Source organism: Cronobacter malonaticus LMG 23826 (assembly GCF_001277215.2).
Classification (GTDB): domain Bacteria; phylum Pseudomonadota; class Gammaproteobacteria; order Enterobacterales; family Enterobacteriaceae; genus Cronobacter; species Cronobacter malonaticus.
Map to the genome: position 1 here is coordinate 454,750 of NZ_CP013940.1, position 112,770 is coordinate 567,519.

General features: G+C 58.1%; 111 protein-coding genes, 2 tRNA genes, 1 pseudogene and 1 riboswitch (2 of these 115 cut by a window edge). Of the genes and pseudogenes, 63 read left to right on the top strand and 51 right to left on the bottom strand.

Translation table 11 applies throughout. The features are described from left to right. The 3 genes from AFK66_RS02135 to AFK66_RS02145 form a co-directional block, all read left to right on the top strand. Positions 1-400, top strand: partial view of a DgaE family pyridoxal phosphate-dependent ammonia lyase gene (locus AFK66_RS02135; RefSeq protein WP_007774481.1) — the final stretch only. It extends 719 nt beyond the left edge of the window; only the last 400 of its 1,119 coding nucleotides appear in the window; its start codon lies beyond the left edge, outside the window; its stop codon occupies positions 398-400. Next, the gene (gene dagF, locus AFK66_RS02140; RefSeq protein ID WP_007774485.1) at positions 397-1,137 is read left to right on the top strand and encodes a 2-dehydro-3-deoxy-phosphogluconate aldolase; all 741 of its coding nucleotides are present in this window, start codon (positions 397-399) and stop codon (positions 1,135-1,137) included. Before AFK66_RS02135 ends, dagF begins: the two co-directional genes overlap by 4 nt. Positions 1,138-1,250: 113 nt before the next feature. After that, complete coding sequence (locus tag AFK66_RS02145) at positions 1,251-3,161, top strand: BglG family transcription antiterminator (RefSeq protein WP_007774487.1); 1,911 nt, start codon at positions 1,251-1,253, stop codon at positions 3,159-3,161. Between the two features lie 51 nt (positions 3,162-3,212). Here the strand turns inward: AFK66_RS02145 and nrdG are convergent, their stop codons facing one another. The 3 genes from nrdG to AFK66_RS02160 form a co-directional block, all read right to left on the bottom strand. Beyond that, on the bottom strand, positions 3,213-3,677 hold the full coding sequence (gene nrdG, locus AFK66_RS02150; protein ID WP_023897965.1) for an anaerobic ribonucleoside-triphosphate reductase-activating protein: 465 nt from the start codon (positions 3,675-3,677) through the stop codon (positions 3,213-3,215). Positions 3,678-3,864: 187 nt separating this feature from the next. Then, entirely contained in the window at positions 3,865-6,000 is a 2,136-nt protein-coding gene (gene nrdD / locus AFK66_RS02155) for an anaerobic ribonucleoside-triphosphate reductase (RefSeq protein WP_007774500.1), read from the bottom strand. Positions 6,001-6,296: 296 nt separating this feature from the next. Beyond that, positions 6,297-7,178 carry a LysR family transcriptional regulator gene (locus AFK66_RS02160; RefSeq protein WP_007774501.1) on the bottom strand — a complete coding sequence of 294 codons (882 nt, stop codon included), beginning with the start codon at positions 7,176-7,178 and terminating at the stop codon, positions 6,297-6,299. A 102-nt stretch (positions 7,179-7,280) separates the two neighbouring features. Here AFK66_RS02160 and AFK66_RS02165 point away from each other — a divergent pair, with 102 nt between their 5' ends. Continuing rightward, positions 7,281-7,811: an NAD(P)H-dependent oxidoreductase gene (locus tag AFK66_RS02165; RefSeq protein ID WP_023897967.1), complete on the top strand. Its 531-nt coding sequence runs from the start codon at positions 7,281-7,283 to the stop codon at positions 7,809-7,811. Positions 7,812-7,820: 9 nt separating this feature from the next. On the opposite strand, the gene treC is transcribed toward AFK66_RS02165, so the two are convergent. The 4 genes from treC to AFK66_RS02185 all read right to left on the bottom strand — a co-directional run bounded on the left by treC (position 7,821) and on the right by AFK66_RS02185 (position 12,908). Then, on the bottom strand, positions 7,821-9,482 hold the full coding sequence (gene treC, locus AFK66_RS02170) for an alpha,alpha-phosphotrehalase (protein ID WP_023897968.1): 1,662 nt from the start codon (positions 9,480-9,482) through the stop codon (positions 7,821-7,823). A gap of 60 nt (positions 9,483-9,542) precedes the next feature. Continuing rightward, the gene (gene treB / locus AFK66_RS02175; protein WP_004386038.1) at positions 9,543-10,961 is read right to left on the bottom strand and encodes a PTS trehalose transporter subunit IIBC; all 1,419 of its coding nucleotides are present in this window, start codon (positions 10,959-10,961) and stop codon (positions 9,543-9,545) included. 134 nt (positions 10,962-11,095) lie between these two features. Beyond that, complete coding sequence (treR, locus tag AFK66_RS02180; protein ID WP_007774503.1) at positions 11,096-12,043, bottom strand: trehalose operon repressor TreR; 948 nt, start codon at positions 12,041-12,043, stop codon at positions 11,096-11,098. Positions 12,044-12,290: 247 nt separating this feature from the next. Beyond that, positions 12,291-12,908, bottom strand: coding sequence for a TetR/AcrR family transcriptional regulator (locus tag AFK66_RS02185; protein WP_007774505.1), 618 nt, complete (start codon positions 12,906-12,908; stop codon positions 12,291-12,293). Between the two features lie 188 nt (positions 12,909-13,096). Between AFK66_RS02185 and grxB the strand changes: the two genes are divergently transcribed. Together grxB and AFK66_RS02195 are read left to right on the top strand one after the other, a co-directional pair. Continuing rightward, the gene (gene grxB, locus AFK66_RS02190; protein WP_032983363.1) at positions 13,097-13,732 is read left to right on the top strand and encodes a glutaredoxin 2; all 636 of its coding nucleotides are present in this window, start codon (positions 13,097-13,099) and stop codon (positions 13,730-13,732) included. A gap of 58 nt (positions 13,733-13,790) precedes the next feature. Further along, complete coding sequence (locus AFK66_RS02195) at positions 13,791-14,093, top strand: putative quinol monooxygenase (RefSeq protein WP_004386042.1); 303 nt, start codon at positions 13,791-13,793, stop codon at positions 14,091-14,093. 59 nt (positions 14,094-14,152) lie between these two features. On the opposite strand, the gene AFK66_RS02200 is transcribed toward AFK66_RS02195, so the two are convergent. From AFK66_RS02200 to yqhD, 3 genes are all read right to left on the bottom strand, one after another. Further along, complete coding sequence (locus AFK66_RS02200) at positions 14,153-14,662, bottom strand: DUF3828 domain-containing protein (protein ID WP_007774511.1); 510 nt, start codon at positions 14,660-14,662, stop codon at positions 14,153-14,155. 76 nt (positions 14,663-14,738) lie between these two features. Next, complete coding sequence (gene dkgA / locus AFK66_RS02205) at positions 14,739-15,566, bottom strand: 2,5-didehydrogluconate reductase DkgA (RefSeq protein ID WP_007774512.1); 828 nt, start codon at positions 15,564-15,566, stop codon at positions 14,739-14,741. 105 nt (positions 15,567-15,671) lie between these two features. Further along, a complete protein-coding gene (gene yqhD, locus AFK66_RS02210; protein WP_007774513.1) occupies positions 15,672-16,835 on the bottom strand; it encodes an alcohol dehydrogenase in 1,164 nt (387 codons plus the stop codon). A gap of 190 nt (positions 16,836-17,025) precedes the next feature. Here yqhD and AFK66_RS02215 point away from each other — a divergent pair, with 190 nt between their 5' ends. Next, positions 17,026-17,919 (top strand): AraC family transcriptional regulator, encoded by an 894-nt coding sequence (locus AFK66_RS02215; protein WP_023897974.1) that lies wholly within the window; start codon positions 17,026-17,028, stop codon positions 17,917-17,919. A 28-nt stretch (positions 17,920-17,947) separates the two neighbouring features. On the opposite strand, the gene yghB is transcribed toward AFK66_RS02215, so the two are convergent. Together yghB and metC are read right to left on the bottom strand one after the other, a co-directional pair. Further along, the gene (gene yghB / locus AFK66_RS02220) at positions 17,948-18,601 is read right to left on the bottom strand and encodes a DedA family general envelope maintenance protein YghB (protein WP_007774515.1); all 654 of its coding nucleotides are present in this window, start codon (positions 18,599-18,601) and stop codon (positions 17,948-17,950) included. 118 nt (positions 18,602-18,719) lie between these two features. Further along, on the bottom strand, positions 18,720-19,907 hold the full coding sequence (gene metC, locus AFK66_RS02225; protein ID WP_032968147.1) for a cystathionine beta-lyase: 1,188 nt from the start codon (positions 19,905-19,907) through the stop codon (positions 18,720-18,722). Between the two features lie 249 nt (positions 19,908-20,156). Between metC and exbB the strand changes: the two genes are divergently transcribed. Continuing rightward, positions 20,157-20,891, top strand: a complete 735-nt coding sequence (gene exbB, locus AFK66_RS02230) for a tol-pal system-associated acyl-CoA thioesterase (protein ID WP_007774518.1) — start codon at positions 20,157-20,159, stop codon at positions 20,889-20,891. 4 nt (positions 20,892-20,895) lie between these two features. Continuing rightward, complete coding sequence (gene exbD, locus AFK66_RS02235; RefSeq protein WP_007774519.1) at positions 20,896-21,321, top strand: TonB system transport protein ExbD; 426 nt, start codon at positions 20,896-20,898, stop codon at positions 21,319-21,321. 67 nt (positions 21,322-21,388) lie between these two features. Here the strand turns inward: exbD and AFK66_RS02240 are convergent, their stop codons facing one another. Further along, positions 21,389-22,285 (bottom strand): SDR family oxidoreductase, encoded by an 897-nt coding sequence (locus AFK66_RS02240; RefSeq protein ID WP_007774520.1) that lies wholly within the window; start codon positions 22,283-22,285, stop codon positions 21,389-21,391. 169 nt (positions 22,286-22,454) lie between these two features. Between AFK66_RS02240 and fucR the strand changes: the two genes are divergently transcribed. Further along, on the top strand, positions 22,455-23,195 hold the full coding sequence (gene fucR, locus AFK66_RS02245) for an L-fucose operon activator (RefSeq protein ID WP_023897977.1): 741 nt from the start codon (positions 22,455-22,457) through the stop codon (positions 23,193-23,195). Here fucR and AFK66_RS02250 read toward each other — a convergent pair. Both AFK66_RS02250 and AFK66_RS02255 read right to left on the bottom strand, forming a co-directional pair. Next, on the bottom strand, positions 23,181-23,600 hold the full coding sequence (locus tag AFK66_RS02250; protein WP_007774527.1) for a hypothetical protein: 420 nt from the start codon (positions 23,598-23,600) through the stop codon (positions 23,181-23,183). The two genes, fucR and AFK66_RS02250, sit on opposite strands and share 15 nt — an antisense overlap. 5 nt (positions 23,601-23,605) lie before the next feature. Further along, complete coding sequence (locus AFK66_RS02255; protein WP_007774534.1) at positions 23,606-24,007, bottom strand: hypothetical protein; 402 nt, start codon at positions 24,005-24,007, stop codon at positions 23,606-23,608. 105 nt (positions 24,008-24,112) lie between these two features. Between AFK66_RS02255 and AFK66_RS02260 the strand changes: the two genes are divergently transcribed. The 3 genes from AFK66_RS02260 to AFK66_RS02270 all read left to right on the top strand — a co-directional run bounded on the left by AFK66_RS02260 (position 24,113) and on the right by AFK66_RS02270 (position 26,479). Next, positions 24,113-24,613, top strand: a complete 501-nt coding sequence (locus AFK66_RS02260; protein ID WP_007774537.1) for an ESA_00282 family adhesion-associated protein — start codon at positions 24,113-24,115, stop codon at positions 24,611-24,613. Between the two features lie 74 nt (positions 24,614-24,687). Beyond that, positions 24,688-25,185 carry a TIGR00645 family protein gene (locus AFK66_RS02265; RefSeq protein WP_004384868.1) on the top strand — a complete coding sequence of 166 codons (498 nt, stop codon included), beginning with the start codon at positions 24,688-24,690 and terminating at the stop codon, positions 25,183-25,185. Positions 25,186-25,348: 163 nt separating this feature from the next. Continuing rightward, positions 25,349-26,479 (top strand): mechanosensitive ion channel family protein, encoded by a 1,131-nt coding sequence (locus AFK66_RS02270; protein ID WP_007774539.1) that lies wholly within the window; start codon positions 25,349-25,351, stop codon positions 26,477-26,479. Positions 26,480-26,553: 74 nt separating this feature from the next. On the opposite strand, the gene AFK66_RS02275 is transcribed toward AFK66_RS02270, so the two are convergent. The 4 genes from AFK66_RS02275 to AFK66_RS02290 all read right to left on the bottom strand — a co-directional run bounded on the left by AFK66_RS02275 (position 26,554) and on the right by AFK66_RS02290 (position 30,191). Beyond that, positions 26,554-27,933: a carbohydrate porin gene (locus AFK66_RS02275; RefSeq protein WP_007774542.1), complete on the bottom strand. Its 1,380-nt coding sequence runs from the start codon at positions 27,931-27,933 to the stop codon at positions 26,554-26,556. A gap of 160 nt (positions 27,934-28,093) precedes the next feature. Further along, positions 28,094-28,399, bottom strand: coding sequence for a PTS lactose/cellobiose transporter subunit IIA (locus tag AFK66_RS02280; RefSeq protein ID WP_004384871.1), 306 nt, complete (start codon positions 28,397-28,399; stop codon positions 28,094-28,096). A 135-nt stretch (positions 28,400-28,534) separates the two neighbouring features. Next, complete coding sequence (locus AFK66_RS02285; protein WP_023897979.1) at positions 28,535-29,860, bottom strand: PTS sugar transporter subunit IIC; 1,326 nt, start codon at positions 29,858-29,860, stop codon at positions 28,535-28,537. A 16-nt stretch (positions 29,861-29,876) separates the two neighbouring features. After that, on the bottom strand, positions 29,877-30,191 hold the full coding sequence (locus AFK66_RS02290) for a PTS sugar transporter subunit IIB (RefSeq protein ID WP_004384873.1): 315 nt from the start codon (positions 30,189-30,191) through the stop codon (positions 29,877-29,879). Between the two features lie 290 nt (positions 30,192-30,481). On the opposite strand from AFK66_RS02290, the gene AFK66_RS02295 reads away from it, so the two are divergent. Then, positions 30,482-31,435 carry a LacI family DNA-binding transcriptional regulator gene (locus tag AFK66_RS02295; RefSeq protein ID WP_007764195.1) on the top strand — a complete coding sequence of 318 codons (954 nt, stop codon included), beginning with the start codon at positions 30,482-30,484 and terminating at the stop codon, positions 31,433-31,435. Positions 31,436-31,440: 5 nt separating this feature from the next. Here AFK66_RS02295 and AFK66_RS02300 read toward each other — a convergent pair whose 3' ends face one another. Beyond that, positions 31,441-32,085 carry a DUF2238 domain-containing protein gene (locus AFK66_RS02300; RefSeq protein ID WP_032983369.1) on the bottom strand — a complete coding sequence of 215 codons (645 nt, stop codon included), beginning with the start codon at positions 32,083-32,085 and terminating at the stop codon, positions 31,441-31,443. Positions 32,086-32,636: 551 nt separating this feature from the next. On the opposite strand from AFK66_RS02300, the gene AFK66_RS02305 reads away from it, so the two are divergent. The 7 genes from AFK66_RS02305 (at position 32,637) to AFK66_RS02335 (ending at position 41,465) form a co-directional block, all read left to right on the top strand. Then, positions 32,637-34,928, top strand: a complete 2,292-nt coding sequence (locus AFK66_RS02305; RefSeq protein WP_023897983.1) for a type VI secretion system Vgr family protein — start codon at positions 32,637-32,639, stop codon at positions 34,926-34,928. 15 nt (positions 34,929-34,943) lie between these two features. Then, positions 34,944-36,962, top strand: a complete 2,019-nt coding sequence (locus AFK66_RS02310) for a DUF3289 family protein (protein WP_007775399.1) — start codon at positions 34,944-34,946, stop codon at positions 36,960-36,962. Between the two features lies 1 nt (position 36,963). Further along, a complete protein-coding gene (locus AFK66_RS02315; protein WP_032968214.1) occupies positions 36,964-37,455 on the top strand; it encodes a hypothetical protein in 492 nt (163 codons plus the stop codon). Positions 37,456-37,661: 206 nt separating this feature from the next. Beyond that, positions 37,662-37,967 carry a hypothetical protein gene (locus AFK66_RS02320; protein WP_007775396.1) on the top strand — a complete coding sequence of 102 codons (306 nt, stop codon included), beginning with the start codon at positions 37,662-37,664 and terminating at the stop codon, positions 37,965-37,967. Next, positions 37,967-39,229 carry a VRR-NUC domain-containing protein gene (locus AFK66_RS02325; RefSeq protein WP_007775394.1) on the top strand — a complete coding sequence of 421 codons (1,263 nt, stop codon included), beginning with the start codon at positions 37,967-37,969 and terminating at the stop codon, positions 39,227-39,229. Before AFK66_RS02320 ends, AFK66_RS02325 begins: the two co-directional genes overlap by 1 nt. Positions 39,230-39,240: 11 nt before the next feature. Beyond that, entirely contained in the window at positions 39,241-40,437 is a 1,197-nt protein-coding gene (locus AFK66_RS02330) for a type VI immunity family protein (RefSeq protein ID WP_023897987.1), read from the top strand. A gap of 50 nt (positions 40,438-40,487) precedes the next feature. Then, positions 40,488-41,465: a type VI immunity family protein gene (locus AFK66_RS02335; protein WP_023897988.1), complete on the top strand. Its 978-nt coding sequence runs from the start codon at positions 40,488-40,490 to the stop codon at positions 41,463-41,465. A 277-nt stretch (positions 41,466-41,742) separates the two neighbouring features. On the opposite strand, the gene AFK66_RS02340 is transcribed toward AFK66_RS02335, so the two are convergent. Both AFK66_RS02340 and AFK66_RS02345 read right to left on the bottom strand, forming a co-directional pair. After that, positions 41,743-41,818: transfer RNA gene (locus tag AFK66_RS02340), tRNA-Phe, on the bottom strand. Between the two features lie 112 nt (positions 41,819-41,930). Further along, positions 41,931-42,650 (bottom strand): DUF554 domain-containing protein, encoded by a 720-nt coding sequence (locus AFK66_RS02345; protein WP_007775370.1) that lies wholly within the window; start codon positions 42,648-42,650, stop codon positions 41,931-41,933. 542 nt (positions 42,651-43,192) lie between these two features. Between AFK66_RS02345 and AFK66_RS02350 the strand changes: the two genes are divergently transcribed. Continuing rightward, complete coding sequence (locus AFK66_RS02350; RefSeq protein ID WP_023897989.1) at positions 43,193-45,331, top strand: ornithine decarboxylase; 2,139 nt, start codon at positions 43,193-43,195, stop codon at positions 45,329-45,331. A 219-nt stretch (positions 45,332-45,550) separates the two neighbouring features. Here the strand turns inward: AFK66_RS02350 and AFK66_RS02355 are convergent, their stop codons facing one another. Then, on the bottom strand, positions 45,551-46,249 hold the full coding sequence (locus tag AFK66_RS02355) for a response regulator (protein WP_007778243.1): 699 nt from the start codon (positions 46,247-46,249) through the stop codon (positions 45,551-45,553). Continuing rightward, entirely contained in the window at positions 46,239-47,873 is a 1,635-nt protein-coding gene (locus AFK66_RS02360) for an ATP-binding protein (protein WP_007778240.1), read from the bottom strand. The genes AFK66_RS02355 and AFK66_RS02360 overlap by 11 nt, the downstream gene beginning before the upstream one ends. A 336-nt stretch (positions 47,874-48,209) precedes the next feature. On the opposite strand from AFK66_RS02360, the gene AFK66_RS02365 reads away from it, so the two are divergent. The 7 genes and pseudogenes from AFK66_RS02365 to AFK66_RS22800 all read left to right on the top strand — a co-directional run bounded on the left by AFK66_RS02365 (position 48,210) and on the right by AFK66_RS22800 (position 54,341). After that, the gene (locus tag AFK66_RS02365) at positions 48,210-49,574 is read left to right on the top strand and encodes a 2-hydroxycarboxylate transporter family protein (RefSeq protein ID WP_032983368.1); all 1,365 of its coding nucleotides are present in this window, start codon (positions 48,210-48,212) and stop codon (positions 49,572-49,574) included. An 18-nt stretch (positions 49,575-49,592) separates the two neighbouring features. After that, on the top strand, positions 49,593-50,456 hold the full coding sequence (locus AFK66_RS02370) for a fumarylacetoacetate hydrolase family protein (RefSeq protein ID WP_007778235.1): 864 nt from the start codon (positions 49,593-49,595) through the stop codon (positions 50,454-50,456). 17 nt (positions 50,457-50,473) lie between these two features. Next, the gene (gene citC, locus AFK66_RS02375; protein ID WP_023897995.1) at positions 50,474-51,505 is read left to right on the top strand and encodes a [citrate (pro-3S)-lyase] ligase; all 1,032 of its coding nucleotides are present in this window, start codon (positions 50,474-50,476) and stop codon (positions 51,503-51,505) included. Positions 51,506-51,531: 26 nt separating this feature from the next. Further along, the gene (gene citD / locus AFK66_RS02380; RefSeq protein WP_038882192.1) at positions 51,532-51,825 is read left to right on the top strand and encodes a citrate lyase acyl carrier protein; all 294 of its coding nucleotides are present in this window, start codon (positions 51,532-51,534) and stop codon (positions 51,823-51,825) included. Continuing rightward, positions 51,822-53,039 (top strand): aldolase/citrate lyase family protein, encoded by a 1,218-nt coding sequence (locus tag AFK66_RS02385; RefSeq protein WP_023897996.1) that lies wholly within the window; start codon positions 51,822-51,824, stop codon positions 53,037-53,039. Before citD ends, AFK66_RS02385 begins: the two co-directional genes overlap by 4 nt. A gap of 3 nt (positions 53,040-53,042) precedes the next feature. Further along, the gene (citX, locus tag AFK66_RS02390; RefSeq protein ID WP_023897997.1) at positions 53,043-53,582 is read left to right on the top strand and encodes a citrate lyase holo-[acyl-carrier protein] synthase; all 540 of its coding nucleotides are present in this window, start codon (positions 53,043-53,045) and stop codon (positions 53,580-53,582) included. Then, positions 53,560-54,341: pseudogene (locus AFK66_RS22800) on the top strand (triphosphoribosyl-dephospho-CoA synthase). The gene citX and the pseudogene AFK66_RS22800 overlap by 23 nt, the downstream one beginning before the upstream one ends. A gap of 203 nt (positions 54,342-54,544) precedes the next feature. On the opposite strand, the gene mltC reads toward AFK66_RS22800, so the two are convergent. The 3 genes from mltC to mutY are packed head-to-tail and all read right to left on the bottom strand — an operon-like array spanning position 54,545 to position 57,035. After that, on the bottom strand, positions 54,545-55,627 hold the full coding sequence (mltC, locus tag AFK66_RS02405) for a membrane-bound lytic murein transglycosylase MltC (protein WP_007778216.1): 1,083 nt from the start codon (positions 55,625-55,627) through the stop codon (positions 54,545-54,547). A 44-nt stretch (positions 55,628-55,671) separates the two neighbouring features. Beyond that, complete coding sequence (locus AFK66_RS02410; protein ID WP_004388230.1) at positions 55,672-55,947, bottom strand: oxidative damage protection protein; 276 nt, start codon at positions 55,945-55,947, stop codon at positions 55,672-55,674. 2 nt (positions 55,948-55,949) lie between these two features. Beyond that, positions 55,950-57,035 carry an A/G-specific adenine glycosylase gene (mutY, locus tag AFK66_RS02415; RefSeq protein WP_007778213.1) on the bottom strand — a complete coding sequence of 362 codons (1,086 nt, stop codon included), beginning with the start codon at positions 57,033-57,035 and terminating at the stop codon, positions 55,950-55,952. 152 nt (positions 57,036-57,187) lie between these two features. Between mutY and trmB the strand changes: the two genes are divergently transcribed. The 6 genes from trmB (at position 57,188) to AFK66_RS02440 (ending at position 60,098) form a co-directional block, all read left to right on the top strand. After that, positions 57,188-57,907 carry a tRNA (guanosine(46)-N7)-methyltransferase TrmB gene (trmB, locus tag AFK66_RS02420; RefSeq protein ID WP_012123788.1) on the top strand — a complete coding sequence of 240 codons (720 nt, stop codon included), beginning with the start codon at positions 57,188-57,190 and terminating at the stop codon, positions 57,905-57,907. Further along, entirely contained in the window at positions 57,907-58,233 is a 327-nt protein-coding gene (locus tag AFK66_RS02425) for a YggL family protein (RefSeq protein WP_007778207.1), read from the top strand. Before trmB ends, AFK66_RS02425 begins: the two co-directional genes overlap by 1 nt. 50 nt (positions 58,234-58,283) lie before the next feature. Then, positions 58,284-59,000, top strand: a complete 717-nt coding sequence (locus tag AFK66_RS02430) for a YggN family protein (RefSeq protein WP_007778204.1) — start codon at positions 58,284-58,286, stop codon at positions 58,998-59,000. A gap of 152 nt (positions 59,001-59,152) precedes the next feature. Further along, the gene (locus AFK66_RS02435) at positions 59,153-59,503 is read left to right on the top strand and encodes a hypothetical protein (protein WP_007778201.1); all 351 of its coding nucleotides are present in this window, start codon (positions 59,153-59,155) and stop codon (positions 59,501-59,503) included. Positions 59,504-59,623: 120 nt separating this feature from the next. Then, positions 59,624-59,866 (top strand): DUF4160 domain-containing protein, encoded by a 243-nt coding sequence (locus tag AFK66_RS20970; protein WP_071602988.1) that lies wholly within the window; start codon positions 59,624-59,626, stop codon positions 59,864-59,866. Beyond that, positions 59,850-60,098 carry a DUF2442 domain-containing protein gene (locus AFK66_RS02440; protein WP_007778197.1) on the top strand — a complete coding sequence of 83 codons (249 nt, stop codon included), beginning with the start codon at positions 59,850-59,852 and terminating at the stop codon, positions 60,096-60,098. Before AFK66_RS20970 ends, AFK66_RS02440 begins: the two co-directional genes overlap by 17 nt. Before the next feature lie 19 nt (positions 60,099-60,117). Here the strand turns inward: AFK66_RS02440 and yjiA are convergent, their stop codons facing one another. The 3 genes from yjiA to AFK66_RS02455 all read right to left on the bottom strand — a co-directional run bounded on the left by yjiA (position 60,118) and on the right by AFK66_RS02455 (position 63,619). Then, positions 60,118-61,083 carry a GTPase gene (yjiA, locus tag AFK66_RS02445; protein ID WP_023898002.1) on the bottom strand — a complete coding sequence of 322 codons (966 nt, stop codon included), beginning with the start codon at positions 61,081-61,083 and terminating at the stop codon, positions 60,118-60,120. A gap of 18 nt (positions 61,084-61,101) precedes the next feature. Beyond that, positions 61,102-61,305 (bottom strand): YbdD/YjiX family protein, encoded by a 204-nt coding sequence (locus AFK66_RS02450; RefSeq protein ID WP_004385473.1) that lies wholly within the window; start codon positions 61,303-61,305, stop codon positions 61,102-61,104. A gap of 160 nt (positions 61,306-61,465) precedes the next feature. Then, positions 61,466-63,619 (bottom strand): carbon starvation CstA family protein, encoded by a 2,154-nt coding sequence (locus tag AFK66_RS02455; protein ID WP_007778187.1) that lies wholly within the window; start codon positions 63,617-63,619, stop codon positions 61,466-61,468. A gap of 846 nt (positions 63,620-64,465) precedes the next feature. Here AFK66_RS02455 and AFK66_RS02460 point away from each other — a divergent pair. Both AFK66_RS02460 and AFK66_RS02465 read left to right on the top strand, forming a co-directional pair. Beyond that, the gene (locus AFK66_RS02460) at positions 64,466-66,514 is read left to right on the top strand and encodes a methyl-accepting chemotaxis protein (RefSeq protein WP_050500540.1); all 2,049 of its coding nucleotides are present in this window, start codon (positions 64,466-64,468) and stop codon (positions 66,512-66,514) included. A 176-nt stretch (positions 66,515-66,690) separates the two neighbouring features. After that, complete coding sequence (locus tag AFK66_RS02465) at positions 66,691-67,233, top strand: sterol desaturase family protein (RefSeq protein ID WP_032983487.1); 543 nt, start codon at positions 66,691-66,693, stop codon at positions 67,231-67,233. Here AFK66_RS02465 and crtB read toward each other — a convergent pair. Genes crtB through AFK66_RS02495 form a run of 6 tightly spaced genes read right to left on the bottom strand, consistent with a single transcriptional unit; the run spans position 67,121 to position 73,994 of the window. Beyond that, positions 67,121-68,092: a 15-cis-phytoene synthase CrtB gene (crtB, locus tag AFK66_RS02470; protein ID WP_023898005.1), complete on the bottom strand. Its 972-nt coding sequence runs from the start codon at positions 68,090-68,092 to the stop codon at positions 67,121-67,123. The genes AFK66_RS02465 and crtB overlap by 113 nt on opposite strands. After that, the gene (locus AFK66_RS02475) at positions 68,089-69,567 is read right to left on the bottom strand and encodes a phytoene desaturase (protein ID WP_023898006.1); all 1,479 of its coding nucleotides are present in this window, start codon (positions 69,565-69,567) and stop codon (positions 68,089-68,091) included. Before AFK66_RS02475 ends, crtB begins: the two co-directional genes overlap by 4 nt. After that, complete coding sequence (gene crtY, locus AFK66_RS02480; protein ID WP_023898008.1) at positions 69,560-70,735, bottom strand: lycopene beta-cyclase CrtY; 1,176 nt, start codon at positions 70,733-70,735, stop codon at positions 69,560-69,562. Before crtY ends, AFK66_RS02475 begins: the two co-directional genes overlap by 8 nt. Next, the gene (locus AFK66_RS02485; RefSeq protein WP_023898010.1) at positions 70,732-72,006 is read right to left on the bottom strand and encodes a glycosyltransferase; all 1,275 of its coding nucleotides are present in this window, start codon (positions 72,004-72,006) and stop codon (positions 70,732-70,734) included. Before AFK66_RS02485 ends, crtY begins: the two co-directional genes overlap by 4 nt. After that, on the bottom strand, positions 72,003-73,046 hold the full coding sequence (gene fni, locus AFK66_RS02490) for a type 2 isopentenyl-diphosphate Delta-isomerase (RefSeq protein ID WP_007778169.1): 1,044 nt from the start codon (positions 73,044-73,046) through the stop codon (positions 72,003-72,005). The genes AFK66_RS02485 and fni overlap by 4 nt, the downstream gene beginning before the upstream one ends. Before the next feature lie 42 nt (positions 73,047-73,088). Further along, positions 73,089-73,994, bottom strand: a complete 906-nt coding sequence (locus tag AFK66_RS02495; RefSeq protein WP_007778168.1) for a polyprenyl synthetase family protein — start codon at positions 73,992-73,994, stop codon at positions 73,089-73,091. On the opposite strand from AFK66_RS02495, the gene AFK66_RS02500 reads away from it, so the two are divergent. Continuing rightward, positions 73,993-74,184: a hypothetical protein gene (locus AFK66_RS02500; protein ID WP_007778166.1), complete on the top strand. Its 192-nt coding sequence runs from the start codon at positions 73,993-73,995 to the stop codon at positions 74,182-74,184. The two genes, AFK66_RS02495 and AFK66_RS02500, sit on opposite strands and share 2 nt — an antisense overlap. A gap of 71 nt (positions 74,185-74,255) precedes the next feature. Here the strand turns inward: AFK66_RS02500 and AFK66_RS02505 are convergent, their stop codons facing one another. Then, on the bottom strand, positions 74,256-74,804 hold the full coding sequence (locus tag AFK66_RS02505) for a YtfJ family protein (RefSeq protein WP_023898012.1): 549 nt from the start codon (positions 74,802-74,804) through the stop codon (positions 74,256-74,258). A 157-nt stretch (positions 74,805-74,961) separates the two neighbouring features. Here AFK66_RS02505 and AFK66_RS02510 point away from each other — a divergent pair, with 157 nt between their 5' ends. Together AFK66_RS02510 and AFK66_RS23145 are read left to right on the top strand one after the other, a co-directional pair. Further along, positions 74,962-75,333 (top strand): STY0301 family protein, encoded by a 372-nt coding sequence (locus AFK66_RS02510; protein ID WP_007778161.1) that lies wholly within the window; start codon positions 74,962-74,964, stop codon positions 75,331-75,333. Beyond that, positions 75,333-75,458 carry a hypothetical protein gene (locus AFK66_RS23145; RefSeq protein ID WP_007778159.1) on the top strand — a complete coding sequence of 42 codons (126 nt, stop codon included), beginning with the start codon at positions 75,333-75,335 and terminating at the stop codon, positions 75,456-75,458. Before AFK66_RS02510 ends, AFK66_RS23145 begins: the two co-directional genes overlap by 1 nt. Before the next feature lie 61 nt (positions 75,459-75,519). Here the strand turns inward: AFK66_RS23145 and AFK66_RS02515 are convergent. Beyond that, positions 75,520-75,595 (bottom strand) — tRNA-Ile (locus AFK66_RS02515). A gap of 125 nt (positions 75,596-75,720) precedes the next feature. Here AFK66_RS02515 and mug point away from each other — a divergent pair. Beyond that, on the top strand, positions 75,721-76,227 hold the full coding sequence (mug, locus tag AFK66_RS02520; protein WP_007707296.1) for a G/U mismatch-specific DNA glycosylase: 507 nt from the start codon (positions 75,721-75,723) through the stop codon (positions 76,225-76,227). Positions 76,228-76,279: 52 nt separating this feature from the next. Here the strand turns inward: mug and AFK66_RS02525 are convergent, their stop codons facing one another. The 4 genes from AFK66_RS02525 to rpsU all read right to left on the bottom strand — a co-directional run bounded on the left by AFK66_RS02525 (position 76,280) and on the right by rpsU (position 81,100). Further along, complete coding sequence (locus tag AFK66_RS02525) at positions 76,280-76,699, bottom strand: hypothetical protein (RefSeq protein WP_007778156.1); 420 nt, start codon at positions 76,697-76,699, stop codon at positions 76,280-76,282. 243 nt (positions 76,700-76,942) lie between these two features. Beyond that, complete coding sequence (gene rpoD / locus AFK66_RS02530) at positions 76,943-78,787, bottom strand: RNA polymerase sigma factor RpoD (protein WP_004385591.1); 1,845 nt, start codon at positions 78,785-78,787, stop codon at positions 76,943-76,945. A gap of 239 nt (positions 78,788-79,026) precedes the next feature. After that, positions 79,027-80,772 carry a DNA primase gene (gene dnaG / locus AFK66_RS02535; protein ID WP_004385592.1) on the bottom strand — a complete coding sequence of 582 codons (1,746 nt, stop codon included), beginning with the start codon at positions 80,770-80,772 and terminating at the stop codon, positions 79,027-79,029. A gap of 112 nt (positions 80,773-80,884) precedes the next feature. After that, complete coding sequence (gene rpsU / locus AFK66_RS02540; protein ID WP_001144069.1) at positions 80,885-81,100, bottom strand: 30S ribosomal protein S21; 216 nt, start codon at positions 81,098-81,100, stop codon at positions 80,885-80,887. A 247-nt stretch (positions 81,101-81,347) separates the two neighbouring features. Between rpsU and tsaD the strand changes: the two genes are divergently transcribed. After that, positions 81,348-82,361, top strand: coding sequence for a tRNA (adenosine(37)-N6)-threonylcarbamoyltransferase complex transferase subunit TsaD (tsaD, locus tag AFK66_RS02545; protein WP_007778149.1), 1,014 nt, complete (start codon positions 81,348-81,350; stop codon positions 82,359-82,361). Between the two features lie 35 nt (positions 82,362-82,396). Here the strand turns inward: tsaD and plsY are convergent, their stop codons facing one another. Next, the gene (gene plsY, locus AFK66_RS02550; RefSeq protein ID WP_007707314.1) at positions 82,397-83,014 is read right to left on the bottom strand and encodes a glycerol-3-phosphate 1-O-acyltransferase PlsY; all 618 of its coding nucleotides are present in this window, start codon (positions 83,012-83,014) and stop codon (positions 82,397-82,399) included. A 107-nt stretch (positions 83,015-83,121) separates the two neighbouring features. Here plsY and folB point away from each other — a divergent pair, with 107 nt between their 5' ends. Next, complete coding sequence (gene folB / locus AFK66_RS02555) at positions 83,122-83,481, top strand: bifunctional dihydroneopterin aldolase/7,8-dihydroneopterin epimerase (RefSeq protein WP_007707315.1); 360 nt, start codon at positions 83,122-83,124, stop codon at positions 83,479-83,481. Between the two features lie 127 nt (positions 83,482-83,608). Next, positions 83,609-84,427, top strand: a complete 819-nt coding sequence (gene bacA / locus AFK66_RS02560) for an undecaprenyl-diphosphate phosphatase (RefSeq protein ID WP_007778146.1) — start codon at positions 83,609-83,611, stop codon at positions 84,425-84,427. Positions 84,428-84,432: 5 nt separating this feature from the next. On the opposite strand, the gene AFK66_RS02565 is transcribed toward bacA, so the two are convergent. Beyond that, on the bottom strand, positions 84,433-85,680 hold the full coding sequence (locus AFK66_RS02565) for a multifunctional CCA addition/repair protein (protein WP_007778142.1): 1,248 nt from the start codon (positions 85,678-85,680) through the stop codon (positions 84,433-84,435). 95 nt (positions 85,681-85,775) lie between these two features. Further along, a complete protein-coding gene (locus AFK66_RS02570) occupies positions 85,776-86,390 on the bottom strand; it encodes a TIGR04211 family SH3 domain-containing protein (RefSeq protein ID WP_004385598.1) in 615 nt (204 codons plus the stop codon). Between the two features lie 250 nt (positions 86,391-86,640). Between AFK66_RS02570 and AFK66_RS02575 the strand changes: the two genes are divergently transcribed. From AFK66_RS02575 to hldE, 3 genes are all read left to right on the top strand, one after another. After that, positions 86,641-87,942 carry a CYTH domain-containing protein gene (locus AFK66_RS02575; protein ID WP_007778135.1) on the top strand — a complete coding sequence of 434 codons (1,302 nt, stop codon included), beginning with the start codon at positions 86,641-86,643 and terminating at the stop codon, positions 87,940-87,942. Between the two features lie 19 nt (positions 87,943-87,961). Next, a complete protein-coding gene (gene glnE / locus AFK66_RS02580) occupies positions 87,962-90,799 on the top strand; it encodes a bifunctional [glutamate--ammonia ligase]-adenylyl-L-tyrosine phosphorylase/[glutamate--ammonia-ligase] adenylyltransferase (protein ID WP_023898016.1) in 2,838 nt (945 codons plus the stop codon). 67 nt (positions 90,800-90,866) lie between these two features. Next, entirely contained in the window at positions 90,867-92,294 is a 1,428-nt protein-coding gene (gene hldE, locus AFK66_RS02585) for a bifunctional D-glycero-beta-D-manno-heptose-7-phosphate kinase/D-glycero-beta-D-manno-heptose 1-phosphate adenylyltransferase HldE (RefSeq protein ID WP_023898018.1), read from the top strand. 50 nt (positions 92,295-92,344) lie between these two features. On the opposite strand, the gene ubiK is transcribed toward hldE, so the two are convergent. After that, positions 92,345-92,710 carry a ubiquinone biosynthesis accessory factor UbiK gene (gene ubiK / locus AFK66_RS02590; RefSeq protein WP_007778126.1) on the bottom strand — a complete coding sequence of 122 codons (366 nt, stop codon included), beginning with the start codon at positions 92,708-92,710 and terminating at the stop codon, positions 92,345-92,347. 123 nt (positions 92,711-92,833) lie between these two features. Further along, a riboswitch (FMN riboswitch) is annotated at positions 92,834-93,017 on the top strand. 107 nt (positions 93,018-93,124) lie between these two features. Here ubiK and ribB point away from each other — a divergent pair. Then, a complete protein-coding gene (ribB, locus tag AFK66_RS02595; RefSeq protein ID WP_012123813.1) occupies positions 93,125-93,778 on the top strand; it encodes a 3,4-dihydroxy-2-butanone-4-phosphate synthase in 654 nt (217 codons plus the stop codon). 65 nt (positions 93,779-93,843) lie between these two features. On the opposite strand, the gene zupT is transcribed toward ribB, so the two are convergent. Then, positions 93,844-94,620: a zinc transporter ZupT gene (zupT, locus tag AFK66_RS02600; protein ID WP_007778121.1), complete on the bottom strand. Its 777-nt coding sequence runs from the start codon at positions 94,618-94,620 to the stop codon at positions 93,844-93,846. A gap of 191 nt (positions 94,621-94,811) precedes the next feature. Here zupT and ygiD point away from each other — a divergent pair, with 191 nt between their 5' ends. Continuing rightward, positions 94,812-95,603, top strand: coding sequence for a 4,5-DOPA-extradiol-dioxygenase (gene ygiD / locus AFK66_RS02605; RefSeq protein WP_032982987.1), 792 nt, complete (start codon positions 94,812-94,814; stop codon positions 95,601-95,603). A gap of 27 nt (positions 95,604-95,630) precedes the next feature. On the opposite strand, the gene AFK66_RS02610 is transcribed toward ygiD, so the two are convergent. The 3 genes from AFK66_RS02610 to tolC all read right to left on the bottom strand — a co-directional run bounded on the left by AFK66_RS02610 (position 95,631) and on the right by tolC (position 99,086). After that, positions 95,631-96,791, bottom strand: coding sequence for a glutathionylspermidine synthase family protein (locus AFK66_RS02610; protein ID WP_007778116.1), 1,161 nt, complete (start codon positions 96,789-96,791; stop codon positions 95,631-95,633). Positions 96,792-96,794: 3 nt separating this feature from the next. After that, positions 96,795-97,448: a DUF1190 family protein gene (locus AFK66_RS02615; protein ID WP_007778113.1), complete on the bottom strand. Its 654-nt coding sequence runs from the start codon at positions 97,446-97,448 to the stop codon at positions 96,795-96,797. Between the two features lie 150 nt (positions 97,449-97,598). Then, on the bottom strand, positions 97,599-99,086 hold the full coding sequence (gene tolC / locus AFK66_RS02620; protein WP_007778110.1) for an outer membrane channel protein TolC: 1,488 nt from the start codon (positions 99,084-99,086) through the stop codon (positions 97,599-97,601). Positions 99,087-99,299: 213 nt separating this feature from the next. Here tolC and nudF point away from each other — a divergent pair, with 213 nt between their 5' ends. The 13 genes from nudF (at position 99,300) to mdcH (ending at position 111,067) form a co-directional block, all read left to right on the top strand. Then, positions 99,300-99,932 (top strand): ADP-ribose diphosphatase, encoded by a 633-nt coding sequence (nudF, locus tag AFK66_RS02625; protein WP_004385611.1) that lies wholly within the window; start codon positions 99,300-99,302, stop codon positions 99,930-99,932. A 2-nt stretch (positions 99,933-99,934) separates the two neighbouring features. Further along, positions 99,935-100,357: a DUF1249 family protein gene (locus AFK66_RS02630; RefSeq protein WP_004385612.1), complete on the top strand. Its 423-nt coding sequence runs from the start codon at positions 99,935-99,937 to the stop codon at positions 100,355-100,357. A gap of 24 nt (positions 100,358-100,381) precedes the next feature. Continuing rightward, complete coding sequence (cpdA, locus tag AFK66_RS02635; protein WP_007778108.1) at positions 100,382-101,209, top strand: 3',5'-cyclic-AMP phosphodiesterase; 828 nt, start codon at positions 100,382-100,384, stop codon at positions 101,207-101,209. Further along, complete coding sequence (gene yqiA / locus AFK66_RS02640) at positions 101,209-101,784, top strand: esterase YqiA (protein WP_004385614.1); 576 nt, start codon at positions 101,209-101,211, stop codon at positions 101,782-101,784. Before cpdA ends, yqiA begins: the two co-directional genes overlap by 1 nt. A 42-nt stretch (positions 101,785-101,826) precedes the next feature. After that, positions 101,827-103,719 (top strand): DNA topoisomerase IV subunit B, encoded by a 1,893-nt coding sequence (gene parE / locus AFK66_RS02645; protein WP_007778106.1) that lies wholly within the window; start codon positions 101,827-101,829, stop codon positions 103,717-103,719. 258 nt (positions 103,720-103,977) lie between these two features. Then, positions 103,978-105,633 (top strand): malonate decarboxylase subunit alpha, encoded by a 1,656-nt coding sequence (mdcA, locus tag AFK66_RS02650; protein WP_032973959.1) that lies wholly within the window; start codon positions 103,978-103,980, stop codon positions 105,631-105,633. Next, on the top strand, positions 105,633-106,493 hold the full coding sequence (locus AFK66_RS02655; protein WP_023898025.1) for a triphosphoribosyl-dephospho-CoA synthase: 861 nt from the start codon (positions 105,633-105,635) through the stop codon (positions 106,491-106,493). Before mdcA ends, AFK66_RS02655 begins: the two co-directional genes overlap by 1 nt. 9 nt (positions 106,494-106,502) lie before the next feature. Further along, a complete protein-coding gene (mdcC, locus tag AFK66_RS02660) occupies positions 106,503-106,802 on the top strand; it encodes a malonate decarboxylase acyl carrier protein (RefSeq protein WP_007778101.1) in 300 nt (99 codons plus the stop codon). After that, the gene (locus AFK66_RS02665) at positions 106,795-107,628 is read left to right on the top strand and encodes a biotin-independent malonate decarboxylase subunit beta (RefSeq protein ID WP_007778099.1); all 834 of its coding nucleotides are present in this window, start codon (positions 106,795-106,797) and stop codon (positions 107,626-107,628) included. Before mdcC ends, AFK66_RS02665 begins: the two co-directional genes overlap by 8 nt. Beyond that, positions 107,628-108,428, top strand: a complete 801-nt coding sequence (gene mdcE, locus AFK66_RS02670; protein WP_007778098.1) for a biotin-independent malonate decarboxylase subunit gamma — start codon at positions 107,628-107,630, stop codon at positions 108,426-108,428. The genes AFK66_RS02665 and mdcE overlap by 1 nt, the downstream gene beginning before the upstream one ends. Positions 108,429-108,584: 156 nt before the next feature. Further along, entirely contained in the window at positions 108,585-109,544 is a 960-nt protein-coding gene (locus AFK66_RS02675) for an AEC family transporter (protein WP_007796191.1), read from the top strand. Positions 109,545-109,547: 3 nt separating this feature from the next. Further along, positions 109,548-110,168 carry a malonate decarboxylase holo-ACP synthase gene (locus AFK66_RS02680; protein ID WP_007778092.1) on the top strand — a complete coding sequence of 207 codons (621 nt, stop codon included), beginning with the start codon at positions 109,548-109,550 and terminating at the stop codon, positions 110,166-110,168. Further along, entirely contained in the window at positions 110,165-111,067 is a 903-nt protein-coding gene (gene mdcH, locus AFK66_RS02685) for a malonate decarboxylase subunit epsilon (protein WP_007778090.1), read from the top strand. The genes AFK66_RS02680 and mdcH overlap by 4 nt, the downstream gene beginning before the upstream one ends. Here the strand turns inward: mdcH and AFK66_RS02690 are convergent. Beyond that, complete coding sequence (locus AFK66_RS02690) at positions 111,064-111,993, bottom strand: LysR family transcriptional regulator (RefSeq protein ID WP_007778087.1); 930 nt, start codon at positions 111,991-111,993, stop codon at positions 111,064-111,066. The genes mdcH and AFK66_RS02690 overlap by 4 nt on opposite strands. Positions 111,994-112,174: 181 nt before the next feature. On the opposite strand from AFK66_RS02690, the gene katG reads away from it, so the two are divergent. After that, positions 112,175-112,770 carry the beginning of a catalase/peroxidase HPI gene (gene katG / locus AFK66_RS02695; RefSeq protein WP_007778083.1) on the top strand. It continues 1,585 nt past the right edge of the window, so only the first 596 of its 2,181 coding nucleotides appear in the window; its start codon is at positions 112,175-112,177; the stop codon falls past the right edge of the window.

Sequence of the window (112,770 nt, forward strand, 5' to 3'; positions counted from 1 at the left end):
GCGCGCGATGAAAGTCGGCAAAGAGGGCATTCTCGGCCTCACCAGCGCCATCGAGCACTACCTCAGCGCGCCGAAAGAGAGCGGCGCGCAGATGGTGGCCAAAATGACGCCGTTTATCGACCAGCTCAACACGCTGAACGGCGTAACGGCCCGCGTGGTGTGGGACAGCGCCGGGCGCGACATCGCCCGCAGCGAAATCACATTCGACGAAGCCGTCACCGGCATCAACACCGGCGAGCTGGTCAGCGCGCTGAAGCAGGGCGAATACGCCATCTATTTTCGCGGCTACAAAGCCAACGAAGGCATTATTGAAGCGGATGTGCGCAGCGTCAGCGCCGCGCAGCTGGAGATTGTGTTCCGCCGCATCCGGGACGTGCTGAATCAGGAGGCGCACGCATGAAACTCACCCCGAATTTTTACCGCGACCGTGTTTGCCTGAACGTGCTGGCAGGCTCGAAAGAAAACGCCAGCGCGATTTATGAAGCCGCCGAAGGGCATGTGCTGGTGGGCGTCCTCTCGAAAAACTACCCGGACGTGGCGAGCGCCGTCGAGGATATGCGTGACTACGCGAAGCGCATCGATAACGCGCTGTCGGTGGGGCTGGGCGCGGGCGACCCGAACCAGTCCGCGATGGTCAGCGCCATCGTGCGCGAGCTACAGCCGCAGCATGTGAACCAGGTCTTTACCGGGGTGGGCGCAAGCCGCGCGCTGCTCGGACAGCGCGAGACGGTGGTGAACGGGCTGGTGTCGCCGACGGGCACGGCAGGCCTTGTGAAAATCTCCACCGGGCCGTTAAGCAGCAGCGCGCCCGACGGTATCGTACCGGTGGAAACGGCGATTGCCCTGCTGAAAGATATGGGCGGCAGCTCAGTGAAATATTTCCCGATGGGCGGCCTTGCCTGTCGCGAGGAGTATCAGGCCATGGCGGACGCCTGCGCGCGTCACGACTTCTGGCTGGAGCCGACCGGCGGCATCGATCTGGATAATTTCCAGGAGATCCTGCGCATCGCGCTGGAGGCGGGCGTGAGCAAAGTGATCCCGCATATTTACAGTTCGATTATCGACAAAGCCAGCGGCGACACGCGCCCGGAAGACGTGCGCCGCCTGCTGGCGATGACGCGCAATCTGATGGGGTAAGGCCGTTTTACGTTAAGGCTGGAGAATATATTCATCACCGTGATAAATATATTCCCTGGCCTGAAGCCGTCCGCGGGCGCGATGGCGCGCCCGTTTAACGAGAGGAAACCGGTGTGCGATTCCCGAGTCAACGTCTGTCCCGGCTGTTTGATTTGCTGCAAAACGAAACGCTGCCGCAGGATGAGCTGGCGCGCCGGTTAAACGTCACGACGCGCACCGTGCGGGCAGATATCAGCGCGCTCAATACGTTGCTGTGTCAGCACGGCGTGCAGCTGGTGCTTAACCGCGGCAGCGGCTATCAGCTGACCGTTGACGATATGGAGCGCTATCAGGCGCTCCAGGCGAGCCGCCCGAAGGTACTGCGCATTCCGCGCACCGCGCCGGAGCGCGTGCATTATCTGGCGGTGCGTTTCCTGACTTCCGCGTTTTCCCTGAAGCTTGAAGACCTGGCGGAAGAGTGGTTCGTGAGCCGCGCCACGCTGCAAAACGACATGGCGGAAGTGCGCGAGCTCTTTACCCGCTACAACCTCACGCTTGAAACCCGCCCGCGCCACGGCATGAAGCTGTTCGGCAGTGAAATGGCGCTGCGCGCGTGCCTGACGGATCTGCTCTGGCAGCTTGCCCAGCAGGACAGCGCTAATCCATTAATTACCGAAGAGGCGCTGAACGCGGGTGTGCAGGAACGGCTCGCAGAGCGCCTGCCGACGATTTTCGCGCACGCGCGCCTGCGCTTTACCGACGAAGGCGAGCAGTTTATTCGTCTCTATTGCGCCGTGGCGGTGCGGCGCATCAGCGAGGGCTTTCCGCTGCCTGAATTTGTGGCCGACGATGTGGACGATAACGTGCGCGAGGCGGCGCGCGGCACCGCGGCGCTGCTGCAAACGCTGTGCGGCAAACCGCTATCAGAGGCGGAAGAGAACTGGCTGCGGGTGCATATCGCCGCGCGCCAGGTGCAGGAGCTGGAGCCGAGCGCCATCAGCGCCGATGACGCCGAAGCGCTGGCGGGCTACATCCTGCGCTATATCAACACGCACTATAACTACAATCTGCTGACCGACGAGCAGCTGCGCGCCGACCTGCTGACCCACATTCGCACCATGATCACCCGCGTGCGCTACCAGATAAACATTCCCAATCCGCTGCTCGGCAATATTAAACAGCACTACCCGATGGCCTGGGATATGACGCTGGCGGCGGTGTCCGGCTGGGGCAAATATACGCCTTATACCATCAGCGAAAACGAAGTGGGGTTTCTGGTGCTGCACATCGGCGTCGGGCTTGAGCGCCACTATAATGTGGGCTACCAGCGTAACCCGCGCGTGCTGCTGGTGTGCGATACCGGCAACTCCACGGTGCGCATGATCCAGTCGATGCTGCTGCGCAAATACCCGCAGTTAGAGGTGAGTGAAATCGCCACGCTTCGCGACTACGAGCAGCGCGTTGCCATCGCCGAGGATTTTGTGATTTCCACCGCGCGGGTGGCGGAAAAAGATAAGCCGGTGGTGGTGATGTCGCCGTTTCCGACCGATTTTCAGCTGGAGCAAATCGGCAAGCTGGTGCTGGTGGACAGAACCCGGCCCTGGATGCTGGAGAAATATTTCGACGCCCGGCATTTTCGCGTGGTGGACGGGGCCATGACCCAGCAGCAGCTTTTCAAAGAGCTGTGTGATGAGCTGGAGCAGGACGGGTACGTGGGCGCGGATTTTCTGCCGTCGGTGGTGGAGCGCGAGGCGATTGTCAGCACCATGCTTGGCGACGGTATCGCGTTGCCGCACTCGCTCGGGCTGATGGCGCGCAAAACGGTGGTCTATACCGTACTGGCCCCGCAGGGAATTGCGTGGGGAGAGGAGACCGCGCATGTGATTTTCCTGCTCGCCATCAGCAAACGCGAATATGAAGAGGCGATGACGATTTACGATCTGTTCGTCACGTTTTTGCGCGAGCGGGCGGCGCAACAGTTGCAAACGTGTCGCGATTTCGCCCAGTTTCAGGCGGTGGCGATGACCTGCCTGAGCCGGTTTTAGCGGCGGTCAGCGCACTATTGAAGCGTGCTTCGGATAGCGTGGGCGCGGCGCTCAGCGCAGCCGGTGGATCACCTGATTGCTGCTGCCGCGCCAGATAAGCGCCGGGTCTTTCAGATCCTGCACAAACTTGCCGTCCACCAGCACGTTGATGAGGTTTACCACCTCGCGCTGGGCATCGCTCAGTTCATCGATTTTATAACCCGTCCAGACCCAGATATCTTTGCCGGGGCACTCAGCCCGCACGCGTTGGACGAGCTTTAGGATCGCCGACACATTTTGCGGGTGCAGCGGATCGCCGCCCGACAGCGACAGCCCCTGGCGTTTGACGCGGGTGTCGTTGAGATCGGCGATGATGCGGTTTTCCATGTCGGCGGTGAACGGCGCGCCGGAGTTGAGCCGCCAGGTGCTTTTGTTGTAGCAGCCGGGGCATTGGTGAACGCAGCCCGCCACGAACAATGTGCAGCGGGTGCCGGGGCCGTTGACGACGTCAACGGGGTAGTATTGATGGTAATTCATGGTTTCCTCGTCCCTGGCGGGCGAACGGTGGGTGCGCTTCGCTTACCCACCCTACAAAGATTTGCCGGGCGGTGGGTGCGCTTCGCTTACCCACCCTACAACGATTTGCCGGGCGGTGGGTGCGCTTCGCTTACCCACCCTGGGATGATTTGCCGGGCGGTGGGTGCGGCTTCACGCCAGAACGGCGTTAACCCAACTGCCCGTTGCCGAGATGTTTCACGCGGCGCTTCACCTCTTCCTGTTTACCCGCGTTGAACGGGCGAGCGTCGGGACTACCGAGATACCCGCAAACGCGGCGGGTAACGGAAACGCGCGATGCATCATGGTTGCCGCATTTCGGACAGGTAAAGCCCTTGCTGGTGCACTCGAATTCGCCGGTGAACCCGCACTCGTAACATTCGTCAATCGGCGTATTGGTGCCGTAATAAGGCACGTGGTGATAGCTGTAATCCCACACGTCTTCCAACGCCTTCAGGTTGTGCTGAAGATTCGGGTATTCGCCGTAACAGATGAAGCCACCACTCGCGAGCGGCGGGTAGGGCGCTTCGAAATCGATTTTATCGTACGGGTTTACCTTCTTCTCCACGTCCAGGTGGAAGCTGTTGGTGTAATACCCTTTGTCGGTCACGCCCGGCACCACGCCAAACTCGGCGGTATCGAGGCGGCAGAAACGATCGCACAGATTCTCGCTCGGCGTGCTGTAGAGGCTAAAGCCGTAACCGGTCTCTTCTTTCCACCGATCCACCGCCTGACGCAGACGCTCGACAATCGCGATACCTTTGGCGCGCAGCGTCTCGCTGTCATAGATATGCTGGTTGCCGGACAGCGCATTGATCGTTTCATGGATACCGATATACCCAAGCGAAATCGACGCGCGGCCGTTTTTGAAAATCTCCGCGACATCGTCATCCGGTTTAAGACGCACGCCGCACGCGCCTTCCATATAGAGAATCGGTGCCACCCGCGCTTTTACGCCTTCGAGACGCGCAATGCGCGTCATCAGCGCTTTGCGGGCGAGCTTCAGCCGCTCATCAAGCAGCGCCCAGAACGCGGTTTCATCGCCTTTCGCCTCCAGCGCGATGCGCGGCAGGTTAAGGCTAATCACGCCGAGGTTATTGCGCCCGTCGTGGATCTGCTCGCCGTTCTCTTCATAAACGCCAAGAAAACTGCGGCAGCCCATCGGCGTTTTAAACGAGCCGGTCACTTTCACAACCTGATCGTAGTTGAGGATATCCGGGTACATGCGCTTGCTCGCGCACTCCAGCGCCAGTTGTTTGATGTCATAGTTCGGGTCGCCAGCTTTATGGTTCAGGCCGTCGCGAATCGCGAACACCAGTTTCGGGAACACTGCCGTTTTATGGTTTTTACCCAGCCCCGCGATACGGTTGCGCAGAATAGAGCTTTGGATCAGACGCGATTCCCAGCTGGTTCCCAGACCAAAACCAAAGGTGACGAACGGCGTCTGGCCGTTGGCCGTGTGCAGCGTGTTCACTTCATACTCCAGCGACTGGAATGCGTCGTAGCACTCTTTTTCAGTACGGGCGCGGGCGTAGCCTTCCACATCCGGGATGTTCCACTCAAGCGCCGTGCGGCGGTGCTTCTCAAAGCTTGCCGTCACAAACGGGGCCAGCACTTCGTCAATGCGGTTGATGGTGGTACCGCCGTAGATGTGGCTCGCCACCTGGGCGATGATCTGCGCCGTCACGGCGGTGGCGGTGGAAATAGACTTCGGCGGTTCTATCTCGGCGTTGCCCATTTTAAACCCCTGCGTCAGCATGCCTTTTAAGTCGATCAGCATGCAGTTGAACATCGGGAAGAAGGGCGAGTAGTCGAGATCGTGATAGTGAATTTCGCCGCGTTCATGGGCGAGCACCACGTCGCGCGGCAGCAGATACTGGCGCGCGTAGTGCTTGGCGACGATGCCCGCCAGCAGGTCGCGCTGGGTCGGGATCACTTTGCTGTCTTTATTGGCGTTCTCGTTCAGCAGCGCCGGGTTGGTCTGCTCAACCAGCCCGCGGATCTCTTTATTCAGGCGGCCCTGTTTTTCACGGGCGATATCGCGGTCGTGGCGATACTCAATATAGGCGCGCGCCAGCTGCTTGTAGTTGCCCGCCATCAGCTGGTTTTCCACCGCCGTCTGGATCTCGTGAATGTCCACTTCACGACGGTTCTGCATCTGGCTGCTGACGATTTCCGCGACGGTGGCGCAATAGTCTGCGTCATCGACTCCCGCTGCCTGCGCCGCACGAAGAATCGCTTCGCGAATGCGCGCTGAATTGAAAGGTACTTTACACCCGTCTCGTTTCACTACATGCGGTGTCATGATCACTCCATATTAAGCACAGGTTATCCACAGAAACTCCGTCGTCTGGCGCAGGGAATATTGGCTGCATAAACCCCCTGTTAACGACGGAGCTGGCCCGTTTTATCCACAGCAGAGCGGGAATTTCATCCACGCCGGATTGCTGAAAGTTTAGCCTGAAATAACAAGATATTGGGCCGCGGTGGATTTTAATGTCTATATATAGTGATTTGCATCAAACAAGTTTGCGATTTTATTGATGCAGGACAAAGCAAAGCGGCGAGCGCGCTTATGGTCTGCGTTGAGGCGGGAAAGATTTACACTGTGAATTTTTCGATTAAAAAATCAACAAGCGCGCGCACGCGCGGAGCCAGACGATGGTGCGGATACTTCACCCACAGCGGCTGCGGCGCGGGCCAGTGCGTTTCCATCAACGGCACCAGACGGCCCGCGGCGATAAGCGGCGCCAGATACCAGTCGGCGAGAGAGACAATGCCCATTTCCGCGAGGGCGGCGTCCACCAGCACATCCGGAAACGTACTGATAAGAAAGGCGTGTTGCTCTTCCATCGCCAGTTCGTCAGCAAGCCAGCTTTGCAGTTTGCCGTTGCCGGGATTACGGTGCACCAGGCAGCGGTGATGCAGCAGATCCTGCGGCTGTTGCGGCGTGCCGAACCGCGCCAGGTAGGCAGGTGACGCGGCAAGCATCATGCGCATCGGGCGGATTTCGCGCGTCACGATGCGGCTGTCCTGCACCGTCCGCTGGCCAATCGCCACATCGATCCGCTCGCCAATCAGGTTAACGCGGCGCGGGTCCATCGCCAGATCCAGCCGCACCTGCGGGTAGCGCTGCTGAAAGGCGGACAGCTCCGGCATCAGGAGGTAACGCCCGAAACCAGGAATCACGCTCACGCGCACCAGCCCCTGCGGCTCGTCGGCGGGCTTCTCCAGCGCCTGGTTGAGCGCATGCCACAACGGCGCCACCTGTTCGCGCAGCGCCGCGCCTTCTTCCGTCAGCACCACAAAATGCGTGTTGCGCTGAAACAGCACGCGGCCCAGGCGCGCCTCCAGTTGCCGTACGCTTTTGCTGATGGCGGCAGGCGTCACGCCCAGCAGGCGAGCGGCGGCGGAAAAGCTCTGGCTTTGCGCGGCGGCCAGAAACGCAGGCAGCAGGCGATGCACGTCGGAGGTGAGCGTCATGGTTGATACCTTTGGTTGAAACAGATATGCACGGAACCGCACTACAGGTTAACCTTTGTACATGCCAACATTACCTCAACCACATCGTTGAGGAGAGTAAAAATGAAAAAAGTTCTGGTTCTGGCCGGGCACCGTTACCCGGATGATTCCCGCGTCAACCGCGCGGCTATCGAGGCGCTGAAAGCATTGCCGCAGGTGACGGTACATGAGCTGATGCGCGAATACCCTGACTTTAATATCGACGTGAAGCGCGAACAGGCGCTGCTGCTGACGCATGATGCGGTGGTGATGCTGTTTCCGTTCTGGTGGTACAGCTCGCCCGCGATTTTAAAAGAGTGGCAGGATCAGGTGCTTGAGCACGGTTTTGCCTACGGCACCGGCGGCGACCGCCTGCACGGCAAACCGTTTATGCTGATGGTTTCGACCGGCGGCAGCGCAGAGGCTTATTCGCCACAGGGCTATAACCGCTACCCGATAGACGAGTTCTGGCTGCCGTTTCACGCGATGGCCAACATGACCGGCATGATCTGGCAGCCGCCAGCGCTGATTCAGGGCACGCACGTGCTGAGCGATGCCGATCTCGACGCCGGCGTCGCGCAGTGGCTGAGCCGGGTTAACGCGCTGGTGCGTTAACCCGTCGGGTTACGCGTTCCCCTGAAGCCATATTACGGCTTCGAACGGACGCAGGTTCATTTCGCCGGGGCGGGGTGCGGCGTCGGGGTAGTTGCTCATCAGCACCTGCCACGCGCCGCTAAAATCGCCCGGCGTACACCAGTGCGCTTCGCGCGACAGATTCGCCATCACCACCAGCGTCTGCCCTTGCCATTCACGGCGATAGCACCACAGGTAAGGATGCGCCGCCAGCAGGTCGTGATAGTCGCCCCAGGTGAAAATCGGGTGCGCCTTACGCAGCCTGATGAGTTTCTGATAGGCGTAAAACACGGAGTCTGGATCGTTAAGCGCGCGCGCGGCGTTGATCTCACGGTAATTATCGCAAAGCCCGATCCACGGCGTGCCGGTGGTAAAGCCCCCGTTGTCGCTGTCGTCCCACTGCATCGGCGTGCGGCTGTTATCGCGTGATTTGCTGGCGAGGATCGCGAGCAGCGTCTCCGGGCTTTGCCCCTGCGCGCGCCGCTCGGCAAACATATTGTGGCTCTCCACGTCCCGGTAATCGATGATGCGCGTGAAGTGCGGGTTGGTCATCCCCAGCTCTTCGCCCTGGTAGATATAGGGCGTGCCTTGCATGCCGTGCAGCACCATCGCGAGCATTTTCGCCGCCGGTACGCGCAGCGCGCCCTCATCGCCGAAGCGCGAGACGATACGCGGCTGATCGTGGTTACACCAGAACAGCGCGTTCCAGGCCACACCATGCATCCCCTGCTGCCAGTGGTTGAAAATCGCTTTCAGCGCCACGAAATCGGGGGCGGCGAGCGTCCACTTCTGCCCGTCCGGGTAATCCACTTTCAGGTGATGAAAGTTAAACGTCATCGAGAGCTCGTGACCCTCCAGCGCGGCGTAGCGCTGGCAGTTCTCAAGCGTCGTGGAGGACATTTCGCCCACCGTCATCAGCCCGCGCGGCTGAAACACATCGCGGCTCAGCTCCTGCAAATAGTCGTGAATGCGCGGCCCGTCGGTGTAAAAACGCCGCCCGTCGCCGCGATCGTCTGACGGGAAATCCTGATCTTTTGAAATCAGGTTGATCACATCGAGACGCAGGCCGTCCACGCCGCGATCGGCCCAGAATTCGCAGACCTTTTTCACCTCGGCGCGCACCTGCGGGTTTTCCCAGTTGAGATCCGCCTGTTCGGGCGCAAAGAGGTGCAGGTAATACTGGCCGCTCTCGGCGTGCCAGCGCCAGGCGCTGCCGCCAAATTTGGAGCGCCAGTTGTTAGGCGCTTCTTCCGGCGTGCCGTCGCGCCAGATGTAAAATTCGCGGTGCGCGCTCTCGCGGGTCAGCGCGTCATGAAACCAGGCGTGCTGCGTTGAGGTGTGGTTAAACACCATGTCCAGAATCACCCGGATACCGCGGGCATGGGCGTCCGCCACCAGCGCGTCGAACTCCTCCAGCGTGCCATAGGCCGGATCGATGGCGGTATAGTTCGCCACGTCATAACCGTTATCGACTTGCGGAGAGAGATAGAAGGGCGTCAGCCAGATGGCGTCCACGCCAAGTTTTTGCAGATAATCGAGACGTCGGGTGACGCCCGCCAGATCGCCTGTGCCGTTGCCGGACGTATCCTGGAAACTCTTCGGGTAAATCTGGTAAATCACCCCGTTTTGCCACCACGGCAGAGTGTTATTCATAACGCGTTCCTGCTGTTGCTAAAGGGGAGCGCCGAAACGCTCCCCGCACTACCCTAAAAGTTAGACGACTAATAGCGTTCCCTGGCGGGATTTTCGCTTGTAGAGAAAGGCGGTCAGGATGAAAGGAACAATGATCGCCACCAGCATCGCCATGCCGTACACCTGCCAGTAATCCGGCTGGATGGAGAGAATGGCGGGCAGGCCGCCGACACCGATGCCGTTCGCCACTACGCCGCTCAGCCCGCACAGCAGCGCCGCGATGCTGGAACCCACCATGCCGCAGAGCATCGGGAAGCGGTATTTCATGTTGATGCCGTACATGGCGGGTTCGGTCACGCCGAGATACGCCGAGATAGCCGCCGGTACGGAGATTTCGCGCTCGTTGTGTTTGCGGCTGGTCATGATAATGCCCACTACCGCCGAACCCTGGGCGATGTTCGACAGCGCAATCAGCGGCCACACCGGGGTGCCGCCCATGCTCTGGATCATCTGCATATCCACCGCAAGCGTGGTCTGATGGACGCCGGTGATGACTAGCGGCGCGTAGAGGAAGCCAAAGAGCGCGGCGCCGATGGGCGCGAAGCTGCCGGTCATCAGGTGACGCACGCCGAACGCCACGCCGTCGCCGATAAGACGGCCGAACGGGCCGATAAACGCGTGCGCCAGGAATACCGCGAGCAGCAATGAGCAGACCGGCACCACCACCAGATAGAGATAATCCGGCACCAGGCGTTTTAAGCGAATTTCAATCATGCCGAGCGCCAGACCCGCCAGCAGCGCCGGGATCACCTGCGCCTGATAGCCCACTTTGGCGATGGTAAACAGCCCGAAATCCCACACTTCCGGCGTTTGCTGGCCGAGCAGATAGGCGTTCATCAACTGCGGAGAAACCAGCGTTACGCCAAGCACGATCCCGAGGATCGGCGTGCCGCCCATTTTGCGCACCGCCGACCAGCAGATCCCGACCGGCAGATAGAAGAAGATGGCCTCGCCGATAAGCCATAAAAAGTCGTAGATGGTTTTAAGCGACGGGAACATCTGCGCCAGGGTTTTACCGTCATGCATTGGCACATCGCCAATCACATTGCGAAAGCCGAGGATCAGGCCGCCGCTAATCAGCGCGGGCAGCAGCGGGAAGAAAATTTCGGCGAAGTGGGAGATAAGCCGCTCATGCCATTTCATGTTCTGGCGCGCGGCGAGTTTCGCCTGCTCTTTACTGGCGGCGCTGTGGCCGCTGGTGGCGATCAGCGCCTGGTAGTAATCGCCGACATTGGTGCCAATCACCACCTGAAACTGTCCGGCGTTGGTAAAGCAGCCTTTCACCATCGGCAGCTCTTCAATCGCTTTCGGATCGGCTTTAGATGGCTGATTCAGTACAAAACGCAGACGGGTAATGCAGTGGCTGACGGTCGCGATATTCTCGCGGCCGCCCACGAGGGTTATCAGCTTATCGATATCCTGTTGGTTTACTTTGCTCATGATGAAGCCCTGTCGCAGAGGTAGGTACGAGGCGCGGATGGCCTGGGGCGCAGAGTAACTTTTAACCGGGATGGCGTGAACGGGAACGTTCCCGAAAACAGAGCTCGATCACAATAAACTTGCAGGGAAGGCGCTTAGCCGAGACGGGCGGGGATCACTATCTGGCGCGGATCGGCGCGGCCGGTTATCTGATCGATAAGCTGTTTCGCCGCCGCGCGCCCGGCTTCACCATAACCGGGATCGACCGCGATCGCTTCAGGGTGCAGGAATTTGAGCAGCGGCGTGTTGCCGACGCTTGCAAGCTGTACCGGCGCGCCGCCACGCTGCTGGAGATATTTACTGGCGCCGATGGCAAGGGTATCGGTGGCGCAGACCAGCGCGGTGGTTTCTGCGTCCAGTACATCGGCGGCGTGTTCATAACCCTGTTTCATGGCAAGCCCTGGCAGGGTGTCGCGGGGCGTTAACGCGTGCTGTTTACAGAAATGAAGATACGCCTCATGGCGTCGCTTGCCGGTCGTGATATCGCTGTGCGGCACGCCGAGAAAGCTGATGTGGCGGTGACCGTTGTCATACAGGCGCTGCATTAAGAGCCGTATCGCGCCGTCATCCTCGTAGCAGACCGACGCGAAGCCCGCCGCGTCGCGCGCCATCAACACCAGCGATTTTTGCCAGGCGGCGGTCATCGCCTCGCTGATGCCGCTAAAGCCGAACAAAATCACACCGTCGATATGGCGGCGGCTCAGCACGCCTAAATGCTCCTGCACCAGCGCCGGCGAAAAACGGCTCTCCAGCATGATGGGATCGTAACCCTGTTCATACAGCGCGGGCAGAATGGTCTGTACCGCCAGGTTTTCCGAGAGTGAATCCAGACGGGTGACGATAATCGCGACGACTTTATCGCTCTGTCCGCGCATCGCGCGCGCCGAGCGGGAAGGGGAGAAGCCTTGCTGGCGCATCACCGCCTCGACCTTTTCGCGGGTGCGTTCGCTGACGCCGCTCTCGTTATTGAGCACGCGCGACACGGTGGATTTCCCCACGCCGCTTAAGCGCGCAATGTCTTTAATGGTGAGGCGGTGTTGCATCGTCCATTCCTCTGGCTGGCGGTCTGTAAAAGCGATAATGCGTAAAGGTAATGCCCCGTGCGTGCGGCGCAATGGGCATAATCTGGTTCAGGGGCGCTTTAGCGCGTATATAGCCAACCATTGTGCCTGACGTCACAAAGCGAAGCGTCGGAAGGTATCTTCGCCGATGATTTTTGGCTTATCAATCATTGTGCTGCGGATTTGTGCGCCTGGCGCGAGTCACCGGGCGCAGGCGGCGGGAAAAGCGTCAGACGTCGTGATGCTGGCGACGTAACCAGATGCCCTCGCACAAGAGCTGCGCACAGCCGAGCGCCAGCGCCTCCGGGACTGCCTCATCCGCCGGGACGCGCGCCATCTGGTCTATCATGCCCACGCAGCAGCGCGCCATATGCAGCGCGTCGATATCGCTGCGAAACAGGCCGAGCGTCTGCTCACTGGCGATATTACTGGCGATAGCGTTGACCAGCGTCGCTTTGGTCTGCGTGCAGCCTGGCGGCTGAAAGAAGCCGATTTCGGTCAGCGCTTTGTCTTCGGCAAGAAAATTCAGCAGTTTGAGAAAGCTATTCTGCACGCTTTTCACCAGCGCTTCGCCTTCGATACGGTCGCGGATCAGCAGCGTTTCGGTGAGCCGCTCCAGGCGCAGGCGAAACTCGCTCACCAGCTCTTCATAAGCGGCTTCTTTACTGGCGAAATAGAGATAAAACGTGGGTTGGCTCAGACCGCTCGCTTTAACGATATTGCTGACTTTGGTGCTGTGATAGCCAAGCCGCGCGAACTCGGCGCAGGCATGTTTCAACAGGCGACGGCGGGTGGCGATGCCCCGTTTCGGTTTCCGGCTTTCCGGGTGGTCAGCGTCAGTCTGCAAATCCTCTCTCCCTGGGTCACGTGAACGGCGTAAGCTTACTGCAAGCCAGACGGCAAAGGTATCGCACCAGGCGTTTTCGTCGCGCTTGTCACGCAAACGCGTTATGTTACTATCGAGTAAGGTTACTCATCAGTAGTCTTTTTTGCGAGCGATAACAGATGGTCGCCGCGCCTTCCATGGAGAATTGCATGAAGCTGCATATCTACGAGCACTGCCCGTTCTGTGTCCGCGCCCTGATGATTTTCGGCCTGAAAAAGCTGCCGGTTGAGGTGTGCGTCATTATGGAAGGCGACGCCGAGACCCCGACCCGCATGGTCGGGCGCAAAGTTGTACCAATTCTCGAAAAAGACGACGGCACGTATATGCCGGAGAGCATGGATATCGTGCGCTACATGGATGGGCTTGCACAGCCGCGCGTGGCCGACGCGCCGGTAGATGAAGCGATTAAACAGTGGTGCGAGTCGGTATCGACCCCGCTGTTTAATCTGGCTATCCCGCGTTTTACCGAGGGCGATTTCGCCGAGCTGGCGACCCCGGAGGCGCGTCGCGCCTATACCGCGCGTGAAGAGAAAGCGTTTGGCGATTTAGCCGCGCTGCGCGCGCAGACGCCAGCGCTGCTGGCGCAGGTGAATTCAGAACTGAACGCGCTGGAGCCGCTGGTGGCCGGACGGCACGCCATCGATACCACCGATTTTATTCTCTTCCCGCTGCTGCGCTCGCTCACGATTGTCAAAGGCGCGGCGTTCGGCCCGCAGGTGAGCGCGTATATCGAGCGCGTGTCGGCACAGACAGGGGTGGCGCTGTTAAGCGCCCAGGCGAAATAAACGCGACGGGCAGAAGGCGCGCCGCTTGTCCTGGTAAATATGATTGCAGGAGTACAACATGACCGTTCCGGTAGTAGCTATTTTCGTCAGTAAACCTGGCAAGGAAGAGACGCTTGAGCAGCTGTTTCGCGGCGTCATCGAAAAAACGCATGCCGAAGAGGGCTGTATCGTGTATCAGCTCAACCGCGACACGGAAAATCCGCGCCGTTTTGTCTGGACGGAAGAGTGGGAAAGCCGCGAACTGCTGCAAAAGCATTTACAGTCGGCGCACATCATTCATCTCTTCTCGGAGCTGCCGAAGTACATCGAAACGTCCAGCGTGATGATGCTCGATAAACTCGCGGGCGGCCCGGCGAAGTAACGCGGCCGCAGACACAAAAACGGCTTGCCAGTGGCAAGCCGTTTTTTATTACGAAGGTCTCAGGGAGAGACGGTATCGTTGTTCGTGCTATCGGCGCGCAGCTGCTGGCCGCTCTCCTGCAACGATTTATAGAGGCTGCCGTTGCCGTTCATGATGTCATCGATGCGCCAGCGGCCTTTCTCGTTAATCAGCGCGAAACTCTGGGTGGTGGCATCCGGTGAGCTGCGGAACGGGCGGAAAGTAATGGTGGCGTTGGCGTGTGTCGCGTCGCTGTTAGTGACGTTTATCTTATCCACGGCCAGATCGTCCCAGTCCTGGCAATAGCAAATGGGATCGTAATCGAGAAAGCCGACTTCACCGCCGGAGAGACGGGTATCTTCTTCCACCAGGCTTAGCAGTCGATCGGAGAGGATCTGCTGCTCGCCTTTGCTTGCAAAATCCACCGGTTCATTGCCTTTGGCATAGCTCTGGTAGAGCGATTTCAGAAATTGGGTGGGGGTCTGTGCATTCCCCTGCGCCAGCGTGCTGGCGGAAAAAAACAGCATAACTAACGCTAAGCGGTGCTTCATCGGAACTGATCCTCAAACGTCCGTAAACAGGCCTGCGTAGTATGCTGTTTTTTCTTTTTGCCGCCAACTGGCGCGATTAACCGCCGAACTGTTCTGGATCCGGGCCGAGACGTTTGCCCTGGTCGAGTTTCGCGATTTCACTCAGTTCGTCTTTATCCAGACGGAAATCCCAGACGTTAAAGTTTTCCGCGATGCGCGTCGGGGTGACGGATTTCGGGATAACGACCAGGCCGCTGTCGAGGTGCCAGCGAATCACAATCTGCGCCGGGGTTTTGCCATATTTATCCGCCAGCTCGCGAATAATTTTCTGATCAAATACGCCTTCGCCGCCCTGCGCCAGTGGGCTCCAGGACTCCGTCTGGATCTTGTGCGTGGCGTTCCAGGCGTGCAGCTGGCGCTGTTGCAGCAGCGGATGCAGCTCAATCTGGTTAATCACCGGCGTTACGCCCGTTTCGTCGATGATGCGTTGCAGGTGCTCAACGTTAAAATTACACACGCCGATGCTCTTGATGAGTCCTTCCTGCTGGAGCTCAATCATGCCTTTCCAGGCCTCGACATAGCGGTCGATAGCCGGCACCGGCCAGTGCATCAGGTAGAGATCCACATAGTCGAGTTGCAGCTTTTCAAGGCTCTCTTCCAGCGCCTCGCGCGGACGCTTCTGATCGTCGTTCCAGAGTTTGGTGGTGATGAATAACTCATCGCGCGCAACGCCCGCGCTTTTCAGCGCGTCGCCCACGCCTTGTTCATTCTTATAGGCCGCTGCGGTATCGATGGAGCGGTAGCCCACCTCCAGCGCCTTATGAATCGCGGTGACGACATCTTCGTTCGTCGCCTGCCATACGCCGAGGCCGAGCTGGGGCATCAGGTTGCCGTCATGCAGCTTAATTACGCCTGGATTTGCCATATTTCCTCCTTTTGAGCTAACACACCGGGGCAAGCTGCCCCGGCGCAAGTCAGTGAGTTAAGTCTGGTCGAAATAGCCAAAAACGAAAGTTTGCCGGCAAAAAGCTTAGCGGGCGGCTTCGTAAATGCGGCGGCTGACGTCGAGCGTAATATCGTTGTGCTCGCCAAGCGCGGTGAGACCGTGCTCTTCAAGCTTCGCCAGCAGCGCCGGAATAGTGCTGCCGTCCAGACCGTAATCGCTCAGGCGGGTTGGGGTGACCATGGTTTCAAAGAAGCGGCGGGTGGCGGCAATCGCGGCGTCGATGCGCTCATCGTCGCTGCCTTCGGTGATATTCCAGACGCGCTCTGCGTATTGCAGCAGTTTGGCGCGCTTCTCATTGCGCTTCTCGTTCCAGAGTGCCGGCAGCACAACCGCCAGCGTCTGGGCGTGATCCAGGCCGTGCATCGCGGTCAGTTCATGGCCGAGCATATGCGTCGCCCAGTCCTGCGGCACGCCCGCGCCGATAAGGCCGTTCAGCGCCTGGGTCGCGGCCCACATCAGGTTGGCGCGCACGTCGTAGTTTTCCGGCTCTTTCAGCGCTTTCGGGCCTTCTTCGATAAGCGTCAGCAGAATGCCTTCCGCGAAGCGGTCCTGAATTTTAGCGTTCACCGGATACGTGACGTACTGCTCGACGGTGTGAACAAAAGCGTCCACCACGCCGTTCGCCACCTGGCGCGGCGGCAGGGTGTAGGTGTAAACCGGGTCGAGAATGGCGAAGCGCGGCTGAACATGCGCGGAGTGGAACGCCTGTTTGTCGCCGGTAGCGCGGCGCGAAACTACCGCGCCTTTGTTGGATTCCGAGCCGGTCGCAGGCAGCGTCAGGACGGAGCCCATCGGGATGGCGCTGGTGATTTCGCTACCGCGGGTTTCGAGGATATGCCACGGATCGCGCGAGGACGGATAGTGCGCGGCGGCCGCGATGAATTTCGTGCCATCAAGAACAGAACCGCCGCCGACAGCCAGTAAAAATGTCACTTTTTCTTTACGCACCAGATCAACGGCGTTCATCAGCGTCTCGTAAGACGGGTTGGGTTCGATGCCGCCGAACTCCAGCACGTCGAGGCCGTTCAGGGCGCTGTAAACCTGATCGAGCACGCCGGTTTTTTTAACGCTGCCGCCGCCGTAAGTCACCAGCACGCGGCTGTCTGCCGGAATGAGCGCGCGCAGTTCGCTGATGGCGCCTTTACCAAAGGCGATATGGGTCGGGTTATGGAGGTTAAAGTTGTTCATCGAAAACTCCTTCTGGAATAAACGTCACGCATCAGGCGTGCAGGGTTGACGACTATTCTCGGCGCGGGGGCGTACAGCCTCAATGCTCATTCCTGCCTTTCTCTTGCCCATTTCTCTTTACCTCTGGAGGAAAACGCATTTTTTGCGCACACTGGCAGCCGGATGAAAGAGCGACCGGGAGCCGCAGCTAATGAACCGCGATGCAATATGTCGGAATATCACCGAAGAGATTAAACGCTTAAAAGAGAAAGAAAAAACGCTGAGCTTTTTGCCGCCGGAGATCCGCCTGCTGTACGGCACCACGCCCGGCGCGCGCACGCCGGTGATTTACCAGCCCGGCATCATATTTCTCTTTTCCGGCCATAAAACGGGTTATCTCAACGATAAGGTTTTCCGTTACGATCCGCGTGAATATCTGCTGCTGACGGTGCCGCTGCCGTTTGAGTGCGAAACCTTCGCCACCGCGGAAGAACCGCTCGCGGGCATCCGCATTAATATCGATTTACTACAGCTGCAGGCGCTGGTGATGGAGATTGGCGAGGATGACCATTTCCGGCCTGCTTCCTGTTCCTGCGGGATTAATTCCGGCGTGCTGACCGATGACATTCTCTGCGCCGTCGAGCGGTTGCTGGAGGTGTTAGAGCAGCCGCTGGATGCGCGCATTCTTGGCAAACAGATTGTGCGTGAAATTCTCTACCACGTGCTGAAAGGGCCGGGCGGCGGGGCGCTGATGGCGCTGGTAAGCCGCCAGACGCATTTCAGTCTGATAAGCCGTGCGATAAGGCGCATCGAAACCCGCTACGCCGAAAGCCTGACGGTCGAGCAACTGGCGGCGGAAGCCAACATGAGCGTCTCGGCGTTTCACCATAATTTCAAAGCGGTGACCAGCACGTCGCCGCTGCAATACCTGAAAACCTGGCGGTTGCAGAAGGCGCGGCTGCTGATGGCGCATAACGGCATGAAGGCCAGCGCAGCGGCGATGCAGGTGGGGTATGAGAGCGCGTCGCAGTTCAGCCGTGAATTTAAACGCTATTTCGGGGTAACGCCGGGAGAGGATGCCGCGCGCCTGCGCGCGCTGTCGTGAGCGGAGTTTGCGCTCCGCCCGGAAAGACTTACTGCGCTTTTTTCTTTAATACCACCAACAGCGCGCCAAGCAGGCCGATGACCAGCAGCGCGATGGGCAGGATCATCAGGAAGGTCATCACCTGATCTTCATGGCGTTTCACAAACGGGATCATGCTGAGCGCATAGCCAAAGCCGGTCACCACGCCGACCCAAATCACGGCGCTCAGCCAGTTGAAGATCTGGAAACGACGGTTAGACAGCCCTGAGATGCCTGCCATCGTCGGCAGCAGCGTGCGTACAAACGCCAGGAAACGGCCGGTCAGCAGCGCCAGCAGGCCGTGGCGATCGAACATGCAGGTGGCGCGGTGATGGTATTTCGCCGGTAGCTGCGCGAGCCAGCCGCGCACGACGCGGGTATTGCCGAGCCATCTTCCCTGGACGTAGCTCAGCCAGCAGCCGAGGCTGGCTGCACTCGTGAGGATCACAAGCGTCGGCACAAAGTCCATCACGCCCTGCGCTATCATCGCGCCCGCCAGCAGCAGCAGGCTGTCGCCCGGCAGAAACGACGCCGGCAGCAGACCGTTTTCTAAAAACAGCGTGGCAAACATCACGCACCAGACAACGCCAACGACATGCGGGTCCGCCAGCGCGGCAAAATCGTGATGCCAGAGCGCAGCGATAATATCCTGGATAACAGCCATGGGAGATCCTGTGGAACAGCGGAATTGCCTTATTGTACCTCTAAATGGGCCGTTACATCTGCACTACAGGTTCAACAAACCCTCTCTTTTCCTGGGATAACGCGGTTTTTTTTTCACTTCAGGCGATACGACGGAAGGCCGCGTCCAGATCGGCGATTAAATCTTCCACATTTTCCAGCCCGATATGCAGGCGCACCAGCGTGCCGGTGAAGTCCACGCCGCCCGCCGGGCGGATTTCAGCAAGCTCTTCCGGCTGGTTGGCGAGGATCAGCGATTCATAGCCGCCCCAGGAATAGGCCATGCTGAAATGCGCGAAATTATCGAGATAATGCGCCAGTTCCGCGTCGCTAAGGCGTTTGTCGAGAATAAAAGAGAAGAGGCCGCTGGCCCCGCTGAAATCGCGTTTCCAGAATTCATGGCCTTTGCTGCCCGGCAGTGCCGGGTGATTGACGCGCGCCACCTGCGGGTGCGCCGCCAGCCACTGCGCCACGCGCAGGCCGCTTTCATGATGCTGGCGCAGGCGCACCGCCAGCGTGCGCAGGCCGCGGCTGGTGACATAGGCGGAATCGGCGTCCGCCATCTGGCCCATCAGATAAGCGTTCTCGCGAAGCGTATCCCAGCAGCGGGCGTTGGCAACCGCGGTGCCTATCATCGCGTCCGAATGCCCGACCAGATATTTGGTGCCTGCCTGGATCGAGATATCGACGCCGAAATCGAGCGCCTTAAAAAGAATGCCCGCCGACCAGGTGTTGTCCATCATGATAATGGCATCCGGCGCGGTGCGGCGTACTGCCGCGACGATCGCGGGCACGTCGTGTACTTCCATCGTGATGGAGCCAGGCGATTCCAGAAACACCACTTTGGTGTTCGGCTGAAGGTGCTTTGCGATGTCATCACCCGCCAGCGGGTCGAACCAGGTGGTGGTGACGCCAAACTTAGTGAGAATTTTGGTGCAGAAATCCTGGGTCGGCTCATACGCGCTGTTAGTCACCAGCACATGATCGCCCTGTTCGACAAACGCCAGAATCGTGTTGGCGACCGCCGCCGCGCCGCACGGGAACAGCGCGCAACCCGCGCCGCCTTCCAGCTCGCACATCGCCTCCTGAAGCGAAAAATGCGTCAGCGTGCCGCGTCGACCATAAAACAGTTCGCCCTGCGCGCGCCCGGCGGTGGCCTGCTTTTTCGCGTCCACGCTGTCAAACACCAGCGATGAGGCACGCTGAATCACGCTGTTCACCGAGCCTTGCGTGTAACGTTTTGCGCGCCCGGCCTGTACCAGCGCCGTCTCAATGTGTTTGTCGGTCATGGATTTCCCCTGTCTGAACGTCTGGATGTCTAAAACTACGTTACCACGGAAAATCGCCATCGCCTCGCGCTGTTTTCGTTCTGGCCTTAAAGATGAAAAAACGTCATCTGAACGCCTTTCCTGTCTGAGCGCAAAGAAAAAAATTTCGCGCTGGCGCACCATGCAAATACTAATGAGAACTACTATCAATTCGATGTCATTTTGATATCATTGTGAGCAGTTTTGTGACTTTCGTCCTGGAGATGCACAGTGGGAAATAATTTGATGCAGACGGATCTTTCCGTCTGGGGCATGTATCAGCATGCCGACATCGTGGTGAAAATCGTCATGATTGGCCTCATTCTGGCGTCCGTCGTGACCTGGGCGATTTTCTTCAGTAAAAGCGTTGAGCTGTCCGGCCACAAACGCCGCCTTAAGCGCGAACAGCAGGAGCTGGCTGGTGCCCGCACGCTGGACGACGCGCGTGAAATGGCCGAACGTTTCGGCCCGAAAAGCCTGAGCGCGCGCCTTATCGAAGAAGCGCAGAATGAGCGCGAGCTTTCGGCAGGTAGCGAAGATAACGAAGGCATTAAAGAGCGCACCGGTTTTCGTCTTGAGCGTCGCGTGGCGGCGGCAGGGCGTCACATGGGGCGCGGCAACGGTTATCTCGCGACCATCGGCGCGATTTCGCCGTTTGTGGGTCTGTTCGGCACCGTGTGGGGCATCATGAACAGCTTTATCGGCATCGCGCAGTCGCAGACCACTAACCTCGCGGTGGTGGCACCGGGTATCGCCGAAGCGCTGCTCGCGACGGCCATTGGTCTTGTCGCCGCTATCCCGGCGGTGGTTATCTATAACATCTTCGCGCGCACTATCGGCAGCTATAAAGCCACGCTTGGCGATGTGGCAGCCCAGGTACTGCTGCTGCAAAGCCGCGATCTGGATCTCGAGGCGAGCGCCCAGGCGCAGCCGGTGCGTACCGCTCAAAAACTGCGTTTAGGTTAATCCTATGGCGATGCGTTTTAACGAAAATCTCGATGATAACGGCGAAATGCACGAAATTAACGTCACGCCGTTTATCGACGTGATGCTGGTGCTGCTGATTATCTTTATGGTGGCGGCACCGCTTGCGACGGTCGATGTGAAGGTGAATCTGCCGGCCGCGTCCAGCCAGCCGCAGCCGCGTCCGGAAAAACCGGTCTATCTGTCGGTGAAGGCGGATAAAACGATGTTTATCGGCAACGATCCGGTGACGCGTGATTCGATGATTAGCGCGCTCGACGTCCAGACCGGCGGCAAGAAAGACACCACGATTTTCTTCCGCGCGGATAAAACCGTCGACTACGAAACCATGATGAACGTGATGGACACGCTGCATCAGGCGGGCTATCTGAAAATCGGCCTGGTCGGGCAGGAAGTGACGAAGGCGAAGTAACGCTTACGCCTTCAGCCAAAGAAAAAGCGCGGCATAAGCCGCGCTTTTTTATTGTCCGAAGGGGAGATTAGCTCAGGTGCTCGCCGCCGGTGACACCGTGAACTTCGGCGGTGACATAGCTCGATTCCTGGCTTGCCAGATAGACGTAAATCGGCGCCAGTTCTGCCGGCTGGCCTGCGCGTTTAAGCGGCGTCTGCTGGCCGAACTGCGGGATTTTCTCCTGCGGCTGGCCACCGCAGATTTGCAGCGGCGTCCAGATAGGGCCTGGGGCGACGATATTCACGCGAATGCCTTTTTCCGCCACCTGTTTGGCAAGCCCACGGCTGTAATTGAGGATAGCGGCTTTGGTGGACGCGTAATCCAGCAGATGCGGGCTTGGCTGATACGCCTGAATGGACGACGTCGTGATAATGCTGGCACCCGGTTTCAGGTGCGGCAGCGCCTCCTGAGTTATCCAGAACAGCGCGAACACGTTGGTCGCATAGGTTTTCTGGAACTGCTCGCTGGTGAGATTCGCGATATCCTCAACGGCGGTCTGCTTACCGGCCACCAGCGCCATAATATCCAGCCCGCCCAGTTCCTGAATGGCGCGGTGTACCAGATCGCGGGCGAATTTCTCGTCGGTCAGATCGCCTGGGATCAGCACCGCTTTGCGGCCCGCCTCTTCAATCAGCGCCTTCACTTCTTCGGCGTCCTGCTGCTCCTCCGGGAGGTAGTTCAGCACGACGTCCGCGCCTTCTCGCGCGTAAGCAATGGCGGCAGCGCGACCAATACCGGAATCGCCCCCTGTCACCAGTGCCTTACGATCCTGAAGGCGGCCGCTACCCTTGTAGCTTTTCTCACCACAGTCCGGCACCGGCTCCATTTTGGCCTGAATGCCTGGCGCAGGCTGTTTCTGCTTTGGATATTCCCCGGTGAAGTACTGGGTCGTCGGGTCCTGGATCTTGTTCTGGTCGATCGCCATAAGTTCCTCCTCGTTATCAAAGCGTCCTCTAAGGGTAGTGCCTCATGCTGCACTGGCGGAAATTATCAGGATTTTCTGTATTTCCGGCGCGGTCCGGTTCTCCTTTCCGTGTGCCTGCTGCAATAATGAACAGCGTGCAACCCAGGCCAGTCACCGACGGAGCAGCAGAATGAAAAACGAGCGTCAGCAGAAGATTATCAGGCTCTTATGGGCGCATGAGGCACTGAGCACCCAGACGCTGGCAAGCCGCCTTGCCGTGAGCCAGGAGACCATCCGGCGCGATCTGAGCGAACTTCAGCGCGCCGGGAAGATTCTGCGCAGCCACGGGCGCGCGCGGGCGCTGCGCCGCGATATGCCAGGCCATGACGATCCGTTCCAGGCGCGCCTGAAAAGCCACCATGCGCATAAGATGGATATCGCGCGCAACGCGCTGAACTGGCTCGACGCCGGGATGGTGGTGGCGCTCGACGCCAGCACCACCTGCTGGTACCTGGCGCGGCAGTTGCCGGATATCCCGCTCACTATTTTCACCAACAGCGTGCGGGTAGGGCAGGAGGTCTCCAGACGCGAGCAGATAACGCTTATCAGCACCGGCGGCATTCTGCATCGTCAGGCCGCCTGTTATGAAAACCCGTCGCTGCCTGCGTTACTGAAGCATATCGATATCGATCTGTTTCTTTTCTCATGCCAGGGGATTGATGAGACGGGCACCATCTGGGACGTGCGCTCCTGGAACGCGGAGTACAAAACGCTGCTGCTGCGCCGGGCGGCGCAATCGCTGCTGCTGATAGACCGAAGCAAACGCAATCGGACCGGTGATGTGCAAATCGGAACGCTGGATCAGGTGACGGAGGTGATAACGCAGGAGGAAAACGGCGGACAGAACGCGGGCGCGCTACTTGCCGGGTGAGGCGACGGGCGGTTCGGGCAGCGGCGTGACGGAAGAGGTCTGGCAGTTGCCATCGGCGAGCCTGCGGCTTAGCATCAGCGTTTCGGCTTCCTGCGCTTTAATCTGCTGATAATTTTCTTCAATGGCCGTCAGGATTTGCACACGCAGCTGCGGATAACGCTTCATGATCTCTTCAAGTACGGCGCCATAGACCTCTTCTTTCACCAGAAACGGATAGATTTCGCGGCGATTTTGCCATTTCAGCTGAACCAGGGCGGCCGGGATCGTCAGCACGGCCCGGGTATAACCGGCGATGGCTTCATTTTTTTCATTAATCAGCGCCTGCAAATTCTGACTTAAGATAAATTTCTGTTCTTCTTGCTTATCTAAAGTGAAATATTGGTGGCTGGAGGTTATTTCCGTCACGCCAGTTAATCCTCGAGCTTATAAAAAACGGGGGCGTCTTTTTCCTGGGTAATGAGATTAAGCCAAATTTTATTACCCGCTTCATTTATCTGCGCGGTTTTCGTGGCGATCAGTTCAGCCAATTCTTCAGCGCTAATAGCATTATCTTCGACCAGATTATTCAGGACTTTAGTGTAAGCCTCAATTTTAACCACACTGAGCAGGCGTGCTTTAATATGACGGTCGCGTTCTTCCAGCAGTACGTTGCCGCTCTGGCCCGCCAGAGATTTGCCGCTCAATATGTCCGTTTCATATTCTTCGAGCTTTGGCTTTCCCTGAGTTAAATTTTCGCTATTTTGTTCGCCGGAGGGGTGGTTGTCGGGTGTGGGAATACGATAACGCGCCGGCACAAGATTGTCGGGCAACATTGATGTTATTTCCTTTTATATCAGAAGGATAAAGAAATACGCCGGATGGTTTTCGTTGACAATAACATGCCGGAAAATTAAAATCAAAAAAAACGGAGCCTGCGCATGAACAGTATTTTTTATTCTGTCATTACCTTGCTGCTACTTTTAAGCGGCGTGCTTTTTTTTATGAAAGAAAATGGTGCCAATAAACCAGACAACGCTTCTGGCGCAGATCCCATCCCGCCGCGCAACAAAGAAGAGGGCGAAGACCATTTCTCCGCGCTCCTTAACGCAATTACGCCGTTGTGGTACTGGCGCGTTAATCATGAATATATCGATTTTACAAACGCCACCATTAAAAAAATGACATTTGAAGAGCTGAACGCCACGCCAGGTTTATTTGAAGCGCAGCGCCGTTGTAGTAATCTTAATTCAGCCGTTTATAAATATTACGATAATTTAAAAAAACGCTGTCTGAACGGTGAGTTAGTCACTTTCTCTGATATTGAAGTCCTCAACCTGCGCCACTGTTTCCATGAATTTAGCCAGGAGGCCTATCCGCAACTGGTGGCGATCGTCTGGCCCGAGTTCCAGCGCCCGCAGGTCGATATCACCCAGGTCTGATCCCTCCGTCTGTTGTCAGACCGTCACCTCTGTGCGTTATACTGAAAGCCATTCTGGCTATTTTTCAGGACGCTATGGAACGCTTTATCGAAAACGCAATGTACGCCTCGCGCTGGCTGCTGGCCCCGGTTTATTTCGGGCTTTCTCTGGCGCTGCTGGCGCTGACCGTCAAATTCTTCCAGGAAATTATTCACGTTCTGCCGAACATTCTGACGATTGCCGAGGCGGATCTGATCCTGCTGTTACTGTCGCTGGTGGATATGACGCTGGTGGGCGGACTGCTGGTGATGGTGATGTTTTCCGGCTATGAAAACTTCGTTTCTCAGCTCGATATTCATGAAGGTAAGGAAAAACTGAGCTGGCTGGGGAAAATGGACGCCAGTTCGCTGAAAAATAAAGTAGCGGCGTCGATTGTCGCCATCTCCTCCATTCACCTGCTGCGCGTCTTTATGGATGCGAAGAACGTGCCGGATAATAAACTGATGTGGTATGTGATTATCCATCTGACATTTGTGCTGTCGGCGTTTGTGATGGGGTATCTGGATAAAATCTCCCGCTCAAAAGGCTATTAACCCTTTACGGTGTACAGCCCGAATCGGTTAATTCCGGCATTAAGCCCCTTCTGATGAAGGGGCTTTTTTTATGCCCGCAGACAGTCTAACCCTCTGAAAAAAGCCCTCTTAGCGATGGTCTATACTCAGATTTCACTTTAGGGCTACCGACAAGGGAGGAAGAATGGATTACATTCTGCACACCAATTTTTTGCGCCTGATGACATCATTAACGTTCTGGGGAAATGTCTTGCTGGTACTGGCGATAACTCTCGTCACTTACTGGGTCGTCAGTAAAATTCTCGCCGTACTGCACAAGCGCATCGCGCGCTGGGCGGAGGAGCATAATAACGGCACCGCGTATAAGGTCTTTCTTGACGTATTAAGAAAGACGCGGCGCATTCTGATCCTCTTTGCCGCGTTTCTCTTCAGTTTGCAATTTGTCAGTCTGCCTGACCGGATGCACAGCACGATTTCCCACGCCTGGTTCCTGGTGCTGGCGTTGCAAATCGCGCTCTGGTTCGATCAGGCGGTGCAGTCGTGGTTGCGCCATTCGCTGATGCGCCCCGGCACGCACCGTAATCCGGTGACGACGATTATTCTGGGGCTGATGATCCGCGCGCTGATCTGGGCGGTGATGCTGCTGTCGATTCTCGCTAACGCCGGGGTCAATATCACCGCGCTGGTGGCGAGCCTCGGCGTCGGTGGTATCGCCATCGCGCTGGCGGTGCAGACGGTGCTGAGCGATGTGTTCGCCTCGCTCTCGATTGGTTTCGATAAGCCGTTTGAAATTGGCGACTTCATCGTCTTTAACGATGTCTCCGGCACCATTGAACATATCGGGCTGAAAACCACGCGCATCCGCAGCTTAAGCGGCGAGCAGATCGTCTGCGCGAACGCCATTCTGCTTCAGCAGACGATCCACAACTACAAGCGCATGCAGACGCGCCGTATCGTATTCACCTTTGGCGTCTCGCTCTCCACGCCGCCCGAAAAGCTGCGCCAGATTGGCCCGATGGTCAAATCCATTATCGAGAAGAGCGGCGATACCCGCTTCGACCGCGCCCACTTCGCCACTTTTGATCAGGATCGCCTGACCTACGAAGTGGTGCACATCATTAATACGGCGGATTACAACCAGTACATGGATCTGCAGCAGGAGATCAACCTGCGTATTATGGAAGGGCTACAGGAGCTGGGCGTGCGGCTCGCGCTGCCAAGCCGTGTGATTATCCAGCCTGATGTGCCGGAAGAAGAAAAGCCGCAGGAGGCGGCAGAAGAGGGCCGAAACCCACCTGCGGCAAGCCCGGCGTAACGCGCCGGTAAGACATAACACCCGCCCCGGTACGCCCGGCGGCGGGTTTTTTTTTGCACGTTATCCCAGCCTGATTACCACCAGGCTTCCCACATCGCGCCGATATTCAGCGAATCGAGCGTGGTGTCGTCGGTATTGTTGACGCGCGCGGTGCGTTTGTTATCCACTTCGCCGCCGGTCACGTAGAAACGCAGCATCGGGCGGAATTCCGGGCCCATCGCGATAGACATGTTCTGCGAGAGCGTCACTTTCCAGCCGCTGTTATCGCCGCCGTCCTGGTAATCAACGCGCTGCCAGCCCGCTTCCAGCCAGGTCGAGTGGACGTCGTTCCAGAAATACATCGGACGCACGATGGCGTTATAGTTGCGGCGGTTATCGCGGTCGTCACGGTCATTGTCATAATCGTGGAACGCCAGCAGATACTCCACCTGCGCCTGCTGCGTGAATCTGTGCAGCCCTTCGAAGCTCGCGTACACCGTGGTCAGATCGTCGGTTTTGTTATACACGCTGTTGTCTGAATTATCGGAGTAGCGGGCGATGAGCTTATTCACGCCGCTGTCGTTGGTGTGGCTCAGCACCACGCCGCCCTGCCAGGCTTTCAGGCGCTCGTCGCGATCGACCGCTTTTGAGTCAAAGCCGTAGTTGGCGTACAGCTCCAAATCGAGCGGGCCGACTTTCATGCCGTGAATTTTAGACGTCGCCGCGTAGTTGCCTTTGTCGCCGGTGCCGGAGCCGCCGGTACAGGTGATGCGTGACGGGTTCGCTTCGTCTTCCATCACTTCCGGGCTACAGGATTCCACGGCGGCTACCACCGCCACATCGAACTGAACACCGCCCAGATCGAAGTTTTTCACCCCGGCGCCCTGGCCGTCGTGGTTCATCCAGAAATAGTCGTTGATACCCTGTTGCGGACGCTGGTGGAAATCACGCCCGGCCCAGAAATAGGCGTTCGGGTTCGATTCCAGCAGGTTGGTCACGCCCGCGTAGGCTTTTTTCAGGTTCACTTCGTCGCCCCAGTGGTCAAACATCACGTTGACATCCCAGATTGCGCCGTTGCCGCCTTTAAAGGCTTTCGATAGCTGGAATTCGCCGCCGTTGCCTTCGTTGCCGAGACGGCCAATCGCGGAAGCGCCGTTATAGGAGCCGTCAACCGCGACATATTTCTGATCGCCGCTCTGGTAATGCGCGCCATAACGGGCGTAACCGGTAAACTTCACGCCGAACGGAATTGCCAGATCCGGCGTCTGAGCAGGGCTTTGCGGCTCGGTGACCACATCGGCTTTTTTGTTCATGGCGGCGTCGATTTTTGCCTGGCGCTCGGCCAGCGCTTTATCCACCGCTTTCGCCACCATGGCGTCAATCTGTTCCTGGGTATATTCCTGAGCGAGCACAGATACAGGGCAAAGGGCGGCGATAACCGCCAGGGCTAATGGAAGTTTTTTTAACGTAGTCATAATTATCTCTTTATCGTCACTATTATTAAGACAACAGCTTTCCCTTCTGGCGAGCCAGAATTAATGCGCTATCATCGGGAAAGCGTATTTACGTCATTTCAGGTACAGCGGTTTATTTATCGCCCACAGAAGATCTTCTGCCGCGAATAAAATAATTTATTTACTGACGCTGATATAAATGAATCAGCTCTTCAGAAAATTCGCGCGCCAGCAGGGAATTCATTAAGTGATCCTGCGCGTGCACCATAATTAAGGTCATTGGCTGGCGGCCTTCGCCCGCGTCCTGCTCAATCAGCTTCGTCTGCATCTTGTGCGCCTGCCGGGCGTAGCCGTCGGCTTCGCGCAGCAGGTGTTGCGCCTCGCTGAAATTGCCCGCCCGCGCGGCGTGCAGCGCTTCAAAGCAGAGGCTGCGCGACTGCCCCGCGTTGACGATGATTTCCATTACCGCTTCTTCCAGTGCAATCATTCTTTCTTACTCTTCATTGATGAAAGGGAATAAAAAGGCGTAACGCTCCCCGCAGGGCGAAATACCGCCACGCGTTTAATGCTTATTATTTCCGCTGTCGTTATTTGAGCCGTGCCGTCCCTGGCGCAGCGGGAATTATCCGGTCACGGTTTGCGCCTGTGGGGCGGCGTTACGCGCTTTCTGCTCTTCGGTCTTAATGAGCGAGCGTTCATAGGCGCGCAGGAACGGCAGGTAAATCAGCGCCGACATCACCATACAGATAAGGCACATCACCACCGGGGCCAGCGCCCAGTTGGCGGCCCAGGAAGCACCGATGGGCGCAGGCGTTGTCCAGGGCGTGAGCGACACCACCTGTTCAATCAGCCCCAGTCGCGTAGCGGTCCAGGCCAGTACGGCGTTGACCAGCGGCACGCAGACGAACGGGATAAACAGGATCGGGTTCATAATGATGGGCGCGCCGAACAGAATCGGTTCGTTGATATTAAAAAAGCTCGGCACGATGCCCATTTTGCCGATGGTGCGCAGGTGCGTCGCCCGGCTTTTAAGGAGCAAAAACGCCAGCGGCAGAGTACAGCCGACGCCGCCAATCAGCAGGTAGTGATCCCAGAAGCCTTGCAGATAAGTGTGTGGCAGCGCGGCGCCCGCAGCCAGCGCCGCCTGGTTGGCGGAGAGATTCGCCATCCAGAACGGGTTCATGATGCCGGTGACGATAAGCGAGCCGTGAATGCCCGCGAACCAGAAAATCTGGCACAGCAGCACGGAGAGCAGTACGGCGGGCAGGGAGTCAGACGCGGAAACCAGCGGTTCCAGCAGATGCATAATCGCCTGCGGCATGATCATCCCGGTTTGCGCTTCGATAAACAGGTTCAGCGGGTGCAGCGTTCCCATCACCGCGATAACCGGAATGAGAATTTCAAACGAGCGCGCCACGCCGGTCGGCACCTCTTTCGGCAGGCGGATGGTCACCTTGTGCTCCTTAAGCCACGCGTAGACGCGGGTGGAGTAAATCGCCGTGATCAGCGCCGTGAAAATGCCCTGGCCCGAGAGATACTGCGTGGAGATTTTGCCGTCGGCGTAGGGGGCAGCCACCAGCAGGAACGCCATAAACGCCAGCAGGCCCGCCATGACGGGATCGAGCTGGAACTGACGCCCCAGGCTCGCGCCGACGCCAACGGAGATAAAAAAGGTCATCACGCCCATGCTGAGATTAAACGGCAGCATTAGCTGTTCGCGGTACGTCTGCGAGAAATCGAGCCAGGCGCGGGCAAAGCCGACCGTGGTATCGGCAGAGAACGGCGGGAAGATAAACACCAGCATAAACGAGCCGATAATCATGAACGGCAGCGCCGCGGTGAAGCCGTCACGAATGGCGATAACATATTTCTGCTGGCCGAGTTTCCCGGCGAGCGGCGTAATCGTCTGTTCAATAACGGCAACCATCGACTGATATAAAGAACTCATGGGCGAGATCCTGTTTCTAATGCGCGGCTTCAATAAGCGAGAGCGCGTAATCCAGCACTTTGTCGCCACGCTGCATTCCGTAATCCATCATGTCGATGGCCTGAACAGGAATGCCGTGAGCGGCAGCCTTTTGCGACAGCGTCGGTAACATATACTTCACCTGCGGCCCGAGCAGCACCACCTGATACTTTGGAAACTGCGTATCAAATTCGGCAACGCCCCAGGCTTCAATCTGTACGGGAAGATCCCGTTCTCCTGCCGCGTCAACCATCTTTCTCACCAGCAGACTGGTGGACATCCCCGCAGAGCAACACAGCATAATCTTGTACATGGCCTCATCCTTAAATGTAAAAACTTATTGCGGAGATGATTGGATAGGATATGGAAACCGATTTCCATTTATAAAAAAGAGAAGTGTGAAACCCGTCATGATCTCCGCCGTATCGGGCAAATTAATTGGATTTGCATCACAGCTTTTCGGCCGAAATGCTTACCACGGACACGAAACGGAAAATCGGTTTCCATGATTTCGGGAAACGGATATACTTCAGACGGTTATCATCTGAACGATTTTTGATGAAGATTTGACGCAGAAAGCCAGGTTTCTGCCAGGGGAAAAAGATGTCAACAATCAACGATGTATCGCGTCTGGCCGGGGTGTCGAAAGCCACGGTGTCACGGGTGCTGAGCGGATCGCGCGGCGTCAAGGAAGCCAGCCGTCAGGCCGTACTGAAAGCCGTCGATGAACTCAATTACCGGCCCAACGTCATCGCGCAGTCGCTGCTAAGCCAGAGCACCGGCTGCATCGGCGTTATCTGCGCCCAGGAGAATATCAACCAGACCACGGGCTACCTCTACGCGCTGGAAAAACAGCTCAGCCAGCACCAGAAACACCTGCTGCTGCGCTTCGCCAACAGCAAGCATGAAGTGATGAACGCGCTGGACGAACTTACCAGCGGCCTGTGCGATGACGTGCTGATTATCGGCGCGCGGTTTCCGTTAAACATCACCCAGGAAAATGTGATCCTTGTGGACTGCATGGAGAGCGAAAACGCCCCCAGTCTGCATTACGATCACGCGTTTGCGGTGGAAACCGCCTGTAACTATCTGATTCGGCAGAACCGCCGCCAGATAGCCCTGATTTATCCGCAGGGCAACGGCTTCGCCGATCAGGTGCTGCTCGGCTATAAGCTGGCGCTGGAGCGCAACTTCCTGCCGTTTAACCGCAATCTGGTATTTATGGATGCCACTTCCTCCTCGGTGGCGTTACAGGAGTTGCTCAACAACGCGACGACGCTTAACTTCAACGCGTTGCTGGTGGCGGACGATCAGGAGGCGCAGCGGGTTATTCCGCAGCTTCAGGCATTTAATAAATCGGTGCCGGACGACATCATGGTCTTCAGCCTCGCGGGCACGCTGCAAATGCCCGGCGTGCCGACCATTCCGGCTATCGAATATTCGATGGACGTCATGGCCGCGCGCATTGTGGGCTGGCTGAACGAGAAGACGCAGGATGTGCTGGGCAGCGGCGTGCTGCGCGGCGATCTCTTCCTGCCGGAGATGCGCAAGCGCTAAACGCATCAGGCCGCCTGCGGGCGGCTTTTTTGTGAGCGCATTACGCGTTTAAGCTGGCGGGTATGACCGCGCGCCAGCGCAAACACCGAGATAAACGCGCCGAGGAGCGCGCAGAGCATATCCGCCTGCGTGTCCCACTCGTCGCCCTGCGTACCCAGAAAATCATCGGCGTCTTTGCCGAGCGCCAGCGCCACCCACCACTCAATCAGCTCGTAAAAGGCGCTGATAGCAAGCGTCACGCAGCAGACCAGGAACGCGAGCATTTTCGCGCCGAGCCGGTAGCCGCCGCGCGCCAGCACTTCCCGCGCCGACAGCGACATCACTAACCCCTGCAACACATGGCCGAACCGGTCATACGGGTTGCGCGCCATCCCGAGCCACTCCTGCACCATAAATCCGACGGGCACCCGCGCGTAGGAGTACATGCCGCCAACGATAAGCGACACGCAGCCGGTGAAAATCAACGCATAGAGCAGCGGCGTCAGCGGATAGCGCTTCGCGGTGGCCCACAGCACTGGCACCACGATAAACACCGGCAGCACTTCCATCAGCCAGGTGAGCCGTCGTTCGGTGGTCAGCGCGGTGAGAATAAGCAGCAGCGCCAGCAGCAATGTGCCGACAGAGAGATACAGCGGACGGGAGAGGGGCATCAGCGATCCTTCACCTGGGTAAAAGTTACTGTTTAGCGCAAAAGAGGGGGATTGCAAGGAGAGAACAACGGGAGCGATGAGGTTTATTAGCAAGCAACTTTATCCAGAACACAGATAATTTGATGGCAAAGCCGCGACTGGCGTAACGCTTTTAGCAAAAATTTAAAGGCCCTGCCCACATGGCTCGTTTTCCCGATGCGTAACCAGGGCGTGCGCTTTACAAAGGGATGTATCAGATATCATCTCTTTTCTTTAATTTCTCTCATCTGAAGCGCAATTAACGAGCCGGAAAAGCAAATACATAAATAATATGAATCAGGTTAGGCTTCACATAACAAATAATGAATGGAGTAAAAACTATTGCGATGTTTATCAACGCGTTATTGGATCACTATACTCAACGCATTTAGCGATACGGTCAAATAAACTCGATGTAGTAACGCGGAGATAATTTCGATAACTTGTTTTCGTCAGATAATTAAAAGAGAATAACCGCTTTATTAAAATGATTTTGAAATAAAAGCATCATTATTACAGGGACAAGTAAGCGAATGAAACATGCAGCAATCACTGGCAATATTTCTTTATCGCGTTATCACCTGAATATTAACGGCTGTCCTGTAAAACCCGATGTGCTGATATTCAGAGGGCGGGAGGCGCTAAGTGAACCTTTTTCGTGGCGAATTGAATTTACCACGCCGCACACCGTTCAGCGCGAAGATATCCTGATGAAATATGCCCGTTTTGATATGAATGGGCGGAAAACTATTTACGGTGTCATTACCCGCTTTGCGTGGCTGTCAACAAACGCTGACCAGTCTCATTATGCGGTCACGCTGGAATCTCGTCTTGCTTTGCTCTCCCGTACCCGTCGCTGCGCCATATTCCAGAACCAGTCGGTGCCTGAAGTTGTAGAGCAGGTGCTGCGGGCGCATGGCCTGGAAGGGCCGGATTTCGAGTTTCGGCTTTCCCGCGAATACCCGTACCGCGACATCATCACCCAGTGGCGGGAAACCGATCTTGAATTTATCCAGCGGATTCTGGCCGAAGTGGGCATCTGGTTTCGCTTTGCGATGAACGACGCGACAGAACTTGATGTGGTGGTTTTTGGCGACACGCAGCTTCAGTATGAATTCGATATCCGGTTGCCCTACCGGGAGCCATCCGGGTTGTCGGCAGAGGAAAGTGTCTGGAGCGTGCGTACCTGGCACACCGTCGTACCAGGACTGACTCATGTGAACCGTTATAACTACCGTAGCGCCACATCGCCCATGCAGGCGCAGGTTGCTGTGCGCAGTGAGGCGGTGACGACAGGCGAGCATTACCGCTATGGCGACCTCTATCAGGAAGAGGGGGACGAGCACGATCCTGAACCCGCGACGGAGAGCGGCGCCTTTTATGCGCGCATTGATCATGAGCGTGAACTGAACAAATCAGTCCGCCTGCATCTTTTCAGCAACGCGCCCCATCTGGCGCCCGGCCAGGTGCTGGAACCCCAGGGTGATGTCATCACCGCGCTGAAAAATGGCGTGTTAATGACCCTACTGACGTACCGGGGCGCGCGTGACTCCAGCCTGCATGTTTCGGTGTGGGGACAGCCGTACACCGAGCGCTACTGCTTTCGCCCGGATTGCCCGCCGCGCCCTGAAATTCACGGAACGTTACCCGCCCGTGTGGAAAGCCGCGAGAAACACGATATCTACGCCCATCTTGATGAGTACGGCCGCTACCGGGTCAGGCTTGATGTTGACCGCAGCGACAGCGAGCCGGGTTTTGGCTACGTGTGGTTGAGAATGGCGAAGCCTTATACCGCCGAGGACGCAGGCTGGCATATGCCGCTTATCGACGGTACGGAGGTCGCGATCGCCTGGCGTCATGGCGATATCGATCAGCCCTACATCGCCTATGCGCTGCATGATTCTGAACATGCTGATGTGGTGAATCGCGACAACCGTAGCCAGAACATTCTGCGTACCGCGGGCGACAACGAGTTACGCATGGAAGACCGGCGCGGCGAAGAGCATATCGCGCTGACCACGCCTTATGGCGCGTCACAGCTTAATGAGGGGCAGGTCGCTGACGCGCAGGGAAAATCGCGTGGCGCGGGCTTTGAGCTGCGTACCGATGAGTATGGCGTCATTCGCGTGGCGAAAGGGCTGTTCATCACCGCTGAAGGGCAGGCCAGAGCCGCAGGCGAAGTGCTGGACATGGAAACGGCCCTGAAAGAGATCGCGCTTTGTCTGCAACAGATTGAAGAGCTTAGCCGCGTCGCAGAGCAGGCGCAGGCATTACAGGCGGATATCGCCAGCCAGACCGCCATGTTTAACGAGCGCCTCAGGCCGCTCAACCAGATGATTCATGCCTATGGCCCGCAAGGCGTGGCGTTCACCAGCGGTGAGCATATGCAGCTTGCCGCCGCGAAAAACGTGGCCATCAATGCCGGGGGCGATATCAGTGTCGGCGTGATGGGGAATATGACGGCGCTGGCGGGTGACAAACTCGGCCTGTTTGCCCACACCGGCCCGCTGAGCCTGAAATCCGGCGAGGGGCCAGTCGGGATGCAGGCGCAGAACGGCAGGATGAGTCTGGCGGCACAGAAGAAGCTGACAATAACCTCCACTCGCGATATTTCCTTTGCCGGCAAGAAGCGCATCACGCTTATCGGTGGCGGCAGCTACCTGAAAATAGAACAAGGGAAAATCGAATATGGCACGACCGGAGTGTATCTGCGCAGGGTGCCGCGAACGTATGTAGGGGCGGCGGCTGCGATGGCTGTTGATTTGCCCTCATACAATAGCGTTGAAGAAAAGCCTTTGGCACTCAACGTATTTTTATTTTCATAAGCAAAGAGCTCGCTAATGCATATTTCACCGCCAATTTTATTTCCCCGTAAGGATGATGAAGATTATGCCTCCTGGGTTATGCGTACTATGCCTGTCGACCCGGCTCGGGGTTTTCCTGTAAATGGCGTTGAGTCATGGCATGGCGGAATTCACATTCCTCATACTGATTCAGGTGTGTTCGCTAACCCGCTGAGAGCTGTTGCTGATGGTGTGGTTGTCTGGGCAAGCTATCCGGCTTCACCAGAAAAACGAGGCACGAAACCTCTCAATTATGAGGGTGCAACGGATAACGGTTGTGTGCTTATCCGCCATGAGATGCTGATTGGTGAAATTCCGGAAACCTGCGTATTTTATTCACTCACAATGCATATGAAACAGGTGCGTCCGGAAATTCTGAGCAAGTCTGGTATTAATGTCAGACGGGGGCCGGTTATTGGCACTACAGGTATGGTTGGTGGACGCAACGCTTACCATTTTCAGATGTGCTGCTCTGCTGAAATGTTGAAGGTGATTTGTGGTCGTGATCGCGGCTTTCTGGATCTTAGTGCTTCGGGTAGAGTGAAATCTCGCTACGGTAATCGCTACTTTTATTTTCCTGCCGAAACGCCTGTATATAATGGAAACTCGCCTTATGAGTTATCACTCTTCCCATTTTGTCACACTTCATTAGACCTCTATATTGTACATGAAGGCTTGAAAACACGAACAATGCGTAAGGTTGATTGGGGTTACGAATTGGTGGGAGAAACGGCGATAGCGGTGGACTGTATTTGCGAGCCCACACCGGTCGTTAGGGGATATGAAATATACAGTGAGTGGGTTAAGGTGATTTACCCTGGTGGCGAGGGATGGGTGGATGTATCCTCACCTAAAATTAAGACCTGGACAGATGCTGATTTCCCGGACTGGGCCGGATGGATTCTTGTAGACGATGATTTAACCCCAGACAGCCAATGCAATTCAAAAATAGTAAAAAAAGCACGGGAGAAACGGTGTGCGGATTTCACCCGGTTTATTTGTAAATTTCCTCTGGAGTGGGACTTTTCATCATTTGATGCACGATTTTCATGGCTAAAAAACCCTAATGCGTCGCTGTCTGAACCCATGAATGATGAGAGTTATACGGCCCTAAAGGAATATGTGAAAGCATTATCGTTTTTTGAAAAACTACCAATGAGTATTCAGAACGAGTTAGCTGGCCAGGTCTGGCATTTCGATCCTCGAGGCCTGATTATCCAACTACAGAAAGCAGAACGCCGGCTCATCTATTCCAGTGCTAATAGTATTAAGCATAAAAAAATGAATGATTTCACTGTTGATGATATGCAACACGGAGATTTAACCAAAGAGCAGATCCTGGAGCAGGGAAAGGTAAACAAGATCAATATTTCTGGCAAGGAACTTAAGAAGAGTTTTTTTAATTTTGACAAAACATTGGAAGAGCATTTCGCCACAATGGACAATATGGCCGAATGGACTGCCTGGGGGGAATATTCTCCGTTGATTAGAATTATGCTGGAAAAATTTAAAAGGAACGAAGGTGGTATATTGAGGCATGAGCTTCTTAATAAAGCCTTTTTAGAGCACAAAACCACGAAGTTGTGTGTTGATGAAATTAAAAGACAGATCAGTGATAAATTAAATAAAAATAATTTTAAAGCATTATCCGGATTGGATCTGGAGGGTTTGAGTAACGACATAGGAAGCCGGATAAAGCTACCAAAGTTTGATGATTATGATTGGGTTAATGGACTCGGTATCGCTATTCATGATACATATTCAACAAACATATACATCGATGAGCTTGATGTTTTTGATGCTAATGTTGGTATGCCAAATCGCGTAACTTTTAAAGCACGTATATCATTTTGTATCCAGGATCATTTTGGGCTGGATACAGCAGATATGAATGGTAAAGGGTTTGAGCTTATCCCCTGGTTTTGCTCATGGTTTATTTTGCAACGTTATCAGCACTATGATTTCAAGCCCTTTATTAATGAGGCGGATTTTAGTATTTGGATTGAGGGAGACTAACATGAAAAAATTAAAGTTGATATCTTTTTTGATACTAACATGCGCCTTCTATGTGTTTTTTGTTTTTTATCTAAGGCAGGGAGAAATAAACAGCATCTACCAGCAAACTCAATATAATGATATCTGGGGGAAAACTTGTAAGTCCACGGTTGTCGTCGTTGATAATGCACCTTTGTCGAGAATTTCTTTGAAAAAAATGTGGTTACGTTTTAGTGAGGATATTATGAGAAACTGGAAACCTCTTGATAATGGCTGTGACAGTATACTTGTCATAGATAATAAGTTGTCAACGCCCTATGATCAAAGTGAGTTAGATTATTGGATGGGGGATGATTATTATTGCTTAAATGGTAAATTAAATAATGGACAATGTTTACCTAAAGAGAGCCAAATTTTTGTTATCCAGCTAAGGACATCTACGGAGGATGATGAGAAGGTAGGAGTTATTGGTAATAAAGATGTTTATATTCATTTCGTTAACTATGGTGGCTAAAGTTTATATTCATATGTAAGCATTTTATCAAATAAAATTAAAAGTAAAAAATCACTGGTTGAGATATTACCTTTGCCGGCAAGAAGCGCATCACGCTTATCGGCGGTGGCAGCTACCTGAAAATAGAACAAGGGAAAATCGAATATGGCACAACCGGAGTGTATCTGCGCAGGGTGCCGCGAACGTATGTAGGGGCGGCGGCTGCGATGGCGCAGGAGATGCCCGTTATGCCCATAGCGGACGGGTACAGCGAATTCTTTATTGTGCGCGACCAGACAACGAATAAGCCGCTGGCTGGTTTCCCCTATACGCTCACGTTTTCGGGCGGCACGCTGCGCGGCGAAACCGATGTCAACGGTGAGACGCAGCGCGCCTGGAGCAAACAGAGTGAGGAAATCGCTCTGACACCGCACCCGGAACAATTCCGCCGGGAATGTTTCAGCGCCAGCTACTGGGATAGCCGCACCTCGCTGTCGCTCGATTTTTCAGATTACGACAAGGAGGAAAACTGATGGCAGCAGGGAAGAGAGCCGCCGGCGTGCCGGGCGAGCCGCAAAGAACAGCAACAACAGTAAAAGCGCCTGAAGGTACGGTGGCCAGCGTCACCAATCCGCTGGATTTATGGTACCTGTGCGAGAAGGTGAACTACGCGCTGAAATATCCCGTGAAGCGCTCCGACGGGAAGATGATGTATCAGCGAAAGGTGACCCGGCTTATTCGGCAGGATGACAGGAACTTTAATTACCATTTTCCCTACATTGGCGAAGTGGGCTACGACATGACGCGCAATCCGCCCTCGCCGCTAATGAGCAGGCGACACCCTAACTGGCCGAGCAGCTTCCCGCTCGCGCAGTATCGCCTGATAAAACGAGGTTATGAAATGCGCCTGCGGGAAATGGCCGAGGGGGAAGTGGAGCGCGTTATCGAATTGCTGACGCGGGATGAACTGGAAACACTGCCTGCGCCGGAGGCCGGTGACATCATGCTGGATGATGCGCTGGATATTGTGCTCAAACGCAAGGGGAGCTTTCGGATACCGGATGTTATCCGAATCAGCGACGTCACCCTGACGGGTAACGCTGCCTTTAGCCAGGGAAATATTCATACGGTGATTGAGATTAAGTTTCCGGGGGACAGGTTGACCTGGAGACAACAACGAGCTTATGAGTTGATCGCGGCTAAACCCAGTGACTTTCGTCTACTTGAAACCGACGTCTGTCAGATAGACGACAAACGCAAACGCGAGTGGATACGGGATGCCGCTCAGGAGCCGGTCTATAAACCGGTAGCGGATGCGCTGGGAGAAACCGAACAGATCTGCCTTCGCCCGGATGTGCCAGCGTATCAACTGCTGGAAGGAGAAATGGAGCAGGAGTTTCGCCAGGTACAACACCATTTCTACCAGCTGGCCGGCGACTACTGGGTGCCTCCTGCGGGCATGGAGGTCAATACCTTAAAACCACAGCAAGATGCCGGGGACATCGCCCGGCAGGCGCAGGAGCGGGAGCGAGCCGCCGGGTTTCTCGGGGCATTGCTGGGGGGGCAAATGGTTGTTATACCCGCCACGGCAGGCGTGGGAGCCGTCGCGGTAGCGACGGGAGAAAGCCTGACGGGCATGATTGCCGGGACCGCGGTGCGGTATGCCAGAACGGCATCCACCTTTTTGCTGCCGGCAGGCGGCCTCGGCATGGCGACGGCGGCTGAACCTGAAGAGCAGCCATCAAATACATTTACCCTGAAGCAAGCTCAGGATTTTGTTTACTGGCCCGATTAAGGAGCGGATAAATGGATTTTTTTGAGAAATTTAAGCAGGCCGAATACGATTTTACTTACGGTGCGGAGGATGACCCGGAACACCATAACGCGTTGCAGGTGGGGATAGTGGCACGTTTCTATCTTGATAAAGGTTATACTAAAGAAAATCGAGAGCATATCGCGGAGGCCTGGCAACTATTCCACAATGAGTTTGGAAAGTATTTGAAGTGGGGATGTATTAATGACCCAAACAAAGAATTAGCCTATAGAAATATATCATCTGAAAAATTTAAAGAAACGATTATTAATAGCCTTGGTGATGATCTTGATTTTATGTGGTCTGCTGAAAAAGGATATCGCTATTCCAGTGATTATAGTATTGAAATAAATTCTCCTGCGGGGTGGTTTGAAAATATACACAAGTCTGTTAGCTGTTTTGGTTTTAATCTTCCTGTGGCTGAATTAAACAATAAAGAACATGTCGAAAAGCTGCTGTTGATTTTTTGTAACATACTCAAGCCGTTACATGGAATTATGGGGCTTGGGCTACAGCAATGTTATGAAAAAGAAAGATACCAGCATCTGGAATATGAAATTGGACAAGAGTTTCTTGGTGTTGATATCACAAATTCTAAAACAGATAAACACTCACGTGAAGGCATTCGCTCGGTAAACTGGCACACCTTTTTTAATAATGATTGGTTAAATAAACTGGGTGGAATTCAGTATTTGCGTAGTGCTCTGGGCAACTCATCGATTGAGATAATACCTTATGATGCTGGTGTTATTATCCGCGCCGGAGAATGGCCGGAGTTAGGCTGGATTAAGGATAACCCATACCCTGAACTGTACGTGAAAGTGAATAAGGTGCTTAAACCTATACGCGCACCGGAAATTGGTAGCCTGGGGTATGGCTCGATTGCCGGCGAAATCCGGTTTGACGACAGCTCAACCGCCCGGTGGCTTGCCCGCTTTGATGTAGACCTTCCGCCGTTTGCCACCATGCCAGCGGCAAAAGATCCGGTGCGGATAAGCTGCTGGACAGACGATATTGCGCCTTACGCGGGCCAGTGGGCCACGATTGTCAACGGCACCACCGACTATATTCAAACGCGGGAAGGGCAGAAGATGCCTTATTTTGAAGATAAACACGGCAATAAACACCGTGCCCTCTGGCAACTGCTGAAGCGAGATGATAAAGGCAGCGTTTTCATCATGCCGGAATAATAAAAAAGGACCTCTTGTCAGAGAGCAGGCCCTGTTAAGGAAAAGATAAAATGGATTTTTTTGAAAAATTTAAGCAGGCCGAATACGATCTTACTTACGGTGCGGAGGATGACCCGGAACACCATAACGCTTTACAGGTGGGCTTAGTGGCATGGTTTTACCTGGATAAAGGATATACCAAAGAAAACCGGGCCAGAATTGCTGAAGCTTGGCAGCTTTACCACAATGAATTCGGTGCGAAATTGAAGTGGGGGTATATTGATGATCCCAGCAAGCCTCTGGATTACAATGTAAAATTAACAAAAATATTAAAAAAATATATATCTGATAGCTTCGGTGAGAGTTTCTTTTTTGACTGGTATTCTGATGCGGGTTTTCGTTATGCTAGTTATTATTCAGTTTCAGTTGGATCTATGGCCGGATGGTATGAATCAATTCATAAAAATGTAAGTTATTTTGGTTTTTATATTCCTGTTGAGGAACTTAATCGTAAAGATTTTTTAAAAGCTCTTCTTTCTCAATTTTGCGATATTTTACAGCCACTCCATGGGTTAATGGGTTTAGGAATTCAACAGTGCTACGAAAAGGAGCGATATCAGCATCTCGAATATGAAATTTGCAATGAGTTTAATGGTGTTGATGTTATTAATTCTAATACGGATAAAAAAATGAGGGCAGGTCTACGCTCCGTTAACTGGTATACCTTTTTTAATAATGAGTGGCTAAATAAACTGGGTGGAATTCAGTATTTACGTAGTGCTCTGAGTAACGCATCGATTGAGATAATACCTTATGATGCTGGCGTTATTATCCGCGCCGGAGAATGGCCGGAATTAGGCTGGGTTAAGGATAACCCATACCCTGAACTGTACGTGAAAGTGAATAAGGTGCTTAAACCTATACGCGCACCGGAAATTGGTAGCCTGGGGTATGGCTCGATTGCCGGCGAAATCCGTTTTGACAGAAATTCCACCGCCCGGTGGCTTGCCCGCTTTGATGTAGACCTTCCGCAGTTTACCGCTCTGTGAGCCATTTGCCGAAGCTTTAAACCACATACAGCGAATCATCAGACAAGCTCAATGAAGAGTCCGGCTCTCCAAAAGCAAAAAACCAGCCCGTAGGCTGGTTTCTCTAAATAAGTGGTGCCCGGACCGGACAAAAACGCCGGGAGCGTTTTTGCACAGCCCATCGCGCTGCCCGCAGGGCGAGTCGCAGGGATGCGACGAGTGAATCGAACGCAGTCCGATGAAGAGTCCGGCTCTCCAAAAGCAAAAACCCGCCTTGTGGGCGGGTTCTCTAAATAAGTGGTGCCCGGACTCGGAATCGAACCAAGGACACGGGGATTTTCAATCCCCTGCTCTACCGACTGAGCTATCCGGGCAACGGGGCGCATTAAACCCGATTCAACTTACGGCGTCAACGAAATTCCGCGAATTCTGCGCCGCCCGCCCATTCCTGCGCCACTTTGCTTGCGAAATAGCCGTTTTAACGCCTTACGCGAAGAAACGCGTCCAGAGCGCGGAAAGCGGCATTGAAATCAGCAGCGCAGGCAGCAGATTAACCACCGCGAACATCTTAATACCGCAGATGCGCAGGCCCGTCGCCAGCAGCAGCAAACCGCCCGTCGCGGTAAAATCGCCCATCATCGCGGGTGTGGTCAGCGGCAGGATAAATACCGCGCCGGCGGCGAGCGCTAACTGAATAAGCAGCATCGGCAGGGAAATGGCCGCGACGGCGGCCCCGAGCGTCGTGGCAAAAATCGTGGCGGTGAAGAAATCGAGAAACGCCTTGGCGATAAGCAGGCTGTTGTCGCCGGTCATGCCTTCGCGCATCGCGCCAAAAATGCCGGTTCCGCTCGCGCAAAACAGCACGATGATCGCCACAAAACTCTGCACGAAATTATCCTGCGCGGGCCGCGCGTTTTTACCGGGCCGCAACCGGCGCGCCACGCCGTTCAGGCCATGCACCAGATTGATGATTCCTTTTTCGATATAGCAAAGCTCGCCAATCAGCGCGCCGAGCAGCATCGAGAGCACCATCACCGGCAGGTTCACGCACTTCACCACCAGTAAAATGCCAATGCCGAGCGACGCCAGGCCGAAAATCGAGGGCATCGAACTGCGTAGCCGCTCGGGAAGCCGCTGGCTTAACGCCGCGCCAAGCAATCCGCCCAGCAGCACTGCCGCCGCATTGATAAAAGGTCCGGTTACCACATGGTGCTCCTGCTTTAGTCTGGGTCGCGATGGGCTTCAGCATAAGCCCGTTGCCGGAGTGAGGAAAGTGCGCCCGGTAACGGCATTTTTATGCGAATATGATGATTACTTATTTTAACCATTTATTTTATCCCATAATAATCAAAATGATAAAAAATGCTCAGATTAAAATCATGCTTAAAACCCCGATTTTCTCCGCGCGCTGTCTTGCCCCACGCGGCGTAAGGTGACATGATTGCGCGACTTTTCTCCATCAGACAGGGTGTGTTATGACCGCGCGTTCGCTGCCAGCCGTCATTTCTTCGCGACATTGCACAATGCCGCGCGCCCGTCATGGCTGTCCGCCATACTTCTCCATGCCCACCATGCGGTGAGGCCACCGTACGCTCACTGCCGGACAACAGTAAAACCAGGCGCGCTCTGCTTTTACTGATGTCTCGCGGTCGGAGCTGGTAATCAGTCAGACCACATCGTTTCGCCGGGATACCGTCCCGTTGCCGTGCCCGAAGGCGCTTACACCGACACTCAGGGTTTTTGTGCTTATGAAATCGTTAAAAATTGCCGCCAGCCACGCCGTGGCTCCTCTGCTTTCAACCTCCCGCGACGTGGTGGGGCTCGATAGCACCGACTTCACCGACGTGGCCGCCGTGGTGCTCTCAGTGGCCGATACGCGCAGCGGCATTCTCGCGCTGCTTAAGCGCACCGGGTTTAACCTGCCGGTTTTTGTTTATCTTCAGAATGGCGAAAGCTGCGACGCGCCGGTCAGCGGCACGCTCACGGGAACGTCGCAGGAGTTTCTGGCGCTTGAAACCGCCGCACTCGCGTATGAAGAGAACCTGCTGCCGCCGTTTTTCGACACGCTGACGCAGTATGTAGAGATGCAAAACAGCACGTTCGCATGCCCTGGCCACCAGCACGGCGAGTTCTTTAAAAAGCATCCGGCGGGCAGGCAATTTTACGATTTCTTCGGTGAGAACGTGTTTCGCGCCGATATGTGCAACGCCGACGTCAAACTGGGCGATTTGCTGATCCACGAAGGCTCCGCCAAGCACGCGCAGAAATTTGCCGCGAAGGTGTTTCACGCCGATAAAACCTATTTTGTGCTGAACGGCACGTCGGCAGCCAATAAAGTCGTGACCAACGCGCTGCTGACACAGGGCGATCTGGTGTTGTTCGATCGTAACAACCATAAATCGAACCACCACGGGGCGCTGATCCAAGCGGGCGCGACGCCGGTCTATCTCGAAGCGGCGCGTAACCCGTTCGGGTTTATCGGCGGGATCGACGAGCGCTGCTTCGACGAGGCGTATCTGCGTGAGCTGATTGCCGAAGTCGCGCCGTCGCGCGCGCAGGAGGCGCGTCCGTTCCGCCTGGCGGTGATCCAGCTCGGCACCTACGATGGCACCGTCTATAACGCCCGTCAGGTGGTGGATAAAATCGGCCACCTGTGCGATTACATCCTGTTTGATTCCGCGTGGGTCGGCTACGAGCAGTTTATTCCGATGATGGCCGACTGCTCGCCGCTGCTGCTGGATCTCAATGAAAACGATCCGGGGATTTTCGTCACGCAGTCGGTACACAAACAGCAGGCCGGGTTCTCGCAGACCTCGCAGATCCACAAGAAAGATAACCATATCCGCGGCCAGGCGCGCTTTTGCCCGCACAAGCGGCTCAATAACGCCTTTATGCTGCACGCTTCGACAAGCCCGTTTTATCCGCTGTTCGCGGCGCTGGATGTGAATGCCAAAATCCACGAAGGGGAGAGCGGCAAGCGGTTGTGGGCCGAGTGCGTGGAGCTTGGGATCGAGGCGCGCAAAGCGATCATCGCCAACTGCCACATGATCAAGCCGTTTATCCCGGATACGGTAGCGGGGCGGCCGTGGCAGGATCACCCGACGGACGCCATCGCCCGCGAACGGCGCTTTTTCAGCTTTGAGCCGGGCGCGGCGTGGCACGGTTTCGCGGGATACGCGCGCGAGCAATATTTTGTCGATCCGTGCAAGCTGCTGCTGACCACGCCGGGTATTGATGCCGAAACCGGCGAGTACAGCGATTTTGGCGTCCCGGCGGCGATCCTCGCCAATTACCTGCGTGAAAACGGCATCGTGCCGGAAAAAGCGGATCTTAACTCGATCCTGTTTTTGCTCACACCCGCCGAAAGCGCGCAGAAGATGGCGCATCTGGTCGCGATGCTGGCGCGCTTTGAGCAACATATTGAAGACGATACGCCGCTTGCCGACGTGTTGCCGACGATCTGTCAGAAATACCCGGTGCGCTATAAAGGCTACACGCTGCGCCAGCTCTGTCAGGAGATGCATAACCTGTACGTGAGTTTTGACGTGAAGGCGTTGCAGCGGGCGATGTTCCGCAAAGCCGAGCTGCCGCAGGTGGTGATGAATCCGCAGCAGGCGAATGTGGAGTATATTCGCGGCAACGTGGAGCTGGTGCGTCTGAGCGAGGCCGAAGGGCGCGTGGCGGCGGAAGGCGCGCTGCCGTATCCGCCGGGCGTGTTGTGCGTGGTGCCTGGCGAGGTGTGGGGCGGCGCGGCGTTGCGTTATTTCCTGGCGCTGGAAGAGGGCGTGAACCTGTTACCGGGCTTTTCGCCGGAGTTGCAGGGCGTTTACAGCCAGACCGACCCGGACGGCATTAAGCGGTTGTACGGGTATATGTTGCGCGAATAAGGCGTTATCGGGCGGGTGTTGGGTGTGACGCTGGCGGGTGCGCTTCGCTTACCCGCCCTACATAATTTCAGCGCCTTATGTGTCGTTGGTGATGGCGGGGCGTGAATGGTGGGTGCGCTTCGCTTACCCACCCTACGAGAATGCCATCATTTTTATCGTGTAGGGCGGGTAAGCAACGCGCACCCGCCATAAAACCACCCCACTATCAAAACCAAAAAATCATGCACTTTCATTCGCCCGGCGGTACAACCGCCGCGGGTGGCCAATCTTGCCGTATAGCATCTCTACCGTCAGAAATCCGCTCTCAACACAATGCTCCAGATACCGCCGCGTGGTGGTTTTGCTCAACCCCGTCGCGCTCACCACGTCATCGACCGAAAAAATCTGCTCGCGGCTCTCCACAAACAGCCGCTGCACCAGCGTCAGCGTATTCTCCTCAATCCCCTTTGCGCCGGAATCCGGCCGGAAGCTGCGCGCCTGCAACTGATACAACGAATCCACGTTCTGCTGATCCACAATCTTCCACACCCGCTGCTGCTCGCGAAACTGCACAAAGCGCTCCAGCGAATGGCTAAGGCGCTTCCACGACACCGGCTTTAGCAGATAATCGAACGCGCCGTTGCGGATCGCCTGGCTACAGGTGTCCATGTCGCTCGCGGCGGTAATAAAAATCACCGAACAGGCGCTGTTCTTCAGCGTCAGGCTCTCCGTCAGCGTAATGCCTTTGCCGTCCGGCAGATAATTGTCCAGCAGCACCAGATGCGGGCGCTTCTCGCGGATCTGCTGCTCGGCGTCGGCGAGCGTCGCCGCCATGCCCACCAGCCGCAAATGCGAGTGCTGCTTTACCATTTCGGCGTGCAGCGCCGCCAGCTGGTTTTCATCTTCCACAATCAGTACGTCGGTCATCTCAGGTGGCATAGTCAGGTTCTCCCTGCGGTTGGGCCGGACGAACGTCGGGCGCGTTAGGAATAAAAATTGAGAAAATCGTGCCCCGCGGCGTATTGGCGGACACTTCCAGCGTGCCGCCCGCGAGCTTCACATAGCTGGCGATAAGATGCAGGTCGATACCGTGATCGCCGCGGCGTTTGGTGGTAAAACCCGGTTCGAAGATCCTGTCGCGAAGCGCGGGCGCGATCCCCACACCACGATCCGCCACTTCGATGATCAGCTCCCGCTCATTCAGGCGGATCAACACCTCGACCGGATCGTGCGGCCCTTCGGCGCGCTGGGTGGCTTCGATGGCGTTATCCAGCAGATTGCCGATAACCGAAATCAGCTCCGGCTCGCCAAGCCCGCGGAACGCGCGCGCCATCTCGCAGGCTGGATCGAACGTCAGCGTCACGCCTTTCTCGCGCGCTCTGGCGCATTTGCCGATAAGCAGCCCGCATAGCGTGGGGGAATGAAACCGCCGGGAGATAAAATCGAGCAGCTCCTGGGTGTGCTCGGTCTGAGCCTGAATATAGCTCAGCGCCTGGTCGTAGTGGCCCAGATGCAGCAGCCCGGCCAGCGTCGACATCCGGTTTAACTGCTCGTGACGCAGAATGCGCAGGTTATCCGCGTAGCGTTTTACCTGGCTTAGCTGCACGCTCAGGCTGTCGATATCCTTGCGATCGCGAAAGGTAACCACCCAGCCCTGCAGCTCACCTTCCAGCAGAATGCGCACCCGGCTTGCGATCACCGTCAGATGGTTAAATACGCAAATCTCATCATGCGTGTCGTTCTCCAGCATCACCTGCGGGGAGAAAAACGAGACGGGGTTAATCACCGCCTCCAGCGGCTGGCCGCGCAGCGAGCGCGACGACACGTTCAGCCCCAGCAGCCGCTTGGCGGCGCGGTTAATCACCGCGATGCGCGAATGTTCGTCGATGGCGATAACGCCTTCGTAGATGGATTCCATCAGCGCCTTTTGCTGGCGCACGAGAAGCCCGATCTCCCGCGGCTCCAGAAAAAACATCTGTTTTTTTATACTGCGGGTGAAAAACCATGAAAAGATAAACAGCGCCAGCAGTAGCAACAGCGCGCCAATCAGGATATTGACCACTTTGCCAAGCGTAATGGTATCGAGATAGCTGGTCAGATAGCCGACCGAGACAATGCCGATGACGCGACCCTGGTCGTCAAAAATCGGCGCTTTGCTGCGCAGCGACACCCCAAGCCCGCCCCGGCGAATGCTGGTAATGGTTTTTCCTTCTAACACATCCTGATTATCGCCGCCGATAAGCGGCGTGCCGATACGGTCATGAAAGACGGAATGAAACAGGTGCAGACCTTTCTCATCGCCAATAACCATAAAGCTGGCGTCGCTGTGGCGGGCCATACCCGTCATAAAGGAATTAATCGCCGGAATATTACGTTTTGTAACGGCTTCACGTAATGACGGAATGAGAGAAATCTCTTCCGCCTGTATTCTCGCGCGGCTGCTCATCTCCTGATAAAGCTGGCGGCTGACGTCGAGGTAATAATAAACGCCGAGCGCCGTAAACAATACGGAGAAGAATATAATGAGATGAATAAATAACTTTATGCGAAATGAAAATTTCATCGTTCACTGGCGCGCCGGAATGCAAACAATAGAGAACTGTACCATTTTTTCAGGCGCTTACCGGAACGGTGCCCGAAACTTGTGATCCCCTCCACAGGCAAGCCGCGCGGCGGTAACTGTTTACCCGAGTTACGTTTTTAGGCTGAAAAAGACGTCTGCTGAATAAACGCCATAAAAACCACGCGTGTAAATTACGTGTGGATCACAGTGCGCTAATTAAAACCATAAACACCATAGGTGCCATTAAATTACCGGCGCTGATTCGGCCTTCCTCACAAATTGTAAGGGTAACCTCTTTTACGCTTAACAGGAAATATAACTACGGAGCTTAATTAAATGAGCACAACCGATGATTCTTACGTCGTACCCCACAATCCGTCTGCTGCGAAGCCAATATCACTGAAAGAAAAGTGGTGGCATATCATGGATACCTGGAAAATCGGGATTATTCCATTGCCGCTGTTTCTGCTCTCTGGCGCGCTTATCGCGATTGACTGCCTCGGCGGCAAACTGCCGAGCGACATTGTGGTGATGGTCGCCACGCTTGCCTTCTTCGGCTTCGCCTGCGGCGAGTTCGGCAAGCGCTTGCCTGTGGTTGGCAAAATGGGCGCGGCGGCGATTTGCGCCACTTTCATCCCTTCCGCGCTGGTCTATTACGGCTGGCTGCCGGATGTGGTCGTGGAATCCACCACCAAATTCTATAAATCCACCAACATTCTCTATCTCTACATCTGCTGCATTATCGTCGGCAGCATCATGAGCATGAACCGCACCACGCTCATTCAGGGCTTTCTGCGTATTTTCTTCCCGATGCTGTGCGGCGAAGTCGTCGGCATGCTGGTGGGGATGGGCGTCGGTATCGCGCTGGGCATGGAGCCGTTCCAGATCTTTTTCTTCCTGATCCTGCCTATTATGGCGGGCGGCGTGGGCGAAGGGGCGATCCCGCTTTCCATCGGCTACGCGACGCTGCTGCATATGGATCAGGGCGTGGCGCTGGGCCGCGTGCTGCCTATCGTGATGCTCGGCAGCCTCACCGCGATTATTATCGCCGGTTGCCTTAACCAGCTTGGCAAACGCTATCCGCACCTGACCGGCGAAGGCGAGCTGATGCCGGATCGCGGCGACAAACCGCAGGCCCAGACGCTGACTACCGCGTTCAGCGGCAAGGCTGACGTCACCACCATTGCCTCGGGCGCGCTGCTGGCGGTGCTGCTCTATATGCTCGGCATGCTCGGCCATAAGCTGATTGGCCTGCCCGCGCCGGTTGGCATGCTGTTTATCGCGGTCTTTATCAAGCTGGTGCACGGCGTTTCTCCGCGCCTGCTGGAAGGCTCGCAGGTGGTTTATAAATTCTTCCAGACTTCCGTGACCTACCCGATCCTCTTCGCCGTCGGCGTGGCTATTACCCCATGGGAAGAGCTGATGCACGCCTTTACGCTCAACAACCTGCTGGTGATTGTCAGCACCGTGTCGGCGCTGGTGGCGACGGGCTTTTTCGTCGGCAAGAAAATCGGTATGCACCCGATTGATGTGGCCATCGTCTCCTGCTGTCAGAGCGGGCAGGGCGGCACCGGCGACGTCGCCATCCTCACCGCGGGCAACCGCATGACCTTAATGCCTTTCGCTCAGATAGCCACCCGCATCGGCGGCGCGATTAACGTCTCGCTCGCGCTGCTGGTACTGGGCAATTTCCTTGTTTAATCGTCAGGATACGTTGTTATGAAACTTGCGAGTTATCTCCATCAGGGCCGCCGCAGTTACGGCATTGTCACGGGTAACGGCGTGGTGGATCTCGGCGCCCGTCTCGGGGCGCACTACGCGGATCTCAAAACGCTGCTGGCGCGGGATGCGCTGGAACAGGCGCGCAGCCATGCGCAGGCGCCCGCCGATTTCGCAATTAGCGATGTGACATTTTTGCCGGTTATCGAACAGCCGGAGAAGATCCTCTGCGTGGGCATGAATTACGCCGAGAAACGTAAAGAGTTCGACCAGCACAACCCGGCACCGACGCTGTTTGTCCGCTTCCCGGATTCGCAGACCGGCCATAACGCGCCGGTGCTCAAACCGCGCCACTCCAGCGAGTTTGATTACGAAGGGGAGCTTGCGGTGATCATCGGGCGCGGCGGTGAGAACATCACCCGCGCGGCGGCGCTCTCGCACGTGGCGGGCTACAGCTGCTACATGGACGGTTCGGCGCGCGACTGGCAACACACCTGGTTTACGGCGGGCAAAAACTGGCGGCAGACCGGCGCGTTCGGCCCGTGGATGACTACCGCCGATGAGATCCCCGATCCGCACCAGCTTGCCATCCGCACCTGGCTTAATGGCCGCATGGTGCAGGACGACAACACCCGCAGCATGGTCCACGGCGTGGCGGAGCTTATCGAGTACATCAGCACCTTCACTCGCTTAAGCCCCGGCGATGTGATCATCACCGGATCGCCGGGTGGCGTTGGCAAAAAACGCACGCCTCCGCTGTTTATGAAGCCGGGCGACAAAATCGAGGTGGAGATCGAGCGGATCGGCCATCTGTGCAATGTGATCGCCGAAGCGCCCGTCGCGCAACCGGCACCCGCCCACTAAAGAGACCGGACGGACGTATGAGCAATCTGGAACTCATCACCGTGGCGCTTGCTCGCCAGCCGCAGGAGAAAGCCCGCGTCGCGGCGTTTCTCGCCAGCCATCAGTTAGGCATGGATGAAGACGTCACGCATGTCGTCATCGCCGTCGCGCAGGGCGAGATAGCAGGCTGCGCCGGGCTTGCGGGCAACGTGATTAAAGGCGTGGCGGTGGATGAGCGCTGGCGGGGCGAAAACCTCAGCGCGCGCCTGCTGGTGGAGGTGGAAAACCTGGCGATGAGCCTCGGCCATTTTCACCTGTTCCTCTGCACGCGTCCGTATAACCTGGAGCGCTTTCGGCGCTGCGGCTTCTGGCCGCTCGCGCAGTGCGACGACATCGCGGCGCTTCTTGAAAACACACCCTCCGGCATCCGCCGTTACTGCCAGCAGCTTGGCAGGCTGAAACAGCCCGGCGCGCGTATCGGCGCGGTGGTGATGAACGCCAATCCGTTTACGCTCGGCCACCGATTCCTGGCCGAACAGGCGGCGAGTGCGAGTGACTGGCTGCATCTTTTTGTGGTGCGCGAAGAGGCGTCGTTTTTCCCTTACCGCGAACGGCTTGCAATGGTGCGGGCGGGCGTCGCGGATCTGCCGAACGTCACGGTGCACGAAGGCTCGGCGTATCTCATTTCGCGCGCCACCTTTCCGGGCTATTTCCTCAAGGAGCGCGGGCTGGTGGAACAGGCCTGGAGCGGGCTGGATTTGCAGATTTTCCGCCGCTATATCGCGCCGACGCTTGGGGTAACCCGGCGCTTTGTCGGCAGCGAGCCGTTCTGCCCGGTGACGCGCGCCTACAACCAGGCGATGCACGCGTGGCTTGAGCGCGCGCCACTTAACACGCCGCCGGTCAGCGTTATCGAAATTCCACGTCTCAGCCACGCCGCGGGCGAGGCGATTTCCGCGTCCGAAGTGCGCCGCCTGCTGCGCGCGCAGCGTTTTTCTTCGATTCGCGAACGGGTGCCCGAGAGCACTTACGCCCTTCTCACGCAACGCTATCGCGCTGAAGTGGCCTGAATTCTTATCTGACAGGACAAACCGTAATGAAGATAGTCAAGGAGGCGCTGGCGGGGACCGCCGAGTCCAGCGACCTGATGGTGAAAATCGCCCCGGCGGCGGGCGAGCTGGAGATAGAAATCTACAGCGATGTGATAAAGCAGTTCGGCGACCAGATCCGCCGCGTGGTGAAAGAGACGCTTGCGGCGATGGAAGTGTACGAAGGGCTGGTGATTATCGAGGACAAAGGCGCGCTGGATCGTGTTATCCGCGCCCGGCTGCAAAGCGCCGTACTGCGCGCCTGCGAGGCGCAGCCGCTGCGCTGGGAGGCGCTCAGATGAGCAAACTTCGCCGCAGTATGCTGTTTTTACCCGGCGCGAATGCCGCCATGCTCTCCACCGCGTTTATCTACCGGCCTGACGCCATCATGTTCGATCTCGAAGACGCCGTGGCGCTGCGCGAGAAAGACACCGCGCGCCTGCTGGTCTTCCACGCCCTGCAACACCCGATGTACCGGGATATCGAAACCGTGGTGCGCATCAACCCGCTCAGCACGCCGTTCGGCTTGCCCGATCTCGAAGCCGCGGTGCGCGCAGGCGTCGACGTGATCCGCCTGCCGAAAACCGACTCGCCGGAAGATATTGATGAGCTGGAAGGCCATCTGGCGCGCATTGAGCGCGAGTGCGGCCGCGAGCCCGGCTCGACGCGCATCATGGCGGCGATTGAATCGGCGGTGGGCGTTATCAACGCCGTGGCGATCGCCCGCAGTTCGCCGCGGCTTATCGGCATTGCGCTCGCGGCGTTCGATTACGTGATGGATATGCAGACCGAGCGCGGCGACGGCACCGAACTCTTCTACGCCCGCTGCGCGGTGCTGCACGCGGCGCGCGCCGCCGGCATCGACGCATTCGACGTGGTGTGGTCTGACGTCAACGACGAAGCGGGCTTTTTAAAAGAGGTCGACCTGATTCGCAAGATGGGCTTTAACGGCAAATCGCTGATTAATCCGCGCCAGATAGACCTGCTGCACAACGCCTACGCGCCGACGCAGGAGGAAGTGGATTATGCCCGCCGCGTGATTGCCGCCGCCGAAGAGGGCGAGCGCAACGGGCTCGGCGTGGTGATCCTGAGCGCGCTGGAAATCGACGTCGGGTTTAACGTTAACGTGATAACCGGCTCCGATGGCGTGATGCGCGGCGCGTCCGGCGGGCATTGCGATGTGGCCGCGGCGGCGAATCTCACCATCGTGGTGGCGCCGCTGTTGCGCAGCCGTATTCCGACAGTCGTTAAACGCGTCACCACCCGCCTGACGCCGGGCGAGAGCATCGACGTGCTCGTTACCGACCACGGCATTGCGGTTAACCCGGCGCGGCCCGAGGTGCGCGAGCGGCTGATCGCGGCGGGGCTGAATGTCGTCGATATTCACGCGCTGTGCGAACGCGCCGTGGCGATCGCCGGCGAGCCGAAACCGATTGAATTCACCGACCGCATTGTCGGCGTGGTGCGCTATCGCGACGGCAGCGTCATCGACGTGGTGCGTCAGGTCAAGGAGTAACGTATGGAAATTGATACACCCGTGAATCCGGGCGTCACGCTTGATGAGCTGCTGGCGGCGAAAGAGGCGCGCGCCCGCCGCCAGCAGGCGTGGCTTACCCGCTACGGCCAGCCGGTGATTTCGCTCTCGCTGGTGACGCCCGGCCCGGTGAAAGACAGCGTGCGTTACCGCAACGCGTTCGCGGTGGCGGTGCAGGCCTGCGATCAGCTGCTGTGGCAGCACCGCTGGCCGTGGCTGGCGCGCGAGGTGTTTCACGCGCATACCGGCCCGACAGCGCTCTGGAGCGTGGCGCACCCGGCGAGCGAAATCAAAGCGCTGTGCGTGGCGCTTGAGCAGACGCACCCGCTCGGCAGGCTGTGGGATTTCGACATTCACTGCCCGCAGGCGGGCCAGGTGGGGCGCGCGTCGCTCGACCGTCCGGGGCGGCGCTGTCTGCTGTGCGATGAACCGGCGCACGCCTGCGCGCGTTCACGCCGTCATCCGCTGGAAGAGGTGGTCGGACGCGTGGAGAAGATGATCGATGACTGGTTTGCCCGCGACTGACCGGCGCTCTGCGCGCCAGCCCGATGTGCCGTCACTCGCGGTGGCGGCGCTGTACGCCGAACTGAACCTGACGCCCAAGCCGGGGCTGGTGGACTGTGCCAATAGCGGTGCGCACCAGGATATGGATCACGCGCTGTTTGTCGCGAGCATCAGGGCAATTGCGCCGTGGCTGCGGGTGTTTTATCAGCAGGGCGCGCAGGACGCCGGGCTTGGCGAAAGCGAGATGCTGCGGCGGCTTCGCCCGGCCGGGCTTGCGTGTGAACAGGCGATGTTCAGCGCCACCGGCGGCGTGAATACGCATAAGGGCGGTATTTTTTCGCTCGGCCTGCTGTGCGCCGCCGCGGGGAGGCTTGCGGCGCAGGGTGAGCCGCTGACGCCAACCGCGCTCTGCATGGCGGTGAGCGCGATGACACGTGGCATCGTAGCGCGCGAGCTGGCGCACGCGGCGAGGTGGAGAGCGGCTTTGCGACGGTGCGCCGCCACGTGTTGCCGTTCTGGCAGCGCGCGCAGGGCGAAAAAGGGTTGCAGCAGGCGCTGCTGCGGCTGATGGCGGTTAATCCGGATACCAATCTGGCGTCACGCGGCGGGCTGGCGGGGCTGCGTTACGTGCAGGGGTACGCGAGTGGCCTGCTGGCGCGCGGCTGGGACGACGAGGCGTTATGGGAGATGGACAGGGCGCTGATTGCGCGCAATTTAAGCCCCGGCGGTAGCGCGGATTTGCTGGCGGTGAGCTGGCTGCTGGCGGCGCTGGCTGTGTGATATGGGGTGTTTTTGGTGAGCCTGGCGGGTATTTTCATGAGCATGGCGGGTGCGCTACGCTTACCCGCCCTACGATTTAGCCACAAACCATTTGTAGGGTGGGTAAGCGCAGCGCACCCACCGGATAACAGATGACTCGCCAGTGTAGGTTGGGTAAGCGAAGCGCACCCACCAAACCAGCGCTACGCACCCACCCCACACGCTTATTTACGGCGATACATCTTCTGCGCGGTATTGACCTTGTAAAGATAACGTCGCGATTCCGCCGACGGGTGGCGGTTGGTCAGCGTCTCGTACACATCATCCGGCGACAGCTGGTTGATGATATTCACCGCCTGGTCTTTATCGTTCGAGAACACGCGCAGCACGCTGCCCGCGCCGCCGTTATAGGCGGTGATCACGGCGTAACGACGCGAGGTCGGGTTGGCGATGCCGCCAAGATAGACATTGTCGAGCATCGCCAGATACGCGGTGCCGGTATCAATGTTGCTTTGCGGATCGAACAGATAGCTGCGGCTCGGCGTGCCCCATTTGCCCTGCGAGCGGAAAACGTCCTTACCGGCGCTGTGCTGCACCACCTGCATCAGCCCGAGTGCGTCGGCATGGCTAACCGCATACGGGTTAAACGACGATTCGGTCTGCATAATCGCGAGGATCAGCGATTCATCCACGCCATATTTGCGCGACGCCTGACGCACCATGCCAATGTACTTATGGGCACGCTTGTCGAGGTGGTTCGGCACTAGGTTAATGGTCACGCTGTAGATAATCCGCAGGCCGTTGCTGCGGCTTTTCAGGCGCGTTTGCAGCAGGTAGTCGGCGAATTTCGACGCGCGGCCTTCCCAGCGGATCGGCTGCCCGGTGTTGTCCACCACCTGGCCGTAAAGGAACGGCTGGCGGGAGATCTGAATGTCGTTAACGTCGGAGTAAAGATCGATAGAGCCCGGATCGTCGCCCATAAGCAGCGTGGTGATAATCGCCTGGCGCAGACGCGCCGCAGGCTCGGTACCGGCTATTGTCTCAACCGTAATAGTACCGTCGTCAAAGTTAATGTGGCTGCGCGTCTGGTACTGATCGGTATACTTCACGTAGTCCTTCGGACCCGCGATTAAAACTTCGTTAAATCCCCAGATGTTTTCAATGTTATGGGCAAACTGGCCCATCAGAATGTCAAACCCGTTGGTGTCCTTAATCCAGGCCTCGTTATAGGCGTTTTCGGCGTTTTTTTTGCTGGAGCAGGAGATGAGCAACGGCGCAATCAAAGCGAGCGCAAATATTTTTTTCATCATTCCGGGCGTGCTGTTGGGTTAAGTGAAAGGGCCAGAGGCCCTTACTGTTGTTCCGGCGGCGTGTAGCCTTCGATGTGCACCTCTTTGCCTTCAAACAGGAAATTCACCATCTCCTCTTCCAGCAGCTTACGATGCTCCGGGTTCATCATGTTGAGCTTTTTCTCGTTGATAAGCATGGTCTGCTTCTTCTGCCACTGCGCCCAGGCTTCTTTCGAGATTTCGTTATAGATACGCTTACCCAGTTCTCCCGGATAGAGCTGGAAATCCTGGCCTTCGGCGTCACGCTGAAGAAAAGTACAAAAAATGGTTCTGCTCATCGTCAATCCTCATGAATGGCGCGAGCGGGGCGGGACGCCACCGGCTCTGCGCGCACTTGCTGTAACAGGCGCTCTACGGGGGCGGCGAGGCCCACCGCTGGCGGCTGCGCTAAGTTATACCAGAGACCCGACGCTTCATCCATGCAGGCGGCGGTCTGCTGCACGCCAAGCCACATCGGCACGATATCCAGATGGAAATGGCTGAAGGTGTGGCGAAAGGCGGTGAGCTGCGTCAGGCCGTCATCGTTAATGCCGCGCGCCGAAAGCCACTCGCGTAGCGCCGTTTCGCTCTCAAACTGCGGGAAACAGTACAGCCCGCCCCATAAACCCACCGGCGGGCGCTGCTGCAAAAAGAGCGAACCTTCATGCTGAAGCAGCAGAAAATAGCCGGTTTTCTCCGGCAGCGTCTGTTTGGGCTTTTTGCCGGGGTATTTCGCATAGCTCTGGTGGGCGAACGCCTCGCAGCCATTATTGAGCGGGCAGATCTCGCATTTGGGTTTCGAGCGGGTGCAGACCATCGCGCCGAGATCCATCATCGCCTGGTTAAAGCGCGCCACGCCCTCGGCGGGCGTTACCGTCTCGCTTATCTGCCACAGGCGGTTTTCCACTTCTTTTTTCCCCGGCCAGCCTTCGACGGCGTAACAGCGCGCCAGCACGCGTTTCACGTTGCCGTCGAGGATAGGGAAATGTTTGCCAAGCGATAGCGACAGCACCGCGCCTGCGGTGGAGCGCCCGACGCCCGGCAGCGCGGCCACTTCTTCGAACGTTTCGGGGAATTTTCCGCCGTGCAGCGTTGCCACCTGCTGCGCCGCCTTATGTAAATTGCGGGCGCGGGCGTAGTAGCCAAGACCGGTCCACAGATGCAGCACATCATCGAGCGGTGCATTTGCCAGCGCCGTCACGTCAGGAAAGCGCGCCATAAACCGCTCAAAATAGGGGATTACGGTCGTCACCTGCGTTTGTTGCAGCATGACTTCCGAGAGCCATACTTTGTAAGGGGTTTTTTCCTGCTGCCAGGGAAGGGTTTTGCGACCATATTTGTCGTACCAGTCGAGCACCTGGCGGGAGAACTGCTGTGCCTGCATCATGAACGCGTGGCTTCCGGCTTGAAGAAATCAGGGGCTGTGATTCCAGCACAGGCCCTGTGGGCTGTAAACAGGAACTTTCCTGTGCTTGCATCGGGCAACTATCTTTGGATAATGCCCGTTTCCCGAACCACTACTCAAACAGACTAATCGCCATGAATAACGACGTCATTTCACCGGAATTTGATGAAAACGGTCGCCCGCTGCGCCGTATTCGCAGCTTCGTCCGCCGCCAGGGGCGCCTGACCAAAGGGCAGCAGCACGCGCTGGACCACTACTGGCCGGTGATGGGCGTTGAATATCGCGCAGAGCCGCTCGATCTCGTCGCGCTGTTTGGCCGCGACGCGCCGGTGACGCTGGAAATTGGCTTCGGCATGGGCTCGTCGCTGGTGGAGATGGCGAAAACCAATCCGCAGCAGAATTTTTTAGGCATTGAAGTGCATTCGCCGGGCGTGGGCGCGTGCCTGAGCGCCGCCCATGAAGAGGGCGTCGAAAACCTGCGCGTGATGTGTCATGACGCGGTGGAAGTGCTGGAGAAAATGATCCCGGACGGCTCGCTGCATATGGTGCAGCTTTTCTTCCCGGACCCGTGGCATAAAGCGCGCCATAACAAGCGCCGCATCGTGCAGGTGCCGTTCGCGCAGCTGGTGCTTCGCAAATTACAGCCAGGCGGCGTCTTCCATATGGCGACCGACTGGGAACCTTATGCCGAACATATGCTCGAAGTAATGTCTTCGGTGGAAGGATATGAGAACCTGTCCCCGACGCAGGATTATGTACCGCGCCCGGCCTCGCGCCCGGTGACCAAATTTGAACAGCGTGGCCATCGTCTTGGTCACGGCGTATGGGACTTAATGTTCGGGAGAGTAAAATAATGGCGAAGAACCGTAGCCGTCGTCTGCGTAAAAAGATGCACATCGACGAATTTCAGGAACTGGGCTTTACGGTAACCTGGCGTTTCCCGCAGGGTGCCACGGATGAGCAGATCAACACCACGGTGGACGAGCTTATCAGCGAGGCTATCGAGCCAAACGGCCTTGCCTTTGGTGGCAGCGGCAACCAGGCCTGGGAAGGGCTGGTGTTCCGCCAGCAGATCGGCAAATGCACCGATGAAGATCGCGAAGTGGTGCGCAAATGGCTGGAAGCGCGCGGCATGTCTGATGTCCAGGTCAGCGAACTGGTCGACATCTGGTGGGATTAAGTTAAACAACGGGTCGGTTTTGCCGGCCCGTTAGCATTTCAGGAGCGAGTATGATGCGTAAAGCGCTGCTGGGCGTGTTGCTGGTGACAGCGATGCAGGCCCAGGCGGAATACAAATGCAGCGTCACGCCGCGCGACGACGTGGTGCTCAAGCCCCAGCATGTGCAGGTGGTGGGCGAAAACGGCGATCTGGTGATTGGCCCTGACGGCGCGGTGCAGTTTAACGGCAAGCCGATGACGCTTTCCGCCGCCCAGCGCCAGCAGGCGCTCGACTACCAAAAAGCGCTGCGCGCCACGCTGCCGTGGGTCGATCAGGGCGCGCTGTCTCGCGTGGAGAAAGGCCGCGTCGCGCTGGATAAAATCATCGCCAAAGAGGTGGGTGAAAACAGCAGCATGCGCGGGCGTCTCACGAAACTCGACGCACAGCTGAAAACCCAGATGAACCGAATCATTGAGCATCGCGACGACGGGCTGACGTTCCACTATAAAGCCATCGATCAGGTGCGCGCCGACGGCCAGCAGCTGGTGAATCAGGCGATGGGCGGCATTCTGCAGGACAGCATTAACGAAATGGGTGCCAAAGCGGTGCTGAAAGGCGGTGGCAACCCGCTGGAAGGCGTGCTGGGGAGCCTGGGCGGCCTGCAAACGGCTATTCAGAACGAATGGAAAAACCAGGAAGCGGATTTTCAGCAGTTCGGCCGCGAGGTTTGCACCCGCACCATCCAGCTTGAAGAGCAGCGCCAGGCGCTGGTCGGCAGCTTTAAATAATCGTAACGGGAGCGCTGGCTCCCGTGCTTTTCCCGCCGCGCGTAATTCCCTCTGATACATCCCGTTACACAGAATCACAATCGCTTCCTCTTTGTCTTACTTTTTCGCACTACGCTCTACGGGTGACCACACAGACAAACGCGAGGATGCGGATGAAACGGGATATATCAGCAGGGAGCCTTATTTCTCTCTTTTTGCTCGCCATCATCACGCTGAACGTGGCCGTGCTCTGGGTGCAAAATTACCAGGCGGAGAGCGTGCCCATTAGCGCCTCGGCGAACCGCTGTGTTAACGCCGCACCGGAATATTGTGAAGACGAAATGCCGGCCGCAGGGCCGCTGCCCGGCGAGCCACCGCTACACGTGACTGAAGATATTTTGCCTTCCGTAAGCCCGCGCTTTTCCCCCGCGCAACTCGCGCTCTACCGCAATGACGATATCTATCTCCCGGATGACCTGCCTGACGATGATTTCTGGCTGGGCGAGGGGGCGGGCGACCTGTAAACATGTTCCCCAGATAAACTTTTATGGAAGGCAGGCTGTAAAAACAGGGTAACAATGTTGGCTATGTAAGCCGCTGATGGTACTGGTTGTGCAGGAAAACGGCCAGGAGGCACGGTTCATATGCCAGTGATACTTCGCATAAAGGATTATCGATTCTTTTTTTACTCGAATGAAGGCAATCCTCGCGAGCCTGCGCATATTCATGTGCGTCGTGGCGGAGCGGAGGCTAAATTCTGGCTAAGCCCCTTCACGTCCCTGGCACGAAATCATGGATTCACTCCGCGTGAAGTGGCAGAGTTATTACTTCTTGTCACCCAACATCAGCAACAGCTTACCGGAGCCTGGTATGACTATTTCAGCTAAACGCGTGAGCTTTGACGAGCAAACCTTGTGGGTTGAACTCTCCGACGCGCGGATCATTGGCGCGCCGCTCTCCTGGTTTCCGCGGCTGCTCAATGCCAGCGATGAAGAACGCGCGAAATGGGAAATCAGCCCATACGGTATTCACTGGGAAACGCTGGATGAAGATATCTCCGTCGAAGGCTTACTGGCTGGAAGAGGGGATATCACTCGCCAGCCGCCGCGGGTAGGCTAATTTCCTCTTTTCACAAGGCTCAACTCTTCGGCGCAAGCGCCGCAAAAGCGGCGCGGATCTCCTCTTCCGGCAGATGCGCGCCGATAAACACCAGCGTGCTTTGCGGCGTTTCATCGCTCGCCCATTCGCGGTCCCAGTCGGCGCTGTAAAGCCGCTGGACGCCCTGGAACAACAAACGGCGCGGCTCGTCCTGAATAAACAGCATCCCCTTGTAACGCATAAGGTTATCGGCGAACTGTAGCAGCAGTCCTTCCATCACGCGGGATATCGCATCCAGCGCTACCGGATAATCAAAATTCACCACAATAGAGGCGATATCGGGCTGCGCGGGGGCGGCAAAGTGAAAGCGCGGCGCGGGCTGTACGATGCGCTCTTCGAGCATAAAGCCCTGGGTGTCGAAAATCAGGCCCAGATCCACCTCGCCCTGCACTACTTTATGCACCGGCGCGCGGGCGTTAATGCGGCGCAGACGGGCCAGCAGCGCTTCGTCTTCGCCCGCCACATCGGTTTTAGTCAGCAGAATACGATCCGCGTAGCCGATTTGCGACTGCGCCAGCGCGTAGCGGTCCATCTGCTGACCGGCGTGTACGGCGTCTACCAGCGTAATCACGCCATCCAGCAGATAGCGCTCGCACAGCGTCTCGTGGGAGAAGAACGTCTGGATAATGGGGCCGGGATCTGCCATGCCGGTGCATTCGATAATCACCCGATCGAATGTCGTGACGCCGCCGTCAAGCAGTTCCAGCAAATCGAGCAGCGCCGATTCCAGTTCTTCCGAGCGGGTACAGCAGATGCAGCCGTTGCTGAGTGTTTTCATTTGCGTGGCGCGGCTGCCGAGGATTTCGCTGTCGATGGGCGTTTCGCCGAATTCGTTTTCAATAACCGCGATTTTATAGCCGTGGTTGGCTTCGAGGATGTGACGCAGCAGCGTGGTTTTTCCGGCGCCAAGAAAGCCGGTTAAGAGCGTGACCGCAACGGGTTGCATGTTTACCTCCGGTAAGTGTCAGCAGCAGCGCATGCCGCCTTCGCCGCTTCCGCCATAGCGCGCCTGCTGGCGCTCGCGGAAGAATTCGTCGTAGGTCATATACGGTTTATCCGGGTGATTAGTCTTCATATGCTCAACGTAGTTGTCATAGTCCGGAATACCTATCAGCATTTTCGCCGCCTGACCCAGGTATTTTTTCGCTTGTCCTAAGTTACCAAACATTATGTTTCCCAGACAGAAAAAGCCCGGCGGTGTGAGCCGGGGGCTTGCGAGTGTGTCGATAAAAGGTGGATGCGCTTCGCTTACCCACCCTGGATAACAAATGAATCTGTTAAATGTAGGGCGGGTAAGCCTCGCGCACCCGCCGTTTACCACCGTTACATTAATGGTGTGACGAGGTTTTTACGCCGCCTTCCGGCACCGGCACATACGGCGTTTCTTTCGCACACGGCTGCGCGGAACGACGCGCCTTCATCGCGGTGCGAACACCGTAGAAAATGATGCTGTACACCACCACCAGGAACAGAATACTCAGGCCCGCGTTGGTGTAATTATTGATAACGATATGGTGCATGTTGGCTACCTGCTGCTCGGTCAGCTCAGCGCCGCCTGCGGCGATACGCGTTTTATACTCGTTCGCCATATAGAAGAAGCCTTCCATCTGCGGATTCACGCTAAAGAGCTTCATGCCGAGCGCCCAGGTGGTGCAGATAAGCAGCCACACCGCCGGCACCACGGTCACCCAGATATAACGGGTGCGCTTCATCTTCACCAGCACCACGGTCGCCAGCACCAGCGCCACGGCGGCCAGCATCTGGTTAGAGATGCCGAACAGCGGCCACAGGCTCTTCACGCCGCCGAGCGGGTCCACCACGCCCTGATAGAGCAGATAACCCCACAGGCCCACACAGCCCGCCGTCCCGACGATGCCCGCCACCAGCGAATCGGTTTTCTTCAGGAACGGCACAAAGTTGCCCACCAGATCCTGGAACATAAAGCGGCCAGAACGGGTGCCGGCGTCGAGCGCGGTCAGGATAAACAGCGCCTCGAACAGAATGCCGAAGTGATACCAGAAGCCCATGTCCGCGGCCGGGATGATTTTGTGGAACACGTGGGCGATACCAACGGCCAGCGTCGGCGCGCCGCCCGCGCGGTTCAGTACAGACGGCTCGCCGATATCTTTGGCGGTCTGCATGATCTGCTCAGGCGTAATCACAAAGCCCCAGGCGCTCACGGTCGCCGCCGCGTGGGCGGAGACATCTTTCAGCTGCGCCAGAATCAGCGGCGCGTTGTCAGTACCCAGCTCATGCAGGTTCGGCATTGTGATGCCTAGCCCCGCGGGCGGGGTGTTCATCGCGAAATAGAGACCCGGTTCGATGATAGAGGCCGCTACCAGCGCCATTACGGCGACGAAGGATTCCATCAGCATCGCGCCATAGCCGATAAAGCGCGCGTCGGTTTCGTTCGCCAGCAGTTTCGGCGTGGTGCCGGAGGCGATCAGCGCATGGAAGCCGGAGACTGCGCCGCAGGCGATAGTAATAAACAGGAACGGGAACAGCGCGCCTTTCCACAGCGGCCCGGTGCCGTCGATATACTGCGTCACGGCAGGCATTTTCAGCTCCGGGTTCAGGATCAGAATGCCTACCGCCAGGCCCACAATCACGCCGATTTTCAGGAACGTCGCTAGGTAGTCGCGCGGTGCCAGAATCAGCCACACCGGCAGCAGGGCGGAAACAAACGCGTAGCCCACCAGCGCGTAAGTGATCGTGGTGTCTTTAAAGGTCAGCGCCGGGCCCCAGTACGGGTCGGCTGCGATCACGCCGCCAAACCAGATAGACGCCACCAGCAGCACCACGCCGATGACCGACACTTCACCCACGCGCCCCGGACGGATAAAGCGCATATAGATGCCCATAAACAGCGCGATCGGCACCGTCGAGCAGACGGTAAAGACGCCCCACGGGCTTTCCGCCAGCGCTTTCACCACGATGAGTGCCAGCACCGCGAGGATAATAATCATGATTAAGAAACAGCCGAATAGCGCGATGGTGCCCGGCACCGGGCCCATCTCCTCCTTGATCATCTCGCCAAGCGAGGCACCGTTCCGGCGCGAGGAGATAAACAGCACCATGAAATCCTGCACCGCGCCCGCCAGCACCACGCCTGCGAGCAGCCACAGCGTACCGGGCAGATAGCCCATCTGCGCGGCCAGCACCGGGCCGACCAGCGGCCCCGCGCCTGCGATGGCGGCGAAATGGTGGCCGAACAACACGTAGCGGTTGGTGGGCACATAGTTCAGCCCGTCGTTATTGATGACTGCTGGGGTCGCACGCGTCGGGTCGAGCTGCATCACGCGGCTGGCGATATACAAGCTGTAGTAGCGGTAAGCCACCAGGTAGATGGAGACCGAGGCCACCACAATCCACAAGGCGCTGACGCTCTCGCCGCGGCGTAATGCCACCACGGCAAGACAAAAGGCCCCGATGACGCCAAGAAGCGCCCAGGGCAGATGTTTCATTACTGTTTTTTTGTCCATAAGAAACCTGCTTGTCAGACAGAGATAAAACCGGCTGTGACGTGCGTCCCTGACGGCGCAGACGGCGGATAACCGAAAGATTCAAAACGCGCTTAATGATGACAAAACGCGCAGGCGACCTGGAAAGGGCTTCAACAAGCGGTTACATAGCGGGGCGAACGGTCATATAACGCAGCGAGCGGTTCGCCAGCGCCCTGAGCGGCGCGGGTTCTGTGACGCCAGTCACGGAGGGAAGCGGGCAGGAGGGAAGAGGTGGCGTGGGCGTTCGACGTCGGCAGGAAAGTGCAGGCGCGATCATGTGGTGTGCGCGTTATGTATCAGCAACAAACGCGCTGGTACACGATCATATTCCCTTTCTGACCAGGCATTCACTTTCCCGCAGGGTAATAATGGCAAAAAGTGAAATGGTTTTATGTTGGTAATAAGTTGCTTTCTGAATTAATAATACATGATATATTTTGACCATGGTCACGTTCGCCTTGTGATACCCGTATCACTTTCAGTCAGGATGAATTACTGCGTAATTTTATGCGCGTGCCATAAAACGGCATCATTATTAATTTATGGTAAATATTAGTTAAGCCATGGTTAAACAAAAAATAAAGACTTAAAAATTTAATGAAAAATAAAATTCTTTAATAATCAGTTTATTAAAAATATGCGCGAAAACCCGTTTTAATCTTTTCCAAAAATTTACGTTAAAATGAAACGCGCAATTGTTTATTTAATGAACATGCAATTGTGGTTAAGTCTCTACTTTTGAACTTAATTACCTCCGTTATAATATTTTTTTAACATATATCCTGTGTTTTTCTTACCCAGGATATTTTTCTTTTCTGATATTCATTGAATTTTTTTGAACCTGTTCAGATGATGCATGCACTAAAGGATCATTCTTTCACTGACGATAAACAGTTAAACAATTTTTATCATTTTAACGTGATGGTGAATGCAATGGCTTTAGTGACGTCGTTTGGCGAGAAAGTGAATAATCTGAGCGTCGGCAAAAAACTGACGTCGGGTTTTATTATTGTGCTGTGCATTATGCTGCTGATTGCCGGTGCCGGAATTTATGGCTTTCGTCAGGTGGATGAGAATGCCCGTAAGGAAACGCTGACCGTCAGTATCGTGACCGCCCTGAATGAAGCGCGTATTAACCGCACGCTGTTCCAGCTCACCAGCGAGGAAAAATATGCGGAGCTGAACGCCAGTGCGCTGCGTCAGGTGGGTGAGCAGCTCGCGTCGCTGTCGCAATTTAATATGGATACCGAAGGGCGCACCCGGTTTGCCGCCATGCAAACTAACCTGCAAACCTATCTGGGCGTGCGCGATAAATACATTCAGGTGCTGCGCCAGCGTAATACGCTCGCCGCCGATCTGCATGAACAGTGGCCGTCGCAGTTTATCGAGCAGGCATCAATGTACAGCGAGCAGGCAGACACCAGCCCACAGGCGGCGATGCTGGCGGCCCGTCTTGCCGCAAAAGCCCAGCAGGTGCAGAGCACTATCGACGCGCTGGTCACCCGTGGCGACCGCGAGACGCTGAACAAACTCAACGAGCTGCTGGGCAGTATCGACACAACCGCTGCGCTGCTGGGAGCCAGTACGCGTGATACGCCGCTGCCGTGGCTCTCCGCATTAACCGATCAGACGCGTATGCTGCACAGCAGCGCCGCGCTGTTTGTATCGGCTTCAGGCGATCAGCAGACACAATCGACCGCGCTCAGCAACGCGGCTACCGCGCTTAATGAAACGGTGGCCGACTTCCATGAGTTTCGCAAAATGCGCATGGCGAATTCCATCAGCCATGTTGAAACGCTGATGCTCGCCGGGACGCTGGCAGGCGTTCTGTTCGGGCTGATTGTCGCCGCGTTCATTACGCGCAATATCACCCGCCCGCTGCGTGAAACATTAGCAGTGGCGAACCGCATCGCGCAGGGCGATTTGACCGTCACCGTCTCGTCGCTGCGCCGCGATGAGCCGGGCCTGCTGATGCAGGCGGTCGGCACCATGAACGACAGCCTGAAAAGCATTATTACCCGCGTGCGTCACGGCGTGGATAACGTCTCGCGCGCGTCGTCGGAAATCGCCGCCGGGAATATCGATCTCTCATCGCGTACCGAAGAGCAGTCCGCCGCCGTGGTGCAGACGGCTGCCAGCATGGAAGAGCTGACCTCCACCGTCAAAGAAACCGCCGGTAACGCGCAGCAGGCGAGCCAGCTGGCGGCGCAGGCTTCTTCCAACGCCGATCGCGGCGGGAAAGTGGTGAATGAGGTGGTCGAGACGATGCGCAATATCCAGGCAAGCTCCGGGAAAATCGCCGACATCATCAGCGTCATTAACGGCATCGCCTTCCAGACCAATATCCTGGCGCTGAACGCCGCCGTGGAAGCCGCGCGCGCCGGTGAGCAGGGCCGCGGGTTCGCGGTAGTGGCGGGCGAAGTCCGCACGCTGGCCAGCCGCAGCGCCACCGCTGCTAAAGAAATTGGCGCGCTGATTACGGAAGCTAACCAGCGCGTCGAAAACGGCGCGCAGCTGGTGGCGAGCGCCGGTGAGGCGATGGAAGATATTGTCGGCTCCGTCGCCCAGGTGCGTGAGATTATGGATGAGATCGCCCGCGCCTGTACCGAGCAGAGCCGCGGCATCGCCCAGATTGGCCAGGCGATGTCGGAAATGGACACCACGACCCAGCAGAACGCCGCACTGGTGGAGGAATCCTCTGCGGCCGCCTCGTCGCTCGAAGAGCAGGCGCGCGAGCTGGAGCAGATGGTCGCGATATTTAACGTCGGCGCCAGCGCGCCTCGCCGTGCTGAGCCCGCCGCCGTGCCGGTCGCGGCGCCTGCGCCGAAAGCGCTCGCGGTGGCGGGAGCCCAGGGCGAGTGGGAACATTTTTAAGCGTCAGCGCTGGCACACATTAACCCCGGCTTGCCGGGGTTTTTTTATTCTCCGCGCGCAGCGCGGCGATCGCCGACATCGTCGCCTGGGTTGCTATACTCTCTGGGTTGCGGCGCGAATAGCGCTTACGTTTCCCGGCAACAGGACGTTCCGTTCAGGCGGGCCCAGGAGAAATTATGATAGTGCTGTATAACGTAGCGATTGTGCTGCTGACGGTCGCGGCGATGGAAGTCGTGGCGGCGCTGACGCACAAATATGTGATGCATGGTTGGGGATGGGGCTGGCATCTTTCCCACCATTCGCCGCGCAAAGGCTGGTTTGAAGTCAACGATCTCTACGCGGTGGTGTTTGCGGGCGTGGCGATTTTGCTTATTGCGCTTGGGGCAGGCGGACGCTGGCCGTTGCAGTGGATTGGCGCGGGCATGACGCTTTACGGCGCGCTTTACTTCATCGTGCATGACGGGCTGGTCCACCAGCGCTGGCCATTTCGCTATGTGCCGCGCCGGGGCTATCTGAAGCGGCTCTATCTGGCGCACCGGCTGCATCATGCGGTGCGCGGGCGCGAAGGCTGCGTCTCCTTTGGTTTTCTCTACGCCCCGCCGGTGGCTAAGCTGCAGGCGGTGCTGCGTGAGCGTAACGGTCGTCCTGCGCGCGCGGCCGCTGCCAGAGCGCCAAAGGGCGAGGCGACGACGACGCGCCGCGAGAACTCACAGCCATAACCGTGCCTTTCGCCAGCAGGGCCAGTTTCTCGACCTTGCTGGTACCCTGACGCGTCTCCCACGCGTTAACGCCCGCGCGCTTCACCTTGACGCCAATTTCCCGGTAGACCCCATGCGCGGTGGCGATAGCCCACGCGCTGCGTAGCGGCAGACCGGCAAGCCCGGCGCGCGCCGAGGCGTAATACGGCTCCGCTTCATCCACAAGACGGGCGGCGAGACGCGCCAGCGCCGGGCGGTGCGCGAGATCTGTTAAGGTGTCAGCGCGAAGCCCTTCCTCCTGAAGCCACGCCTCAGGTAGATAGCAGCGCCCGATGGCGGCGTCTTCGACGATATCCCGCGCAATGTTAGTGAGCTGAAACGCCAGGCCCAGATCGCAGGCGCGATCCAGCACGGCCTCATCGCGCACGCCCATCACGCGCGCCATCATCAGCCCCACCACGCCCGCCACGTGGTAACAGTAGCGCAGCGTGTCATCAAAGGTGCGATAGCGCTCGTCGCGTACGTCCATCGCGAAACCTTCGAGATGATCGAGCGCCAGCGCAGGCGGGATCTGATGTTCCAGCGCCACCTCCTGAAATGCCGCGAAATTTGGCTCGCGCATTGGTTTGCCCGCGTAAGCCTCAAGCGTCAGCGCGCGCAGCAGGGCGATGCGCGCCTCTGGGGTGTCGGTCGGCGCGTCGGGCGCGCTAAAACCAAGCACCTGGCCGTCAGTCACATCGTCGCAGTGGCGGCACCAGGCGTAGAGCATCAGCGCGCTGCGCCGGGTTTTTGCGTCAAACAGTTTCGAGGCGGTGGCAAAGCTTTTGGAGCCCGCCTCGATGGTTTCGGTGGCATGCGTCAGCAGCGGTTTGTCACTCATGCATGCCCCTCCAGCATCAGCCCGGCGGTGGCCTTCGCCGAGCCGATAACGCCCGGAATGCCCGCGCCGGGGTGAGTGCCCGCGCCGACTAAATAGAGGTTATCAATGCGGCTGTCGCGGTTATGCGGGCGGAACCAGGCGCTCTGGGTGAGGATAGGCTCTACTGAAAACGCCGAGCCATGATACGCGCCGAGTTGGTCGCGGAAATCGAACGGCGTGAACATGCGGTGCGTCACGAGCTGTTCGCGAAGGCCCGGCATATAGTGCTGCTCAAGATACTCAAAAATCCGGTCGCGCAGGCGTGGGCCTTCGACGTCCCAGTTCAGGTTCGCGGTGCCGAGGTGCGGCACGGGGGCGAGCACGTAATAGCTGCCGCAGCCCGGCGGGGCCAGAGAAGGATCGGTGACGCACGGCGCGTGCAGATAGAGCGAGAAGTCGTCCGCGAGCGAGTCGCGTTTGAAGATATCTTCAATCAGTCCTTTATAGCGCGGCCCGAAGCAGACCGTGTGATGCGCGAGCTGGCTGTGGTGATGGTTAAGCCCGAAATAGAGCACAAACAGCGAGTTGCTCATCCGCTTGCGGCGCAGCGAGGCCGACTGCGAGACGCCGCGCGGATGATGGCCCAGCAAGTTGTTGTAGGTGTGCACCACATCGGCATTCGACGCCACAGCGCGCGCGGGAATGCGTCGCCCGTCGGCGAGCGTCACGCCGCTGATTTTGTCGCCCTGGGTGTCGAGGCGTGTGACTTTGGCGTTAAGTTCGATTTCGCCGCCCAGATCGGTAAACAGCTTCACCAGCCCCTGCACCAGCGCGCCGGTGCCGCCACGGGCGAACCAGACGCCCCACTGGCGCTCCAGCGCGTGGATAAGCGTATAGATAGATGACGTCGCGAACGGGTTGCCGCCCACCAGCAGCGAGTGGAAAGAGAACGCCTGGCGTAGATGATCGTCTTCGATAAATTTCGACACCATGCCATACACGCTGCGCCACGCCTGGAGGCGCGCAAGCTGCGGGCCTGCGCGCAACATATCGCGAAACGAGAGGAACGGCACCGCGCCAAGCTTCAGATAGCCTTCTTTAAACACCGCCTGCGAATACGCCAAAAACTGGCGATAACCCTCGACATCGCGCGGGTTGATGCGGGCGATTTGCGCCTCAAGGCTCGCCTGATCGTTATCGTAATTAAACACCTGGCCGTTCTCCCAGCACAGGCGGTAGAACGGCGTGACGGGCAAAAGATCGACATAATCGGCGATGTTTTTACCGGCCAACGTGAACAGCTCCTCGATGGCCGAAGGATCGGTAATCACCGTCGGGCCGGCGTCAAAGGTAAAACCTTTATCTTCATAAACATACGCCCGCCCGCCGGGTTTATCGCGCTGCTCAAGCAGTAAAGTGGGAACGCCCGCCGCCTGTAAGCGGATAGCCAGGGCCAGGCCGCCAAAGCCGGACCCGATAACAACAGTTTTAGTCATGATGAAAAGCTCGCAGCCGGGGAGTTTGCTTTAGCACGGCCTGCATGGCTTCGCCCACCGGAACCGGGGGTTTGCCTGTCAGCAGTCGCGCCATATCCATTGGGGTCAGTCGTCCGGCATAAAACCGGGCGATAAGCCCCGCATTCAGTCCATAAAAGCGCTGCATCACCTGCCAGCGCAGGTCCGGTTTTCCGGCCAGAAACAGCATCCGGTTCAGCAGCCGGAAAAAGCGCTGACGCCGCCACTGGCGCTGCGCGTAATCTGCCGTCAGCGCATAGAGCGCTGCTGAAGACGCAGGCGGCTGCGCGGCGATAAGGTCGGCAAGCGTTGCCGCGTGCGGCAGCGAATAGCCGGTCGTCGCGTGAAACAGCCCGGCGCGCAGGCCCGCGCGCGCCACGCCCTGCGCTTCGCGCCAGAATGCCTGCGGCGCGCCGGTAAGCGTAATCGGCAGGTTGCCGCGCTCCTCGCGCTCAAGCGTCGCCAGCTGCCAGCCCTGCGCGCGCGCGTAACAAGCGATATTCTCCCGCGCGCGGTCGGGATCGAGCGTGGCGCTGTCGATGTAGTGCGTATCTTCTATCAGCAGGGTGTCGGGCGTGAGCGGCAGCGTGTACACAAACCGGTAGCCGCCCTGTTGCGCCACTGTTGCGTCCATCAGAATAGGGCGGGTCAGGCCGTGGGGCGCGGCGAGCCGCCACTGCTGCCCGAGAAATGCCTGCTGGCCCGCGGTGAGATGCGGGCTGGCGTGCCAGCCGCGGCCATCAATGACCGCGCGGGCGTGCAGCGTGCGCCCGTCGGTGAGCGTCACGCTCTGCGGCGTCAGGCTTGCGACCGGCGCGTTGCGCCAGAGGCGCTCGCCCAGCGTCGTCTGTAAAACGTCAGCGAAACGCTCAGACGTAACGCTGTAGTAGCCGCCGTCCAGCGCGCGCGTCAGCGCCGGGAAGCGCACCTCGTAGCCGTCCCAGCGGTGCGCCACCAGCGGCGTGAGCCAGGCGTGCTGTTCGGCCGTGAGATCCGGGCCGTGAAATGACCAGGTGTGATTGCCGCCGGGCGCGTCGTCCGCCTCCAGCAGCAGCACGTTAAGCGCCGGTTGCAGGGCGCGCAGGCGCAGAGCGATAAGCCCGTTCGCCAGGCCGCCACCAGCGAGAATCAGATCCCACTGCGTGTTCATAAAGGAGCCTGCGCGAATACAGGGCGGCGCTCGTCCAGCGCCTGTTCAGCGATCTGCGCCGCGCGCACGACGCCGCCCGCTTGCGCCAGCGCGCGCTGCATCGCGACGAGACGCGTGCGGCAGCAATCGTCGCCAAGCAGCGTTTTAAGCTTGCGGGCAAAGGTGCGGCGTCCGGCGAAGCGCGAGACGCGCTGCCCGATGCCGCAGTGCTCCACGCGCGCCGCCACGCCGGGCTGATCGAACGCCAGCGGCACCACTAACAGCGGCGTGGCGCTGGCGATAGCGTCCATCACCGTGTTAAGCCCGCCGTGGGTAATGACGGCATCCGACTGGCTGAGCGCCAGCGGCTGGTCGGTAAACCCCGTTACCTGAGTGGCACCGCTCGCCTTCAGCGCGCTGGCCTGCGCGTCATTGAGGCCGCCGCAGTGCGCGACCAGCAGTTCGACGTCGGCGTCACGACAGGCGCGGGCTATGGTGCGAAACAGCCCGTAGCGGTGCCCCTGTAATGTGCCGAGCGAGGCAAACACGCGCGGGCGAGTTGTATCGCGCACCGCTTCTGCCACCGGCGGTTGCGGCGGACGCAGCGGACCGACCGCATGAAAGCAGGGCGGCAGTGCGTGGCGTGGAAAATCGAGCGTGCTGAGCGTCTGGCTGATTTGCGCCAGCGGCGAGAGACAATCGTGCAGCCCGCGACGGGGCGAGAGCCCGAAGCGCTGCGCGTGGTGGGCAATCACTTTACTCTGGCGACCCATCAGCCAGTCGTGTACCTGCTGGCTGGTCTGGTAAATCTTGCGGGCGCGCGGCGTCTGCGCATAGCGAAACGGCATGACCGGCAGCGGAAGCCCTGCCTCGCGGTTGACCGGCAGGGCACAGGCGACCGAGACAAACGGCAGATCCAGCGCGTCGGCGACGATACCGCCCGCGGGCTCCATCTGATCGACAATCAGGCCGTCCACGCCAAGACGCGTCAGCGCGTCGGGCAACTCCCGGCACAGCATGTCGGTGGTGCGCGCCAGATCGTCAATCAGGCTCAGAATGGCCGGGCCGCCCGGATGCGCGGTCAGGCGTAAGGTGCGGGCGAGGCTGCCGGGCGGATGGCTCGCTTCGCCTACCGGGTAAAAGCCGATGTTCGAATCGTCAAGCAACGTGCGGGCCTCGGCCTGCTGGATAAAAGTGATGCGGTGCCCGCGGGCGATAAGCGCCTGCGCGAGCGCCTGCATGGCATGAACGTGGCTGTACAGCGGGGGCGTAATGACCGCGTAGTGGCTCATTCCTCGTCCCCGACGCGCACCAGCCGGGCCTCACGCAGCGCGCTGATACTGGCGCTGCCGGTGCAAAAACAGGCGACCCGCAACTGCTCAATCACCACCGCGAAATGGTCCAGCACCGCGCTGGTGGAAGTGGTGGCGCTGCCGAGCACCGCCGCGGCCTGGCCGACAAGACTTGCGCCCATCGCCAGGGCTTTGGCGGCGTCGATACCGTCGCGAATGCCGCCAGAGGCGATGAGCGGCGTCGCCGGGAACGCCTGATGTATCTGGCGCAGCGCCTGTGCGGTGGGAATGCCCCAGTTGGTAAAGGCCATCGCCACGTTACGGGCATGCACGCTGGCGGCGCGTTCACCTTCCACGGCGGCCCAGCTGGTACCGCCCGCGCCCGCGACATCCAGCATGGCGACGCCCGCCTCTTTAAGCTGGCGCGCCACCGGCACCGAGAGGCCAGCGCCGACTTCCTTTACCACCACCGGGACGGGAAGGGCTTTCACGACGCGTTCAATCGCCGCCAGCACGCCGCGCCAGTCGCGATCGCCGCCGGTCTGCAGCGCTTCCTGCAACGGATTGAGATGAATAATGAGCGCGTCCGCTTCCACCATATCAACCGCGCGCCGGGCGTAATCCAGCCCCTGAAGGCTGCCTATCTGCGCGGCACCGAGATTCGCCAGCAGCGGGATATCCGGCGCGTACCGGCGCAGTTCGCCCGTCAGCCCCCAGTTGTCCTCGCTCTCCAGCGCCACGCGCTGCGAGCCGACGCCCATCGCCAGCCCCAGCGTCTGCGCGGCTTCGGCGAGGTGCCGGTTGATATCGCTCGCGCGCCGCGCGCCGCCGGTCATGGAGCTAATCAGAATCGGCGCTTTCATCGCGCGACCAAACAGGCGGGTGCTGAGATCGATGTCGTCAAGTGCGAGTTCCGGCAGGGCGCAGTGCTCAAAACGCCACTGTTCAAAGCCGGTGCGAATCGTTTGTTTAGCCCGCTCCGGGTGCAGAACGATATCCAGATGATCGTTCTTGCGTTGGCTCAGTTCCTTGTCCTTCATTCATACTCCAGTAACAGTCACTGTCGGCGGCACGGCACGCGTTCAGCCAAACATGGCCAGCTGTTTATCAAACCAGGCGTACATAAAATGGCGGGTGGACGCGCCGCGCGAGCAGGCACCGGTGAGATGCTCATCGGCACGCAGCAGGTGATCGCGCAGGCGCTGGTGCACCGCTTCCGCGCCAAGCATCGCCACCAGCGTCGATTTTCCGGCGTCTTTGTTAATGTCTTTACCGGTATGGCTCAGGCCGTCCGCCAGATCGTCAAGCAGCTGGAACGCCTGGCCGAGATGGTGCGAGAACTCGCGAAGCTTGTGGCGCACCGAGGCGGAAGCGCCGGCGGCGATGGCGGCGATTTGCAGCGTGGCGTCAAACAGCACGCTGGTTTTGAGATCGTTGGTGGCAAGTATCGCCTCGGCGCTGCGGGCCTGGTTGCCTTCGCTGAGATCGCGAAACTGCCCCTGCACCAGCCCCTGCAACCCTACGGCGCTGGAAAGTTCGCTCACTGCCTGGGTTTTACAGCTATCGGATAACGGGTTGGCCTGCGCCACCACGCCGAATGCCCGGCTCAGCAGCGCCACCGCCGCGAGGATAGCCACGCTTTCGCCATACTGACGGTGAATGGTCGGCTTGCCGCGGCGCAGCAGGGCGTTATCCATACATGGAATATCGTCGAGCATCAGCGATGCGGCGTGCACCATCTCCACGGCGCAGGCGAGATCCATCAGCGCTGGCTGGCTGGCGTCGCAGCCGAGATCGCGCGCGGCGAGAATGAGCAGCAGCGGGCGCACCCGTTTACCGGGCGTCAGCGCGCCTTCGCGCATCGCGGCGCAGACCAGATCGCGCTCCTGGCCCGGCGGCAGAAGCTCGTCAAGGCGGGTTTGCAGCGCGTCGCGCAGCGCCTGTAATTCGATTTCCTGCCCTGAAGATTTCACGGCGTTAGCGTTCATGGTTGAGGCCTCTGATGGTGTCCGTTATCGCTGTGGCGTGGGAGAAAATGAAAGCGCAACTGCGCGCGAGTGCCGCCGTCAGGCGCGCAACATTCGTCGCATCAGGCGAAATGTGGGATTTTTGGTGTCTGAACAACTGATTATCTTCACGGTTATCTTTCCGGATGCTTTCATAAAAAGCGTAGCGTAATCCGGGAAAATTTCTTCGGCTTACCTCAGTGTGGCACAAAACTTTACAATTCTGTAAGCCGTTGTACAGGTTTATGTAAGCAGCGAGCGCAGCAGCGTCATGACCTCGCGCACTTCATCCGGCGTGAGCGCGCCATCTTTGGCGAAGCGAATGCGGCCTTCTTTATCCAGAACCACCACGGCAGAACCGCCCGGCTGAAGCCGCCAGGCGCGCTGCACCGCGCCTGTGCCGTCGAGCACAAATACCGATGAGGGATACTCTTTTTTGGTGCTTTCCAGACTGCGGCGCACAAAGATGGCGCTGCCCGGAATGGCGTCGTCAGTATTGATTATCGTGGTGGCCTGAAATTTATCTGCCGGCAGCCGCGCTGCCGCGATGGCGTCGCTGATGCCTTTATTCAGATCTTTCGCCGACAGCCTGCCCGCCACATGCAGCACCAGGCCCACTTTGCCGCTAAGCCGCGCGCTGTTCCAGTCACGATAATCAACCTCGCCCTGATTCAGCGTCAGCTCTCCGCGCTCAGCCACGCCAACCGGTGCCACCCGTTCGCCTTCTGCAAAATTGTGCGCGCAGGCGAAGAAGGGCAGCAGAGTGCAGATGAGCAGTAACGGACGCAGCATGGGAAAACCCTCAATATGAGAAGCTCGGAAAAGTGTAGTGGAGTTTGGCCGGTTGGGTTGAGGGATCACAGATGAGCGCGTCTGACGTTTTGATCGGGAGAAGAGTGAGGTTGTTGATTTTGAGGTATAAAGGAAAATCAGAAACAGGGAGACGAGAATGATGGGATGGAGCAAAGCTGCGTTATTTAGTTTCGGCGTTATGTTTTTCTCAGGCGCTGCATGGGCAGAAAAAATTCAGTGCCCGGATACTCTGACAGAGAAAAATCATTCTCAACGACTGCATCTGGTCGATGTGTTTGAAGGTCCGCCGGAAGAGCTTGCGTCCTTATTGCCAGATACGGACGATGAAATGATCTGGACATTAAGCGATTCGCAAAACTATGCAAAGGCGCATAACACCGCTGTTTTTCTGGTGTGCCAGTATCAGGGCTCCGCTAAAAAAATCACGCTGAAGGTGCCAGCCAGCGCCAAAAAATGTATGGCCTGGTTTGGGGATACTAAAGATGATTTATATGCCGGGTGTGAGTAGTGGTTTTAGAAGTATTTGAAGACGATGACATCATTTCGGATGTTGACCCGACATACATCACTAAGCCGCTCCTGCCAGCGCTTTTAATGCGCCATCTTGCCGCCATTCTGTTGCCAGCTGATTAACAGCCAACAAAAAAGCCACCCTTGCGAGGTGGCTTAATTATATGATTTTAAAGCTAAAATTTGGTGGCCCCTGTTGGGTTTGAACCAACGACCAAGCGATTATGAGTCGCCTGCTCTAACCACTGAGCTAAGGGGCCGTGGCGCTGGATTATAGAGTAACTGGCGACGCCAATCCAGTCTCGGTGTCGCGGCTGCTGAATTTGTAAGCAGCTGCGGCGTAAGGCTTTATACTTTACAGATCCGAGAGTTAACAGGAGAGGACATGATTAACGATATTCTTGAACCGGGCCTGCGGGTGGTCTTTTGCGGGATCAATCCGGGAAAGTCATCGGCGCATACGGGATTTCACTTTGCGCATCCCGGTAATCGCTTCTGGAAAGTGATTCATCTGGCCGGCTTCACGGAGCGCCAGCTGAAGCCTGAGGAAGAGCGCCATCTGCTGGATACACGCTGTGGCATCACGAAACTCGTGGAGCGCCCGACGGTACAGGCGAACGAAGTGGATGTGAAAGAATTGCACGAAGGCGGGCGCAATCTGATTAAAAAAATCGAAGATTTCCAGCCGGATGCGCTCGCGGTGCTGGGCAAAAAAGCCTATGAGCAGGCATTCAGTCAGCGCGGTGTGAAGTGGGGTAAACAGAAGCTTAAAATCGGTAAGACGGAAATTTGGGTGCTGCCTAATCCGAGCGGGCTGAATCGCGCTTCGCTTGATAAGCTGGTGGAAGCCTACCGGGAGCTCGACGACGCGCTGGTGGCGCGCGGCAGATAGCATAACGGCGCAACTCTCGCTGCGCCGTTATTATCAGAAAAAGGCAGGTGGCTTAGCCGCCAGCCTGTTCAATAATCAGCTTACCGAGCGACGACTGGATACGGAAGCAGAGCGTCTTGATTTGCGACTGATACATCGTGATAACGATATCGTTCAGCTCCGGCGTCATCCCGTCTTTCAGCGCCATATATTTCCCTGTTTTAGCGGAAAGCGCGTCCATTTCAGCGGCGTAGCGGCTGTAGGTTTTCGGACCATAGTGCTTGAGTGCCTCAAGCTCTTTTTGACAGGTCGCCATGCTGTTGGGACTTTCAGAAGCAGCGGCGAAAGGCTTGCTTTCAGGAGCCTGTTGCGCAGGCTGCGAAGCGGCGACCGGAGCGGGCGCTGGCGCGAGCGGTGTCACCTGGCTCTTTGGCGGCTGGCTGGCGCATCCGGCCAGTAAAACGCATGTCATAAACAACAGCGACTTGTTCATCCCGGGTCCTTGCAATGTTATCAACGCGATGGTTCATTTTTATACGCAAAATCTCACAGCAAATTACTCAGAATCCATAATTATGACAAATTGTTTTTGCTAATTAATCCACGCACATCACGGTGATTTATCGTTGCAGGTCTGCTTGTTAAAAGCATTCCGCTAAAAACCCCCTCTGACTGGTTTTGTCGACAATAAAAAAGCCCTCCGAAGAGGGCTTTTTAAATGCGTTACCAGAGACGATTAATCGTCCAGGAAGCTGCGCAGTACTTCAGAGCGGCTCGGGTGACGCAGCTTACGCAGCGCCTTTGCTTCGATCTGACGGATACGTTCGCGGGTTACGTCGAACTGTTTACCCACTTCTTCCAGCGTATGGTCGGTGTTCATGTCGATACCGAAACGCATACGCAGCACTTTCGCTTCACGCGCGGTGAGACCGGCCAGCACGTCGTGCGTCGCCGCACGCAGGCTTTCGGTGGTCGCGGAGTCCAGCGGCAGCTCGAGGGTGGTGTCCTCGATGAAATCTCCCAGATGCGAATCTTCATCGTCGCCGATCGGCGTTTCCATGGAGATAGGCTCTTTGGCGATTTTCAGCACCTTACGGATTTTGTCTTCCGGCATCAGCATGCGCTCGGCCAGCTCTTCCGGCGTCGGCTCGCGGCCCATCTCCTGCAGCATCTGGCGGGAAATACGATTGAGCTTGTTGATGGTCTCAATCATATGCACCGGAATACGGATGGTGCGCGCCTGATCCGCGATAGAGCGGGTAATCGCCTGACGGATCCACCAGGTTGCATAGGTGGAGAACTTGTAGCCGCGGCGGTATTCGAATTTATCTACCGCTTTCATCAGACCGATGTTGCCTTCCTGAATCAGATCGAGGAATTGCAGACCGCGGTTGGTGTATTTCTTGGCGATAGAAATAACCAGACGCAAGTTCGCCTCAACCATCTCTTTCTTCGCACGACGCGCTTTCGCTTCGCCGATAGACATACGACGGTTGATGTCTTTAACCTGCTCGATGGTCAGGCCGGTTTCTTCTTCGATCTGCTGCAGTTTTTGCAGGCTGCGGTGAACATCTTCCGCCACGTCGTGGAGCTTTTCAGACCACGGTTTGTTCATGGCGATTGCCGCGTTAAACCAGGTTTCGCTGGTTTCGTTGCCGGTGAAGAGGGTGATGAAGTTCTTCTTCGGCATTTTGCACTGCTCAACGCACATCTTCATGATGATACGTTCCTGGGTACGCACGCGGTCCATCATGGTACGCATGCTGTTCACCAGGTAGTCGAACTGCTTCGGCACCAGGCGGAACTGTTTGAACACTTCAGAAAGCTTCAGGATCTCTTCCTGAGACGCCGCGTTGCTGCGGCCTTTGGCTTTGATGGTGTCGCGGGTCACTTCGTACTGGGTACGCAGCTCGCCGAATTTCTCACGGGCCAGTTCCGGGTCGATGCTGTTGTCGTCGTCGCTGCTGTCGTCGTCAGACTCTTCGTCTTCATCTTCGTCATCATCCATCTCTTCCTGAGAGAGTTCTGAGCCGACATGCGTCGCGGTAGGTGCCAGATCTTCTTCGGCGTTCGGATCGACAAAGCCGGTGATCAGATCGGAAAGACGCGCTTCGCCCGCTTCAACGCGATCGTACTGCTCCAGCAGATAGGTGATCGCTTCCGGGTATTCGGCGACGGAGCACTGAACCTGGTTGATACCGTCTTCGATGCGTTTAGCGATGTCAATTTCGCCTTCGCGGGTCAACAGTTCAACGGTACCCATTTCACGCATGTACATACGAACCGGGTCAGTGGTGCGCCCGATTTCAGATTCAACGCTTGAGAGCACCTGGGCCGCAGCTTCTTCCGCGTCTTCGTCGGTGCTGTTTGAGTTTTCAGCAAGCAACAGATCGTCGGCGTCCGGCGCTTCTTCCATCACCTGGATGCCCATGTCGTTAATCATTTGGATGATGTCTTCGATCTGATCGGAGTCGACGATATCTTCCGGCAGATGGTCATTGACCTCGGCATAGGTCAGATAGCCCTGCTCCTTACCACGGGTGACAAGAAGCTTAAGCTGTGACTGCGGGTTTTGCTCCATAAGACGGTATCCACACTTATTTCATGAGGTTGGTGTCGGTAGGCGTTGCCGCCAACAATAACGTATGCCCCGGGGCTCATATCACAACATGTTGCAAGCGACGGCGTTTCAATAGTGCCTGGACGCTTCGACAGCGATATAAAACCACAGGGCGGTGCGGGCTGTTTTATTATTGCCGCTGCCCGGCAGTGCGGCTCTCGGGTGCACCCGATCGTCAATCGGCAATTAAGCCGCGGAATTTATTTTCTGGCGCGCGCCTCGGTAATGATGCGCACTTCTTCGCGCTCCGCCGCGCTAAGTCCCTGGGTGCGCGAGCGGGCGATCAATTCTGTTAGTCTCAACTCCAGCACTGAATCAAACATATGGTCCAGCGCGTCGGTGAACGTTTTCTCTGCGATATCCTTATCTGCTATATCGTCCCACGTTGAGAGTTTTTCAAGGGTAGCGGCTTCTTTTGTACCGCGATAATGTTCGAGCAATTGCCCGGTGGTCAGACCAGGCTGCGAAAGACAAGTATTGACCAGCTCTGCAAACAGCTCCAGTCCCGGCAGCTTTGTTTTATCCAATGCGGCCAGTGAGGGCACTAAAGGCGCCAGCTCAGGATTCTGGACTAATAATCCTATCAGTATACGCATGGTTGTACGCTTTAGCGTCGGCGCAGGCCGCGTTTGCGAATTATCTGCCTGGCGCGTCATCAATCGCTCAAGCTGGCTGTCATCCAGAATGCCGAGCTTGTTGCCTAACTCCTGACGCAGATAGATGCGCAGCGTCTCGCCCGGCACCTGACTGATTAACGGCAGCGCCAGCGTGCTAAGCTGCGCGCGTCCGTCCGGCGTGCTCAAATCCACCTGCGGCAGCAGACTGTTGAACAGGAACGTCGAAAGCGGCTGTGCCTGCTCCATACGCGCCTCGAACGCCGCTTTGCCTTCCTGACGAACCAGCGTATCCGGGTCTTCGCCATCGGGCAGAAACATAAAGCGTAGCTGACGTCCGTCCGTCATGTAAGGCAGCGCGGTTTCCAGCGCGCGCCACGCAGCGCTTCGGCCTGCTCTGTCGCCGTCGTAACAGCAAATCACGTTATTCGTGACACGAAAAAGCATCTGGATATGCTCTGCCGTGGTCGCGGTGCCGAGCGAGGCGACCGCATAGTTGATGTCGTACTGCGACAGCGCCACGACGTCCATATAGCCTTCGACCACCAGAAGCCGCGGCGGGTTCGGATCGCTTTGCTGCACTTCATAAAGGCCATACAGCTGGCGGCCCTTATGGAAAATATCGGTTTCCGGGGAGTTTAAATATTTCGGCAGCGCATCGCCTAACACGCGGCCGCCAAAGCCTATCACTCGCCCGCGCTTGTCGCGGATGGGGAACATCACCCGTTCGCGAAAGCGGTCATAACTGCGGCCCTGATCGTTGGTCACCAGCATGCCCGCGTCGATAAGCGACTTGCGGTTTTCGCTGTTATTGCCAAAACGCTTGAGCACGTTGTCCCAGCCCGGTGGCGCGTAGCCAATCGCGAAACGTTCAATAACCGATTCGCTCAGCCCGCGTTTTGCCAGGTACTGGCGCGCTGGCTCGGCGCTTTGCGCCTGTAAGGCCTGACGATAAAAACCGTTCAGTCCGTCCAGCAGCTCATACAGCGTCTGGCGCTGATGACGCTCTATTTGCGTCGGTCCGCTACCCGCTTCGAACGGCACTTCCAGATTATGCATGGCCGCCAGCTCTTCGACGGTCTCGACGAATTCGAGCTTGTCGTAATTCATCAGGAAGTCGATAGCATTGCCGTGCGCGCCGCAACCGAAGCAGTGATAAAACTGTTTTTCGCCGTTTACGGTGAAAGAGGGGGTTTTTTCATTATGGAAGGGACAGCACGCGTGGTAGTTCTTGCCCTGCTTCTTGAGCTTTACCCGTGCGTCTATCAGGTCGACGATATCGGTGCGAGCCAGCAGATCATTGATAAAGACACGTGGGATTCGTCCAGCCATAAGCCCCGTTTTTATCAGCCCATAAACGAGAATAAGCCGCGCATTCCTTTCGGAAGCACGGCCTCTACAACTACTACTCTGTCTGTTTCAGGGGAGGATATCCCCTGAGGAATTAGTACAGACGAGTACGGCGTGCGTTTTCGCGAGCCAGTTTCTTCGCGTGACGTTTCACTGCGGAAGCTTTGGCGCGTTTACGTTCGGTAGTCGGTTTTTCATAGAATTCACGACGACGAACTTCCGCCAGAACACCCGCTTTCTCGCAGGAACGTTTGAAGCGACGCAGTGCTACGTCGAACGGCTCGTTTTCACGTACTTTAATTACCGGCATGTGCCTCTCACCTTTGATTAATTCGGTTCTGCTGGCATCAGATAGCCAGCTTATTTCAAAATGGTGCGGAATTTTACTGCAACTGCTGCTGCTTTGTAAAGCACCGCCAGGACCAGAAACGCGGTTTTTGTGCGGTCTATTCCAGGGGCACGTATTATACACTATCTGGCCGCCTGGGTTGAGCAAAGTTTTACATCGGCCACCGTTGGCCCTACACTGCGCGGCAGGCGAGAGAGGTAAAAAAACCATGCGTGTACTGGGAATTGAGACATCCTGTGATGAAACCGGCATCGCGATTTATGACGATGAAAACGGGTTATTAGCCAACCAATTGTATAGTCAGGTAAAACTGCATGCCGATTACGGCGGCGTCGTGCCTGAGCTGGCCTCGCGCGATCACGTGCGTAAAACTGTGCCTCTGATTCAGGCTGCCATAAAAGAAGCGGGCCTGACGGCGAAAGATATCGACGCGGTCGCGTACACCGCAGGGCCAGGGCTTGTGGGCGCGCTGTTAGTCGGCGCGACGGTCGGCCGCGCGCTGGCGTTCGCCTGGGATGTGCCTGCGGTGCCGGTGCACCACATGGAAGGCCATCTGCTGGCACCGATGTTAGAAGACAATCCGCCCGAATTTCCTTTCGTGGCGCTGCTGGTTTCTGGCGGCCATACGCAGCTTATCAGCGTGACGGGTATCGGCCAGTATGAACTGCTGGGCGAATCTATCGACGACGCCGCGGGCGAAGCGTTCGACAAAACCGCCAAGCTGCTGGGGCTTGATTATCCTGGCGGCCCGATGCTGTCGAAAATGGCGGCGCAGGGCACAGCGGGGCGCTTTACCTTCCCGCGTCCGATGACCGATCGTCCGGGTCTGGATTTCAGCTTCTCCGGGCTGAAAACCTTCGCCGCGAATACCATCCGTGATAACGGCACCGACGATCAGACCCGCGCCGACATTGCGCGCGCGTTTGAAGATGCGGTGGTGGATACCCTGATGATCAAATGCCGCCGTGCGCTGGATCAGACCGGCTTTAAGCGTCTGGTGATGGCGGGCGGCGTGAGCGCTAACCGCACGCTGCGCGCGCGTCTCGCGGAAATGATGCAAAAACGTGGCGGCGAAGTGTTCTATGCGCGCCCGGAGTTCTGCACCGATAACGGCGCAATGATTGCCTATGCGGGCATGGTGCGTCTGAAAGCGAAGGGCGAAGCGGGGCTTGGCGTGACCGTGCGTCCGCGCTGGCCGCTTTCGGAGCTGCCTGCCGCGTAACGCGTCAGAGAAAGTCATAAAAAAGGAGTGAATCATCACTCCTTTTTTTGTGGCCGCTTTTTGCGAAACCGGCTCCAGATTTTGCTTTCCTGGCCGCGCCACAGGCGCTGAATATTATCGTGATGACGCAAAAGGATAAGACACGAGAGCATGGCCACAGGGAACGTAAACTGCGGCTTAAACCACCAGACATAAAACGGTGCCACCAGCGCGCTGACAATTGCGCCAAGCGACGAGTACCCGCTCAGTAACACCGTCAGAAACCAGGTGCCCGCCATCACACCAGTCAGATCCCAGCCGATAGGCGCAATCGCGCCGAACGCCGTCGCCACGCCTTTACCGCCGCGAAAATGGAAAAAGACCGGCCAGATATGGCCCAGACAGGCGGCAATGGCGATAAGCCCCAGCCAGAATGGCGTCACGCCCAGTGCATACGCGCCCCATACCGGCAGCATGCCTTTCAGCACGTCGAATATCAGTACCGCCAGGGCTGCTCCCTTGCCGCCAATTCGCAGGACGTTGGTCGCTCCGGGGTTGCCGGAACCGCTGTCACGAGGATCGGGGAGACCCGCGATGCGGCAGACCAGAATGGCGCTGGAGATCGAGCCGCAAAGGTACGCGAGGAGGATCATTCCAGGCGCGATTGCACTCATAACGCTGTTCCGTTGTGAAAATGTCGTTGTATTCTCTGCATCTGTGGATAATACGCATATTTTGCCGGAAGTGGTATCCGGCGGGGCTAAAAACAGGCAGGGCCGTGATGGACATAGTATTTATAGAGCAACTTTCGGTAATCACCACTATTGGCGTTTACGACTGGGAACAGACCATCGAGCAGAAACTCGTGTTCGATATCGAAATCGGCTGGGACAACCGGGCGGCGGCGGCGAGTGACGACGTGCGCGATTGTCTGAGCTACGCGGACGTCACGCAGGCGGTGCTGGAGCACGTCGGTAACGGTCGTTTCGCGCTGGTGGAACGGGTGGCGGAAGAGGTCGCGGAGATCATTCTGACGCGCTTTAACGCGCCCTGGGTGCGCATCAAATTAAGCAAGCCAGGCGCGGTGGCACAGGCCGCGAATGTCGGCGTTATGATTGAGCGTAGCAATAATCCGAATTAAAACATTTAAATTCATAATGAGTAAACCAAACGCGGGTATACCGGTCATAATGCAGGGACTTACGCGGCCGTCGCGCTGACGACCGCGTTTTTTAGCGCTTATTTTTTGGGGTACGAGGGTTTACTGAATGACTGATATGCACTCGCTGCTGGTGGCGGCGATCCTGGGCATTGTTGAAGGACTCACCGAATTTCTGCCGGTCTCCAGCACCGGCCATATGATAATCGTAGGCCACCTGCTGGGGTTTGAAGGCGACACCGCGAAAACCTTCGAAGTGGTTATCCAGTTAGGCTCCATTCTGGCGGTCGTCGTGATGTTCTGGCGTCGCCTGTTCGGGCTCATTGGCATCCATTTCGGGCATCCGCCGCATGAAGGCGTCGGCAAAGGTCGCCTGTCGCTCATCCACATTCTGCTTGGTATGGTGCCGGCGGTCGTGCTGGGGCTGGTGTTCCACGATTTCATCAAGTCGCTGTTTAACCCGATCAACGTGATGTATGCGCTGGTGGTGGGCGGCGTGCTGCTGATTATCGCCGAACTGCTGAAGCCGAAAGAGCCAAAAGCGCTGGGACTGGACGATATGACGTACCGCCAGGCGTTTTTTATCGGCTGTTTTCAGTGTCTCGCGCTGTGGCCGGGCTTCTCGCGTTCCGGGGCCACGATTTCCGGCGGTATGCTGGTAGGCGTGAGCCGCTATGCGGCCTCTGAGTTCTCGTTCCTGCTCGCGGTGCCGATGATGATGGGCGCTACCGCGCTCGATCTCTATAAAAGTATGAGCTTCCTGACGATGGCGGATCTGCCGATGTTCGCGGTCGGGTTTGTCACCGCCTTCGTCGTGGCGCTGGTGGCGATCAAAACCTTCCTGCATCTCATCAAACGAATCTCTTTTATTCCTTTCGCGATTTACCGTTTCATCGTGGCCGCCGCCGTTTTCGCGGTCTTCATGTAAACGTCTTAGCCCTCAGCCGCTGGCTGGGGGCAGCCTTCTTCCTTCCAGGCTGCCACCGCGCGAATACGCCGTTTTGTCAGTTCCTCACGAATCGCCGGGCCGGTGAAGCCCGCTTCTACGACCTCTTTGGGCGACACCGCGCGCGCCACTTCCCACGCCTCGCGCAGCAGTCGCGCCTGCGGATAATCTTTCGCTTCAAACCCGGTGCGTCCGCGCACGTCGGCCTCGCTGGTAATGGCTATCTGCTCCACGCGCTGCGGCTTGCGCCAGGCGTCTATCGAATCAAACAGGCCCACAATGGTGCGCGGCTTGAGTATCGGGAAGGTGTGGATCAGGTCATGGAACTCCGCCACCAGCTTCGCGAGATCGCGAATATCATTCGGCACGCGCAACCGCTCGCAAACCTGCGCTACCAGCCGCACGCCCGCCGGGCCGTGGCCGTGATGGCGCGGCCAGAGATGCGGTGGCGTCAGCCCTTTGCCGAGATCGTGACACAGCGCGGCAAAGCGCACGTCCACTGCCGTGCTTAACATCGCGGCCATGGCGAGCGTCATCAGCGTATGGATGCCGGTGTCGATTTCCGGGTGCCATTTGGCCGGTGCCGGAACGCCGAACAGCTTGTCCACTTCCGGGAACAGCACTTTCAGCGCGCCACACTCGCGCAGCATCAGGAAGTAGATTTGCGGATTGCGGGTGGTGAGCGCGCTTTCGGTCTCTTTCCAGACGCGTTCCGCCGTCAGATGTTCCAGTTCGCCGTTCTCCGCCATCTCGCGCATGAGCGAAAGCGTTTCCGGCGCGATGCGAAACCCGAGATGCGCATAACGTGCGGCGAAGCGGGCCACGCGCAGCACGCGCAGCGGATCTTCATTAAAGGCGGGCGAGACGTGTCGCAGCAGGCGCGCTTGTAAATCGTCGCGGCCGTGGTACGGGTCGATAAATTCGCCGGAATCATCCTGAGCGATGGCGTTAATGGTGAGATCGCGGCGCTGTAAATCCTGCTCCAGCGTCACGTCCGGCGCGGCATAGCAGGTAAAGCCAGTGTATCCCTGGCCGGATTTCCGCTCGGTGCGTGCCAGCGCGTACTCTTCGTGGGTTTGCGGATGCAAAAAGACCGGGAAATCTTTCCCGACCTGCTGATACCCAAGCGCCAGCATTTCGGCGGGCGTGGCACCCACGACCACCCAGTCTTTGTCTTTTACCGGCAGCCCTAACAGGGCATCGCGTACCGCACCACCAACCAGATAACTCTTCACGCATTCCACTCCGACATCAATTCAGCCGACAGATAATACGTTAAGTGTAGAGGAGATGGTGAGTGAAAAGGGCAGCGGGCGCTGCCCTGAGAGGATTAGTTCATCCAGCGGTCTTTGCGTTTGCGGCTTGGGATCATGTGCGGGAGCAGCAAACCGAGCAGCAAACCAACGCCCAGCACGCCGCCGCCATACATAAACCACTGCATGATGATGGTGCGCTGTTTATCGTCGATCTGAATATTGGCGGCGTTAACTTTCTTCTGCGCCACGATAAGCTCGTTTTTGAGCTTCTGGTTCTCATTTTTCAGGCCGTTGATAATGCCGTCGCTGGCCGCGACTTTCTTCTGCATCTCTGCCGTGCGCTGATTCCAGGTAGTGTCGATATTCGTCAGCTTATCGGTCAGGGTTTTGACCTGATTTTCCAGCTCCGGCACGCGGGTACGCAGGCTGGGCTCGCTTTTCAGCTGTTCCAGCGGGATCCACGACGTGCGGCCACTGGCATCACGAATCTGTCCATATTTGCCGTTACTTTCGAGCAGTGCGACTTCTTCGCCGGCGTTGACCGTGCCGACCAGGCGGTAATTGTCACCAGGGCCGCTACGCACCCAGGTGTTGAGTTCATCCGAGACATAGCGTTTTTCTTCGGCAACGGCCTGGAAAGTGACGCTAAGCGCAAGCAGTGAAAAGCAAATCAGACGTAATTTGTGCATCAGTTGGTCGTTATTGTCGTTGAAAGTGGAACGATAGTAGTGGCATCAGTCTGACGATGCAAAGCGTAAACCTGAATGGGAATCTTCCTGGTCAGCCCGTCGCCCGCCACCGCGGCAAATTTCGTGTTTTGATTGCGTCAAAAAGCCTCAAACATGGCAATTTTTCGCAAAATACTATCTACTAACAGATACTAGGCTATTAAGTTCGCTGGAGTTTTCTTCAGTGTGACCCAACGAGTAAAGCAGAGACATGGCTCAGGAAATCGAACTCAAATTTATCGTCGACCCGGAACAGATTGACGCGCTGCGCGCCACGCTGAATGCCCTTGAGGCTGAACACAGCGCCCCGCGCCAGTTGGTCAACATCTACTACGAAACCGCCGACAACCAGTTGCGCCGTCACGATATGGGGCTGCGTATCCGCGGCGATAATGGCCGTTATGAGATGACTATGAAAGTGGCGGGCCGCACGACCGGCGGGCTGCATCAGCGCCCGGAATATAATGTCGCGCTGGAATCCCCGGAGCTTGCGCTCGCCCGCTTCCCGGCGGAAGTCTGGCCGGAAGGGCTGTCGCCTGAAACGTTGCAGGCGGCGGTGAAGCCGCTCTTCAGCACCGATTTCGCCCGTGAAAAGTGGGTGGTTACTTACGGCGAAAGCCGCATTGAGCTTGCGCTTGATCGTGGCGAAGTGAAAGCGGGCGAGCTGGCGGAACCGATCTGCGAGCTGGAGCTGGAACTGCTCCAGGGCGAGGCGGCCGATGTGCTGAAGTTCGCCCGTCAGCTAGTGGCGAAACCGGGCCTTCGCCAGGGCAGCCTCAGCAAAGCGGCGCGCGGCTATCATCTGGCGCAGGGGAATCCTGAACGCCCGCTGCGCCCGCTCACGCTTCTCAAAGTGCCTGCGAAAACGACGGTTGAACAGGGGCTTGAAGCGTCGCTGGAGTGGGCGCTCGATCACTGGCTATACCACGAAGAGCTGTGGCTTCGCGGTAACGATAAAGCGAAGCAGCAGGTGCGTGAGGCCATCGCGCTGGTGCGTCATACGCTGGCGCTGTTCGGCGGCATTGTTCCGCGAAAAGCGAGCACTCGCTTACGCGATCTGCTGACCCAGTGCGAAGCGACGCTCGCGACAGACGCGTCGGCCCAGACGGTGGCTTTCAGCGCGATTCAGGCCTCTGCGCGCCTGGCGCTCACCGAATGGCTGATTTTCCGCGCCTGGCAGCCTTTCCTTGATGAAAAGGGCCGTCAGAAGATGGCCGATTCCTGGAAACGCTTCGCCGATATCAACCTCTCGCGCCACGCCGCGGAACTGAAAGCCGCGTTTGGTCAGCCGCTGGGTGACCGCTACGTTGATCAGCTGCCGCGCCTTTCGCGCGAGCTGGACGCGCTGCGCCTGCTGGCGGGCGTCTATGACGACACCGTCGCGCTGTTCTGGCTCGATAACTGGCAGGGGCTGCGTCACGCCATCGAAACCGGCCAGCGTATTGAAATCGAGCATTTCCGCAATGAGGCTATCTCGCAGGCGCCGTTCTGGCGGCACAGCGGGAAAGTGTAAATAACCACAGGAAACCCGCATGACGCCGCTCTCCCTCCCTTTGCAACAACAGTGGCAAGCCGTGGTGGAGCGGCTGCCGTTTGATGCCGCCGCGCTCAGCGATGACGCGCGCGCGGTGCTCACCTTCAGCGATTTTGTCCGCGAGGCGCTCAGCGCGCACCCGCAATGGCTGAACGAGCTGGAAGCCGCGCCGCCCGCGCCTGACGAGTGGCGTCACTATCCCGCCTGGCTTCAGACCGCACTAGCGGAAATCAACGACGAGGCGGCGCTGATGCGCGCGCTGCGCCAGTTCCGCCGCCGGATGATGACGCGTATCGCCTGGTCGCAGACGCTGAAACAGGCCACCACGCAGGAAACGCTCACGCAGCTTAGTCAGCTTGCGGAAACCCTTATCGTCGCCGCGCGCGACTGGCTCTACGCCGCCTGCTGTCGCGAATGGGGCACGCCGTGCAACGCGCAAGGCGTCGCGCAGCCGCTGATGATCCTCGGCATGGGAAAACTCGGCGGCGGCGAACTCAACTTTTCTTCGGATATCGATCTTATCTTCGCCTGGCCGGAAGGCGGTTCCACGCAGGGCGGACGCCGCGAGCTGGATAACGCGCAGTTTTTCACGCGCCTCGGGCAGCGGCTTATCAAAGCACTCGACCAGCCCACGCAGGACGGTTTTGTCTACCGCGTGGACATGCGCCTGCGCCCGTTCGGCGACAGCGGCCCGCTGGTGCTGAGCTTCGCGGCGCTTGAGGATTACTACCAGGAGCAAGGGCGCGACTGGGAGCGCTACGCGATGGTCAAAGCGCGCATCATGGGCGATAACGACGACGCCTGGAGCCAGGAGCTGCGCGCCATGCTGCGGCCGTTTATCTTCCGCCGCTATATCGATTTCAGCGTGATCCAGTCGCTGCGCAACATGAAGGGCATGATTGCCCGTGAAGTGCGCCGCCGGGGACTGACCGATAACATCAAGCTCGGCGCGGGCGGCATCCGCGAAACCGAGTTTATCGTCCAGGTGTTCCAGCTGATCCGCGGCGGGCGCGAGCCGTCGTTACAGCAGCGCTCGCTGCTGCCGACGCTTGAGGCGATAGAGCAACTGCATCTGCTCTCGCCGGACGATGCCGCCTGCCTGCGGGACGCCTATCTTTTCCTGCGGCGTCTCGAAAACCTGCTGCAAAGCATTAACGATGAGCAAACCCAGACGCTGCCGGGCGATGCGCTTAACCGCGCGCGGCTGGCCTGGGCGATGGACGAAGAGAGCTGGGAGGCGCTCAGCGCGCGGCTGGAGCGCCATATGGCGGGCGTGCGGCGCGTGTTTAATGAGCTTATCGGCGATGAAGAGCCGGGCACGGGCGAAGAGGCGCTGAACGAAGGCTGGCGCGAATTATGGCATGACGCGCTCGATGCCGACGATGACACGCCGGTGCTGAGCGGTCTGGGCGCGGAAAGCCGGATGCGGTTCCTCGCGACGCTCGCGGATTTTCGCAAAGAGACTGAAAAGCGCACTATCGGCCCGCGCGGTCGTCAGGTGCTCGATAATTTGATGCCGCCTCTGTTAAGCGCCGTCTGCGCAAGCCCGGACGACGCGGCGCTGGCGCTTGCCCGCGTCACGCCGCTGCTCACCGGCATTGTCACCCGCACCACTTATCTTGAGCTGTTAAGCGAATACCCCGGCGCGCTGAAGCACTTAATTCGCCTGTGCGCCGCCTCGCCAATGGTGGCCAGCCAGCTGGCGCGCTATCCGCTGCTGCTTGATGAACTGCTCGACCCGAATACGCTCTATCAGCCGACGGCGATGGACGCCTATCGCGACGAACTGCGCCAGTATCTGCTGCGCGTGCCGGATGACGACGAAGAGCAGCAGCTTGAGGCGCTACGCCAGTTTAAACAGGCGCAACTGCTGCGCGTGGCGGCGGCGGATATCGCTGGTACGCTGCCGGTGATGAAAGTGAGCGATCACTTAACCTGGCTTGCCGAGGCAATCATCGACGCGGTGGTGCAGCAGGCGTGGGGGCATATGGTGGCGCGCTACGGCCAGCCGACGCACCTGCGCGAACGCGACGGGCGCGGTTTCGCGGTGGTGGGCTATGGCAAACTCGGCGGCTGGGAGCTTGGTTACAGCTCCGATCTCGATTTAGTGTTCCTGCACGACTGCCCGGCGGATGTCATGACCGACGGCGAGCGCGAAATCGATGGCCGCCAGTTCTATCTGCGCCTGGCGCAGCGCATTATGCATCTCTTCAGCACCCGCACGTCGTCCGGCATTCTCTATGAAGTGGACGCCAGGCTGCGCCCGTCCGGCGCGGCAGGGATGCTGGTGACCACCGCGGAAGCGTTCGCCGATTACCAGAAAAACGAGGCCTGGACGTGGGAGCATCAGGCGCTGGTGCGCGCCCGCGTCGTCTACGGCGACAGGCCACTCCAGGCGCAGTTTGACGCCATTCGCCGCGACGTCCTCGCCACCCCGCGCGACGGCGACAAGCTGCAAACCGACGTGCGCGAAATGCGCGAGAAAATGCGCGCGCATCTGGGTAACAAACACCGCGACCGGTTTGATATTAAAGCCGATGAAGGCGGCATTACGGATATCGAATTTATTACGCAGTATTTGGTGCTGCGCTACGCGCCGGAGCAGCCGAAGCTGACGCGCTGGTCCGATAACGTGCGCATTCTGGAGCTGCTGGCGCAGAATGACATTATGCGCGAGGACGAGGCGAAAGCGCTCACGCACGCCTATGTCACGCTGCGTGACGAACTGCACCGGCTGGCGCTCCAGGAACAGCCGGGTCATGTGGCGCAGACGGCGTTCGGGCCTGAGCGCGAACAGGTGCGCGACAGCTGGCGGCGCTGGCTGGCCCCGGCGTAACCGTGCGATTGCGCGTAACTGTGCTATCATCGCGCGCAAATTTTGGTGTCTCTCAGGAGAGTCAGGAATGAAAGTAACGCTGCCCGATTTTGAACGCGCAGGCGTCATGGTAGTGGGTGATGTGATGCTGGACCGCTACTGGTATGGCCCGACGAGCCGTATTTCGCCGGAAGCGCCGGTGCCGGTCGTCAAAGTGGAAAACATCGAAGAGCGTCCGGGCGGCGCGGCGAACGTGGCGATGAATATCGCCTCTCTCGGCGCCAGCTCGCGGCTGGTCGGCCTGACGGGTATTGACGACGCGGCGCGCGCGCTCAGCCAGTCGCTCGCACAGGTGAACGTGAAGTGTGATTTCGTGTCAGTGCCGACGCACCCGACCATCACCAAGCTGCGCGTGCTGTCGCGCAACCAGCAGCTGATCCGCCTCGATTTTGAAGAAGGCTTCGATGGCGTGGATCCCGAGCCGCTGCATGAGCGCATTAACCAGGCGCTCGGGCAGATTGGTGCGCTGGTGCTTTCTGACTACGCCAAAGGCGCGCTTGCAAGCGTACAGCAGATGATCCAGCTGGCGCGCAAAGCCGGCGTTCCGGTGCTTATCGATCCGAAAGGCACCGATTTCGAGCGCTATCGCGGCGCGACATTGCTGACGCCAAACCTGTCGGAATTCGAAGCGGTGGCGGGCAAGTGTAAAACCGAGCAGGACATTGTCGAGCGCGGTATGAAACTCATCGCTGATTTCGACCTCAGCGCGCTGCTGGTGACCCGCTCAGAGCAGGGCATGACGCTGCTGCAACCGGGCAAAGCGCCGTTCCACCTGCCGACGCAGGCGCAGGAAGTCTATGACGTGACCGGCGCGGGCGATACCGTGATTGGCGTGCTGGCGGCGACGCTGGCCTCCGGCAATTCGCTGGAAGAAGCGTGCTTCTTCGCGAACGCGGCGGCGGGCGTGGTGGTCGGCAAACTCGGTACGTCAACCGTGTCGCCGGTGGAACTGGAAAACGCGGTGCGCGGGCGCGCGGAGACGGGCTTTGGCGTGATGAGCGAGGCGGCGCTGAAAGAAGCCGTACTGTCGGCACGCAAGCGCGGCGAGAAAGTAGTGATGACCAACGGCGTGTTCGACATCCTCCACGCAGGCCACGTCTCGTATCTGGCGAATGCCCGCAAGCTTGGCGACCGTCTGATTGTGGCGGTCAACAGCGATGCCTCCACCCGACGCCTGAAAGGCGATACGCGCCCGGTAAACCCGCAGGAGCAGCGTATGATTGTGCTGGCCGCGCTGGAAGCGGTAGACTGGGTGGTGCCGTTTGAAGAAGACACGCCGCAGCGGCTTATCAGCGAAATTTTGCCGGATCTGCTGGTTAAAGGCGGCGACTATAAGCCTGAAGATATCGCGGGCAGCAAAGAGGTGTGGGCGAATGGCGGGGACGTCATGGTGCTGAACTTCGAAGATGGCTGCTCGACCACCAACATCATCAAAAAGATCCAGAAGAACAGCTAACGCGCGTTGTGCGAACGCCCCTTGCCTGGCAGGGGGCGTTGTCGTTTCTGTCAGTCCTGCTTGTCGAGGCTATCGACCGGCGGAATGGCAGGCGGCGGCGTTACGGCAGTCACGGGCGCGCTGGCGCTGCCTGTGGTCGTGGTCGCTGAGGCGTCAGCCGGTGCGGAGGTGGTCGCGCCACGCGATTCCAGCGCGGTCAGACGCTGCTCCAGCGCCGTCAGTTTCTCGCGAGTGCGCAGCAGTATCTGCGTCTGCACGTCAAATTCCTCACGGCTCACCAGATCCAGGCGAGACAGCTGGGCCTGCAGTACCTGGCGGATTTTCTTCTCAACATCTTCCCCGATCTCACGGATCCCTTTTGGCATCGATTCATGGACCTGACGGGCGATCTGTTCAATTTTCTTCGGGTCAATCATAGCGGTTTCCCTGATCTGGTATGGTCTGAAGAGTAATTGTAATCGCTGATCGGAAGGGTATAAACCGGAAATGTTTGAATCTCATGCATTGCCGACGATTATCAATGGCGTTATAGTTATCCCGCTTATTCTCAGGGCGGGGTGAAATTCCCCACCGGCGGTAAATCAGGCTAATCAGGCTTCTGCGCGCAAGCGAAGACGCAAGATAAACTGAAAGCCCGCGAGCGCTTCAGGCTGTTTCTGAAGGTCAGCAGATCCGGTGTAATTCCGGGGCCGACGGTTAAAGTCCGGATGGGAGAGGGTAACGATCTGCCTGGGCTTGCGCCCACTCACGTTATTTTGCTTGCCGCTTGCCGGCACTCCTAAGACCGCCCTGATTCTGGTAATCCATATAATTAATGAGGTTTCTTTACCATGAATCAGACGCTTCTTTCTGCTTTTGGCACCGCTTTTGAACGCGTGGAAAACGCGATCGCCGCACTGCGCGAAGGGCGCGGCGTGATGGTGCTCGATGACGAGAACCGTGAAAACGAAGGCGACATGATTTTCGCCGCCGAAACCATGACCGTTGAACAGATGGCGCTGACCATCCGTCACGGCAGCGGCATTGTCTGCCTGTGCCTGACCGAAGAACGCCGTAAACAGCTCGACCTGCCGATGATGGTGGAAAACAACACCAGCGCGTTCGGCACCGGTTTTACTGTAACCATCGAAGCGGCGCACGGCGTGACCACCGGCGTTTCCGCCGCCGACCGCATCACGACCATTCGCGCGGCGATTGCCGACGACGCGAAACCGTCCGATCTGCACCGTCCTGGCCACGTTTTCCCGCTGCGCGCGCAGCCGGGCGGCGTACTGACCCGCGGCGGCCACACCGAAGCGACCATCGATTTAGTCTCGCTGGCGGGCTTTAAACCGGCAGGCGTGCTGTGTGAACTGACTAACGACGACGGGACCATGGCGCGCGCGCCGGAGTGCATCGCGTTTGCCCGCGAACACAATATGCCGGTCGTGACTATTGAAGATTTAGTGAGCTATCGCCAGGCGCAGGAGCGCAAAGCGAGCTGACAAAAAGCCCGGCAATCGCCGGGCCTGAAGGCTTCTGAAAAGCCCGGCTTGATCGGGCTTTTTTATTAGCCGCTAAGGCCGCTGGTTTGCAGCAGCGTCAGGCTTAATCCCATCACCGACATGCCGCACAGCACGCCGTAGCTTGGGTTGTTATGCGGATCGATCTCTTTGGCAAGCGGCATCAGCTCATCCACCGACAGTGCCACCATGATCCCGGCGACCGCCGCCATAATCGCCGCCATGACCACCGGCGACACCATGGTGCCGAGAATAAGCCACGCCAGCACGCCGCCCAGAATTTCGGCCATCCCGGAGAGCCCCGCCCAGATAACCGCTTTACGGCGCGAGCCGGTGGCCGCGTAAACCGGGCCTGCCACCGCCAGTCCTTCAGGAATGTTGTGTAAGGCGACCGCGAGCGCAATCCCGAAGCCCAGCTCCAGGTTGGTACTGGCCGTCACATAGGTGGCGATACCTTCCGGGAAGTTATGCAGGCTGATGCCAAGCGTCAGAAGAAGGGCGGTGCGGCGCAGATTACGTGACGCATGGGCAGGCGGCGGATCGATAAGATCCTGCGGGTGCGCGTGCGGCAATATGCGGTCGAGCGCGAAATAGCCGAGCAGGCCGACGATAAACATGCCGTAGCCCAGCACCGGCGACATGCCTTCCTCGCCGAGCGCGGCGGGCAGCATTTCCATTAACGAAATCAGCAGCATAATGCCTGCGGCAAAGCCCAGCGAGAAAGCCAGCAGCCGGTTAGAAGGCTTCTGCCCCAGCACACCGAGCAGCGCGCCGATAAACGTGGCGCCGCCCGCCAGTAAGGTCAGGATCAGAGGCACTGACATCGAATACTCCTTTTTGATAATGATTATCATTAATTTATCGGGCGGAACGGAAAAGTCGAGGCCCGTCCGTGGCTTTTACAGATTACTTACATTCAAATTTTCTGACGGTCTTCATCACGGTTATCTCCGTTCTTTCTGCGCGCAACCGGCGTAAGGTAAGTCCCATGATATTACCGTTTCAGGATACAAAAATGACCGCTTCCTCTCGCATGCCCGCACTGTTTTTGGGCCACGGCAGCCCGATGAACGTGCTGGAAGATAACTGTTATACCCGCGCCTGGCGAGAGCTTGGCGAAACGCTGCCGCGCCCGAAAGCCATTGTGATGGTCTCGGCCCACTGGTTTACGCGCGGCACCGGCGTGACCGCGATGGAGCAGCCGCAAACCATTCACGATTTCGGCGGTTTCCCGCAGGCGCTGTACGATACGCATTATCCGGCACCCGGCTCGCCCGCGCTGGCACTGCGCGTCGTGGATCTCCTGGCACCGGTGCCAGTCACGCTTGATAAAGAAGCCTGGGGCTTTGACCACGGTGCATGGGGCGTGCTGATAAAAATGTATCCGCAGGCCGATATTCCGCTGGTGCAACTGAGTATAGACAGCACCAAACCCCCGGCCTGGCACTATCAGATGGGCCAGCGACTGGCGACGCTTCGTGACGAAGGCGTCATGCTGGTGGCGAGCGGCAACGTCGTCCATAACCTGCGTACCGCGCGCTGGCATGGCGAAGGCGAACCCTATCCGTGGGCAGAGTCGTTCAATAACTTTGTTAAAGAGAATCTGACGTGGCGCGGCGAGGCGGCGGATCACCCGCTGGTCAACTATCTGGAGCATCCCGGCGGCAGCCTGTCGAACCCGACGGCGGAGCATTTCCTGCCGCTGCTGTATGTACTTGGCGCGTGGAACGGCGACGAGCCGGTGACGATACCGATCGACGGGCTGGAAATGGCGTCGTTGAGTATGTTGTCGGTACAGGTGGGTTAAGAATGGCGCCCTGGGGCGCCATCGCGGTTATTCCACAAACAGGTGTGGATAGAAGCGGGAGAGATCCTGGGTGATCAGCGCCTTATCTTCACGGATACCGATCCCGGCGGGCTGATCGTTGATAAGCCAGCTGCCGATAAGCGTGTAGCTGTCACCGAATCTCGGCAGCGGATGGAACTGCTGCACGATAGTGCCTTCTTCGCCATACGGACCCTCCACCTGCTCAATGGTCTGGCCGTTCTCGATAATCGAGACGTTAGCGCCTTCACGGGAGAACAGAGGCTTAACCACATATTTCTCCATTGGCGGCGGGTTATCTTCGCTGAAGTACGCGGGTAGCAGGTTAGGGTGATTCGGGTAGAGCTCCCAGAGCAGTGGCAGCAGCGCCTTGTTGGAGATAATGCTCTTCCACGCAGGCTCCAGCCAGCGCACGCCTGCGTCCTCAAGCTTGGTGGAGAAGGTTTCGCGCAGCATGTATTCCCACGGATAGAGCTTAAACAGGTTGCTGATGACCTGATCCTGGAGATCGGTAAACTGCCCTTTTTCGCCAAGGCCGATATCTTCAATAAATAGAAAATCGTTCTCGATCCCGGCTTCGCTGGCGCAATCCTGTAAATACTGCACCGTGCCGCGATCTTCCACCGTATCGCGACAGCAGGCGAGATGCAGGCGGCTAAAGCCGTACTGCGCTTTCAGCTCGCCGAAACGCTCGATGATCTTCTCCTGGAGGCTGTTGAACTGATCGCTGCCCTGCGGGAGATTCCCGGCGCGCAGCTGATCTTCGAGCCAGATCCACTGAAAGAACGCCGCTTCATATAAAGAGGTTGGCGTATCGGCGTTATTTTCGAGAAGTTTTGGCTCGCCGCGTCCGTCCCAGGCGAGATCGAGACGCGAATAAAGCGACGGCTGGCCGCTGCGCCAGGACTGACGTACAAACTCCCACGTGTGCTTCGGAATGCGGAATTTTGTCATCAGCGCATCGCTCGCGACCACTTTCTCCACCACCTGTAAGCACATCTGATGCAGCTCGGCCGTCACCTCTTCGAGCTTTTCGACCTGCGCCAGCGTCAGGCGGTAGTACGCGTCTTCGCACCAGTACGGCTCGCCATACATGGTGTGAAAGTTAAAGCCGTACTCCGTTGCCTTTTCGCGCCAGTCCGGGCGCTCGCGGATAGCGATTCTTTCCATGTATTAGCCGCCCATTGAACGAGAAGAAGAACCCGCCGCGCTGCGCTGCATCGTGGCCTGTTTCGCGACGGAATCGCCGAACCCCCCGCGGGTGATAGTTGAGGTGGTTGCCGGTTTCGGTGCCATCGCCGATTTCGGTACGGTCATGGTACGGCCCGGCTGCGCGGCACCGTAATTACGGCCGCTGGCGTCAGTATATTTACCGTAAGCCGGGCTCGCCGGGTTGCGCGAGCTGAACAGCGGCTGCTGGGCGAACCCCATGCCGCCGCCCATCAGACGGCCCATCATGTAGCCCGCCATCAGCGGCATCCACATGCTGCCGGTCTGCTGCGTGGCCTGGCTGGTATTGGTGTTATTGACCTGCTGGCACTGATCTTCGCCAAATTCCGCAACGCAGTCTTCACGCGTGGCGTATTTCGGCGCGGTGCGCTCCGCCTCTTTCAGGGCGTTGTTATACGCGGTGGTGCATTCAGCGCTTTTGCCGGGGTTGGCGGCCGAGCAGTCGTCTGCGTTTTGATAAAGCTGGACGGTTTCGTCGCTTTTTTCGCAACCTGCCAGCATAAAGGCTGCCGTGACCGCGAAGGCCACCGGCGTTAAATGACGCGCGTTCCAGCTTTTGCGAAACATTGCGCGGTTAATCTGTTTTGTCCGTTTCATGCCTGCATCCTGACCCAGTGGTATTGCACAGTTATGGTGCTCAGGATAGTGGATGAGTGGTTGAAATTAAAGCGAGAGGCCGGAGGGGGCGGGGATCTTTACGTTGACTTACGTTCAGGCGGGAGGCCGATATGCCTCCCGCCACAGACGTTACTGACGGAACGGGTTGCCGCTGTTGCTGTTGCCGCTGCGGGTGGCTGCGGCAGGCTGCATGGCAGGCGCACTGCCGCCGCCGTTCGCCATGTTATTCACGGCGGCGTCCTGCTCCGGGTTTTCCGGGGCGACGCTTTCAGGCGCGGTAGAAACCGGTTTGCCCAGCGAGTTATTCAGCGCGACCAAATCCTGCTCGTTGAGCGTACCCAGCGCAGATTTAATATTGAGCTGGTTGATCAGGTAGTTATAACGCGCGCTGGAGAGCTGCTGCTTGGCGTTATACAGCGTGGTGGTGGCGTCCAGCACATCGACAATGGTACGCGTACCAACCGAGTAACCGGCTTCCATCGCATCGAGTGAGCTCTGCGCGGAAACGACCGCCTGCTCATAGGCTTTGATGCTGCTGATGGAGGCGTTAACGTTGTTGTAAGACGAACGTACCGTCTGTACGACGTTACGGTGTGCGCTTTCCAGTTTTTCGCTGGCGCCCACGAAACTGTACTGCGCCTGTTTAACTTGTGACGTCACCGAGCCGCCGCTGTAGAGCGGCAGGTTGAAGCTCAGGCCGATGGAGTTCTGGCCGATTTTGCTGTCAGCGTAACGGCTTGCCGCCGCGCCGCTGGTTTTGCTGCCGCTGTAGTCGGTGTCCGACACGCTGCTGGACGCCGTTAAGCCGAGCGTCGGCATATGGCCGGTTTCGGCGTAGCGAATCTGCTCACGCGCCAGATCCTGGCTCAGACGCGCCTGCAGCAGCGTCAGGTTGCGCTGTTCTGCTTCTTTCAGCAGCGCGTTAATGGCGGCCGGTTTGGTGGTTTTGAAATTATCGACGTTCAGCGACGCGAGCTGCGGGTAGTAGTTGCCCGTCACCTGACGCAGCTGTTCCAGCGCGTTATCGAGGTTGTTACGCGCGGTCACTTCGTTCGCCAGCACGTTATCGTACTGCGCGCGGGCGTTCTGCACGTCGGTAATCGCCACCAGGCCCACGTTAAAACGCTGGGTGGTTTGATCGAGCTGGCGGTAGATCGCCTGTTTCTGCGCTTCGGTATACGAGAGCGCGTCAATCGCGCTCAGCACCTGGAAATAGGCCGTCGCGGTGTTCAGCATCAGCGTCTGCTGATCGGTCTGGTAGGTCACATCCTGAATGCCTGCGGTTTTTTCCTGCAGGGTCAGGGCGCGCCATTTGGACATATCGAAAATGGTCTGCGTTAATTGCAGCGACGCGCTCTTGACGGTGTTGTCTACGCCGTCGTTATCGCGAAAACCGTTGGTATAGGTGTAATCTGCGCCCAGGCCGAGCTGCGGAAGTAAAGGACTGCGGGCTTCGTTAATTTTTTCGAATGCGGCGTCGCGGTCAGCAGCGGAGCTGCGCAGGTCCGGGTTGCTTAAACGTGCCTGCTGGTAAACCTGCAACAGGTTTTCTGCCTGGCTCATGGCGCTGAAGCCCGTCAGGCTCAGGCCGATAAGGATGGGGAGCAGTTTCTTCATTTGCATTCCTTGTTGTGAAGCATAAAGAATTTATTAGCGCTGTCAGAAGCCGAAAAATTGATCGCCGATTCTACCAGAGTCAACCCGCCGTGAGGCTTGGCGTAACGTGCCTTCTGCCGCTAAATTTCCACAATCTATCACATGGGCAATGAAACGGCAGGTAAACTGGCTTGAAATGCCCAGATTCGGCACCATCTTGAACCGGAAACCATCATGAGCAAATCAACCCCACGCCCCGTTACTTTCACCAAAAACGATGTAGAAATTATTGCACGGGAAAAGCTATATCGCGGCTTTTTTTCGCTCGATCTTTACCGCTTTCGCCACCGCCTTTTCAATGGCGAAATGAGCGGGGAGGTGCGGCGCGAAATTTTTGAGCGCGGCCATGCCGCAGTCCTGCTACCCTTTGACCCTGTGCGCGATGAGGTGGTACTGATCGAGCAGATTCGTATCGCCGCTTTCGATACCAGCGACACCCCGTGGCTGCTGGAACTGGTCGCCGGTATGATTGAGCCTGGCGAAACGGTGGAAGAGGTCGCGCGCCGCGAGGCGATGGAAGAGGCGGGCCTTTCCGTCGGGCGGGTAAAAAAATTCATGAGCTATCTGGCAAGCCCTGGCGGCACCAGCGAGCGCCTGTCATTAATGGTTGGCGAAGTGGACGCCACGACCGCGCAAGGCATACACGGTCTGGCTGATGAAAACGAAGATATTCGTGTTCATGTGGTAAGCCGGGAACAGGCATACCAGTGGGTAGAAGAGGGGAGAATCGACAACGCAGCCTCCGTCATCGCATTGCAATGGCTGCAGTTACATTATCAAGCATTGAGAAACGAGTGGAACACCTGAATATGAAGCGTTATACACCTGATTTTCCAGAAATGATGCGCCTGTGCGAAACCAACTTCGCGCAGCTGCGCCGCCTGTTGCCGCGCAATGACGCGCCGGGCGAAGCCGTAAGTTATCAGGTGGCGGGCGCGCAATACCGTTTAACTATCCTTGAATCAACCCGGTACACCACGCTTGTGCAGATAGAGCAAACCGCGCCGAAAGTGAGCTACTGGAGTTTGCCGTCAATGAGCGTAAGGCTTTACCATGACGCCATGGTCGCGGAAGTGTGTTCAAGCCAGCAGATCTTTCGCTTCAAAGCGCGTTATGATTACCCAAATAAAAAGTTGCATCAGCGCGACGAAAAACATCAAATTAACCAGTTTCTTGCCGACTGGCTACGCTACTGTTTAGCGCATGGAGCAATGGCGGTTCCGGTTTGTTAGCGTCGTGAAACCTAAGGACACCATTTGGAAAGCCTGTTAAATCTTCCTGTTGCTGGTGGGGCCAGCGTCAGGATTCTACAAATTACCGATACTCACCTGTTTGCCGGAAAGAACGATACCCTGCTGGGCGTCAACACCTGGGAGAGCTACCAGGCGGTGCTGGCAGAGCTTCACGCCGAACAGCGCGAGTGCGATCTGATTGTCGCGACAGGCGACCTGGCGCAGGATCATACGCCTGAGGCTTATGAACACTTTGCGACAGGTATCGCCTCTTTGCCCGCACCCTGCGTCTGGCTGCCGGGCAACCACGATTTCCAGCCCGCGATGTACAGCACGCTGCAGGATGCCGGCATTTCGCCTGCTAAGCGCGTGTTCGCAGGAGATAACTGGCAGGTGCTGCTGCTCGACAGCCAGGTCTTCGGCGTGCCGCACGGCGAGCTGAGCGACTACCAGCTCGAATGGCTTGAGCGCATGCTTCAGGCGGCGCCGGAGCGCCATACGCTGCTGCTTCTGCACCATCACCCGCTGCCGTCAGGCTGCGGCTGGCTCGATCAGCACAGCCTGCGCAACGCCCAGGCGCTGGACGATGTGCTGAACCGCTACCCGCAAGTGAAGAATCTGCTCTGCGGTCATATTCATCAGGAGCTGGATCTCGACTGGAACGGACGCCGCCTGATGGCGACGCCGTCTACCTGCGTTCAGTTCAAACCTCACTGCGCGGGCTTTACGCTCGATACGGTCGCGCCCGGCTGGCGCTGGCTGAATCTGCACCCTGACGGCTCGCTCACTACGGAAGTGTGCCGCCTCGAAGGCGCGCAGTTCCGCCCTGATACCGCATCAGAAGGATACTGATGTCTACGCTTCTCTACCTCCACGGTTTTAACAGTTCTCCTCGCTCGGCGAAGGCCACCAGCCTGCAACGCTGGCTGGCGCAGCAGCACCCAGAAATTAATATGGTCGTTCCGCAACTGCCGCCGTATCCGTCTGATGCCGCGGAGCTGCTGGAATCGTTAGTGCTTGAGCATGGCGGCGAGCCGCTCGGCGTTGTCGGCTCCTCGCTTGGCGGCTACTACGCGACCTGGCTTTCACAATGTTTTATGCTGCCCGCGGTGGTGGTGAACCCGGCGGTGCGCCCCTTTGAGCTGCTGACCGATTTTCTCGGCGCGAACGAGAACCCCTACACCGGGCAGCAATATGTGCTAGAGTCTCGCCATATTTACGATCTCAAAGTGATGCAAATTGAGCCGCTCGAAGCCCCGGATCTTATCTGGCTGTTACAGCAGACGGGCGACGAAGTGCTGGATTACCGCCAGGCGGTGGCGTACTACGCGCCGTGCCGTCAGACGGTGGAAACCGGCGGCAACCACGCTTTTGCAGGCTTTGAAGATTATTTCACCCAGATTGTCGATTTCCTTAGCTTGCGTTAACGCTAAGGCAACGATCCCGTTTTGTGACCTGACGATAAAATCATGACCCAATCCTATAATGCCGATGCCATTGAGGTGCTCACCGGGCTTGAGCCGGTGCGCCGCCGTCCGGGGATGTATACCGACACCTCCCGTCCCAACCATCTGGGCCAGGAAGTTATTGATAACAGCGTCGATGAAGCGCTGGCGGGGCATGCCAGACGCGTCGACGTGATCCTTCACGCCGACCAGTCGCTGGAAGTTATCGACGACGGGCGCGGCATGCCGGTGGATATTCACCCGGAAGAGGGCGTTCCCGCCGTGGAGTTGATCCTCTGCCGCCTGCACGCGGGCGGTAAATTCTCGAACAAAAACTACCAGTTCTCCGGCGGCCTGCACGGTGTTGGGATCTCTGTGGTTAACGCCCTGTCAAAACGCGTGGAAGTGAACGTGAAACGCGACGGGCAGATCTACAACATCGCCTTTGAAAATGGCGAAAAGGTCAAAGAGCTGAGCGTGGTCGGCACCTGTCCGAAACGCCAGACCGGCACCAGCGTCCACTTCTGGCCGGATGAGAAATTCTTCGATAGCCCGCGCTTTTCCGTCTCCCGCCTGACGCACTTGCTGAAAGCGAAAGCGGTGCTGTGTCCGGGCGTTGAGATCAACTTTAAAGATCAGGTGAATAACACCGAACAGCGCTGGTGCTATCAGGATGGTCTGAACGATTACCTCTCCGAGGCGGTGAACGGGCTGATTACGCTGCCGGAAAAACCGTTTATCGGTAACTTCTCCGGCGAGACGGAAGCGGTGGACTGGGCGCTGTTATGGCTGCCGGAAGGCGGCGAGCTGCTGACCGAAAGCTACGTCAACCTGATCCCGACCATGCAGGGCGGCACCCATGTCAACGGCCTGCGCCAGGGCTTGCTGGACGCCATGCGTGAGTTTTGCGAATACCGCAATATTCTGCCGCGCGGCGTGAAGCTCTCGGCGGAAGATATCTGGGAGCGCTGCGCCTATGTCCTGTCGGTGAAAATGCAGGACCCGCAATTCGCCGGCCAGACCAAAGAGCGTCTCTCCTCACGCCAGTGCGCGGCGTTTGTCTCCGGCGTGGTGAAAGACGCCTTCAGCCTGTGGCTGAACCAGAACGTCCAGGCGGCAGAACAGCTCGCCGAGCTTGCCATCGCCAGCGCCCAGCGTCGTCTGCGTGCCGCCAAAAAAGTGGTGCGTAAGAAGCTCACCAGCGGCCCGGCGCTGCCCGGCAAGCTCGCCGACTGCACCGCGCAGGATCTCAACCGCACGGAACTCTTCCTGGTGGAAGGGGACTCCGCAGGCGGCTCCGCCAAACAGGCGCGCGATCGTGAATATCAGGCGATCATGCCGCTTAAGGGTAAGATCCTGAATACCTGGGAAGTGTCGTCAGATGAAGTGCTGGCCTCGCAGGAGGTGCATGACATCTCGGTTGCGATCGGCATCGATCCGGACAGCGAGGATCTCAGCCAGCTGCGTTACGGTAAGATCTGTATCCTCGCGGATGCGGACTCCGACGGCCTGCATATCGCCACGCTGCTGTGCGCGCTGTTTGTGAAACACTTCCGCGCGCTGGTGAAAGGCGGTCACGTCTACGTCGCCATGCCGCCGCTTTATCGTATCGATCTCGGTAAAGAGGTTTACTACGCGCTGGACGAAGAAGAGAAAGCGGGCGTGCTGGAACAGCTCAAGCGTAAAAAGGGCAAGCCGAACGTCCAGCGCTTTAAAGGCCTCGGCGAAATGAACCCGATGCAGCTGCGCGAAACCACGCTGGATCCGAACACCCGCCGCCTGGTGCAGCTCACTATCAGCGACGACGACGACGCGCGCACGCTGGCCGTTATGGATATGCTGCTCGCCAAAAAACGCTCTGAAGACAGACGTAACTGGCTACAGGAGAAAGGCGATATGGCGGATATCGAAGTCTGATAACGCCCGTTCTGTAACAACACACCTTTCAGCGGCGCCTTCCGGCGCCGCTGCTGTTTCCGCCTGATCACCTCTTCTTTTTCACCGCGTAGCACAATGCGTGGTTTTATTTGCGAGCGAGATCAAATTCCGCCGCGTTAATCATTACTCCTGGAGTAATGATTCGCCCGCGCGCTTAATTGATGCTTTTTTCTCCTGGGCGCACACTGACTTCAGCGTTAAGCAAATCAAAAGATTCGCTGAATCAGGAGGTTAATAATGACGGCTTACCAAACGCCTGGGCGTGTCTGGAACACGCGCCGCACGGAGAAACAGCGGCGTCTCGCCTCGGTTCCCGTGCAGGGCAAAGTGTTGCCCACCGCAGATCTCACATCCATGCTCGAAAAACTCATCGCGCCCGGCGACCGGGTGGTTCTTGAAGGTAACAACCAGAAGCAGGCGGATTTCCTCTCCCGCAGCCTTGCTGAGGTAAACCCGCAGGTGGTGCATGACCTGCATATGATCATGCCAAGCGTCGGGCGCAGCGAACACCTCGATATTTTTGAGAAAGGCATCGCGCGTAAGCTCGATTTCTCCTTCTCCGGTACCCAGAGCCTGCGCATTTCGCAGCTGCTGGAAGATGGCCAGTTGGAAATCGGCGCTATCCATACCTACATCGAACTCTACTCCCGCCTGTATGTCGATCTTGCCCCGAACGTGGCGCTGATCGCCGGTTACAAAGCCGACCGCAAAGGGAACCTCTACACCGGGCCGAGTACGGAAGATACCCCCGCGCTGGTAGAGGCCGCCGCGTTCCATGATGGCATTGTTATCGCCCAGGTGAATGAGCTGGTGGACGACGAGTGCGATTTGCCGCGCGTCGATATTCCAGGCTCATGGATCGATTATGTCGTGGTGGCGGATAAACCGTTCTTTATCGAGCCGCTCTTCACCCGCGACCCGCGCCTCATCAAGCAGGAACACATCCTGATGGCGATGATGGCGATTAAAGGCATCTACGCCGAACATCAGGTGCAGTCCCTCAACCACGGTATCGGTTTTAACACCGCCGCTATCGAACTGCTGCTGCCGACTTACGGTGAACAGCTCGGCCTGAAAGGCAAAATCTGTAAACACTGGACGCTCAACCCGCACCCGACGCTGATCCCGGCGATTGAAAGCGGCTGGGTGGAGAGCGTGCACTGCTTCGGCGGGGAACTGGGGATGGAAGAGTACATCCGCGCCCGTCCTGACATCTTCTTCACCGGCGCTGACGGTTCGATGCGCTCCAACCGAGCCTTCTGCCAGCTGGCAGGCCAGTACGCGGTGGATATGTTTATCGGTTCGACCTTACAGGTGGACGGCTACGCCAACTCTTCCACCGTCACCCGCGGCCGTCTTTCAGGCTTCGGCGGCGCGCCGAACATGGGCCATGACCCACACGGCCGCCGTCACGCCACACCGGCCTGGCTCAATATGATCACCGAACCAGATCCGATGCAGCGCGGTAAAAAACTGGTGGTGCAGATGGTCGAAACCTTCCAGGCAGGCGTGAAACCGACCTTCGTGGAAAAACTCGATGCGGTTGATGTGGCGAAAGCCTCCGGGATGCCGCTCGCGCCGGTCATGATTTACGGCGATGACGTCACCCACGTGCTGACGGAAGAGGGCATCGCGTACCTCTACCGCGCCGAAAGCCTGGAAGAGCGCCGCGCGATGGTCGCTGCGGTCGCGGGTATCACCGATATCGGGCTTGGTGTTGACGCCGCGCGCGTCGCCGAACTGCGTAAGAGCGGCAAAGTCGTTTACCCGGAAGATATCGGCATTCGCCGCGCCGACGCCACCCGCTCGCTGCTTGCCGCAAGCAGCGTCGCTGACCTGGTGGAATGGTCAGGCGGTCTCTACAACCCACCTGCCAAATTCCGGAGCTGGTAATGAACCGACAGCCACTGACTCACGCCGAAGGCACCGCAGAGACGCTGGCGCGTATCGCCACCGCCTGCCTGATTGATGAAGCGAGACTCACCCCGAAGCCGGGTCTGGTGGACTGTCGGGGCAGCGGCGCGCATCACGATTTAACGCTCGCGCTGATGGAGCGCTCGGCCCATAGCCTGACGCCAACCTTTCACGCGCTGGCTCAGCAGAGCTGGCAGCGTCCGGCGGATATCGCGCTGCGTGAAACGGTCGGCCGCCTGGGCCGCGAAGGCGAGGCGCAGATGATGGCGGTGACCGGCGGCGTCAATACGCACCGGGGCGCTATCTGGGCGCTGGGCCTGCTGGTGAGCGCCACCGCAATGTGCGGGGCGGCGGCTTCAGCCGATGCCATCGCCGCCACCGCAGCCCGGCTGGCGAGCCTGCCGGACGCGGCAGCGCCCAAGGGCTTTAGCAAGGGGCTTCGCGCCACGCGCCGCTATCAGGTGCCGGGCGCGCGCGAAGAGGCGCAGCAGGGCTTTCCGCACGTCACCGCGCTGGCGCTGCCGCAGCTTCATGAAAGCCGCCGCCGCGGCGCGAACGAGACCGAAGCCCGTCTGGACGCGTTAATGGCGATCATGACCTCGCTCAGCGATACCTGCGTGCTCAACCGCGCGGGCCTGACCGGGCAGTTCACCATGCAGCGCGGCGCACGCGCCGTGCTGGCGGCTGGCGGTACGGCGACCATCGAGGGGCGTCGCGAACTGGTAAAGCTCGACAGCGAGATGCTGGCCCTTAACGCCTCGCCGGGCGGGGCCGCCGACTTGCTGGCCGCCACGCTCTATCTCGATCGCGTGGGCGCGTCATCCCGAATAACTGATTAAGAGGGTGTTATGGAACAGATTACATTGTCATTTCCCGCGAGCCGCACGCTGAGCGGCAGAGCGCTGGCGGGAGTGGTCGGGTCCGGTGATATGGAAGTCCTGTTCACCGCCGATCAGCAACAGGCGCTTAACGTCACCATCACCACATCCGTGGACAACAGCACCGCGCGCTGGAACGCGCTGTTTGACCGCCTCAGCATGCAAAACGGCCTGCCGTCCGGCACGCTGATTATCCACGACTTCGGCGCGACGCCCGGCGTGGCGCGCATCCGCATCGAACAGGTTTTTGAGGAGGTCAGCCATGCGTAACGACCGCAGCTTTATCGAACTCCGGGCGCGGGACCGCGCGAAGGCGCTGCTGGATGACGGCAGCTACCGTGAACTGCTCGATCCGTTTGAACAGGTTATGTCGCCGTGGCTTGGCAAACAGGGCATCGTGCCGCAGGCCGACGACGGCATGGTCGTGGCGAAAGGCACCATCAACGGTCAGCCCGCCGTAGTCATCGCCATCGAAGGCACATTCCAGGGCGGCAGCATGGGCGAAGTCTCCGGCGCGAAAATGGCCGCGGCGCTGGAGTTTGCCGCTGAAGATAACCGCAACGGTATTCCGACGCAGGCGGTGCTGTGCCTTGAAACCGGCGGCGTGCGTCTGCAGGAGGCGAATCTGGGCCTCGCGGCGATTGCCGATATTCACGCGGCGATTGTTGACCTGCGCCGCTACACCCCGGTGGTCGGGATTATCGCCGGCACCGTCGGCTGCTTCGGCGGGATGTCCATCGCCGCCGCGTTATGCAGCTATCTCATCGTCACCCGCGAAGCGCGTTTAGGGCTTAACGGCCCGCAGGTTATCGAACAGGAAGCGGGCATTGAAGAGTACGACTCCCGCGACCGTCCGTTTATCTGGAGCATGACCGGCGGCGAAGTGCGTTATGAAAGCGGTTTTGTCGATGCGCTGGTGGGCGATGGCGTGAACGCCGTGAAAACCGCCATGAACGAGGCGATTGCCCGGGGCGTACCGCAGCAGCACCGCAGCGATAACTACGCCTGGTATCTCGACCGCCTGACCCGTTTCGATACCACGAAACAGGCCGACCGCGAACAGATCAAACAGCTCTTTGCCCGGGAGGAAAAATAATGACTAATACAGTAAGCCGGGGCGCCTTATGGCTTGAAAAACTCGCGCCCGACGCGCAACGTCTGCCAGGGCTTTGCCCGTCCGTACAGGTGGCCGATGCGACATTTAACGGCGAACCTGCGCGCTTTATCGCGGTTGTACCGGATGCCCATAACCACTACCCACGCGCCGCCCGCGGCGAAGTAGGGCTGCTGGAGGGCTGGACGCTTGCGAAAGTGGTCAACGAAACCCTTCTGGAAGATGCCGATAAAAGCGTGAAACGCCCGATCATCGCGGTGATTGATGTGCCAAGCCAGGCCTATGGTCGTCGTGAAGAGGCGTTCGGTATCCATCAGGCGCTGGCAGGCGCGGCGGGCGCTTACGCGAAAGCGCGTCTTGCCGGGCACCCGGTTATCGGGCTGATTGTCGGCAAAGCGATGTCCGGGGCATTCCTCGCCCACGGCTACCAGGCGAACCGCCTTATCGCGTTTAACGACAAAGGCGTGCTGGTGCATGCGATGGGCAAAGAATCCGCCGCGCGCATTACGCTGCGTACCGTTGACGCGCTGGAGAAACTGGCGGCGACCATCCCGCCGATGGCTTATGACGTCGCTAACTACGCGACGCTTGGGCTGCTCTCCGACCTGCTCGATATCAGCAACCCGGATGCGCCGACCGACGCGGATCTGGCGCAGGTTAACGCCACGCTGCAACGCGCCATCGCGGATGCGCGTCAGGATCCGAGCCTGAAAACCCGCCTCGGCGCAGACAACCGCCGTAGCTCTCAGCTTGTGCGCGAACGCCTGCGCGCCAGCTGGTAAGTAATACCAAAAAAAGACCTGCCGGATAGCGGCTCCTGTGGGCGTAGCGATACGCCCATAGCGCCCCGCATCCGTAAAAAATAAAGCTCACCACCCGTTCGGGTGTAAGGGCCACCATCGCACCAGTGTTGATTTTACTTTCATTACAGGTGACTTATGACTTACGTGATTATTCATGCGCTTGCTCCCATCTTTGTGATCATGCTGCTCGGCTTTATGGCGGGCAAAACAAAGATGGTCGATAACCAAAACGTCGCTTTACTCAATATCTTTGTGATGGATTTCGCGCTCCCGGCGGCGCTGTTCAGCGCCACCGTACAGACGCCGTGGGCGGGCATCGTCGCGCAAATGCCGCTGATTGTGGTGCTGGTGCTGGCGATGTGGGTCACCTACGCCGCAATCTATTTTCTGGCCGTCGGGCCGTTTAAGAAATCGCCGCAGGATGCCGCCGTGCTGACGCTCACCGTGGCGCTGCCGAACTACGCCGCGCTTGGCCTGCCGATTCTTGGTAGCGTGCTGGGCGAAGGGCCGTCTACCTCGCTCTCCGTCGCCGTCTCCATCGCCTGTGGTTCGGTGCTGATGACGCCGTTCTGCCTGCTTATTCTGGAACGTGAAAAAGCGCGCGCCAGCGGTGAGAACAGCGGCTCGACGCTTGCCATGCTGCCGGTGCTAATGTGGCGCTCGGTGAAAAAACCGATTGTCTGGGGGCCGCTACTTGGGGTGGTGCTTTCCGCTATCGGCATCACCATGCCGGAGCTGGTACTGGCCGCTATCAAACCGCTGGGCCTTGCTGCAACCGCCGCCGCGCTGTTCCTGACCGGCGTTATCCTCTCGGCGCGTAAGCTTAAAATCAACTCCATGGTTATCACCGCGACCATCACCAAACTGCTGATCCAGCCGTTTATCGCCTGGGGTATTGTGCTGGCGCTTGGTCTGACCGGCCCGGTGGCTATCACGGCGATCCTGATGATTGCGCTGGCGGCGGGTTTCTTCGGTGTGGTCTTCGGCAACCGTTTCGGCGTACAGTCGCCGGACGCCGAGGCAGTGCTACTGCTAAGCTCCGTACTCAGCATTCTCTCGCTGCCGCTGTTTATTTCACTGACACAAGGACTCTGACCGATGACCGCCACGCCACGCCCGCACGATCTCCTCTGGCTCAACCGCCGCGACGCGCTTCAGGGCATCGACGCGCCGTGGGTGAGCGAGCAGTGGCGCAGCCATCTGCCGGTGGTGGTGCGGCGTGATGTGAGCGACAGCGGGCTTATCCCCGTCGGCGTGCGCGGCGTGAAGCGCGAGCAGCGCGCCGCAGGCTGGGTGAGCGCGCAGGATATCGTTCGCGTGGCGACGCCCGAATCGCTCGCCTGTCTCAGCACGCTGTTGCGCTCGCCGTTTGTTTCACAGCAGCCGGTGCAGGCGGCTATCCAACTGGCCCAGCGGCAATGGCCGTGGGCGTGGGGCATTACCGGCTCTACCGGCTTTGCGCTCGCGACAGAAATGCCGGTGCTGCATGCGGCAAGCGATCTGGACCTTACGATCCGCGCGCCTGAACGCGTGGAGCCTGACGCGTTCGCTGACTGGCAGCGCCTCGTCACACAGCTGCCGTGCCGCGCCGATACCCAGGTCGAAACGCCGCTCGGCGCGTTTTCGCTGACCGAGTGGCTGCGCGACGGGCGCGCGCTGTTAAAAACCAACCAGGGCGCGCGGCTCGTACGCGACCCCTGGCGCAGGGAGGATGCATGAAAATTCTTTTCACTTTCCCCGGACAGGGCACCCAGCGGCCCGGCATGTTGCAGCATCTGCCGGAGGAGGAGACGCGGCGTGAGGCGCGCGAGGTGTTAGGCGAGGAGCTTACGACGCTTGATACGCCGGACGCGCTGCGCCACACCCGTGCCGTTCAGCTCGCGCTGCTGATTGCGGGCGTCTCTTCCGCCCGTGCGCTAATGGCGCAGGGCGTGATGCCGGATATGGTCAGCGGGTTGTCCATCGGCGCGTATCCGGCGGCGGTGATTGCCGGGGCGCTCGATTTTCGTGACGCCCTGCGCCTGGTGGCGCTGCGCGGCGATTTAATGGAACAGGCGTACCCTGAAGGCTACGGGCTGACGGCGATACTTGGCCTGCGCCTGGAGCAGGTGGAGAAACTGGCGGCGGCGCACGGTGTCTACATCGCCAATTTAAACGCCGAAACGCAGATTGTGATCGCCGGACGTGATGAACAGATGGCGGCGGCAGGCGAGGCGGCGCTCGCGCTCGGGGCCACGAAAGTGAACCGGCTGGCGGTCAGCGTGCCGTCGCACTGCGCGCTGCTGAATGCGCCCGCGCAACAGCTGGCGCAGGCGTTTTCGCGCGTCACGCTGCAACGCCCGCAGCGCGCTTATCTCAGCGGCAGCAGCGCCCGCGTGCTGTGGCAGCCTGAGCGCATCGCCGACGATCTCGCGTTTAACATGGCGCGTACCGTGCGCTGGCAGGAGGCGATGATCGCCGCCCGTGAGCGTGAAGCCCGGCTCGCCATTGAGATGCCGCCCGGCGGCGTGCTGACCTGCCTGACGCGCCAGTCGGGCTTTGAAGGGGAGACGATTTCGCTGGAGCGCAGCGGCATCGCGGTGGCGCAGCATCTGGCCGCGCGGCTGCCCTGCGATTAGTTTTTGCTAAGGCTTAAGGCGTACATGCGGCACTCCGCCGCCAGCGCCAGCAGGTTAGGGTCGCGTTCGCGGCTGCGGGCGAAAACCAGCGCTATCTGCTGGCGCATCTGGTAAGGCTCCGCCAGCTTCAGCAGTTGCAGATCGTTTTCATAGAGCTTTTTCATGCGCCCTGGCACCAGCGAGAAGCCCACGCCCGCCTGCACCAGGCTCAGCATGGAGAAAATATCGTTCACCCGCGTGACGATGTCCGGCTCAAAGCCCGCCACGTGAAACGCCTCCTGAAAACCGGCGTAAGTCGCGAATCCTTCCGCCAGCGAGACAAATTTACGGTCTTTGTAGTCGCGCAAATCGGCCTCGCGACGGGTGTCGAGCGCTTCTGACGCCGGGGCCGCCAGATAGATATCGTCGTGAAACAGCGGCGTCACTTCCAGCAGTTTGCGGTCAATCTGCGCTTCCGAAACGGAAATCAGGATTGCATCCAGCCCGTTGTCTTCCAGCATATTCAGCAGCACCAGATTCGAACCCATCGTCAGATCGAGTTCCAGTTCCGGGCGGCGCAGCTTCATGCCCATCAGCAGGCGCGGCACCGTTTCCAGCGTGAGCGAGTAGAGCGTGCCGACCCGCAGCCGCCCAAGACCCACGCCCGCCGTGCGCCGCGTCTCTTCGATGCCGCGCACGATCAGGCCCATCGCCTCCTGACAATACTCCAGCAATGTTTCGGCGGCAGGCAGCGCCACCAGGCTTCTGCCCTTGTGGACAAACAGCGGACAGCGCATCCCTTCTTCCAGACTGTGCAGCGCGCGATGCACGCTGACGGCGCTTACGCCCAGCGCCTCGGCGGTGCGGGCGATGTTTCCCTTCTCCATAAACGCCATGAAGATGGAAAGCTTGCGAAACGTGATGTCGTCATCAATGGCTAATTTCATGCGGTCACGGTCTTAAGTAACAGGATCAGGGAGCTTAGCGGCTGGGGGCGACGCGGTAAACCTTCATTGGCCGCAGGGTTTTTTAAACAAGGCACAAGCTATCGAATCTGTAGATTAATTCAGGTATGACTTATCAAACGGCGGGGCTATCGTAACGGTAACACGGAACACGGAGCGAAACATGAGCACGCCATCTGAACAACACAATACGTTATCTGCGGGCAAATGCCCCTTCCATCAGGGCAACAGCAACCAAAGCGCGGGCGGCGGCACGTCCAGCCGCGACTGGTGGCCGAATCAACTGCGTGTGGAGCTGCTCGCCCAGCACTCAAACCGCACCAACCCGCTGGGTGAAGATTTCAACTACCGTAAAGCGTTCAGCGAGCTGGATTACGCGGCGCTGAAAGGCGACCTGAAAGCGCTGTTAACCGATACTCAGCCGTGGTGGCCTGCCGACTGGGGCAGCTACACCGGCCTTTTCATCCGCATGGCGTGGCACAGCGCGGGCACCTACCGCTCCGCTGACGGGCGCGGCGGCGCGGGTCGCGGGCAGCAGCGTTTCGCGCCGCTGAACTCCTGGCCGGATAACGTGAGCCTTGATAAAGCGCGCCGTCTGCTGTGGCCGGTAAAACAGAAATATGGCCAGAAAATTTCCTGGGCTGACCTGTTTATCCTCGCTGGCAACGTGGCGCTGGAAAACTCCGGGTTCCGTACCTTTGGTTTCGGTGCCGGGCGTGAAGACGTCTGGGAGCCGGATATGGACGTGAACTGGGGCGA

Bases quoted from the DNA above. Each gene is read 5' to 3' on its own strand.
- dagF (WP_007774485.1), top strand. From the start codon at position 397: ATGAAACTCACCCCGAATTTTTACCGCGACCGTGTTTGCCTGAACGTG.
- nrdG (WP_023897965.1), bottom strand. From the start codon at position 3,677: ATGAATTACCATCAATACTACCCCGTTGACGTCGTCAACGGCCCCGGC.
- nrdD (WP_007774500.1), bottom strand. From the start codon at position 6,000: ATGACACCGCATGTAGTGAAACGAGACGGGTGTAAAGTACCTTTCAAT.
- AFK66_RS02160 (WP_007774501.1), bottom strand. From the start codon at position 7,178: ATGACGCTCACCTCCGACGTGCATCGCCTGCTGCCTGCGTTTCTGGCC.
- AFK66_RS02165 (WP_023897967.1), top strand. From the start codon at position 7,281: ATGAAAAAAGTTCTGGTTCTGGCCGGGCACCGTTACCCGGATGATTCC.
- treC (WP_023897968.1), bottom strand. From the start codon at position 9,482: ATGAATAACACTCTGCCGTGGTGGCAAAACGGGGTGATTTACCAGATT.
- treB (WP_004386038.1), bottom strand. From the start codon at position 10,961: ATGAGCAAAGTAAACCAACAGGATATCGATAAGCTGATAACCCTCGTG.
- treR (WP_007774503.1), bottom strand. From the start codon at position 12,043: ATGCAACACCGCCTCACCATTAAAGACATTGCGCGCTTAAGCGGCGTG.
- grxB (WP_032983363.1), top strand. From the start codon at position 13,097: ATGAAGCTGCATATCTACGAGCACTGCCCGTTCTGTGTCCGCGCCCTG.
- AFK66_RS02195 (WP_004386042.1), top strand. From the start codon at position 13,791: ATGACCGTTCCGGTAGTAGCTATTTTCGTCAGTAAACCTGGCAAGGAA.
- AFK66_RS02200 (WP_007774511.1), bottom strand. From the start codon at position 14,662: ATGAAGCACCGCTTAGCGTTAGTTATGCTGTTTTTTTCCGCCAGCACG.
- dkgA (WP_007774512.1), bottom strand. From the start codon at position 15,566: ATGGCAAATCCAGGCGTAATTAAGCTGCATGACGGCAACCTGATGCCC.
- yqhD (WP_007774513.1), bottom strand. From the start codon at position 16,835: ATGAACAACTTTAACCTCCATAACCCGACCCATATCGCCTTTGGTAAA.
- AFK66_RS02215 (WP_023897974.1), top strand. From the start codon at position 17,026: ATGAACCGCGATGCAATATGTCGGAATATCACCGAAGAGATTAAACGC.
- yghB (WP_007774515.1), bottom strand. From the start codon at position 18,601: ATGGCTGTTATCCAGGATATTATCGCTGCGCTCTGGCATCACGATTTT.
- metC (WP_032968147.1), bottom strand. From the start codon at position 19,907: ATGACCGACAAACACATTGAGACGGCGCTGGTACAGGCCGGGCGCGCA.
- exbD (WP_007774519.1), top strand. From the start codon at position 20,896: ATGGCGATGCGTTTTAACGAAAATCTCGATGATAACGGCGAAATGCAC.
- AFK66_RS02240 (WP_007774520.1), bottom strand. From the start codon at position 22,285: ATGGCGATCGACCAGAACAAGATCCAGGACCCGACGACCCAGTACTTC.
- fucR (WP_023897977.1), top strand. From the start codon at position 22,455: ATGAAAAACGAGCGTCAGCAGAAGATTATCAGGCTCTTATGGGCGCAT.
- AFK66_RS02255 (WP_007774534.1), bottom strand. From the start codon at position 24,007: ATGTTGCCCGACAATCTTGTGCCGGCGCGTTATCGTATTCCCACACCC.
- AFK66_RS02260 (WP_007774537.1), top strand. From the start codon at position 24,113: ATGAACAGTATTTTTTATTCTGTCATTACCTTGCTGCTACTTTTAAGC.
- AFK66_RS02265 (WP_004384868.1), top strand. From the start codon at position 24,688: ATGGAACGCTTTATCGAAAACGCAATGTACGCCTCGCGCTGGCTGCTG.
- AFK66_RS02270 (WP_007774539.1), top strand. From the start codon at position 25,349: ATGGATTACATTCTGCACACCAATTTTTTGCGCCTGATGACATCATTA.
- AFK66_RS02275 (WP_007774542.1), bottom strand. From the start codon at position 27,933: ATGACTACGTTAAAAAAACTTCCATTAGCCCTGGCGGTTATCGCCGCC.
- AFK66_RS02280 (WP_004384871.1), bottom strand. From the start codon at position 28,399: ATGATTGCACTGGAAGAAGCGGTAATGGAAATCATCGTCAACGCGGGG.
- AFK66_RS02285 (WP_023897979.1), bottom strand. From the start codon at position 29,860: ATGAGTTCTTTATATCAGTCGATGGTTGCCGTTATTGAACAGACGATT.
- AFK66_RS02290 (WP_004384873.1), bottom strand. From the start codon at position 30,191: ATGTACAAGATTATGCTGTGTTGCTCTGCGGGGATGTCCACCAGTCTG.
- AFK66_RS02295 (WP_007764195.1), top strand. From the start codon at position 30,482: ATGTCAACAATCAACGATGTATCGCGTCTGGCCGGGGTGTCGAAAGCC.
- AFK66_RS02300 (WP_032983369.1), bottom strand. From the start codon at position 32,085: ATGCCCCTCTCCCGTCCGCTGTATCTCTCTGTCGGCACATTGCTGCTG.
- AFK66_RS02305 (WP_023897983.1), top strand. From the start codon at position 32,637: ATGAAACATGCAGCAATCACTGGCAATATTTCTTTATCGCGTTATCAC.
- AFK66_RS02310 (WP_007775399.1), top strand. From the start codon at position 34,944: ATGCATATTTCACCGCCAATTTTATTTCCCCGTAAGGATGATGAAGAT.
- AFK66_RS02315 (WP_032968214.1), top strand. From the start codon at position 36,964: ATGAAAAAATTAAAGTTGATATCTTTTTTGATACTAACATGCGCCTTC.
- AFK66_RS02320 (WP_007775396.1), top strand. From the start codon at position 37,662: ATGGCGCAGGAGATGCCCGTTATGCCCATAGCGGACGGGTACAGCGAA.
- AFK66_RS02325 (WP_007775394.1), top strand. From the start codon at position 37,967: ATGGCAGCAGGGAAGAGAGCCGCCGGCGTGCCGGGCGAGCCGCAAAGA.
- AFK66_RS02330 (WP_023897987.1), top strand. From the start codon at position 39,241: ATGGATTTTTTTGAGAAATTTAAGCAGGCCGAATACGATTTTACTTAC.
- AFK66_RS02335 (WP_023897988.1), top strand. From the start codon at position 40,488: ATGGATTTTTTTGAAAAATTTAAGCAGGCCGAATACGATCTTACTTAC.
- AFK66_RS02350 (WP_023897989.1), top strand. From the start codon at position 43,193: ATGAAATCGTTAAAAATTGCCGCCAGCCACGCCGTGGCTCCTCTGCTT.
- AFK66_RS02355 (WP_007778243.1), bottom strand. From the start codon at position 46,249: ATGCCACCTGAGATGACCGACGTACTGATTGTGGAAGATGAAAACCAG.
- AFK66_RS02360 (WP_007778240.1), bottom strand. From the start codon at position 47,873: ATGAAATTTTCATTTCGCATAAAGTTATTTATTCATCTCATTATATTC.
- AFK66_RS02365 (WP_032983368.1), top strand. From the start codon at position 48,210: ATGAGCACAACCGATGATTCTTACGTCGTACCCCACAATCCGTCTGCT.
- AFK66_RS02370 (WP_007778235.1), top strand. From the start codon at position 49,593: ATGAAACTTGCGAGTTATCTCCATCAGGGCCGCCGCAGTTACGGCATT.
- citC (WP_023897995.1), top strand. From the start codon at position 50,474: ATGAGCAATCTGGAACTCATCACCGTGGCGCTTGCTCGCCAGCCGCAG.
- citD (WP_038882192.1), top strand. From the start codon at position 51,532: ATGAAGATAGTCAAGGAGGCGCTGGCGGGGACCGCCGAGTCCAGCGAC.
- AFK66_RS02385 (WP_023897996.1), top strand. From the start codon at position 51,822: ATGAGCAAACTTCGCCGCAGTATGCTGTTTTTACCCGGCGCGAATGCC.
- citX (WP_023897997.1), top strand. From the start codon at position 53,043: ATGGAAATTGATACACCCGTGAATCCGGGCGTCACGCTTGATGAGCTG.
- mltC (WP_007778216.1), bottom strand. From the start codon at position 55,627: ATGAAAAAAATATTTGCGCTCGCTTTGATTGCGCCGTTGCTCATCTCC.
- AFK66_RS02410 (WP_004388230.1), bottom strand. From the start codon at position 55,947: ATGAGCAGAACCATTTTTTGTACTTTTCTTCAGCGTGACGCCGAAGGC.
- mutY (WP_007778213.1), bottom strand. From the start codon at position 57,035: ATGATGCAGGCACAGCAGTTCTCCCGCCAGGTGCTCGACTGGTACGAC.
- trmB (WP_012123788.1), top strand. From the start codon at position 57,188: ATGAATAACGACGTCATTTCACCGGAATTTGATGAAAACGGTCGCCCG.
- AFK66_RS02425 (WP_007778207.1), top strand. From the start codon at position 57,907: ATGGCGAAGAACCGTAGCCGTCGTCTGCGTAAAAAGATGCACATCGAC.
- AFK66_RS02430 (WP_007778204.1), top strand. From the start codon at position 58,284: ATGATGCGTAAAGCGCTGCTGGGCGTGTTGCTGGTGACAGCGATGCAG.
- AFK66_RS02435 (WP_007778201.1), top strand. From the start codon at position 59,153: ATGAAACGGGATATATCAGCAGGGAGCCTTATTTCTCTCTTTTTGCTC.
- AFK66_RS20970 (WP_071602988.1), top strand. From the start codon at position 59,624: ATGCCAGTGATACTTCGCATAAAGGATTATCGATTCTTTTTTTACTCG.
- AFK66_RS02440 (WP_007778197.1), top strand. From the start codon at position 59,850: ATGACTATTTCAGCTAAACGCGTGAGCTTTGACGAGCAAACCTTGTGG.
- yjiA (WP_023898002.1), bottom strand. From the start codon at position 61,083: ATGCAACCCGTTGCGGTCACGCTCTTAACCGGCTTTCTTGGCGCCGGA.
- AFK66_RS02450 (WP_004385473.1), bottom strand. From the start codon at position 61,305: ATGTTTGGTAACTTAGGACAAGCGAAAAAATACCTGGGTCAGGCGGCG.
- AFK66_RS02455 (WP_007778187.1), bottom strand. From the start codon at position 63,619: ATGGACAAAAAAACAGTAATGAAACATCTGCCCTGGGCGCTTCTTGGC.
- AFK66_RS02465 (WP_032983487.1), top strand. From the start codon at position 66,691: ATGATAGTGCTGTATAACGTAGCGATTGTGCTGCTGACGGTCGCGGCG.
- crtB (WP_023898005.1), bottom strand. From the start codon at position 68,092: ATGAGTGACAAACCGCTGCTGACGCATGCCACCGAAACCATCGAGGCG.
- AFK66_RS02475 (WP_023898006.1), bottom strand. From the start codon at position 69,567: ATGACTAAAACTGTTGTTATCGGGTCCGGCTTTGGCGGCCTGGCCCTG.
- crtY (WP_023898008.1), bottom strand. From the start codon at position 70,735: ATGAACACGCAGTGGGATCTGATTCTCGCTGGTGGCGGCCTGGCGAAC.
- AFK66_RS02485 (WP_023898010.1), bottom strand. From the start codon at position 72,006: ATGAGCCACTACGCGGTCATTACGCCCCCGCTGTACAGCCACGTTCAT.
- fni (WP_007778169.1), bottom strand. From the start codon at position 73,046: ATGAAGGACAAGGAACTGAGCCAACGCAAGAACGATCATCTGGATATC.
- AFK66_RS02500 (WP_007778166.1), top strand. From the start codon at position 73,993: ATGGTTGAGGCCTCTGATGGTGTCCGTTATCGCTGTGGCGTGGGAGAA.
- AFK66_RS02495 (WP_007778168.1), bottom strand. From the start codon at position 73,994: ATGAACGCTAACGCCGTGAAATCTTCAGGGCAGGAAATCGAATTACAG.
- AFK66_RS02505 (WP_023898012.1), bottom strand. From the start codon at position 74,804: ATGCTGCGTCCGTTACTGCTCATCTGCACTCTGCTGCCCTTCTTCGCC.
- AFK66_RS02510 (WP_007778161.1), top strand. From the start codon at position 74,962: ATGATGGGATGGAGCAAAGCTGCGTTATTTAGTTTCGGCGTTATGTTT.
- mug (WP_007707296.1), top strand. From the start codon at position 75,721: ATGATTAACGATATTCTTGAACCGGGCCTGCGGGTGGTCTTTTGCGGG.
- AFK66_RS02525 (WP_007778156.1), bottom strand. From the start codon at position 76,699: ATGAACAAGTCGCTGTTGTTTATGACATGCGTTTTACTGGCCGGATGC.
- rpoD (WP_004385591.1), bottom strand. From the start codon at position 78,787: ATGGAGCAAAACCCGCAGTCACAGCTTAAGCTTCTTGTCACCCGTGGT.
- dnaG (WP_004385592.1), bottom strand. From the start codon at position 80,772: ATGGCTGGACGAATCCCACGTGTCTTTATCAATGATCTGCTGGCTCGC.
- rpsU (WP_001144069.1), bottom strand. From the start codon at position 81,100: ATGCCGGTAATTAAAGTACGTGAAAACGAGCCGTTCGACGTAGCACTG.
- tsaD (WP_007778149.1), top strand. From the start codon at position 81,348: ATGCGTGTACTGGGAATTGAGACATCCTGTGATGAAACCGGCATCGCG.
- plsY (WP_007707314.1), bottom strand. From the start codon at position 83,014: ATGAGTGCAATCGCGCCTGGAATGATCCTCCTCGCGTACCTTTGCGGC.
- folB (WP_007707315.1), top strand. From the start codon at position 83,122: ATGGACATAGTATTTATAGAGCAACTTTCGGTAATCACCACTATTGGC.
- bacA (WP_007778146.1), top strand. From the start codon at position 83,609: ATGACTGATATGCACTCGCTGCTGGTGGCGGCGATCCTGGGCATTGTT.
- AFK66_RS02570 (WP_004385598.1), bottom strand. From the start codon at position 86,390: ATGCACAAATTACGTCTGATTTGCTTTTCACTGCTTGCGCTTAGCGTC.
- AFK66_RS02575 (WP_007778135.1), top strand. From the start codon at position 86,641: ATGGCTCAGGAAATCGAACTCAAATTTATCGTCGACCCGGAACAGATT.
- glnE (WP_023898016.1), top strand. From the start codon at position 87,962: ATGACGCCGCTCTCCCTCCCTTTGCAACAACAGTGGCAAGCCGTGGTG.
- hldE (WP_023898018.1), top strand. From the start codon at position 90,867: ATGAAAGTAACGCTGCCCGATTTTGAACGCGCAGGCGTCATGGTAGTG.
- ubiK (WP_007778126.1), bottom strand. From the start codon at position 92,710: ATGATTGACCCGAAGAAAATTGAACAGATCGCCCGTCAGGTCCATGAA.
- ribB (WP_012123813.1), top strand. From the start codon at position 93,125: ATGAATCAGACGCTTCTTTCTGCTTTTGGCACCGCTTTTGAACGCGTG.
- zupT (WP_007778121.1), bottom strand. From the start codon at position 94,620: ATGTCAGTGCCTCTGATCCTGACCTTACTGGCGGGCGGCGCCACGTTT.
- ygiD (WP_032982987.1), top strand. From the start codon at position 94,812: ATGACCGCTTCCTCTCGCATGCCCGCACTGTTTTTGGGCCACGGCAGC.
- AFK66_RS02610 (WP_007778116.1), bottom strand. From the start codon at position 96,791: ATGGAAAGAATCGCTATCCGCGAGCGCCCGGACTGGCGCGAAAAGGCA.
- AFK66_RS02615 (WP_007778113.1), bottom strand. From the start codon at position 97,448: ATGAAACGGACAAAACAGATTAACCGCGCAATGTTTCGCAAAAGCTGG.
- tolC (WP_007778110.1), bottom strand. From the start codon at position 99,086: ATGAAGAAACTGCTCCCCATCCTTATCGGCCTGAGCCTGACGGGCTTC.
- nudF (WP_004385611.1), top strand. From the start codon at position 99,300: ATGAGCAAATCAACCCCACGCCCCGTTACTTTCACCAAAAACGATGTA.
- AFK66_RS02630 (WP_004385612.1), top strand. From the start codon at position 99,935: ATGAAGCGTTATACACCTGATTTTCCAGAAATGATGCGCCTGTGCGAA.
- yqiA (WP_004385614.1), top strand. From the start codon at position 101,209: ATGTCTACGCTTCTCTACCTCCACGGTTTTAACAGTTCTCCTCGCTCG.
- parE (WP_007778106.1), top strand. From the start codon at position 101,827: ATGACCCAATCCTATAATGCCGATGCCATTGAGGTGCTCACCGGGCTT.
- mdcA (WP_032973959.1), top strand. From the start codon at position 103,978: ATGACGGCTTACCAAACGCCTGGGCGTGTCTGGAACACGCGCCGCACG.
- AFK66_RS02655 (WP_023898025.1), top strand. From the start codon at position 105,633: ATGAACCGACAGCCACTGACTCACGCCGAAGGCACCGCAGAGACGCTG.
- mdcC (WP_007778101.1), top strand. From the start codon at position 106,503: ATGGAACAGATTACATTGTCATTTCCCGCGAGCCGCACGCTGAGCGGC.
- AFK66_RS02665 (WP_007778099.1), top strand. From the start codon at position 106,795: ATGCGTAACGACCGCAGCTTTATCGAACTCCGGGCGCGGGACCGCGCG.
- mdcE (WP_007778098.1), top strand. From the start codon at position 107,628: ATGACTAATACAGTAAGCCGGGGCGCCTTATGGCTTGAAAAACTCGCG.
- AFK66_RS02675 (WP_007796191.1), top strand. From the start codon at position 108,585: ATGACTTACGTGATTATTCATGCGCTTGCTCCCATCTTTGTGATCATG.
- AFK66_RS02680 (WP_007778092.1), top strand. From the start codon at position 109,548: ATGACCGCCACGCCACGCCCGCACGATCTCCTCTGGCTCAACCGCCGC.
- mdcH (WP_007778090.1), top strand. From the start codon at position 110,165: ATGAAAATTCTTTTCACTTTCCCCGGACAGGGCACCCAGCGGCCCGGC.
- AFK66_RS02690 (WP_007778087.1), bottom strand. From the start codon at position 111,993: ATGAAATTAGCCATTGATGACGACATCACGTTTCGCAAGCTTTCCATC.